The sequence below is a fragment of the Glycomyces sp. TRM65418 genome (assembly GCF_019710475.1).
Lineage (GTDB): Bacteria > Actinomycetota > Actinomycetes > Mycobacteriales > Micromonosporaceae > Glycomyces.
The window spans coordinates 1-115,343 of record NZ_JAJFAX010000008.1 but is presented as its reverse complement, the minus strand read 5'-3'; the positions used below and the strand labels follow the sequence as shown (position 1 = coordinate 115,343).

Below are 115,343 nucleotides of genomic sequence, written 5' to 3'. Positions count from 1 at the left end.
CCGAATACCGGCGGCTGCGCCTCGAACGCGTCGTCCTGGTCGGCGTCTGGACCGAAGGCTCCATCGACGACGCCGAGAACTCCCTCGCGGAGCTCGCGCAGCTGGCCGAGACGGCCGGCTCCGAGGTCGTCGACGGCCTGATCCAGCGCCGCAGCAAGCCCGACGCCGGCACCTTCATCGGCTCCGGCAAGGTCCAAGAGGTCAAGGACACCGTCGAGGCCCTGGAGGCCGACACGGTCATCGCCGACGGCGAGCTGTCGCCGGGCCAGTTGATCGCCCTCGAGAAGGCCATCAACGTCAAGGTCATCGACCGCACCGCCCTGATCCTCGACATCTTCGCCCAGCACGCCAAGAGCGCCGAGGGCAAGGCCCAGGTCGAGCTCGCGCAGCTGCAGTACCTGCTGCCGCGCCTGCGCGGCTGGGGCGATGCCATGAGCCGCCAGGCCGGCGGCCGCGCCGGATCCAACGGCGGCGTGGGCCTGCGCGGCCCCGGTGAGACCAAGCTGGAGACCGACCGCCGCCGCATCCGCGCGAAGGTCGCGAAGCTCCGCCGCGAACTGGCGAAACTCACCGTGACCCGCGAGACCAAACGCGACTCGCGCACCCGCAACCGCGTACCGGGCGTCGCCATCGCCGGGTACACCAACGCCGGCAAGTCGAGCCTGCTCAACGCCCTCACCGGCGCGGGCATCCTCGTCCAGGACGCGCTGTTCGCCACCCTGGACACCTCGACGCGCCGCGCCCGCACCGCCGAGGGCCGCGAGTACACGGTCACCGACACGGTCGGGTTCGTCCGGCACCTGCCGCACCAGCTCGTCGAGGCCTTCCGGTCCACGCTCGAAGAGGTCGCCGAAGCGGACCTCATCGTCCACGTCATCGACGGCTCCCACCCCGACCCGCTCGGCCAGGCCGACGCGGTCCGCGAGGTGCTCGCCGAGGTCGGCGCCGAAGAGGTCCCCGAGCTGGTCGTGGTCAACAAGCTCGACCTCGTCGAGCCCGACGACGTGCTCCAGCTGCGCTCCGACTGGCCCGACGCCGTGTTCGTCTCCGCGCGCACCGGCGACGGCATCGACAAGCTCCGGGACGCCATCGAGCAGGCCCTGCCGCAGCCGAACACGACCCTCACGGTCTGCATCCCGTACGTGCGCGGCGACCTGGTCTCGCGCCTGCGCTCGCGCGGCGAGGTCCTCGCCACCGAGCACCGCGGCGACGGTTCCGTCATCACCGCCCGCGTCGACGAAGCCCTGGCCGGAGAATTGCGAGCGTTCGTCCTGGAAACGGACTGAATTCCAGTGGTCCCGAACATGTCTCACGGGGGTCGCGCCAATAAGCGGCCGTGTTCTGGAACACTTGCCTGATGCGAGAGCGCCGTGTGGGCCGGTCGGCCCTGCCCGCGCGGCTCGTCGCCGGGGCTGCAGGCATCGCCGCCCTAGTGACGGCCGCGCCCCCCGTTTACGCTCAGGACGAGGAGTCCGGCGTCGGGAACGTGCTGTGCAACCTGAACGACCCACGGCTGGCCGACCCCTCCGGCATCACCGCGGCGAACGACGGCGACGGCTGGTGGATCGCCTCCGGCGCCGAGAACCAGGACGACACGCTGTCGATCATGCGCGTCGGCGAGGACTGCAACGTCCGCGAGGACGACGAAGCCTGGATCGGTCACCTGCCCATCGACCCGCAGGCGCTGGCGCTCGACGTCAACGGCTTCATCTGGGTGGGCGACACCGGCGGCGCGCTCGATCGCGACTGGATCACCGTCAACCAGATCGACCCGAACGATCTCACCAACTTCGTGATCTACCGGTACGTCTTCCCCGACGCCGCCGAAGAGGTCGAGGCCTTCCTCATCCCGCGCGAGGGGGAGAAGAAGCCGCTGTTCATCACCATGGCCGACGGCCAGGCCAACCTCTTCTACCCGCCCGGCGAGAACCAGTCCCAGGACACCCCGATGGAGAACGTCGGCACCGTGACCCTCGCCGAGGGCGGCTCGGTCACCGGCGCCGCCCTCAACGCGGACGGCACGAAGGCCGCGCTGCGCACCTCGAACGCCGTCTACGAGTGGACCGTCGCCGACAACGACCTGATCGGGGCGCTCACCGGCACCGAGCCGGTGATCACGCCCCTCGCGGACGAGGGCACCGCCGAAGGCCTCACGTACGGCCCCGACGGCGCCTTCCACACCCTCGCGTCCGGCGCAGGCGAGAGCGGCATCGGCACCATCACCTCGTACACACCGGCCGCTCCGGCCGCCGAGGAACCCGCCGACGGCGGCGCGGACGACGGCGCGGCCGCCGAAGACGAGGGCCCCTCGCTCGTCGACCGCATCCTCGACCTCGGCTTCGACACCATCGTGCGGATCCTGGCCGCCATCGCGGTCCTCGGCATGGCCGTCATGATCGGCGGCATCCTCGTCATCCGCAAATACCGCAAGGCCCAGGACGAGGAGGACGACTCCACCGAGATGGGCTTCGCCGCCGAGGAATCCGTCTTCGGCGACGAACGCGTCTTCGAGGACGACCCCGTGGACCTCGGCATCGAGGCCGGACACCCCGATCCCGACCTCGGCCAGGTCGCCCGCGGCGCCGTCTACGGCGCCCCTCGCCCGGAGCCTTCGGGCAACGTCTACGGCGCGGCCAAACCCGAACCCGGCGTCTACGGCGGCCCCGCCCGGCCCGAACCCTCCGGGAACGTCTACGGCGCCGCCGCCCCGGCACGACCCGAACCGGGTCCCGCCACCCCTCCCGCCACCGGCTCGGTGTACGGCGCCCCGCGCGAAGAACCCCAGTACGGCGCCTTCGAAGGCGGCGGCAACGGCAGCGTCTACGACAACGCCGGCCCGGGCCAGTCCTTCGGGCCGCCCCGCCCCGTACCGCCGCCACCGCCTCCGCCGCCGTCACCGAACAGCGAACACCTGCCCTCGGGGAGCGTCTACCGGGCGCGCCCCGTGACCCCCCCGGAACCGACCGGCGGGAACGTCTACGGCGGGGGAGCGGCCAAGGGCTCGGTGTACGGCGCCGGAAACGGCGAACGGACCCCGGAGCCCGATGACGACGGCTTCTGGGGCCCGCCTGAGAGCGGCCCGGCGCGCGGCCGGGGGCGTTAGGGCGTTCCGGCGCCCGGGATCGGCGCCTCGGGCGCCCACCGCGGGCATCGCGGCACTGCCGGCACGCATCACGGGCGGCGCGACGCCGCCCGCTCCCGCACCGCTAGATCTTCCGGAGGACCGCGACGACCCGGCCGAGGATCTCGGCCTCCGAGGCGTCGATCGGGTCGTACAGCTCGTTGGCCGGGAGCAGCCACGGCTTGCCGTTCTTGCGCTTCCAGGTCTTCACCGTGGCCTCGCCGTCGATCATGGCCGCCACGATCTCGCCGTTGAGCGCGTCGGGCTGCTGGCGCACGACCACCCAGTCCCCGTCGGTGATGGCCGCGTCGACCATCGAGTCGCCCTTGACCCGCAGGAGGAAGTGCACGCCTTCGCCGACGAACTCGGCGGGCAGGGGCATGACGTCGTAGTCGCGCTCCTCGGCCAGGATCGGCTGCCCCGCGGCGATCTCGCCGACCATCGGGACGTACCGCGGCCGCGGGTGCTGCGAACAGGTCTGGACGCCGCCCGGGGTGGACTGGCGGACCCCGACCGCGCGCGGCCGACCGGCCAGGCGGTTGAGGTAGCCCTTCCGTTCGAGCTGCTTCATCTGGTACGCCACCGACGAGGCCGAGGCGAGCCCCACTTCGGCGCCGATCTCCCGGACGCTGGGCGGGTACCCCTTGTTGTTGATGAACTCCTCGATGTATTCGAGGACTTGCTGCTGCCGACGCGTCAGCTTGCGCGTTTTCGGTCGGGCTGTTGCGGTCTCGCTAGCCACAGGAGGCTCCCGTTAGACAAATGGGACGGTATGTCTGATTCCGACAATGTAACTCAGGTGCTGTGTCAAGTCAAACATTCGTGCGACAACGGCGTGTCGCCGCGCTGGTCGGAATGTGTTTTGCCGCAGGTTCACCCGCACGGGTGAACGAGGGTGTGTCGATCACTGGTTCACTGGAGCCCGTCCCCGAACTCCTCCATGATCTTGGCACATTGATCTGAGCTATCCTTGGCACAAGATCTTGTGGTTTGTTGTATCGTCTCTCACTAGGTGTTGGGGTTTCCGCACCGACTGGAGCGGCGGGAGCAGACTGTCCCCACGAAGGCGGGGCCGACGGGTCGGCACCCCGCGAACGGTCGGACCGGGCGAACGCGCGGCTCGCAGGCTCGCTGAGCGGACGAGACGATGGCTTAGAAGGAGAGTAGCGATGCGATGCCCTTACTGTCGTCATCCGGACAGCCGAGTGGTCGACTCGCGCGAGGCCGAGGACGGCAAGATCATCCGGCGCCGCAGGGTCTGCCAGCAGTGCGAGAAGCGCTTCACCACCGTCGAGGAGTCGATCCTCGCCGTCGTCAAGCGCAGCGGCGCGACCGAGCCGTTCAGCCGCAGCAAGGTCGCCACCGGCGTGCTCAAGGCGTGCCAGGGCCGGCCGGTGGACGCCGACGACGTGGCGAAGCTGGCGCAGACCGTCGAGGACGAGATCCGCTCCCGCGGCGTGGCCGAGGTCCCGGCCAACGACGTCGGCCTGGCGATCCTCAAGCCGCTGCGGCAGCTCGACGAGGTCGCCTACCTGCGCTTCGCCAGCGTCTACCAGAGCTTCGAGTCCCTCGAGGACTTCGAGGCCGCCATCGCACAGCTGCGCGAAGACCACGCCGCCCGCAACGGCGGCTGACCCCACCGAGCAACGACACCAACGATTCCCATCAGGCATGAGCAGACAGGGGCGAGACATGCCGAAGACCACGAAGGCCGCCGAAGGCGGCAAGGCGACTGCGAAGAAGGCCGAGAAGGGCCTCAGGGTGGAGCGCGTCTTCACCAAACCGGACGTACACCCGTACGACGACGTCGTGTGGGAGTCCCGCGACGTCGTCATGACCAACTGGCGCGACGGCTCGGTCAACTTCGAGCAGCGCGGCGTCGAGTTCCCGGCGTTCTGGAGCCAGAACGCCACCCAGATCGTCACCTCGAAGTACTTCCGCGGCGCGGTCGGCACCCCGCAGCGCGAGTGGAGCCTCAAGCAGGTCATCGACCGTGTGGTGCACCAGTACCACGCCGCGGGCGAGAAGCACGGGTACTTCGCCTCCGCCGAGGACGCCCAGGTCTTCGCCGACGAACTCACCTGGCTGCTGCTCCACCAGTACTTCAGCTTCAACTCGCCGGTCTGGTTCAACGTGGGAACCGCTGCGCCGCAGCAAGTCTCGGCTTGCTTCATCCTCAGTGTGGACGACACGATGGAGTCCATCCTCGACTGGTACAAGGAAGAGGGGATGATCTTCAAGGGCGGCTCCGGCGCCGGGGTCAACCTCTCCCGGATCCGCTCGTCCGCCGAACTGCTCTCCTCCGGCGGCAACGCCTCCGGCCCGATCAGCTTCATGCGCGGCGCCGACGCCTCCGCCGGGACCATCAAGTCCGGGGGCGCGACCCGCCGGGCCGCCAAGATGGTCATCCTCGACGTCGACCACCCCGACATCGAGGCCTTCATCGACACCAAGGCCCGCGAAGAGGACAAGATCCGCGCGCTGCGCGACGCCGGTTTCGACGTCGACCTCGGCGGCGAGGACATGTTCTCGGTCCAGTACCAGAACGCCAACAACTCGGTCCGCGTCACCGACGAGTTCATGAAGGCCGTCGAGAACGGCACCGACTACGCGCTCAACGCCCGCACCACCGGCGAGGAGCTCTTCCGGCGCGACGCCCGCGAGGTCTTCCGCCGCATGGCCCAGGCCGCCTGGGACTGCGCCGACCCGGGCATCCAGTACGACGGCACCATCCAGGACTGGCACACGTCCCCCAACTCCGGGCGGATCAGCGCGTCGAACCCGTGCAGCGAGTACCTGCACCTCGACGACTCCTCGTGCAACCTGGCGAGCCTGAACCTCATGAAGTTCCTCGGCGAGGACGGCTCGTTCGACGTCGAGCGGTTCGTCGCCACGGTCGAATTCGTCATCACCGCCATGGAGATCTCGATCTCCTTCGCGGACTTCCCGACCGAGAAGATCGCGCAGACCACGCGCGACTTCCGCCAGCTCGGCATCGGCTACTCCAACCTCGGCGCCCTGCTCATGGCCTCCGGCCACGCCTACGACTCCGAGGACGGCCGGGCCCTGGCCGCCGCCATCACCTCCCTGATGACCGGCGTCTCCTACCGCCGCTCCGCCGAGATCGCGGGCGTCGTCGGCCCCTACGCCGGCTACGAGGTCAACGCCGAGCCGCACCAGCGGGTCATGCGCAAGCACGCCGAGGCCGCCGAGCAGGTCCGCACCTTCGGCGACGTCGACGCCACCGTCCTCGACGCGGCCAAGGCCGAATGGACGCGGGGCAACGAGATCGGCGCCGTCAACGGCTGGCGCAACGCCCAGGCCTCGGTGCTGGCGCCGACCGGCACCATCTCCTTCATGATGGACTGCGACACGACGGGCATCGAGCCCGACCTCGCGCTCGTCAAGCACAAGAAGCTCGTCGGCGGCGGCTCCATGGAGATCGTCAACCAGACCGTGCCCCGCGCGCTCACGACCCTCGGGTACGGCGAGGACGAGCGCAAGGAGATCGTCGACTACATCGCCGACCACGGGCACGTCGTCGGCGCGCCGCACCTGGCCGAGGAGCACTACTCGGTGTTCGACTGCGCCATGGGCGAGCGGTCCATCTCGCCGATGGGCCACGTCAACATGATGGCCGCCGTGCAGCCGTTCCTGAGCGGGTCGGTCTCCAAGACCGTCAACCTGCCCGAGACGGCCACCGTCGAGGACATCGAGGAGGTCTACTTCCAGGGCTGGAAGCTCGGCCTCAAGGCCCTCGCGGTCTACCGCGACAACTGCAAGGTCGGGCAGCCCCTGTCCGCCAAGAAGAAGGAGATCGACAAGGCCGTCGAAGCGGCCGTCGAGCAGGTCGTCTCCACGGTCGCGACGCACGGGCCGGTCCGCCGGAAGCTGCCGAAGAAGCGCCCGAGCCAGACCATCTCGTTCACCGTCGGCGGGGCCGAGGGCTACATGACCTCCTCGTCCTACCCGGACGACGGCCTCGGCGAGGTCTTCCTCAAGATGTCCAAGCAGGGCTCGACCCTCGCGGGCGTCATGGACGCGCTGTCGGTCTCGATCTCGATCGCCCTCCAGTACGGGGTGCCGCTCGAGAAGTACGTCGAGAAGTTCACCAACATGCGCTTCGAGCCCGCCGGTATGACCGACGACCCGGACATCCGCATGGCCTCCTCGCTGGTGGACTACATCTTCCGCCGCCTGGCGCTGGACTACCTGCCGTACGAGGAGCGCGCCGCGCTCGGGATCCTGACCACGGCCGAGCGCACCGCCGAACTCAACGGCGAGGACCCGTCCAAGGTCCACCAGCCCGAGGTCGACCTCGACGCGCTGCGCGGGTCGGCCCCGATCGAGGACTCCGCCGACGCCGACGTCGCCGAAGCGGTGACCCAGCGGGTGCAGATCGAGTCGAAGCAGTCCCGCAAGGACGTCCTCAACTCGGCCCAGGCCCGCAGCGCCGACGCGCCGCTGTGCATGAACTGCGGCACCAAGATGCGCCCCGCGGGCTCCTGCTACGCCTGCGAGGGCTGCGGCGCCACCAGCGGCTGCAGCTAGGGACGACGAAGGGGCGGGGCCGGGCACCGAGTGCCCGGCCCCGCGTCGTCGCGAACGGCGACTGCGCTCCGTAAGCGCCTCAAAACACGACAAGACGGTTCGAAGCGGCCTGATCTCTCGTCATACACTCCCCTCTATGCCGAACGTCCCTCCGACCGCACCAGCGGGGGCAGCGCCGAGAGCGAGCGTGCCCGTGAGCCGTCCGATGCCGCCGAGCCCGATCGCGAGCCGCTCATGACCGCGGCCCGCATCGATCCCGAGGCCGCCGCGGCGAGGCTGACCGAGGCGACGGGACGCCCGCTGGAACCGGACGCCGCCTTCGCCGTCTACCGGCTCGGCCGCAGCGCGTTCCAGGCCGCCGTCGTCAGGCGGTTCGGCCACGCCCACGTGATCGTCGCCGAACGGTCCGCCGCGATCGGCGGCGCCGAGTTCGACGGCCTGCTCCTGGCCTACCTCTCCGGCCGCCACCCCGATGCGGGCGTGCGGCTCTGGGCCCGGATCGACGACCCGGCCGACCCCGCCGACCGGAAGCTGCGCGAACTGCTGCTCCAGAAGATCACGCAGGCGCGCGAGGCGCTGTCCGACCGGGACTTCACCGTCATGACCCTCCCGGCGGCCGACGTCAAACTGCCGCTCACGCGCGAGGAACTCGAGTCCCGCATCGAGGAGCTGGTCGAAGGCACCGCGAGCCTTTTGGAGGAGGCCCTCGGCGAGGCGATGGTCGCCCCGGGTGCGCTCGCGGGCGTGCTCATGGCCGGCGGTGCGGCCCGGACCCCGCTGGTGGCGGCGACGCTGCGCCGCCGCCTCGGCGTCGAGCCGGTGACCGCGGCCGCCGGCGGGGTGCTGGCCGTCGAGCAGCCGCCGGCCGAGACGCGCGAGCTCGACATGGTCGAGGAGGAACCCGCTGCTCGGCGGCGCGGCGGGAGGCGCGCACTGGCGGTCGTCGCGGCGCTCGCGGTCGTCGTGGCCGCCGGAGCGGCGTTCGGGACCCGCTGGGGCGACGAGGAGGCCTCCCAGGGCGGCGTCGGCGGCGCTGAGAGCGCTCCTGCGGCCGCCGTGGAGCCCGAACCCACCACTGCGACCGCCTCGCCCTCCACGAGCCCCAGCGAGCCCTCGGAGGGCCCCGAGACCGCTGCGTCGCCGAGCCCGGCACCGGCCGACGACGAGCCCGAGGAGCCGTCCCGGGACGAGGTCACCGAAGAAGCCGAGCGCCCCACCTCCGAGCGCCCCGCCACGGGCGCCGTCCCGGACCTGATCGGCCTGTCGACCGCCGACGCCCGCCGGGCCGTCGAGGAGGCGGGGTTCGCCGACGTGGAGGAGACGGGGAAGTGGCGTTCGGCCCTGGACTTCACGTACGACGACTGCGAGGTGATCGAGCAGGACCCCGCGGCGGGGACGACGCGCCCGCTGTCGGAGACCGTCGCGGTGACCTTCTCGTACAACGGCGACGCGAGCGAATGCGAGGAGTGACGACCGCCCCTACCGAAATCAAGCACGATCGTGCTATTTTCAAGTCGTGCGCAAAGGCGAGTTGACCCGGCAGGCGATCCTCGACGTCGCGGTCCGCATGGCCCGCTACTCGGGGCTCTCCGGGCTGACCATCGGCTCGCTCGCCGCCGCCGCGGACATGTCGAAGTCCGGCGTGTACGCCCACTTCAAGTCCAAGGAAGCCCTCCAGCTGGCCTGCATGGAACGCAACGGGGAGCAGTTCATCGACGAGGTGATCCGGCCCGCGCTCGCGAAGCCGCGGGGGATCACCCGCCTGCAGGCCGTCGTGGAGTACTGGATGGAGTGGTACGCGCACCCGGGCGGCTGCCTGTTCCTGGCCGCCGCCGCCGAGTTCGACGACCTGCCGGGGCCGCTCCACGACCTCATGGTCACCGAGCAGCGCGACATGCTCGACACCCTCGCCCGGATCGCCGGCACGGCGGTCGAGCAGGGCGAGTTCCCCGAAGACACCGACGTCTTCCAAGTGGCGCAGGAGGTGTTCGGCATCCTGCTGTCCTACAACTGGATGACCCGCATCCTGTCCCATCCCGACGCCGCCGACCGCGCATGGGCGGCGTTCAACCGACTGCTCGACAGTCACAGGTCCTGACCAGGAAGGCCGACACCCATGGCGTCCACTGCCCCGACCGCTCCGGCGAAAAAGAAAAGCACGACCGTTCGTGCTCCTTGGTATGTGCGCTCAGGCTTCACCGCCGCCGAGCACCTCGCGCCCGGCCGGGCCGCGAAGCTCCTGTGCGAGCTGTGGTTCCGGCTCCCGGCCGGTCCCGAGAAGCGCCTGCGGGGCGAGGCCCCCGCCGGGTCCCACGTCTTCGAGCTCGAGTGCCTCGGCTCCAAGCTCTGGGGATACGACTGGGGCGACGGGCCGCTGGTCTACGTCGTCCACGGCTGGGGCGGCTCCACCGGCGACTTCCGGTTCCTCGCCGCGAACCTGGTCGCCTCCGGCTTCCGCGTCGTCGCCTTCGACGCCCCGAGCCACGGCAACGCCGGGCCCGGCCCGTGGGGCGACCGGCACGCGAACGGCCTCCACCTCGTCGAGGCGATGAACGCGGTCGTGGAGAAGTTCGGCACGCCGCACGCGGTCGTGGGCCACTCGATGGGCTGCCTCAGCGCCGTCCACGGACTGCTCCAGAGCGGCGTCGAACTCGACCGGGTGCGCCTGGCGATGCTCGCGCCCTTCGTCGGCGGCGTCGAGGGCTTCCGCGACACGATCGGCGCGATCGTGCCGTTCGGACCGCGCACCTTCGAGCGCCTGGTCCCGCTCGGCGAGGCCAAGGCCGGCGTGAAGCTCGACGACTTCTCGCTGCGCGGCGTCGCGGTCGACGCCCCCGCGGTCATCGTCCACGACCAGGGCGACCGGCCCAACCCGTTCCGCCACGGCAAGGCCCTCGCCGAGGCCTGGCCGAACGCCGAACTCATGGCGACCACCGGCCTGGGCCACCGCAAGATCCTGGTGAACCCGGCCGTCAGCGCCCGGGTGACCGCCTTCGTCAAGGGCTCCTGAGCGACGCGAAAGGGCCGGGTCGCCAGACCCGGCCCTTTCGCGCTGTCTCAGCCCTCGTAGTGGATCGTCAGGCGCGTCCACGCGCCGATGTTGATGTAGGTGCCGTCCCCGACGGGGAACTCCACGTTCGGCGCCAGCGGCTCGTCCGAGCCGTTGAGGAACGTGCCGTTCGAGGAGCCGACGTCCATGATCGACCAGGAGCCGTCGGGCTTGGCGAACAGCTTCGCGTGCTGCGCGCTCACGCCGGGGTCCGCGACGTCGCCCGACAGGTCGATGTCCGGGGTGATGCCCCGCTTGGCGCTGTAGCGGCCGATCGACAGCTCGTTCCTGTCGAGCGGGAAGCGACGCGGCTTCGCGAACGACGGGTACTGCAGCTGCGAGGCCCCGTCCGAGGCCGCGACCTTGTTGAAGTAGCCCTGGTCCGCCGTGACGGCGACGCCCCAGCGGGTGGCCGCCGACTGCCCGGGAGGGGCGTAGTTCGAGGCGAGGTCGCTCGGCTGCGCGTCCGGCATCGAGAACCCGCCGGTGCCCGTCGCGGGCGGCGCGGAGGTCGGGGCGCCGAACGGCGCGGCCGGGACGCCCGGAGGCGGTCCGGGCGGGGCCGAGGTCGGCGCGGCGCCGTAGGCCTGCTGCGCGTACGGGTCCTGGCCGTAGCCCTGCTGGGGCTGGCCGTAGGGGTCCTGCGGCTGGGACGGCTGCCCGTAGGGGTCCTGCTGTCCGTAACCGCCGGGCTGCTGCTGGCCGTAGGGGTCCTGCTGCTGCGGCTGGCCGTACGGGTCCTGCCCGTAGCCCTGCTGCGGCTGCTGACCGTACGGGTCCTGCCCGTACCCGGGCTGCTGTTGCTGCTGGCCGTAAGGATCCTGCTGGCCGTAGCCCTGCTGGGGCTGGCCGTAGGGGTCCTGCGGCTGGGACGGCTGCCCGTAGGGGTCCTGCTGTCCGTAACCGCCGGGCTGCTGCTGGCCGTAGGGGTCCTGCTGCTGCGGCTGGCCGTACGGGTCCTGCCCGTAGCCCTGCTGCGGCTGCTGGTGACCGTAGGGATCCTGGGGCTGCTGCCCGTAGGGGTCGTTCGGCGCGTAACCCTGCCCGAAGGCCGGCGACTGCGGGGGCTGGCCTTGCTGCCACGCCGGGTTGGGCGTACCGCACTGCTCGCAGAACTGGGCCTGCGGAAAGGCCCCGCACGCGCACTGGTACCCGCCCGGCTGTGGGGCACCGCCGTAGGTCGGCTGGTAGGTCAAGGTCGTCCCCCTCCAAGCATTTGGGTGTACTCGGCCTCGCTGACGACACCGAGCAGCGGGGCGGATCCGTCACCCTGTTCCCGGGCGTCCGGGCCGGCATGCTCCTGCGCATGCGCTTCGGCCTGGACCGGACCGGGGGATTCGAGCTCCACCACCGCGACACTGATGTTGTCGTGCCCGCCGTTGGCGAGCGCTTGTCGTGTCAACGCTACCGCCTTGTCGCCAACGCTGCCGTCCGGCAGTGGCAGAAGGTCGCGATCGTCATTGAAATAGCGCGACAGACCATCGCTGCACACTACGACATGGCCGCCGTCCAGGTCCACGCGGAGGAGGTTCGGATTGAGGGTCGGCGCGTCCGCTCCGAGCCACGCCAGCAGGGCTTTCGCGTACGGATTCTTGTAGCGGTCGTCGGCCGGGTCGACCTTCTGGTACTCCAGGCGGGCCTGGATCGTGTCGTCGACGGTGAGGCATCTCGCCTCCTTCTCTCCGGCCCAGTACGCTCGCGAATCGCCCACCCAGCACAGGATGGCCTGGTTGCCCTCGACGATCGCCGAGACGTACGTCGACGACGGCGGCGAGTTCGGGTACTGCTTGCCGACCGCGGCCACCGCCGAGTGGGCCGCGCCCACGCCGCGCCGGGAGGCGTCCTCCGCCGACAGGCCCTCGCCGAGGGCCAAGCGGATCTCCGTCACAGCGGCTTCCACCCCTGCGAGTGACGCCCGCTCCGAGTCCGAGGCCCCGGAGACGCCGTCGCAGACGACCGCGATCTTGCGGCCGTCCTCGGCGAGCGCGATCGCGATCGAGTCCTGGTTGTAATGGTGCCGCTTGCCCACGTCGGTGGCGGCGCCGATGCCCGGCAGCTGGAACGAGGTGTGGTCGTCGGAGCCGCCCGGGTGGTCCGGGTTCTCCTCCGCGGCGGCCGAGGACAGCCACGCGGCGGTCTCGGCCTGGACCGCGAGCTCCTCCAGGTCGCCGCCGCAATCCTCGCAGTAGCGGCCGAGGTCGGCGGCGAGTCCGCAAGCGGTGCAACGCTTCGCGGCGCCCAGAGTGGTTGAGTGCTGCATAGGGCTCCTTCGCTACAGCATCGTGCGGGGGCGGTGGCGGTTCGCCAGGTCGAAGTAGTAGACCTGGTCCTCCCTGCGGGTGCAGGCGTGGGCGAGGTCGCGGTAGGCCCGCTCCAGCGCCAGTCGCAGCTCCCGTTCCTCCGGCTGGGCCCCGAACACGCGGGGCTCGTGCGCCGGCCCGGTGCGCAGCACCGTGTCGAGGGCCAAGTGGAGGATGCGGGTCGATACGAGGTGCCGCCGCCGCGGTTCGAGTTTGAGTTCGTCGAGCCGACCGGCCATGTGGTGCAGGTCGAGCAGCGACGGCGGCGCGGTGCGCGAGTGCAGGGCGGTCTGGATGGCCGCGGTCTGCGCGATCCCGTACTGCGCCGAGGTCTTCGGGACCTGGTGGAGGGCGGAGATCGCCTCGGTCGAATTGCCTTCGAGGTCGAGCAGGCGCGCCCGCCCGTACGCGGCCGAGACGAACCGGTGGTCGCAGGTCCAGATCCGCGTGTAGTGCGGCAGCGCGAGGTCCCGGCGGCCGGCCAGCTCGGCGCAGGCCGCCAACGCCAGGCGCGGCGCCAGTTCGCCGGGGAGGTGCGAGTAGACGGCGTCGAAATGCGCCGCGGCCGTGTGGAAGTCCGCCGCGAGCAGCGCGATGGTGCCGCGCAGCCACGTGACCTGCCAGGTGTTGCCTTCGCGCTGCGCGAAGTGGTCGAGCATGGACGCGGCCTGGTGGAGGTCGCCGGCGTTGACGAGGGTCCGCACGCGCCGCAGCTGCACTTCGGGGCTCTGCACGGGCGCGGAGGCGAGCTCGGCGAGGATCCCGGGCGCGTCGGTGGCCTGGAGGGTCGCGAGGAACGCGGCCATCGGGTCGGCCAGGTCGACCAGCGGCGTGGGCAGGGCGTGGGCGACGTCGAAGGGGTCGCCGACGGCGTGGATGTCGTACTCGACGTCGGGCTCGCCGAAGACGGCCTGCTCGCCGCTGAACAGCGTGGAGGGTTCGAACCGCGGTTCGCCCTTCTGGACCGACTGGACCTCTTGGAGGACGCCGCGGACCTGGGAGCGCATCTCGTCGGCGTCCTGGAAGCGCGAGCGCGGGTCGGCGTGGCAGGCGCGCAGGAGCAGCCGGTGGAAGGACCCGTACTCGGTGAACTGGGGCGCTTCGGCGGGCGGCGGCAGCTTGTCGCGGTAGGTGCTGGTGAAGCCCTTGAAGTCGAGCGCGAGGACGGCCATGGAGCGGCCGATGGTGTACAGGTCGGAGGTCACCGAGGGCCCGACGGAGAGGATCTCGTCGTTGGGCACCGAATAGCCGGGCGTCCCGTAGATCGCCGACTCCGTGTCCTCGACGTGCCGGACGGCCCCCAGGTCGATGAGCTTGAGCCAGGTCTCGACGTGGATCACGTTGTCGGGCTTGAAGTCGCAGAACAGCAGTCCGCGGTCGTGGAGGTAGCTGAACGCGGGCAGCAGCTCGGCGGTGTAGGTGAGGACCTGCTCCAGCGGCAGCGGCCTGCGCTCGCCGTGCTCGTCGACGGCGTCGCGGATGTCGCGCAGGGACTTCCCGGCGATGTACTCCATGACGATGTACGACTGGAGCTGGCCCGAGCGCGGGTCGGCGGCGGTGACGAAGTCGTGGATGTCGACGACGTTGGGGTGGTCGATGCCGACCAGGAAGCGCCGCTCGTTGATGGCGGCCTCGATGGCGTCCTCGTCGGAGGTGTTGATGAGGCCCTTGATGACGACCCACCGCTGGGTGAGGTCGTCGGCGAAGTTCTTGTCGTTGGCGAGGTAGATCCAGCCGAGGCCGCCGTGGGCGATCGCGCCGAGCACTTCGTAGCGGTCGGAGAGGACGTCGCCGGGACTGAGCGCGGGCGTGAACCAGTAGCGGGCGCGGCAGTAGGGGCAGAAGCCCTCGACGCGTCCGCCGCGTCCGGCCTGCGGCCGGCCGACGGGTTTGCCGCAGGAGGAGCAGAACCGCTTGTGCTCGGGCACCTGCGGGTGGTCCATGACCGCTTCGGCGGGGTCCCGCGGGGGGACCGGCGGCATGTCGGAGAGGCCGCCGCGCTGGCGGGCGCTGGTGGTCGTCGAGCGCGTGACGGGGCCGGTGATCGGCTGGGGGAGCGGCGCGGCCGGGGCCCGGTAGGGGGCCGGAGGAGGGGAGGGCACCGCGTTCGCGGGCACGATCTGCTGCGACTGCGGCGCCTGCGACTGCACCGGCTGGGACTGCGGCGCCTGGGACTGCACCGCCTGCGGCGGGTGGGCGCCGTGCGGGGCTCCCGTGGTCGGCATGCCCGGCGGAGGCGCCGGGGACATCGGCGGCGAGACCGGCGGCATGGCGTTGGTGCCGATCGGGCCCGGCGGCGTGGGCGCGAAGCCCGGCTGCGGCGGGACGGGCGGGGGCGTGTTGAGGCGCTTGCGGATGCTGACGGTGTCCGTGCCCTCGGGCTCGGGCGGATGCGAGCCCGGGAGGTACCGCTGGGTGTGCTCGGGCGGCGGCTGCTGGTCGCTCATGGCGCTCCCTCAATCCCGGTACGTGGTGGACGGGGCGGTGGCGTCGACGCCGAGGGGGCCCTTGAGCCACGTGTCGTACGCGGTCTGCCAGGTGTTGTCGGCGATCATCGCGGCGAGCGCGCCGTTGACGAAGCGGGCCAGGTCGGTGTTGCCCTTCTCGAACGCGATCCCGTAGCTCTCCTGGGAGAACGGCTCGCCGACGATGTGGAGGGTCGGGTCCTGGACGGCCATGCCGGCGAGGATGGTGTCGTCGATGGCGACGGCGTCGACGGTGCCCTGCTGGAGGAGCACCAGGCAGTCGTTGAAGTCGGGGACGGTGACCGGCTGGACCTCGGCGTTGACGGCGGCGATGTTGCCCACGGAGGTGGAGCTCGCGCCGGTGCAGACCTGCTGCTCGGCGGTCATGTCGGTCAGGCCCTCGATGCCGGAGTCCTTGGAGACGAGCAGGCGCTGCCCGGCGCGGAAGTACTCGCTGGAGAACTCGACGTTCTCCCAGCGGTCGCAGGTGATCGACATGGTCCGCACGACCATGTCGACGCGGTCGTCGTTGACGGCCGATTCGCGTTCGCCGGAGGTCATGGGCACCCATTTGACCTTGGTCTCGTCGCCCATGATCGCCTCGACCAGCGCCCGGGCGATGTCGATGTCGAAGCCTTCGAGCCGGCTCGTGACGGGGTCGTAGTAGCCCATGAGGTTCGTGGACTGGCTGATGCCGATGGAGATCTGGTCGGGGTTGTCGAGCGTGGCCCGGGCCTGTTCGGCGGTGACGCCCGCGGGGTTGTAGGAGGCGAGCGGATCGCAGCTCGTGTCCGGCTCGGCGGGGCTCGCGTCGGGGGCGAAGTCGATGCCCGCGGGCAGCGGCGTCGGCACGTCGACGTTCGGCGGCTCCATGTCGGCCGGTCCGGTGCAGGCGGCGAGGAGCAGGCCCGCGGCCGCGGCGGTGACCACGGCCAGGCGGACGGTGCGCTTCGGGTGGGCGATTCGGTGCTGGATCATGCGTAGTACTCCGCCACTCGCATCTGGATGCCGACCGCGGCGCAGATGAGCGCGCCGAGGGCCAGGGCCGCGAGACCGGCGGCGGCGCCCGAGAGGGACCGCTGGGCGTCGGTGGTGGCCTCGGCGAAGCGGTCGGCGCTGGTCCGCGTCGCCTCGGTGAGCGCGCTGTTGAGCGCGTCGAAGGAGGTCGAGAGGCTCTGTTCCTCGTCGCCGACGGCCATCGCGACGGCCTCGGCGTAGTTGCCCTCTCGGGCGAGCTTGACGACCTCGTCGTGGCCGCTGCGCCACGTCTCGGCGGCTTCGCGGGCCGTGGCGATCGAGTCCGCGAGCTCGGGGTCGTCGGCGAAGGACGCGTCGAGCCGGTCGAGCAGGCTGCCCTCCCCGGTGAGCGCGGTGATGTGCTCCTCGTAGCGGTCCGAGGCGCCCTGGTCCTCGCCGCGGGCGATGAGCAGGAGCGACTCCTCGGCGCGGGCCTGCTGCGCGGTGATCTCGGCCTGCGCGAGCAGCTCGAGCGGCACCGCCCCGTCCTCATGGGAGCGGGTGGTGTGGCTCGCCGACGCCAGGGAGGCCGTCGCGAGCCACCCGGCGAACCCGAGCAGGAGCACCGTGGCGCCCAGGAGGCCGAGGTTGAACACGCGGTTGGTCTTGCGCGAGAGCCACAGCTGCGCCCAGATGAGCGTGCCGAGCGCGGCGACGGTGAGGGCGGCGGCGACCCACGGGAACGCCTCGGCGCCCGCGCGCGACTCGCTCAGCTGCCCCAGGGCGTTCTCCTGCAGGTCGTGCGCGGACGGGAGCATCTCCTGCCGCATGAGCGTCGAGGCCTGCTCCTGGTAGGTCGCGCCGACCGGTTCGCCCAGGCGGTTGAACGTGCGGGCGGTCTCCACCAGCCCCGTGTACACCGGCAGGCGGGCGTTGAGCTCGGCGACCAGCGCGGTGTCGGCCGCGGTCTTCACCTCGCCCGCGGCGGTCGCGATCGCGACGGTGGCGTCGCGCATGGCCGTGCGGTAGGTGTCGTTCATCTCCTCAGAGGGCGTGCCGCCGGTCAGATACGAGGACGCGGCGGTGGCGTCCGCCTGCGAGAGCGCCTGGTACAGCTGCAGGGCGGCCACCGAGAGCCGGCCCGACTGGCTGGTGGTCTCCTCGATGACGGCCGACTTCGCGAGGATCGCGGTCATGCCGGTGATGCCGGCCCCGAGGATGAGCGCCGCGACGATCGCGAGCACGCCGCGCAGCTGCCCAGGCGTGTACCGGAGCGCGGCGAGCATGCGGTCGAACCGTCGCTGCCCGGGCGAGGCGCTCGTGGGCGGGGCGGGCGCCTGTGTCGGAGCGGGAGGGGACTGGACGGACAACTACTGCACCTCACTTGATCGGCGACTCGCAAGCCTCGACTCGGCCGCGGCCGCGTGCACGTCGACGTGGCTGGAGTGTCGGGGGACCCCCACATGGTATCGGCCCCCGGCAAGGGACGGTGACTACCGCCTCATGGCGCTGCGCCCCGTGTCCGCGGCGGTACGGTGGGACCGTGCCGAACGCCGAGACCGACTCCCCAGAGGACGATGCCCGCTGGATGGCCCGCGCCGTCGAGCTGGCCGAACGCTGCCCCCCGTCCGCGACCGCCTTCAGCGTCGGGGCCGTCATCGTGGCGGACGGCCGCGCCGTCGGCGAGGGCTGGTCGCGCGCCGAAGACCCGAGCGACCACGCCGAAGAGGTGGCCCTGCGCCGAGCGGGCGCGTCCGCGAAGGGCGCGACGGTCTACTCATCGATGGAGCCGTGCGGACGCCGCGCCTCGCGCCCGGACCCGTGCGCCCGGCTGCTCCTGGCCGCCGGCGTCGGCCGCGTCGTCTACGCCCTCGGCGAGCCCCCGAACTTCGTCGACGCCCCCGGCGGGGACGCCATGCTGCGGGAGAACGGCGTGGTCGTCACGGTGATGCCCGATTTCGCGGACGCGGCCGGACGGCCCAACTCGCACCTCCGTTAATCTGAGACCCATGAGGCCATTCACCGGCACGCCGTTGATCAGTGCGGTCGAGGCCGCCGAACAGCACGGCTCGATCCGGCTCGACGTCCGGTGGACCCTCGGCGGACCGCCCAGGGACGGCGACTACGCGGCCGGGCACCTGCCCGGCGCGATCTTCCTCGACTTCGACCGCGACGTGTGCGGCCCGGTCGGCCCCGTCGGCGGACGCCACCCGCTCCCCGAACCCGAAGCGCTGCAGACGGTCCTGCGCGGCGCCGGCATCGACGACGACTCCCGCGTCCTGGTCTACGACGACGGCGACGGCATGGCCGCCGCCCGCACCTGGTGGACCCTCCGCTGGGCCGGCCTCGAGCACGTGCAGGTCCTGCTCGGCGGCATCAAGGCCTGGACCGACGCCGGCCTCCCGCTCGAGACGCAGGCGCCGCAGCCCAGGCCCGGCACCGTCACGGTCAGGCCGGGGAGCCTCCCGACGCTCGACGCCGAGGCCGCCGCCGAATGGGCCGCGACCCGCGAACTGGTCGACGTGCGCGCCCCCGAGCGCTACCGGGGCGAGTTCGAACCGATCGACCCCGTCGCCGGGCACGTCCCCGGGGCGGTCAACCTCTTCCTCGGCGAGGACGACCTCGCCGACGCCGAGCGGCTGCGTGAACGCTACGAGTCCGCGACCCCGAGGGCGTTCTACTGCGGCTCGGGCGTGAGCGCGGCCCGCGCCGCACTCGCCGTCACGGCCGCCGGCCTGCCGACGCCGCCGGTGTACATCGGTTCATGGAGCGACTGGGTCTCACGCGGCCGCGAGGTCGCCAAAGGGGAGGAACGATGAAGCGCGCACTGATCGCAGTGCCTGCGGCACTGCTGCTGGCGCTGGCCGCGTGCAGCGACGACGGCGAGCCCGAGGACGGCGACCCGGCGGACACGGCCGCGAACACGGCGACCTCCGAGGAGGCGTCGACCGGCCCGGTCGAACTGGACCTGACCGAGGCCGACGGGGCCTGCCCGTTGATCGACTCCGCGCAGCTGAACTCGGTGACGGGGGAGGACTTCCGGTTCGCCTCGGGCGGCTCGGGCGAGGACGCCGAGACCCCGACGCAGATGACCTGCGCCATGCAGACCGGCGAGGCCGCCTACCCGGACCTGACGCTGTTCGTCATCGGCACCGAGGCGAGCGTCGAGGTCTACGAGGAGGAGCTCACCGACGGCGTCGAGACCGTCGACGGCCTCGGCGAGGCCGCCTACTGGATCGTCCACACCGAGGACACCGGCGCGGGCCCGGCCCTGGAGATGGGCTGGTACGACGGCGGCACCATCTTCGAGATGCGCTACACGACCCCCGAGGCCACGGACGCGGCCGCGGTGAACGCCCTCGTCCCCGGTTTCACCGAGCTGGCCCAGGGCATCGCCGCCGCGCACTCTGCCAATTGACGGCTCGCAAGCGTCGCCGAGGCCGCCAATTGACGGCTCGCAAGCGTCGCCGAGGCCGCCAATTGACAGCTCGCCGGCGTCGCCGAGGCCGCTAATTTTCGGCCCGTGGGCGTCGCCGAGAGCGCCAGTTTACGGCTCATAAGCGTCGCCGGGACCGCCGAATCACGGCTCGTGAGCGTTCCCGGGACTGAGCGCCGACGCGGCATGACGTGTGCGAAACGGCCGCCTGGCCAGACCCGGCGGCCGTTTCGCGTCGCGATAGCGAGCGCCCTCCCCGCCGGGGGTGCGGGGAGGGCGCTCAGGTGCGGAGTTCGGTTCGTGGGGCGCGTCCGCTTCCGTCATCCGGTCCGCGGGCCCTCGGCCCGGCGATGGAGGAATTGGAAACGTTTGCAACGCTTTGGACAGCCTACTCTCCGGTAGCCCTCCGGTCAAGAGCCGCGCGCGTGGACTTCCAAGGCGCACAAGACCATGCGACACCACACGCGGCACGCCTGCCGGGGTGCACGCGGCCTAAGCGGCCACCGTGGTCTGCTCGACCGGCGCGGCGAAGATCTTCGCGGCGTCGTCGATCGACAGCCGCACGGTGGCGGCTCCCGAGATCACCGCGACCTCGCCGTCGAGGCGGTCGATCGCGATCTCGGCGCCCGGGTCGACGCCCGCCTCGTGGAGCGAGGCCAGCAGCTCGGGGTGGGTCTGCGCCGACTCGCACAGGCGCGTCACGCGCACCTTCGCGCCCGGGGCGACCACGCTCAGCGGGCGCTCGTCGAGGTCATGGCCTGCAGCCACGGCCGAGGCGTCCAGCTCTTCGAGCCCGGGGATGGTGTTGCCGTACGGCGAACGGGTGGGGTGCTTGAGGAGCTCGTACACGCGCTTCTCGACCGAGTCGCTCATGACGTGCTCCCACTTGCAGGCCTCATCGTGGGCCTCGACGTAGGACATGCCGATCACGTCGACCAGCAGCCGCTCGGCGAGCCGGTGCTTGCGCATCACCGCGACCGCCTGGCGGCGGCCTTCTTCGGTGAGCTCCAGGTGGCGGTCGCTCTTGACGTTGAGCAGTCCGTGGCGCTGCATCCGGCCCACGGTCTGCGAGACCGTCGGGCCGCTCTGCTCGAGCCGTTCGGCGATCCGGGCGCGCAGCGCGGGGACGCCCTCCTCCTCGAGTTCGAGGATGGTGCGCAGGTACATCTCGGTGGTGTCGACGAGGTCCGTGGTCACAGCTTCGTTCCTTCACTTAGTCCGCCCGCAGGGCACCGAGCGGGGTGGGTCGGTAGCCGCCAGACCCCCTGTCACCACCAATGATATATGGCTCCACGGCCACACGATCACGCAGCCATACGGACGTACGGGACGCTCACGTCCCAAAGTGACGCGGGGAACCGAGTCGACGGGGACGATCACGCCACATATTCGGCCAGACGCCCCGCGAAGTCGGGCTGGCGCAGCCGGTGCAGCGCGTTCTTCTCGATCTGGCGGACCCGCTCGCGCGAGAGCCCGAAGTCGGCCGAGACCTCTTCGAGGGTGCGCTGGCGGCCGTCGTCGATGCCGAACCGGAGCCGCAGCACGGTCTGCTCCCGCTCGGGCAGCGAGGCCAGCACGTTCGCGATGTGGCGGCGCAGCAGCGCGTACGAGACGGCGTCCTCGCTCGCGCGCTCGCGCGGCAGGTGCGCGACCAGGTCGCCCAGCGCGGTCGAGTCGTCCTCGCCGACGGTCTGGTCCAGGCTCACCGGCTCGCGGTCGTAGGACATGAGCTCCAGGACTTTGCCGGGGGTGACGTCCAGTTCGGCGGCGATCTCCTCGTAGCGGGGCTCGCGGCCGAGCTCGATCATGAGGTCCTGGCGCGCCCGGTTCATCCGCTTGATCTGGTCCACGGTGTGCGCGGGGACGCGGATGGTGCGGGACTGGTCGGTGACGGCCCGGTTGATGGCCTGCCGGATCCACCAGGTGGCGTACGTGGAGAACTTGTAGCCCTTCTGGTAGTCGAACTTCTCGACGGCGCGGATGAGGCCGAGGTTGCCCTCCTGGATCAGGTCGAGCAGGCTCATCCCGGCGCCGGAGTAGCGCTTGGCGACGGAGACGACCAGGCGGAGGTTCGACTCGAGCATGCGCTGCTTGGCCGCGCGGCCCTCGGCCGCGATGCGTGCCAGGTCGCTGCGGAGGTCGGGGTCCGTCGTCTCGGAGATGCGGCACTCGGCCATGAGGCCGGCCTCGATGGCCTTGGCGCACTCGACCTCTTCGGAGGCGGTGAGCAGCCGGTGTTTGCCGATGCCGTTGAGGTAGGCGCGAACCGGGTCGCCGGAGTACTCGGTCGCGCGCTGCGCCGGACGCTGAGCCGGACGCTGACGGATGCTGTCGACAGGAGCCATCGGATTCGCCTTTCGCTGCATGCCCTCGGTGGGTGGGTTGATCCGCACCTGACCCGGCGGGCACCGGGTGTCGGGATACCAGCTTGCAGCGAATTCCGGCGGTTCTGATCCTCCGGCCGCGAGGGTGGCACGAACCGGGGAGACACGATCAGAATTTCGGTTTCGGGGCTTCCCAGCGATACCTGATGGCCACCAGCCGTACAACGAAGATCGTCGCGATGGCGGCTCCCATCAGGGTCCAGTGGCCGATCTGCGACTCCCACCGGGCCCCGATCCCCACGATCACCGCGCCGAACGCGGCGGCCATCGCGTAGAAGTCCTCGCGGAGCACCGCCGGGATCTCCTGGACCAGGACGTCCCGCAGGATGCCCCCGCCGATTCCGGAGAGTACTCCGACGATGCAAGCCGCGTAGACCGCGAACCCGTAGTCGAGGCCCTTCATGGTCCCGACCGCGGTGAACAGGGCCAGCCCGGCCGCGTCGAGCACGAGCATCATGGGGCGCATGCGCGAGAGCGCCGGATGGAAGCGGAACACGAACAGCGCGGCGATCAGCGCGACCAGGGGATAGCGCCAGTCGGTGAGGACCAGGGGCTTGGCGTCGATGAGGAGGTCGCGGACGGCGCCGCCGCCGAGGGCGGTGATCACGCCGATGACGACGACGCCGAACAGGTCGAGCCGCTTGCCGACCGCGGCGCTCGCGCCGGAGGCGGCGAACACGGCGGTGCCGACCAGCTCGGCGATCAAGCTCAGCACGCCGGGGTCGAGGTCCAGAGAAGAAGGCTCCACCCGAGCGTTATAGCAGGTAGAGCCTCATCACAGTGCCGGTCGGCGCGAAGGTGAGAGCCGCGAGGCAGCGCCTCAGCCCTTCATCTTCTCGAAGATGTCCTTGCACTGGGGGCAGATCGGGAAGCGGTCGGGATCGCGCGTGGGCACCCACATCTTCCCGCACAGCGCCTTCACCGGGACGCCGTCGATCATCGCCGCCAGCAGCTTGTCCTTCGGGACGTAGTGCGAGAAGCGCTCCTCGTCGCCGTCCTCGTAGGTGTAGTCCGGCTTGGTCTCGGTCTGCTCGTCGAGCAGGGTCGAGCCACTGCCGTCCAAACCGCCGCCACCAGTGGTGGGAAGCTCGCTCACGTCAACTCACTCCTCTGTCACGGGCAAGATCCGTCAATCTTGCCACGCTCTGCAAAATTACGGCTCGCGCGCGCCGCCGAGTGGGGCGAACTTACGGCTCGCGCCCGCCGCGGAAGGCGCGGAACCACGGCTCGGGTTCGTCGCCGCGGAGAGAGGATCACGACCCGCGGGCAGCGTCGAGAGGGGTCACTCCGAATCGATCATGCGGTGCTCGGGGGCCTCCAGCGTCCGGGCCTTCCGATGATGCCTGGTGAACCGGCCGGGCTTGGTCGCCAGGCGGTCGTTCGCCAGCATCACCGCCAGCCACGGCAGGATCGCCATGCCCGCGACGCCGAGCAGCAGCCACAGCCACAGCAGCGGCGCCTCGGCCATCACCAGGATGCCGCACACCAGCACCAGGAGTCCGCGGATCGACATCATCGCGACGTACCGGATCGTCCGGATGCGTCGTTCCTCGTCGAGCGACATCCCCGCATCGGTGATGCTCGTCGCCTTCTCACGCCGTGCCACCCTCCGAGCGTACGCCTGTCGGGTGCGGGAGGATCTGGGGCATGAGAGCAGTCGTGCAGACCGTCAGCGAAGCCGAAGTCACCGTCGAGGACGCGACCGTGGGCGCGATCGGCGAGGGCCTCCTCGTCCTCCTCGGCGTCACCCACACGGACGGACCGGACGAGGTCCGCTGGATCGCCGAGAAGATCTGGTCGCTGAGGATCATGCGGGACGAGCGGTCGGCGTCCGACCTCGACGCGCCGATCCTCCTCGTCAGCCAGTTCACCCTCTACGCCGACACCCGCAAAGGGCGCCGCCCGTCCTGGAACGCCGCTGCGCCCGGCCCGGTGGCCGAACCGCTGGTGGAGGCCGTCGCCGAGCGCCTGCGCGGCCTCGGCGCCCGCGTGGAGACCGGGAAGTTCGGGGCCATGATGAACGTCCGCAGCGTCAACGTCGGCCCCAACACCATCCTCCTGGAGCGGTGAACGTGACCATGCCAATCAACGGCGGGCAAGCGGGCGCCGTCACGGCGCTCGCGGCCTAAAATCAACCGGTCCGCCACCGACCGAAAGGAGCCCGCATGATCCCGGCCGCCCCGCCTGAAACGCTTCCGTCGCTTCGGGTCTGGCAGCGCAAGGCCATGGTCTCGTACCACCGGGGTCAATCGCGAGACTTCCTCGCCGTCGCCACGCCGGGCGCCGGCAAGACCACGTTCGCCTTGCGCATCGCCTACGACCTGCTCGCCGACGGCACCGTCGACACCGTCACCGTCGTCTGCCCGACCGAGCATCTGAAGACCCAGTGGGCCGGCGCGGCCGCCCGCTTCGGCATCCACCTCGACCCGGCCTTCCGCAACGCCGACGTCCACAGCGCCGCCGACTACCACGGCGTGGTCGTCACGTACGCGCAGATCGGCGCCGACCCCGCCGTGCACCGCCGCCGCACCCTCGCCCGCCGGACCCTCGTCATCCTCGACGAGATCCACCACGCCGGCGACGCCCGCACGTGGGGCGAGGGCGTCCAGACCGCCTTCGAAGAGGCCGAGCGCCGCCTCTGCCTCACCGGCACGCCCTTCCGCAGCGACGACAACCCGATCCCCTTCGTCGAGTACGAGGAGGACCCCGACGGCACCAAGCGCTCGCGCGCGGACGCCCTCTACGGCTACCGCGACGCGCTCGCCGACGGCGTCGTGCGCCCGGTCATGTTCATGGCCTACTCCGGGCAGGCCAAATGGCGCACCAGCGCGGGCGACGAGCTCGCCGTGCGCCTGGGCCAGCCGCTCACCAAGGACCTCACCAGCCAGGCGTGGCGCACCGCACTGGACCCGGAGGGGGAGTGGATCAAGCAGGTCATCAGGGCCGCCGACCGGCGGCTCTCGTCGCTGCGCGCCGCGGGCATGCCGGACGCGGGCGGCCTCATCATCGCCTCGGACCAGAACAGCGCCCGCTCCTACGCGGGGATCCTGAAGCGCGTCACCGGCAAGAGCGCCACGATCGTCCTCTCCGACGACGCGGGCTCCTCCGACCGGATCGCCAAGTTCGCCGACTCCGACGAGGAATGGCTCGTGGCGGTCCGGATGGTCTCCGAGGGCGTCGACATCCCGCGCCTGGCCGTCGGCGTCTACGCGACGAACGCGCAGACGCCCCTGTACTTCGCGCAGGCGATCGGCCGCTTCGTGCGTTCGCGTCGGCCCGGGGAGACCGCGTCGGTGTTCCTGCCGAGCGTCATCCCGCTGCTGAGCCTGGCGGAGAACCTCGAAGCCGACCGCGACCACGTCATCAAGGTCAAGTCCGAGGACGCCGATCCCGAGCTGCTCCTGGAGCAGGCGCAGCGGGTCCTCGACGAGGGCACCGAGCTCGGCGGCCGGCGCGAGACCCTCGAGTCGAACGCGGAACTCGATCAGGTGATCTTCGACGGCGGCTCGTTCGGCCTGCCGGTGGAGGCGGGAAGCCATGAGGAGCAGGAGTATCTGGGCCTGCCGGGGCTGCTGACGCCCGAGCAGATCCACCTGCTGCTGCAGAAGCGTCAGCGCGAGCAGATGGCGAAGCAGAAGAGCGGTGCCCGGACCGAGACCGTGGAGCGGCCCGCGGCCGAGCCGCCGATGACGAACGCGCAGCGGCGGCTGAAGCTCCGCAAGCAGTTGAACGCCCTGGTCGGCGCGCGGTCCTTCGCGACGAACGAGCCGCACGGGAAGATCCACGCGATGCTCCGCTCCAAGTGCGGGGGCCCGCCGAGTGCGCAGGCGACCATCGAGCAGCTCGAGGAGCGGATCGCCGTCATCCGCTCCTGGTGAGCGACAACGGAAGCGGCCGCCGCCGGCGCATCGCGCCGGGGGCGGCCTTCGTCGCTGCTCGGTCAGTGCCCTTGGCAGGCTTGGGAAAGCCTCGGGACTGAGACGCGTGGACTCGACTGCGACATGGCGCGCCGGGGACACATGAGGGCCCGAGCGGGATCAACCGCTCGGGCCCTGCCCTAAGTCTGTGACGTGCGCTAGTTCTCCGATGCCATGAGGTCGGTGCCGCGCCACTCGAATTCGGGGTCGGCGTGGAAATCGATGGCGATCGGCACGAGCTTCTCGGCGAATTGGTTCGCGTGGTGGCCGCAGAAGACGAGGTCGCCGCCTTCGGCCAGGGTGACGCGAAGCTTTGCCGCGGCGCTACACCGATCGCAGCGCTCGCCCGCGATCGGACGTTCCTCCGTCTGGGGCGGGGGCGTCAGGGTGGATGTCATACCAGGTCCTCCGCTGCGTTCGGTCGAAATGGATCTCTTGGTCGGTCGGTTGACCGGCTCGTTCCGTTCAACGCCTGCACTGTACTACCCCTTCCCGACACCGACTGACTGAGACTCGGCTCACTCTTCGGGTCCGTCGTGATAGTTGTTCCACACCGTAGCCCACGGAACGCCGTTCGACAACCCGGCCTGGGTTCTGGGTACCCACCCGTTCGGGTGATACACGGCCGCTCAGGGCCGTGATGGGCGCGGGTTCGAATGCGCTGTCGGCGAAATCGCGAGCCGTTCGGCCCTCCGGCGAGGGACCGGTCGGGGGCCTAATCGAGGTAGTCGCGGAGCACCTGCGAACGTGACGGGTGCCGCAATTTCGACATCGTCTTCGATTCGATCTGGCGGATGCGCTCGCGCGTGACGCCGTAGACCTGGCCGATCTCGTCGAGGGTCCGCGGCTGGCCGTCGGTGAGGCCGAACCGCAGCCGCACGACGCCCGCCTCGCGCTCCGAGAGGGTCTGCAGCACCTGCTGGAGCTGCCCCTGCAGGAGCGAGAAGGAGACCGCGTCGACGGCCACAATGGCCTCGGAGTCCTCGATGAAGTCGCCGAGCTGGCTGTCGCCCTCGTCGCCGATGGTCTGGTCCAGGCTGATCGGCTCGCGCGCGTACTGCTGGATCTCCAGGACCTTCTCCGGGGAGATGTCCATCTCCTTGGCGAGCTCGTCCGGGCTGGGCTCGCGGCCCAGGTCCTGGAGCAGCTCGCGCTGGATGCGGCCGAGCTTGTTGATGACCTCGACCATGTGGACCGGTATGCGGATGGTCCTCGCCTGGTCGGCCATGGCGCGGGTGATGGCCTGCCGGATCCACCAGGTGGCGTACGTGGAGAACTTGTAGCCCTTGGTGTAGTCGAACTTCTCGACGGCGCGGATGAGACCGAGGTTGCCCTCCTGGATGAGGTCCAGGAACGCCATGCCGCGGCCGGTGTAGCGCTTGGCGAGCGAGACGACGAGCCGCAGGTTCGCTTCGAGCAGGTGGTCCTTGGCGCGGTCGCCGTCGCGGACGATCCACTCCAGGTCGCGGCGCAGCTGCGTCGGGATCTCCTCGCCGCCCTCGCGGAGCAGCTTGAGGCGCTCGACGGCGTACAGGCCGGCCTCGATGCGCTTGGCGAGCTCGACTTCCTGCGCCGCGTTGAGGAGCGGCACCTTGCCGATCTGCTTGAGGTAGGCGCGGACGGAGTCGGCCGAGGCGGTCATCTCGGCGTCCTTGCGGGCCTGCTTGAGCGCCTCCGAGTCCTCCTCGTCCCACTCGAAGTCGTCGCCCTCTTCGTCGTCCTCGTCGTCCTTCTTGGACTTTCCGCGGGCGGCGGCCTTCTTGGCGGCCTTCTTGCGGGTGGCCTTCTTGGCCGGCGCCGCCGCGGCGGCCTCGGCGAGAGCGTCGTCGTCGACCGCCGCCGCGAGCGCGGCCTCGTCGGGCTCCTCGATCTCGCCGTCGACGGTCTTCTTCGGGGCGGCCTTCTTCGCGGCCTTCCTGGCGGTGGTCTTCTTCGCGGTCTTCTTGGCCGCCTTCTTGACCGGGGCCTCCTCTGCCGCCTCGTCGGCGGCGGGGGCGGCGGCCTTCTTGGCGGTCGTCTTCTTCACCGCGGCCTTCTTGGCGGCCTTCGCGGTGGTGGTCCTGGAGGAGGTGGCGGTGCGGGCGGCGGGGACGCGCTTGCGCGTGGAGGAGGAGCCGTCCACGACCACGGTCACGTCGGCCTCGGCGAGGGCGCGGAGCACCTTCTTGCCCTCGGCGGGGGAGGCCTGCACCGACTCCAGAACCTGGGCGACCGTCGCGGACGTCAGTTGCCCGTTGCTCTCTCGGGCCAGAGCGAGCAGCGAGTCGGTCAGGGAATTGACGTCTGTGCCGGTGGGACGTGCGTCAGTCACGAGCAACCTTCCGAGGCAATGGCGGGCACGGCGCAGCCGGGCTCCATAGCGGGTGAGCGTTGGATATTGGGTCGGCAGCCCAGGTCGGCACAACGACCGGGCAGGCGTGAATTGTAGCGCCGAAAATCGCCTGCGGCCCGTCCGTGGTGCCGTTTCGAGCTGTGTTTCCGCATTTTCAGTGTCGATATTCGCAATGCGTGCGGGGGTGACGGCCTTCTACTCTACCGCGCAAGTGCCGTCCGGCAGCTCGCCTACGCCGCCCTGCGCGAACGACTGCCGCGCGTCCGAGGCCGAGCGGACCTCTTGGAAGTCGGCGCCGAGGACGACGGTGATCGGCTTGTCCCATTCGAGTTCGAACTGCTGGTGCCCCTGGTAGAAGTACGCGTGCGTGTGAACGCCGGCCGTGAACTGGTCGGGGCCGAAGTGCACGAGGGCGGTGCCGTCGTAGTTCTCCTCGGCGTCGCCGGTCTCGACGACGATGAACCCGCGGTCCTCCAGCTGCGCGGCGGCCTGGTCGGCCAGCCCGTCGCGGTCGGTGCCATTGAGGACGACGACTTCGATCTCCTCGGGCGCGGGGATCGGCGCCGTCTTGATCTCCACCGCCCCGGGCTCGCAGTCGGCGCCCCCCGTCAACTGCGAGTCGTTCCTGATGGCCCACAGCGTGATCAAGCCCGCCACCAGCGCCAACACGCACAATACCGTCAAAGCGCGGATACGAGCGATACGCACGGCTGCCTCCCCGAGTCTCCAAAAAGCGCAAACTGATGTCTGGCCCTTAGACGAGCCGACGCCCCGCAAACGTTGCCATGAGAAGGCTATCGTGCGCAGCTCGTCGCCGTGGCCGAGAGGCGGTACACTCGCTGGCCCCGATGCAGGAGTGTTTCTCGCCACATTAGGGATGAAAAAGCAAGAGGCATCGTGTATAGGAATGGACTGCACGCGGTAAGGTACGCCGCCTGCAGGGACGGAACCGAACCCGCCAGGAAGCCGAGCCGAGCCGCTGTGTCACCCGAACACCCCAGCGGAGAACCCGTCGCGCTCGGCTCTGGAACCGCAGAAGCAACCAATGGGAGTGGAAACGATGGCAACCGACTACGACGCCCCGCGCCGGGACAAGGAAGAGCCCGCCGGGCCCGACGGCATCGAGGCCCTGGCGAAGGGTCGCACCGACCAATCGGGGTCGGTGGACGTCGACGAGGCCGAGGTCGCGGAGAACTTCGAACTGCCCGGCGCCGACCTCGGCGAAGAGGAGCTCTCCGTGAAGGTCCTGCCCATGCAGGCCGACGAGTTCCGATGCTCCAGCTGCTTCCTGGTCCACCACCGCAGCCAGTTCGCCAAGGAGAAGAACGGGCAGCCGGTCTGCAAGGACTGCGCATAGCACCCAGCACGGAACCATGGCTCGCAAGCGTCGCCGAATCGGGCTCGCAGACGGCCCGCAAGCATCGCCAAGACGTGCCCCTCGGATAGCGCACGGCTCGCAGGGCGAGTTCCCTGCGGGCCGTCTCGCTGTCCGGGGTCAGGCCGCGCTGGGCTCGCGCGCGGCCGCGAGGGCGTCGCGCAGCCGCTCAGGACGCCGCGAGGCGACGACCCAGTACGGCGTGGGGTCCTCGGGGTCGTCGAGGACGATCCGCACCCCGCGGTTGATCCAGGGGCGCTGGACGACGAACGCCAGCGGGTGCTGGGCGACGCCCAGGGCGTCGGAGTAGGCGACCGGTTCGAGGACCTCGACGTCGGCGATGGCCGACATCGGCAGGCGGGCGTCGTCGACGTGCAGCCACGCCTCGCCGCCGGACTCCACGACCCGCACGGGCAGCCGCCCGAGCCACCACGCGCCGATGACGGGCGCCAGCAGGATCACGGCGCTCGCGGCGAGGCGCCACCAGCGCATGTCGCCCAGGTTGGACAGGGCGGCGGCGATCACCGCCACGACGATCACGGCCAGCCAGCCTGCCGGCGGGAGGCCCATGCGCTCGGCGTACCGTTCTCCACTCCTCATATCTGAGACCATATCCCGGTCCCGGCGGGGGCCACCCGCTCGCATGCCGAGCCTCACGGCCGCGGCCGAGGAACGACCGAGCGTCACCGCGACGCGTCGCCCGCCGCGGGTCGAGCCTCTCGGCGGAAGCCCGGGCGGAGCCGTAAATTGAGACGGAACCGCACGCGCCGCGAGCCGTGCGCGCTCGACTGAGAGGAACCCGCCCACGATGACTGCCGACGTCCCGGTCGCGATCCGACGGCTCGACCCCGGCCTGCCGCTCCCGGCCTACGCGCACCCCGGCGACGCCGGCGCCGACCTGTACGCCGCCGAGGCCGTCGAACTCGCCCCCGGGCGCCGCGCCCTCGTCGGCACCGGTGTGGCCGTGGCGATCCCCGACGGCCACGTCGGCTACACCAACCCCCGCTCCGGACTGGCCCACCGGCTCGGCGTCACCATCGTCAACGCCCCCGGCACGATCGACGCCGGCTACCGCGGCGAGATCAAGATCAACCTCGTGAACCTCGACCTGGAGCGGACCGCCGTCATCGCGCGCGGCGACCGTATCGCACAATTGGTAATCCAACCGGTTGTGCGAGCCCGTTTCACCGAGGTCGACGACCTCGCGCCGACGCAGCGCGGCGCGAACGGCCACGGTTCCACCGGCGGGCACCGCCGACTTGCAGAGGAGAGCGAACGTGTTTAAGCGGCGAAAGTCGAAGAAGCAGCGCCCCGCCGAGGGCGCCGTCCTCGACTCCCTGGCCGAGAGCGGTGAGGTGGCCGAGCGCGAGGTCACCGACGGCCCGTTCGACGTCGCCGACGCCCCCGACGACGACGTCCGGCGCATCGACCTGGGAGCGATCCGCCTGCCCGTCCCCAAGGGCGTGGGCTTCCAGGCCCAGACGGACGCCAAGGGCAACATCAGCCAGGTCCTGCTCACCACCGGCGCCTCCGCGCTCCAGCTGCTCGTGCGCGCCGCGCCGCGCACCGACGGCATCTGGGACGAGTTCCGCGGCGAGCTCACCTCCCAGGTCACCGCCCAAGGCGGCCAGATCGAAGAGGTCGAGGGCCGCTGGGGCACCGAGCTCGTCGCCAAGGTCGCCGCCAAGAAGGGCACCAACACCGTGCGCTTCTGCGGCATCGACGGGCCGCGCTGGTTCGTGCAGGCGACCTTCCAGGGCCAGCGGGCCCTCGACGAGGCCGCCGCGCCCGAACTCGACGAGGCCCTGCGCCTGCTCGTCATCGACCGCGGCTCGGTCGCCATGCCGGTGCGGGAGCCCCTGCCGCTGAAGCTCCCGCCGAAGATGGCCGAAGAGGCCGCCGCGCGGATCGCGCAGCGCAAGGCCGAAGGCGGCGAGGGCAACCGCGCCATCATCGCCGCCGGGGACACCCCCAAGCCCCAGGTGCGCCGCAAGCCCTCCCCGCGCCCCAAACGGTGACCCGGGCACCCGCGGCCCGCCGGCAGCGCCGCACGGGCCGCCCCAGGCGGTGCAGGCCCCTCTTCGAGAGGGCCCGCTGATGGCGCACGGACCCCGCGAGCGGCCCGAGAAGGGCGACCGGGTCAAAGGCTGGCTCAAACGCCTCGCCGCGCCCTCCCAGGAGCTGTTCGCCGACGAGATCCGCCGCGAGTCCGACGCCGACACGACCCCCGTCGAGGACTTGGAGCCGCGGCAGCTCGCCGCCGTCGCCGGTCGCCTCAGGACGGTCGTGATGCGCACCGACGGGCGCTCGCCCTCGGTCGAGGCAGAACTCTTCGACGGTACCGGTCAGGTCGCATTGGTCTGGATGGGCCGACGGCGTATCGTGGGCCTGGAGGCCGGGACCAGGCTCGTCGCCCGCGGCCGCGTGGCTCAGCTGGCCGACGGCCGCCTCGTCGTCTACAACCCGACCTATGAACTGCGCCCCTGAGCGCGGACCAGCCACACGATCTGGAAGGCCCGCATTGAGCACCGAGACGCCGGCTCGCAAGGATGCCGACACCGAGCCTCGCGAGAGCGACGAGACCGAGCTTCGCGCCTCAGAGGACACCGAGCTCCGCACGGCGGTGAGCCGCGGGCCCGCGGACCCCGACGACCTGCCGCCGTTCACCGAGCAGCTCTCCCAGCAGCTCGGCGGCGTCAAGGGCGTGGTCGAGGCCGCCGTGCCGATCACCCTCTTCGTGGTGCTCAACCCGGTCCTGCCCGACCGCATGGGCCCGCTCACCGGCCTGCAGTGGGCCATCGTCATCTCCGCCTCCAGCGCGCTGGCCATCGCAGGCTGGCGCGCCGCCCGCAAGGAGTCGGTCCGTCACGCGCTCAACGGGCTCTTCGGCATCGCGCTCGGCGCGTTCCTGGCCTGGCGCAGCGACGACGCCCGCGACTTCTATCTGCCCGGGATCATCCAAGGCGCCGTCTACGGGGTCCTGCTCATCGTCTCGGCGCTCGTGCGGCACCCGATCATCGGCTGGATCTACGCCGTGGTCGCCCAGGGCGGCAAGAAGGAATGGCGCGACAACACGCGCCTGGTGGACGTGCTCAGCCGGATCACGATCCTCTGGGGCGTCGTCTTCATCCTCAAGAACGCCCTGCGGAGCTGGCTCTACGTCATCGACGCGGAGAACGCGCTCGGCCTGGTGACCCTCTTCGGGGGCTGGCCCGTCACGATCGCGCTGACCGCCTTCACGATCTGGGCGGTGCGCCGCCACATGAAGACCGTCGAAGCGGTCGCCCCCGAAACGGCGTGACGGCGCGGCGCCGAAGCGCCGCGCCGCCCGATCGCGATCGACTAACTCGGGAAGCACTCGAACGCCGGGGCGCCGCCCAGCGTCCCTGAGACGTTCATGCCGAACTCGATCGACCCGCCCGTGGCGATGGACTTGTTCCAGGACACGGGCGCGGCCATCTCGACCCCGCCCATCACCGAGTGCTCGGCGTTCCAGACCTGGCTCATGGTCACCCCCGACGGCCACGTCCAGTGGAGCATCCAGTTGTTGATCGCCCGGGTGCCGGTGTTGGACACCGTGACGGTGACCGTGCCGCCGGAACCCCAGGTGCTCACCGTGGCCGTCGCGGCGCAGGCGATCCCCTCGGGGCCGCCCGTGGTGGGCGCCTCGGTGGGCTCGTCGCTCGTCGGGTCGTCGGTGGGCTCGTTCGGGGTCGTGGGCTGCTCGGCCGGTCCGCCCGCACCGAACCACACGTCCGAGCACGAGTAGAACGACTGGTCGAAGTGGCTGGCCTGCCAGATCATGTACACGACGTGGTGGCCCGAGCGACCGGGCGCGGAGACGTCGATGTCGACGAGGGTGCCGCCGCCGGACGAGGGCGCGCGGCCCTCGCCGGGGAGGATCCGCCCGGTCTCCTCGACCAGTTCGAGGTCGGCCCAGTCGAGCGCGTCGGTCCGGGCGTCGTAGCCCTGCTTCGTGACGTAGATCCGGTAGTAGTCGGCCCCGTGGTTGGCCTGGTCCCAGTTGGTGAACGTGAAGTTCGCGCTCACCGGCGTGGTCTTCCAGGGCCCGGGCTCGTCGAGGGCGGCGTACCGGGTGCCGCCCGTCCGCCCGCCGGAGCAGAGCTGGTTGTCGGGGACGGCGCCCTGGTGGTCGCCGCCGACCTGCTCCCGGTAGAGGCCGTTCCAGTTCCACATGGCATTGGTGTCGTGCTGCCATGCGGCCCAGCACATGGGGTCTTCCTGGGCCATGGCCGGGTTCTGGAAGTCCGACCCCCAGCGCTCCCAGCAGCCGTAGTGCCGCGAGGGCTGGGCGATGGAGGTGCCGTGGCCGGAGGCCGGTTGGACGGTGAGGACCGCGGCGGTGCCGGCCGCGACCATCGCGATGACGAGGACGATGAGGCCTCGGAGGCCGAGCCGGTGGAGGCCCGGTTGTCTGACATTGGTCATGTTAGCGCTCCCAAAATATAGGAACATTGAGGACTTTCAATGTAACTGCTTTCGGGTTCGCATGTAAACACCTGTGGGGGGATTTTTGACGGCCGACCCGTCGAATTCCTCGGCTTCGCCGCACGACGGCGCGGCGCGCGGTCCCGGCTGCCGGAGCCGGGACCGCGCGCCGCGTTCCTGAGTCGCCGTGCCCTACGAGGGCAGGCAGTCAATGGCCGGCATCGAGCTCAGCGAGCCGTTGACGTTGAAGCCGAAGGACACCGAGCCTCCCGGTTCGATCGTCTGGTTCCACGACGTCGGTTCGGCCATCTGCATGCCGCCCATCGTGGAGTGCTCGGCGTTCCAGATGTTGTTCACCGTGACCGCGGAGTTCGCCGCCCAGGTCCAGTGGAGCATCCACGAGTGGACGGTCCGGGTCCCGGTGTTCGACACCGTGACGGTGACCGTGGCCCCGGAGTCCCAGCCGTTGATCGACGCGGTGGCCGCGCAGCTCAGGTCGGCAGGCGGGTCGGTCGGGTCGGTGGGCGGGTCGGTCGGGTCCGTCGGAGGGTCGGTCGGGTCGGTGGGCGGGTCCGTCGGCTCCTCGCTCGGACCGCCTCCGCCGAACCAGACGTCCGAGCAGGAGTAGAAGGCCTGGTCGATGTGGCTGGCCTGCCAGACCACGTAGACGATGTGGTGGCCGGTGCGTCCGGGGGCGCTGACGGGGATGTCGACGTTCTCGCCGGGCTGGTAGACGCCCGTGGAGACGACCCGTTCGAGGTCGGCCCAGTCGAGGGAGTCGGTTCTCGCGTCGTAACCCTGCTTGGTCACGTACACCCAGTAGTAGTCGCCGCCGTGGGTGGCGGTGTCCTCGTAGTGCAGCGTGAAGTTGTTCGGGAGCGCCGTCGTGTGCCAGGGCCCGGCGGCGTCGAGGGAGTTGTACCGGCCGCCTTCGGCGCGCCCGCCCGAGCAGAGCTGGTTGTCGGGGATGCGGGACTCGTGCTGGCCCTGCATGCCCTCGCGCAGCAGGCCGTTCCAGTTCCACATGGTGTTGGGGTTGGCCTGCCAGGCTTGGGCGCACATCGGGTCGGTGTCGGCCATGTCGGGGTTGAGGTGGTCGTCGCCCCAGCGCTCCCAGCAGCTGTACTGCCGGGCCGGGGGACTGGTGGCCGTGCCGTGACTCGCGGCGGGCTGGACGAAGAAGAACGCGGAGGCGCCGGCGGCGGCCGCCGCGGCGATGACGACGATCGCGGTTCTGACGCGACGTCGTGTCAGCTTGAACATGATAGCGCTCCCAAAATGAAGGGAAATTGACATACATCAATCTATCCTGATCGGGTCGCGCCTGTAAAGCCCATATGAGCCCCTTTTGCGGTCCGGTCGGCCTCAGCGGGTCTTGCCGAGGATCACCGAGCGGGCGGCGTTCTCGGCGTCCTCGTTGCACACGAACACGAGTTCGTCCCCGGACTCCAGCGTGTCGTCGGGGCTCGGCGCGATGACGCGGCGGCCGCGGATGATCGCCACGAGGGCCACGTCATGCGGCAGCGGCACGTCGGCGATCCGGCTGCCCACGTGCGGGGCGTCGAGCGGCAGCGTGATCTCGACCAGGTTCGCCTGCGACTGGCGGAAGCTCAGCAGCCGCACCAGGTCGCCGACGCTCACCGCCTCCTCCACCAGCGCGGCGAGCAGCCGGGGCTTGGACACCGAGACGTCCACGCCCCACTCCTCGTTGAAGAGCCACTCGTTCTCGGCCCGGTTGACGCGGGCGACCACGCGCGGCACCGCGAACTCGGTCTTGGACAGCAGGCTCACCACCAGGTTCACCTTGTCGTCGCCGGTGGCGGCGACGGCCACGTCGCAGCCCTCCAGGTGCGCCTGGCGCAGGTTCTCCAGCTCGCACGCGTCCGCGAGGAGCCACTCGGCCTGCGGGACCCGTTCGGGGCGCATGGAGTCGGGGTCGCGCTCGATGAGCAGCACGTGGTGACCGTTGCCGACCAGCTCCGCGGCGATCGAACGGCCCACGTTCCCGGCTCCGGCGATGGCGACCCTCATGCGGCACCTCCCTGCGGCGCGGCGCCCGCGATCTCGCGGATCTTCGTCTCGTCGCCGTCGGCGACGAGCATGTACACCTGGTCGCCGTCCTGCAGCACGGTCGAAGGGGTCGGCAGGGTGGCCCGGCCGAAACGGGTCACGTAGGCGACCCGGTGGCCCGTGGCCTGCTCCAGAGCCGCCAGCGCCATCCCGTACCAGGCCTCGTCGCAGACGATCTCGACCATCGACAGGGTCGCGGTCGGGTCCCGCCACAGCGGTTCCTGCTCCTCGGGGAGGAGGTGGCGCAGGAGGCGGTCGGCCGTCCACCGGACCGTCGCGACGGTCGGGATGCCGAGGCGCTCGAAGACGGTGGCGCGCTGCGGGTCGTAGATGCGGGCGATGACCTTGGGGACGCCGTAGTTCTCGCGCGCGACCCGCGCGGCGATGATGTTCGAGTTGTCGCCCGAGGAGACGGAGACGAACGCGTCCGCGCGGTTGATCCCGGCCTTCGCCAGGACTTCGCGGTCGAAGCCGACCCCGCGCACGGTCGTCTCGTCGAAATCGGGACCCAGGCGGCGGAACGCCTTCGGGTTCTGGTCGATGATCCCGACCGTGTGCCCCCGCTCCACCAGACTGCGCGCCAGGGACGAGCCCACCCGCCCGCAACCCATGATCACCACGTGCACGGCCTCACCTCATTTCCAACCCGGACGAGGTGACCATACCGCTTGCGACCGCCGCGGCGGCCCGCACTCCGCGCAGTGCCGGACGATCCCGGGACGCGGGGGCGCTCGCGGCCGCCGTCCGCGCGACCCGGCGGCCCGGGCGCGGGTCCCTGAGCGACCGAACCTCCTGCCGGTCGTCGAAGACCGGTAAGGTCGGTTCCCGTGACCCGGTCCTTGTCCGTCTTCAAACGGCTGCTCGTGGGCGAGCCGTTCGCCTCGGGGCAGCGCCAGCCGTCACTGGCGCTCTCCAAGCGCTATGCGATCCCCCTGCTCGCGGTCAACCCGATCTCCTCGCTCGCCTACGCCCCCGAGCAGATCTTCCTCGTCCTCGGCATCGCCGGGACCGCCGCGTACGCCTATTCGGTGTGGACCGGCCTCGCCGTCGCCGCCGTCATGATCGCGGTCATCGCCTCCTACCGCTACACCGTCCAGGCCTACCCGGGCGGCGGCGGCGACTACCGGGTCGTCGCGGCGAACTACGGGCCCGGCGCGGGACGCCTCGCCGCGGCCGCGCTCGTCCTCGACTACATCCTCACCGTCGCCGTCTCGGTGTCCGCCGCCGTCGCGGCCCTCAACGTGCTCCTGCCCGGGCTCAACCCGTGGCGCGAGTGGATAGCCGCCGCCGCGATCGCGCTGCTCGCGGCCTACAACCTCCGCGGCCTGCGCGTCTCCGGCCGCTTCGCCGCCGCCGTGACGGTCGCGTTCATCACGGGCGTCGTCGCGCTCCTCGTCGTCGGCTTCGTCCGCATCGGCGCGGGCGAGGACCTCACCGCGCCCACGGCCGACCTGGAGCTCGCCGAAGACCCTCGCGAATGGACTTCGGCGGCCCTGCTCGTCCTCTGCGCGAGGGCCTTCGCCGCCGGATCGGTGGCCGTCACCGGCATCGAGACGTTCACGACCCGCGTCCGCTTCTTCCGGCCCCCGCGCGGCCGCAACGCCGCGGCCGCGATCACCACCGTCGGCGGTGCGGCCGTCGTGCTCTTCACCGGCATCGTCGTCCTGGCCTACCTGGTCGGCGCCCAGTCCTCCGCGGACGCCTCGGGCTATCTGCAGCATCCGCTGCTCGCGCAGCTCGCCGACACCGTCTTCGGCGCCTCGCCCGCCGCCATGACCCCGATCATGCTCGGCACCGCCGGGGTCCTGCTGCTCGCCGCGAACACCGCGTTCGTCGGCTTCCCGCAGCTCGCGTCCGTCTTCGCCGAGGACTCGCTCCTCCCACGGCAGCTCCACAAACGCGGCGACCGCCTCGTGTACTCCAACGGCATCCTCATCCTCGCCGTGGCGGCCGCGGTCCTGGTGGTCCTCTTCGGCGGCGTCACGTACGACCTCATGGGCCTGTACATCGTCGGCGTCTTCCTCTCGATGGTCCTCGCCAACGCCGCGATGGTCCGCCACTGGCGGCGCGTCCTCGACGTCGAACGCGACGCCGCCCGCCGTCGGCGCGCCCGACGCGCCCGGGGCACGGCGTTCATCGCGGCGTTCGCGTGCGCGCTCGTCCTCGGGATCGTGATCGTCACCGACTACCAGCGCGGCTGGATCGCCGTGCTCATCATCGGCGGCTGCTACGTGCTCATGCGCTTCATCGCCCAGCACTACACGGCCGTGCGCGACGAGATCGAGCTGCCGCAGGGCAAGCCGAAACTGCCTTCGCGCAGCCACGCGATCGTGCTCGCCTCGAGCGTGAACCTGCCGCTCATGCGGATGCTCTCCTACGCCAAGGCCACCCGGCCGGACACCATCACGGCGCTCACGGTGAACGTGGACGCCGCGGCCTCCCGGCGGCTCCTGGCCGAATGGGAGCGGCGGGGGATCACCGTGCCGCTCACGGTGGTCGACTCCCCGTACCGGGAGATCACCGGCCCGATCGTGGACTACGTGAAGGCCCGGCTGCGCGACGCCCCGCGCGACGTCGTCACCGTGTACCTGCCGGAGTTCGTGGTCGGTCAGGGCCGCCAGCCGGGCCGCGTCTCCCGCGGCTACTTCAACTGGTCGACCAGCCTGCTGCACAACCAGACCACCAAGGCCATCCGCCGCCAGCTCAAGTACGAGCCGGGCGTCATGGTCTGCATCGTGCCGTGGATCCTCGGCGAGAGCACCGAACCGCCGCCGCTGCGACGCATCAGCAAGTAGGCCCTGGCCGGCATGAAGGGCTCCGAGCGGCGATGTCACACCCGCGCGGGAGAACGCGGCCCGGCACCCGCAACCCCGTATCCTGGCGTGCGGCCCGCCGCGCCCGGCGCCGCCAGCGACCCGTGAGGATGAAGACGATGATCGTCACCGTTGAAGACGTCGCCGCAGGAGGCCACTGCGTGGCCCGCGTCGACAACGAGGTCTACTTCGTCCGGCACGCCCTGCCCGGCGAGACCGTCCGCATCGAGGTCCGCGAGCGCAAGAAGCGCTTCGCGTTCGCCGACGCCGTCGAGATCATCGAGGCCTCGCCCGATCGCGTCGAGCCCCCGTGCCCCTACGCCGGGCCCGGCAAATGCGGCGGCTGCGACTTCCAGCACGCCGCCCCCGAAGCGCAGCTGCGCCTCAAGGCCCGCGTGCTGTTCGACCAGCTCACCCGCATCGGCGGCGTCGATCCCGCGCGCCTCGAAGGCCTCGCAGTGGAGGCCCTGCCGTGGCCCGAGGGGGCGCTCGGCTGGCGCACCCGCATGCAGTACGCCGTCGACGAAGCCGGGCGGCCGGGCCTGCGCGTCCACAAGTCGCACGAGCTCGTCCACATCGACCGGTGCCCCATCGCGACCGAGCGCATCCGCGAATCCGACATCCTCGCCAAGCGCTGGGACGGCATGGGCGCGGTCGGCGTCGTCGACTCGAACGACGACGAGCTCGCCGTCTACACCCAGCTGCGGCGCACCGCCCGCCCGCACCACAAGAGCGGCCCGAAACTCGTCCATCAGCAGGTCGGCGACAAGAAGTTCGCGATCGACTTCGACGGCTTCTGGCAGGTCCACCCGGCCGCCGCGCCCACGTTCCTCGCGTGTGCGCTCGACTTCCTCGACCCGCGCGAAGGCGAGTCGGCCTGGGACCTGTACGCCGGGGCCGGGGTCTTCGCCGCCGGACTCGCCGAAGCGGTCGGCGAGACGGGCCGCGTCGTGGCCGTGGAGAGCGCCTCGGCCTCGCGCACCGCGCCGAACCTCGCCGCGTGGAAGAACGCCGGGGCCATCGAGGGCGACGTGGCCGCGATCGCGCCCGACCTCGGCTCGGTCGACCTCGTCGTGCTCGACCCCCCGCGCAGCGGCGCCGGCCCGGAGGTCGTGGTCGCGCTGGGCGAGGCCCGGCCGCGCGCGATCTGCTACATCGCCTGCGACGCGGGCGCGCTGGGCCGCGACGCGAAGGACCTCGCGATCGAAGGCTACGAGCTGACCCGCATCCGCGCCTTCGACGCCTTCCCGATGACGCAGCACTTCGAGACGATCGCCCTCTTCGAACCGGTCGACTGACCGGCCCGAGCGGGGCCTCCGGTCGCCGACCCGACCGGCCCCCGGACTCGCGGCGGCGCCGCACGGGACGCCGGCCGGCGGCGGCGCGGTGCGGTGCGGTGGGAAGGGCGCACCCGGTGCCCATCGCGTCCGGGACTCGCGGTGCTGTGCGAGCGATGTCCGATCGCACGCCTACGACGCGAATCGCGTCGTTCCCGTCCTTCCCCGGGCCCCCGGTCCCGGCGCAGCCCCCGGGACGTACATTGGTGGCTTCGCCCTCCGTCCCGGATATGACGCATGCAGTCCCGCTCCGATGTGAGCACCCATCACCTCGGCGGCATGAGATACCTTGGTGCCGCAACTGACCGAACTCATCGGAGCCGATCGATGACGAACACTCCCTACACGCCCGGGCCCGCGTACGACCCGAACCGGCCGCCGCACCAGCCGCTCGGAGCCTCCGCGCCGACCCGCGACGGCAACACCCTGCCGCTGGCCGGATCTCCCTCGCCGCAGCACCGGCCCGCCTCGCCGTCCTTCGACTACCGGCCGCACGACCCCTACGCGCATCTGGCCCCCGGCCAGGAGGACGGACCGGTTCTGCCGCCCCCGCCCACCTTCGCCCAGCGCTGGGGCTTCCTCGGCAAGGACGACCGCCCGCGGCAGATCACGGTCGTCCTCCAGACGCTGTGGATCCACCTGGCCCTCGTCCTGCTCGTGGCGCTCATCGGCATCCCCGTGGCGGCCTTGGGCTCCTCCTCCTTCGGCGTCCTCGTCGTCGTGTTCGGGTTCGCCGCCGCCGTCGCGTCCCTGGTCCTGATCTGGGCCGTCGCCAAGGAACGCCTCGGCCGCCTGGGATTCGAGCAGCCGCGCCGACCCGTCTACATCGGACTCGTCCTGTTCGGGCTCAACGCGCTCGTCGGCTTCTTCAGCTTCTGGACGTTCGTGCCCGCCCTCGCCGAGGTCGCCGCATCGCTGCTCGTCCTGGTGCTGTTCTTCACCCGCCCGGTGCGCGCCTGGCTGCGCGAGCGCGAGGGCAACCAGCCCAAGAAGGCCCCCGAGCAGCGCCCGCTGCCCGGCGAGGACTACCTGGCCGCTCAAGCCGCGCCGCCCGTATCGCCGGGTGCGCCGCAGCAGGCCGCCTGGCCCGCCGCGCCGACGCCGCCGCCCGCCCCCGGCGGCCACCACCCGACCGCATCGCGGGGTTGGCCCCAGCCGCCGCGCTAGCGGACCCGGTCCGTCGGCGTTCGGCGGAGCCGCTTACCGAGCCGTCCCGGCGGATTCGTGAGCCGCCGGCCCTGCCGAACGTCGCGCCGACGGGTCCGCTCGGCCGGGCCGCAAGCCCTGCCGAGCGTTCGACCGGACCGTTCAGTCGCAGCTGCAGCCGCATCCGCAGCAGCCGCCGTCCGATTCGCCGCAGCAGCTGCAGCAATTGCAGCACTCGCAGCAATCGCACGCGTCCCGGCAGCAGCCCTCGCGCGGGCGCCCGCTCCACGGGCCCTCATAGTGGTCGGCGCAGCAGAGCTGACAGGTGCAGCACAGCACCGCGAAGCTGCACAGGCCCGCCCAGAACCCGCGCCGGCGAGGCCGGTAATGGTCGTCGCGCGTCTCGTGATGGCTCCCGTGGTGCCGCTCGGGCCTCCGGTACGTCGCGCACGTCGAGCCGAAGGTCTTCGAGACCGCATGCCGCGCATAGCGGTCCAGCAGCAGCCCGGTCATCGTCTCGTCGATGAGCGAGGCCGATGCCAAGGCGGCCTTCATGTCCGCGAGCGCGCCCTTCGCCAGCGTCCGTGCGCCCTCGACGCCGGAGCCGGTCGCGGCCAGCGGGTTCCACGCCCCCCGCTCGGCGTCCTCGTCGAAGTCGTCGGCGGCGTCGAGCAGGTGCGCCAGGCGCCCGAACGCCGCACCCGCGGCCCGGAACGGCGCGGCGTTCTCGGGTCGGCCGCCGAGGACGGCGGCGTGCGCGAACAACTCGGCGGTCGCCGCTTCGGTCGGCGCGGTGACGTCGGTGAGCGGGGTGGACGCGCCGCAGGCCCGCTCGACCTCGCGCTGCCGCTCGATCGCCGCGACGAGCGGCGCGGTCGGCAGGCCGATCGAGTCGCCGATGAGGGCGGCCTTGGCGCGCAAGCGGTCCGCGGTCACGCCCGCGAGGCCGCGCGCGCCCGGACGCGCGGCGATGCCGTCGCCGTCCTCCACATGGTCGCGGATCTTCGCTGAGGCGAGCAGGAGCGACGCGGTGGCGGCGAGGCGTGGGCCCTCGCCGGTGGCGATGCGCTGACGGCGCATGCCGCGCAGGGCGCAGGGACCGGCGTTGCGGCCGTGCGCGTCGTCGCCCTGCTGGGCTTCGACGAGGACGGAGAGGGCCAGGGCGTCGTAGTTGGTCGTGAGCCGCGCGAACTGGCCCGCGTCGTCGCGCAGTTCGAGGCAGAGGCCGCAGAAATGCCCCATCCAGCGGGGCTTCAGGCCGTCGGGGGTGCGCGAGGGGCAGGGCGCGAGCATGCCGAACAAGTGGTCTCCTAGCGCTCGACAGCGCGCGGGTCGAGGGCGCGGACTCGGCCGCTCGGCGTGCTGTTGGGGGCGGTTCTCTGCAGGAGATCGTAGCGGCGGAGCGCAACGCGACCGCCGAGCGCGGATCGGCGGTCGCGTGCGGGAGGCATGAAGGGCCTTCTCGGGCTCAGCGGGGGGTGACCCGCGGAGCGTCTCAATATATTAGCGCTTGCGCATGAGTCGGGTAGCGGTTTTGCGAGGAATGCGCGCATAAGCGCACGTAGATCGATTGCGTCGACTGCTCGCTTCGCCGTGATGCGCTCATTGCGGCCCTCGCCGAGCGAGCGGCCTCAGCGGGCGGGGGTTCGACAATTCGTCGGGTGCGGGGTGCGGGGTGCGGGGTGCGGGGTGCGGGGTGCGGGGTGCGGGGTGCGGGGTGCGGGGTGCGGGGTGCGGGGTGCGGGGTGCGGGGTGCGGGGTGCGAGGTGCGGGCCGGACCGGCGTCGCCACCGGCCCGCACCGCCTCGGTCTTAGGCGATGAGCTCGGAGAACTCGTTGTCCTCGAGCCAGGCGCTCACGCCCGCCTGGACGTCGCCCTCGTGATCGCTGAACACGGTGTTCTCCAGGTTCGCCAGCTGCTCGTCGCTCAGCTTGAACGACTCGAGCGCGGCGGCCACGTCCCCGAACTCCTCGGAGAAGCCCTCGCGCGCCAGCGTGTTGAGGGTCTCGACGTCGCCGAGGGTGCCCTCGGGGTCTTCGAGGTTCTTCAGATCGTACTTCGCGTACGCCCAGTGCGGCTGCCACAGCGTGACCACGATCGGCTCCTCGGCCGCGATCGCCGAATCCAGCTCGGCGAGCATGGTCGCGGTCGACGAGGTCTGCAGTTCCAGGTCGTCCATGCCGTAGGTCGGGATGGTGTTGTTCTGGACCGCCTCGGTCAGGCCCGCGCTGGGCTCGATCCCGACGATCTTGCCGCCGAACAGGTCCGCGTTCGCGTTCAGCTCGGTCAGCGAGTTCACGTCGACGTAGGCCGGGACGGCGACGGTGAGCGCCGCGTTCTCGTTCCACGCGCCCAGCTGCTCGAGCCGGTCCCCGTATTCGTCCATGTAGGACTTGTGGGTCACCGGCAGCCAGCCGTCGAGGAAGAGGTCGATGTCGCCCGAGGCCAGGGCCTCGAACAGCACGCCGGCTTCGGCGATCTCCTGGACGTTCACGGTGTATCCGGCGCCGGTGAGCGCCTGGCGCCACAGCTCGGTGGCCACCACGCCCTCGTCCCAGCCGGGGATGACGGCCAGGTCGATGGTGCCCGAGCCTTCGGGCAGGCCGCCGTCGACCGAGGAGGCGTCGTCGGAGCCCCCCTCCTGCTCGACCGAGCAGGCCGACAGGGCCAAGGCGGCGGCGGAGCCCGCTCCGATGCCGAGAGCGCTCTTCATCATGAGGCGACGTTGCATGTTCTCCTACTTTCTTCCCTGTGACGGGGTGCGGGGTGTTCCGTTGGGTCGCTTTGCGTTCACGGGGTCATCGGGCGAGCTCGGCGGCGCGGGCCACCGGCGTGCGGTCGGCCAGGCCCTGCATGACCCGGTCGAGGAAGATCGCCAGGATGACCACGGCCAGACCGGCGTTGAAGCCCTGGGCCATCTCGACGCGGCCGAGGGCGGAGACGATGACCGAACCGAGGCCGCCGCCGCCGACCAGCCCGGCGATGACGACCATCGACAGGGCCAGCATGATGACCTGGTTGAGCCCGGCCATGATCGTCGGCAGCGCCAGCGGGAGCTTGATCCGGGCGAGGATCGCGGCCGGGGAGGCGCCGAACGCCTGCCCGGCTTCGACGACCTCGCGGTCGACCTGCCTGAGGCCCAGTTCGGTGAGCCGGACGCCGGGCGGCATGCAGAACACGATGGTGGCGATCATGCCGGGGACCACGCCGATGCCGTAGAACATGACGACCGGCAGCAGGTAGACGAATCCGGGCAGGGTCTGCATGAAGTCGAGCACCGGGCGCATCACCGTCGAGACGGTCCGGTTCTCCGCGGCGAGGATCCCCAGCGGGATGGCCAGGGCCGTCGCGAAGAACGCCGCGACCAGGACCATCGAGAAGGTCTCCATGGTCTCGTTCCAGTACGGGGTCCACGCGGCGATGAACATGCCGACGCCGACCGTGGCGGCCAGCTTCCACCCCTTGGCGGCCCAGGCGATCGCGGCGAAGACGAGGACCATCAGACCCGAGGGCAGGAACAGCAGCGTCTCGGTCAGTCCGGTGTAGACCGACTCGAGGAAGGTCTCGGTGCCGTCGAAGAAGATCGACCAGGCGTCCCGGGCCCAGCGGACGAAGGACTCCATCCAGTCACCGAACGGCATGTCGGGCAAGGGTTTCCAGATGTAGGTCCAGAACCAGTTCCGGAGGTACTCGATCATGCGGGCTGTCGCTCCTCTTCACCGTCGGCGGCCGTCTCGGGCTCGAACGCCAGCGACTTGATGATGGATCTGGGCGTGACGACCCCGAGCGGGTCGGCGTTGTCGTCGACGACCAGCAAGGGGGCCTTGGAGTCCAGGACCGGCTGGTACAGCTCGTTCACGGGGACGTCGGGCTCGATCCTCCGCAGCGCGCTGGTGTCCTGCGTGCCGCACGGCTCCATGACGGCCTCGGCGGTGAGCACGCGGCTGCGGTCGACGTCGGCGGTGAACTCGGCGACGTAGTCGTCCGCCGGGTGCATGAGGATCTCCTCGGCGGTGCCCAGCTGCTTGACCTCGCCGTCGCAGATCGCGATCCGGTCGCCGATCCGCATGGCCTCGTTGAGGTCGTGGGTGATGAACACGATGGTCTTGCCGAGCTTCGACTGGAGGTCGAGCAGCTGGTCCTGCATCTCCTGGCGGATGAGCGGGTCGAGGGCGCTGAAGGCCTCGTCCATGAGGAGGATCTCGGTGTCGGCGGCGAGCGCCCGGGCCAGGCCCACCCGCTGCTTCATGCCGCCCGAGAGCTGCGCGGGGAGTTTGTACTCGTGCCCGGCCAGGCCTGCGAGCTCGACCGCTTCCCTAGCGCGCTCCAGGCGCTCGGTCTTGTCGACGCCCTTGATCTCCAGGCCGAACGCGACGTTCTCGACGACCGTGCGGTGGGGGAGCAGCGCGAAGTGCTGGAAGACCATGCTGATCTTCTCGCGGCGCAGCCGGCGCAGCTCCCGGGACGAGAGCGAGCCGAGTTCGACGTCGCCGATGCGGATGGTCCCGGCCGTGGGCTTGATGAGGCCGTTGAGCATCCGGATCAGCGTGGACTTGCCGGAGCCGGACAGCCCCATGACGACGAAGGTCTCGCCGGGCTCGATCGACCAGTTGTGGTCGATCACCGCGGCGGTGACGTTCTTCGCGGCCAGGTCTGCGCGGGGGACGCCGCGTTTGAGCTGGGCGACGGCGTTCTTGGCGCCTTTGCCGAATACCTTGTACAGGGAGTCCACTGCGATAGCGGGCATTGCTTCCTTTCACAGCGCGGGCTCGGATGACGCGGACCGGGGGAGACGCGGATGCTCCGGCACGGGCTTCCGTCGGGGGCGGCAACGGGTGAAACATTAGTCAACACCTGGGGTTCTGCAAGCCGAGCAGTGCGTGAGAAGATCGACACGGGAGGTTCGATCCCGGCGTTTGCGCAGGTGAAGGCCTTGAAGGCGAATGTCGATGAGCGGGTCATCAGGTTGTCGACAATCCGACGTTCATAACAATTGACGCGTGTTGTTGATCGCTCCGAGATCGATTCGTGATCGTGCGGTCGGGCGCCCCTTACGGCAGCCGGGCCGCCCTGGCCCGCGCCGTCATCGCCGCCAGGTCCGCCTCGCCCAGTCCCAGCGTCCGCGCCTTCGCGTACTCGCCCGCGATGTCGGTGCCCATCCGCATCGGCGAGTCCGTCCCGAGCACCACCGCCATGCCCGCCTCCAGGAACCGCGGCAGCGGGTGCGCCTCCAGCGCCGGCACCATTCCCAGGACCACCGCCGACGTCAGGCACACCTCCACGGTCACCCCGCGCGCGGCCAGCAGCCGCATGATCCCCGGGTCGTTCGCCGCGCCGACGGCGTGCCCGATCCGTCCGATCTGCTCGATCTCCGCCAAGGCCGCCAGGTTCGAGGCGTTGAACGCCCCCGCCGGCACCGTCACGCCGAGCCCCGCCGCGGCCGCTGCCTCGGCCACCACCCGGCCCCGCTTCCAGTCCGCTTCGGCCGCATACGGAACGTAGACGATCTCGATGCCCGCCAGCCCGGCCGCCGCGGCGTCCGCGAACGCGTCGCACAGCTCCCGGAGCATCGGATCCCACAGGTTCATGCTCAGGATCGCGCCCGCGTCGAAGCCCGGGAACGACTCGGCGACCCGCGAGCGCGCCGCCGTGAACCGCTCCATGAACTGCGGGTACACCACCGACTCCTGCGGCAGCCGCAACTCGGTGTAGGCCGCGCCTCCGCGCGCGGCCGCCGCGAGCGCGTCCTCCAGGATCCCCTCGTACACCTCCGGGGCGACCGCGTCCAGGTCGAAGCGCGGCACCGCCGACATCCGCTGGAGCCGGGCCAGTCCGGGCGGGACCGCGGCCTGCACGCTCGCGCGCCGATCCGCCCAGTCCACCGGAGAGGAACTCAACACCTGATCGAGGCGCGCGGGCCATTCGGTGTTCTGATGCAGGTCGATGAGGTCCATGTTGGGATGATCACACCCAGATCACGGCCCGGGCCGCTATTCGCCCGGCGTGTCCCTTTCGGGGACTGACTGCTTTCCGACACTCTCGCACACGCCGCCCTTTCGGATGAATTTCCGAAGCGCCCGAGCGGAATCGGCGACGGCCGTTCTCGGTGACGTCCCCCCGCCCGAACCGTGACCGCCCCGACGCCGCGACCGAAGCGCGGATCACGGACCGTGAGCGGCCATGAGACACATCCCAGCCGACCTCGCGGAGGTACCGCCCGGGCGGTGCCACCGATAGACTTCCCCCTTATGAATACGCACCTCGGCCCCGAGATGGGCCCGCTGCTGTCCGGCATCGGCAGGCTGGCCGATTTCAAGTCGCTGGACGAGGCCGAGCTGCCGCGGCTGGCCGAGGAGCTCCGCGAATTCCTCGTCGACGCGGTCGCCCGGACCGGCGGCCACATCGGCCCCAACCTCGGCGTCGTCGAGCTGACCATGGCGATCCACCGGGTCTTCGACTCGCCGCACGACCAGATCGTCTTCGACACCGGCCACCAGTCGTACGTCCACAAGGCGCTCACCGGCCGGGCCGATCGGTTCGACGGACTGCGCCGCCGCGGCGGCCTCACCGGCTACCCCAGCCAGGCCGAGTCCCCGCACGACCTCGTCGAGAACTCCCACGCCTCCACCGCCCTGTCCTACGCCGACGGCCTCGCCAAGGCCCACGCCCTGTCCGGCTCCGACCGGCACGTCGTGGCGCTCGTCGGCGACGGCGCGCTCACCGGCGGCATGTGCTGGGAGGCCCTCAACAACATCGCCGCCCGCGACGACCTCAAACTCGTCATCGTCGTCAACGACAATGGCCGCTCCTACGCGCCCACCGTCGGCGGCCTCGCCAAGCGCCTCGCGGGCCTGCGCCTCAATCCCGGCTACGAGCCCGCGCTCAAGAAGATCCAGGAGCTCGTCGAACGCATCCCCGTGTTCGGCCGCGCCGCCTACGCGGGCCTCCACGCCGCCAAGACCGGCCTCAAGGACGCCCTCGCCCCGCAGGGCATGTTCTCCGATCTGGGCATCAAGTACGTCGGCCCCGTCGACGGCCACCACATCGGCGAGCTCACCGAGGCCCTCGACCGCGCGAAGCGCTTCGGCGGTCCCGTGATCGTCCACGCCCTCACCGAGAAGGGCCGCGGCTGGGCCCCCGCCCGCGCCGACGAGGCCGAGCAGATGCACGCCCCCTCGGCCGCGTTCGACCCGATCACCGGCGAGCCCGTCACCGCCTCCAAGCGCCGCTGGACCGGCGTCTTCGCCGACGAGCTCGTCGCGCAGGCGAACCTGCGGCCCGAGGTCGTCGCGATCACCGCCGCCATGCCCGGGCCCACCGGCGTCGACAAGCTCATGAAGCGCCATCCCGAGCGGGTCTTCGACGTCGGCATCGCCGAGCAGCACGCGGTCACCTCCGCGGCCGGCCTCGCCATGAACGGCATGCACCCGGTCGTGGCCGTCTACTCCACGTTCATGAACCGCGCGTTCGACCAGACCGTCCTCGACGTCGCCATGCACCGCCTGCCGGTGACGTTCGTGCTCGACCGCGCCGGCATCACCGGCCCCGACGGACCGAGCCACTACGGCATCTGGGACACCTCGATCTTCCGCGTCGTCCCCGGCCTGCGGATCGCCGCCCCGCGCGACGCCGCGTCCCTCCGCGAGGAGTTCGCCGAGGCGCTCGCGGTCGACGACGGCCCGACGATGCTCCGCTTCCCCACGGGGGCGGTCCCCGAGGCCGACATCGAGGCCGTCGACGTCAATGAAGGACTCGACGTGCTCGTCAAGCACGAGGACGACGAGCTGCTCATCGTCGCCTGCGGCGCCTTCGCCGCCACCGCGGTCCAGGTCGCCTCGCTCCTCGTCGAGCGGGGCATCCGCGCCACGGTCGTCGACCCGCGCTGGATCTCGCCGGTGCCGGACGCGCTCGTGAAGCTCGCGGGCCAGTACCCGCTCGTGGCCACAGTGGAGGACGGCATCCGCACCGGCGGGTTCGGCGACGCGCTGGCGCAGTCCCTGCGCGACGCGGGCGAGGAGGTGCCGCTGATCGACTTCGGCGTCGAACGCGGCTGGCATCCGCACGGGACCCGCGCCCAGCTCCTCGCCGACCTGGGGCTCACCCCCGAGGCGATCGCCGAGCGCCTGGCGGCCGAAGTCCACCGCCGCGGCGAAGCGGAAGCGCACCACCACTAGGGACCGTCAATCGTCCCGGCGATTCGGCATCCGTGCCCGCTCGCAGGCGGACGGCCCTCCCGTACCGGTACGGCATCGGGGGGACGGACGACGCAGCGGCGGCCGTGACGAGACGGCCGACCGGAAAGCGGCCGTCACGCGTGCTTCGGCCCCGACGCCTGCGCGGGACCACCGGTCGCCGCCGCTCGTCCGCGGTCCGGACACAGCGGCGCGGCGGGCCCTGTAGGACCCGCCGCGCCCGGTGCTGTCGGTAAGACGCCGCGAAGGCCTCGTTCGGTTGCCTACCGCATCGATTTCAAACCGTCGCGCAGTCGGGCCAGGTCGCGGCGGCGCTTCTCGAAGGTCGCGCCCGCGCCGATGAGGATCACGCCGCCGATCGCGGGCGGGATCCACACCGGGATGTGATCCCACACCAGTGCCAGCTCGTTGATCGTCAGGACCGCCAGCGCGATCGAGCCGAGCACGAGCGGAGCCTGCCAGCGGCGCTGGAGTCCGGCGATGATCACCACGACGGCGGCCGCGCCGACGCCGACGCGCCGGGCCACGTCGCCGTCGCCGAGCGCCATGAGCAGGCTCGGTCCGATGCCGACGAGGATCGGCAGCGCCAGCGTCGACCACGAGCCGACCTCGGGTCGCCGATCCAGCCGCCACAGGCCGATCAGGAACAGGATGGCCGCCGTCGGCGCGGTGTAGCACTCCAGCGTGGCGATGTTGAGCGCGGCCAGCAGCGACCACCAGCCCACGGTGCCGGTGCACAGGGCCGCGATCGTGTACCCCCACTTGCGGACCGGGGCCATGAGCGCCGCGCCCGCGAGCGCCAGGGTGTAGATCCCGAACTGGACGGGGAGGAACAGCTTCACGTCCGAGTCCATCAGGGTCGCGGAGAAGAAGTCGTCCAGGCCGCCGACCACGATCGCGAGCCCTGCGAGGACGTGGGCGAGGATGGCGGCGAGCACCCGGTCGGGGCGGGTGCGGCGCGGCGCGCCCGCGGCGATGACGAGCATCGCGGCGGCGGTGACGGTGAGCCACAGCGGGATCCAGCCCGGGCCGGGGTCGAGGGTGTCGCTCTCGGAGGCCGCGGCTCCGGCGATCGGGGCCCACACCGCGAGCGCCGCCCAGCCCGAGCAGCGCCCGGCGACCGTGCCCGAGAACAGGGCCGACGTCAGGGCGATGAGGCCGCAGACGATGAAGGCGATCGTGGGGACCGCGTCGTACCGGGTCGGGTCCTCGCTCCACAGGCGGACCGCCGACGATTCGACGGCGAACGCGACGGCCAGCGCGGCCGCGTTGACCCGGTATTTCCGGGGGAGCAGGAGCGACGCGAACGCGAAGGCCACGAGGACGACCGGGACTTCGAGGGCGAGGCGCCACCCGAGGTCGCGGGCGAACAGGGCCACGAGGCCGCCGAGCGCCGTGAAGGCCGCGACGACGGCGGTGCCGATGCCGACCACATAGGACGCGTGCCGCAGGGCCGTGCCGAGCGGTGCGGCGCAGAGCGGCGCGACCAGGCGGGCGGCGAGGAACACGACGAAGTAGGCGCTGAGGTCGGGCGCGTCGAAGGTGACCGCGGCGAACGCGGCGAGGGCGGTGAGCGCGGCGGTGGCGGCCGTGGTGAGCGGCCACGTGTCCTTCTCCCGCGGCAGGAGGGCGGGCGGGACGGCCGCCGCGGCCAGCGCGAGCGAGGGGAGGATGAGCTCGGAGGAGTCGGCCCGGATCGCGAGGATCCACGCGCACAGCACGAGCGAGCCGCTGGCGGAGGCGGCGACGAGCATCGTGGTGAGGGAGACGCCGAGGCGGCGGGCGAGGTGGGCGCCGACCAGGTTGGCGGCGGCCAGGAGTGCGACGGCGGCGGCCGCGGGCGGGACCACGGGGTCGGCGAGCCCGAAGGCCGCGCGCAGACCCGCGGAGCAGGCGGCGACGACCGCGGCGCAGGTGAGGAACCGCGAGGCCCACAGGTCTGAGCGTCCGTAGCGGCCCGGGTGCCGGCCGGTGATCCAGGCGGCGGCGCCCAGGGCCGCGGCGATCGCGAGCACGAGGGGGACGGCCGTGCCGAGGGGGCCGGCGGCGGCGAACCCGGCGCCGACCGCGGCGAGCGGGAGCATGGCCCAGCCGGTCGCGGCGAGGCGGCCCAGGGCGCGGTAGCCGACGAGGACCACGAGGACCCCGCCGGTCCACGCGCCGACGGTGTCGGGCCCGAAGTCGGCGCCCGGCGGCCGGTACAGGTAGTAGCCCGCGAGGGTCGTGCACCACAGGGCGAGCGCGCCGAGGGCCGCGAAGGTCTCGGCGGTGGCCCAGAGGCGGTTGCGCTTGAACGCGAAGGGGATCGCCAGGAGCAGGACGGTGACGCCGCCGAGGACGGCGGCTCGGCCTTCGTTGCCCATGTTGCGCCACGCGACGGCGGTGAAGATGATGAGCGCGGCGGCGACGAGGAGGCCGCCGAGGCTCAGGAGCACGGTCTGGACGGTCTTGGAGCCGACTTCGCCGCGTTCGCGCGGCCGGAGGAACGCGCCGGCGGGCGGCGTGCGCGGCGGTTGCGGGTACGGGTACGGGACGGCTTGGGGCGCGCCGGCCTGTGGGGCGGCCTGTGCTTGGGGGACGCCGCCGGCCGGGGTGCCGGGGGCGTACGGAGCGGGCGCTCCAGGCGTGTGGGCGGCCGGCGGTCCGGCGGGCGTCGCGGTCGGCGAGGAGCGGGGCGGGCTCGTGAGCGACTGCGTGGTGTCGGTGTCGGTCGACGCCGGCGGGGTCCGAGTGGGGCCCGGTCCGGTGGCGCGGGCGTGCCGTTCGGCCTCGGCGAGGTAGCGGGCCGCGACTTCGGTGAGGCCTTCGAGCACCTCGCGGCGTTCGGCTTCGACCGCGGCGCGGCTCTGGAGGGTGGCGGGCATCGTGGCGAGGACGGCGTCGAGTTCGCCGAGCCGCGACAGCAGCGGCTCGGGCCCGCGGCCGCAGTAAGGGCACCGCTCGGCCGTGGAAGGGCTGCCGCAACGGGGGCAGTTGTAGGTGGTCATGTGCACAGTGTGGGGGCCCTGTCAAATACGGGATCGGGCAAAACGGGCGCGCTTTGTACGCGAATGACAAAGGAAGGCGTACGCGGCCTGAGCCTACAGGCCGAAATGTTGAAGGATTCCTCTAAACGGACCGGAGTCCGAAGGGCGGTTCGCCGGACGCTCGCTCGGCGAATGGGCCGCTTCCTCGCGGCGAACGCGAAGGCCCGGCCGTCCCCAGGGAACCTCGGGGCGGCCGGGCCGGTTCACTGGGCGATCGCCGTCAGCGCATCGCCTTGACCGATCGGCTCAGTCGCGACAGGTCGCGGCGGCGCTGCTCCAAGGCCGCGCCCGCGGCGATGAGGATCGCGCCGCCCACCGACGGCGGCGCCCATTTCGGCACCGCGCTCCACCCCGACGGGATCTCGTTGACCGCCAAGACCGCGAGCACCAGCGGCGCCTGCCGGCGGCGGTTCGCCGCTAGCAGCACCGCCGCAGCGGCCGCGCCGACCGCCGCCCCGGCTTGCATCGGGCCGACCCACGCCTCTACCGGTGAGGGAGCCCGGGCAGGTGCGCGATCGCCCGCCGGCGGATCCCCGCGCGTGTCGGCTTCGGCCGCCGGACCGGCGTCCGCGTCGAGGCGGTGATCATCATGAGTGCGCAGCCCGGCATGCGCCGGTCCGTCCGCGTCCGAACCGGCCCGGGCCCACGGTCCGCCGGCGGACGTGGGAACGGGGCCCGGCGCCTTCGCAGTAGCGGCCGGACCCCGTTCCGTCGGGAGGAGGAATCAGTCTCAGCTCGCGGCCTCATAGGCGGCGATGATGTCCCAGGCGAGGCCTTCCCACTGGGCGTAGTAGTCGGGGTACGCCGAGATCTGGACGGCCTGCGCGGCGGCGGCGATGGACATGCCCTCCCAGCCGTCGACGTCGGCCAGGGTGTTGTAGAACTTGCTCGCGGAGGTGGCGGGGTCCATCAGCTCCTCGACCGAGCCCCATCCCATCGAGGTGCGCTGCTGGAACAGGCCGACCGAGTCGTGGTCGGAGTAGCTGACCTCGGAGTCGGTGTACTCGAAGCTCTCCGGGACCGCCTCGGACGCGGCGTTGTAGAGCTTCGCCTCCTGCATCGCGGTGGCGAGAGCGACGGCCCAGCCGTTCTCGTCGAAGCCCAGCTCCTTGCCGGTCTCGATGATGGTGACCGCGTTCGCCTCCTGCTCGTCGTCGAGGTCCGCGACGTCGATGTCCACCGGTCCGGCGGGCTCCTTCGCGGGCGCGGGCGCCGCTTCGGCGGGCGCCTCCGAGGTCGCCGCCTCGGTCGGGGCCTCGGTGGCCGCCTCGCTCGTGGCGGCCGGCTCGTCGGTCTGGGGGGCGGCCTCGGCGGTCGGCTCGGGAGCCGGATCGTCGGCGTTGCTGATGGCCCACGCGGCGGTCGCGCCGGTGCCGGTGAAGACGGCCGCCGCGACGCCGATGACGGCGAAGCGACGGACGCGGTGGTGCTCGTGGGGGCCTGCGAAGAGTCGGCTCGACCGCTGGGAGATCACGGCCGCGGCGCTCCGGACCCGGCCGGTCACGCCTTCGATGATGCTGCGAATATGCACCGGGCAACCGTAAGGAACCGAAAGCGCAGGTCAAACCGCCTTGCCGGCGCGTTCTCCAGGCGCGGGGCGGGGTTCCCTACTCGCAAGTAGCAACCGCGGCAAATGCCCGATAGCGACCCTATCCGGAGCGGTGCCCGAGGGCGTCCGCGCTGCCGCCCCCACGCCTCCGGACACGGGACGAGCCCGGCCTCGTCCTTTCGGGCGAGACCGGGCTCGGGTCAAAGATAATGTGACCGCTGACACTAACTCGGAGTTTGGAACGGTTTACCGGACACACTGGCCGAGATCCCCGCCCGGTCCAGGTACGGCGTCAGCCCGCCGAGCCAGAACGGGAAGCCCGCGCCCAGGATCATCGCCAGGTCGATCTGCTTCGGCGACGGCACGACGCCCTCGTCGAGCATGAACTGGACCTCCTCGGCCAGGCCGCGCAGCACCCGCTGCTTGACCTCCTCGGCCGACGCCGGCTGGTTCCCCAGCTCTATCAGCGACTTCGCCTCCTCGGTGAGCCGCCCCTTGCCCTTCGCCGAGGCGTCGAACACCGGGAACTCCGCCTCGGCCATGCGCCGCAGGTTCTCCGACGCCGGGAACCGCGGACCCAGGTCCTCGTTCAGGTGCTGGCACAGGTGCCACGCCACCTGGAGCCCCACGAGCTCCAGCAGCGCGAACGGCCGCATCGGCAGCCCCAGGTCGTCGAGCGCCACATCCGCGACCTCCACGGGCGTGCCCGCGTCCACCGCGCCGGTGACCTCCGCGAGCATCCGGCCCAGCAGCCGGTTCACGATGAACGCCGGGCGGTCGGCCGAGCCCACCGCGGTCTTCTTCAGCTTCTTCGCCACCGCGTACGCCGTCGCCAGCGTCGCCTGGTCGGTCTGCTCGGTCGCGATGACCTCCACCAGCGGCATCACGGCCACCGGGTTGAAGAAGTGCATCCCCACCAGGCGCTCGGGGTGCGCCAGCTGCGAGCCCATCGCCGTGATCGACAGCCCCGAGGTGTTGGTGACCAGCAGGCACTCCGGAGCGACGATCGACTCGACCTCGGCGAACACCGCCTGCTTGACCTTCAGCTCCTCGAAGACCGCCTCGATCACCAGGTCGCAGTCGGCGTACACCGACTTGTCCGAGCTGGCCGAGACGAGCGCCCGCAACCGCGCGGCCTTGAGCTTCGACGCCCGGCCCTTCGCTTCGAGCTTGTCGATCTCCGCCCGCACGTACGCCAGGCCGCGCTGCGCCCGCTCCTCGTCGAGGTCGGTCATCACCACGGGCACTTCGAGGCGGCGCGCGAACATGAGCGCGATCTGCCCGGCCATGAGCCCGGCCCCGACCACGCCGACCTTGCCGATGTCCTTCGCCAGGCTCGGGCTCGGCGCGCCCTCAGGACGCTTCGCGAGGGACCGGACCAGGTTGAACGCGTAGATCGACGCCTGGAACTGCGGCCCGGCCTCCAGATCGGCGAGCGCCTCGTCCTCGGCGAGGGACCCCTCCTCGAAGCTGGCGTGCTGCGCCAGCTCCAGCAGGTCCAGGGCCCGCACGGCCGCGGCGGAGGCGTTGTGGACCTTCTCGTTCACCAGCTCGCGGGCCCCGGCGATGACCATCGGCCACACCGACCGGTCGACCTCGGGGCGCTCGACGGTGATCGCGCCGGTCGCCACCTGGACGGCCCACTCGAGCGACTCCTCCAGGAAGTCCGCCGCGTCGAACTGCACGTCCGCGATGCCCATCGGCACCAGGTCGGTGCCGCGCAGCATCTTGTTCTGGTTCAACGGGTTGCCGACGATGACCTGCGCGGCCTTCTCGACGCCGATGAGGTTCGGGAGGATCTGCGAGCCGCCCCAACCGGGGATGAGCCCGATCGAGACCTCCGGCAGGCCCAGGCCCATCGCGCTGGTCGAGACGGTGCGGTAGTGGCAGTGGAGCGCGAGCTCGAAACCGCCGCCGAGCGCGGTGCCGTTGACGAACGCGAACGTGGGGACCGCTGAGTCCTTGAGCCGCTTGTAGACGGCGTGCCCGGCCTGGGCGAGCTGCAGGCCCTGCTCGCGGCTCTCCAGCTTCGGCATGAGCTTGACGTCCGCGCCGGCCAGGAAGATGAACGGCTTCCCGGTGACGGCGACGAGCTTCACGTCCTCGGCGGCCTCGACCTCGTCCAGTGCGCGCCACAGGTTCTTGAGCCCGGCGGGCCCGAACGAGTTGGGCTTGGTGTGGTCGAAGCCGTTGTCGAGCGTGATGAGCGCCGCGCGTCCGCCGAGCCCGCGGGGCTCCAGGTAGCGGACGTGGGCCTCGGTGACGACCTCTTCGTCGAAGTCGGGAAGGTCGAGCGGCGTCGCGTACATTAGTTCGCCCCCTTGAAGTTCGGGTTCTCCCAGATGACCGTGCCGCCCTGGCCGAGGCCGACGCACATGGTGGTGATGCCGTAGCGCACCTCGGGGTGCGCGGCGAACTCGCGGGCGAGCTGCGTCATGAGGCGGACGCCCGAGGAGGCCAGCGGGTGGCCCATGGCGATCGCGCCGCCCCACGGGTTCACGCGCGGGTCGTCGTCGGCGATCTTGAAGTGGTCGAGGAACGCCAGCACCTGGACGGCGAAGGCCTCGTTGATCTCGATCAGGCCGATGTCCTCGATGGACAGTCCGGCGCGCGAGAGCGCCTTCTCGGTGGCGGGGATCGGCCCCACGCCCATCGTCTCGGGGTCGACGCCCGCGAAGGCGAAGCCGACCATCTTCATGGCGACGGGCAGGCCCAGTTCGGCGGCGGTCTCGGCGTCGGCGACCAGGCACGCGGTGGCGCCGTCGGTCAGCGGCGCCGCGGTGCCGGCGGTGACGCGCCCGTGCGGGCGGAACGGGGTCCGCAGCGAGGCCAGCCCTTCGAGCGTGGTCCCGGGCCGCGGCAGCTCGTCGGCCGTGGCGACGGTCCAGCCCTCGTCGGTCGAGCGCGCGGCCATCGAGGTGATGTCGGCGCTGAGCCGCTCGATCGCGGCGGCGTAGCGCTGCTGGGTGCCCACGGCGTAGGCGTCGGCGCGCTCTTTGGTGATCGTCGGGAACAGGTCGTGCAGGTTCTCGGCGGTGTTGCCCATCTGGAGCGCCTCGGGGTCGACCAGCCGCTCGGCGACGATGCGCGGGTTGGGGTCGACGCCCTCGCCCATGGGGTGGTTCGACATCGACTCGACGCCCCCGGCGATGGCGACGTCGTACTGCCGGGCGGCGATCGCGGCGGACACGCTGGTGACCGCGGTCATCGCGCCCGCGCACATGCGGTCGATCGAGTAGCCCGGGACCGACCGGGGCAACCCGGCCAGGATCGCGGCGGTGCGGCCGAGGGTGAGGCCCTGGTCGCCGATCTGCGTCGTGGCCGCGAGGGCCACCTCGTCGACGCGTTCAGGCGGCAGCGCCGGGTTGCGGCGCAACAGCGACCTGATGCAGCGGATGATCATGTCGTCGGCGCGGGTCTCTTCGAAGAGTTTCCCCGCCTTGCCGAACGGGGTTCGTACCCCGTCGACGAAGACGACATCGCGGATGGTGTCGTTCACGCCAGCCCCTCCTTTGGGTATGCAACGTCACAGACGATGTTACTCGCTAGTAAGATCGAAGTCACGGCCCCACCCAGCCTAGAGGGAACCGGCCGGTGAGCGCGGCGTCAATGCAGGTCCCGGACTTCAGATCAGGTCGGCGGCGACGCGGCGAGCGAGCTGCCGCCAGTCGCTGCGGCGTAGGCCGGGCGGGCGCTGTTTCCCGCTCGGCGGCGTCAGGTCCGGAAATCCGTTTCTCGCCGAAGGCGTGTCGCTTCCGCGCATTCGTTGATATCATCGATATCGTCAGGAGGCGACAACGATGACTGAAGCGACCCGGGCGGTCTACCTCAGGGGCCTCGATCCGGACACCTACAAGTGGCTCAAGGTCCGAGCCGCCCAGCACGAGCGCTCCATGCAGGCGGAGCTGCGAGCGATGATCCTCGAGATCAAGCAGGCCGACGAGTCCGCCGACAACTCGCTGGGGGCGGCGTTCCGTGCGGTCCTGAAGGACACCGGCGGCTTCGATGAATTGGAGATTCCTCCGCGATCCGAGATGCCTGAGCGGACGGTGGACTTCTCCGAATGATCATCCTCGATACCAACGTCGTCTCGGAATACCTCCGATCCCGCCCTGACGAACGGGTGAGGGAATGGTTCGACTCGGTGGATTCGGATCAAGTGGCGGTCACGACAGTCACCGTCGCCGAGCTTCGCTTTGGCGCCGCGCTCCTACCGCAAGGCGGCAGGCGCGTGGCGCTTGAACAGACGATCGACCGTCTCATCTCACGCGTCTTCACCGGCAAGATCGAGAGCTTCGATTTCGCTTCAACGGGCCCCTATGCCTCGCTTCGGGCGGAACGAAGGATGAGCGGGCGCCCGATTGCGTCCCAGGATGCGCAGATCGCGGCCATCTGCGTTTCGCGCCAAGCCGTCCTCGCCACCCGGAACATCAAGGACTTCGATGGGCTCGGTATCACCCTGATCAACCCCTGGGAGTACTGACCGGGCCCCGCCGGCGAACCACAAGGGCAACGGCATGACGGCCGTTGCCCTTTCGCGTTCCCTCAGCCCTTGAGGGCCTCGGTGAGGCCTTCCGCCAGGAGCTCGATCTGCCATTCCCTCGCGCCGTTCTCGGCCAGGACCCTGCGCACGTGCTCCTCGGTCACCCGCTTCGGCGGCTCCCACGCCAGGCCGCGCACCAGCGCTGGGGCGATCAGGTTCTCCGCCGGCAGACGATGCTTCTCGGCCACCTCGGTGACCGCCGCGCGAGCGGCGGCGAGCCGCTCGGCCGCCACCGGGTCGCGGTCGGCCCAGCGGTGCGTCGCGGGCGGCCCGTCCTGCGGCGGCGTGGTCGACGGCAGTTCGTCGGCGGGCACCGTGCGCGCCTCGGCCAGCGCCGCGAGCCACAGCCGCGCGTTCGTGCGGCCGCCGCGCCGCCTGAAGCCCGGCAGGCTCATCAGCTCGGCGAAGTCGGTCGGATCAGCGGTCGCGGCCTCCACGATCGCCGCGTCCGGCAGCACTTTGCCCGGGGCTCGGTCGAGCTTGCGGGCCAGGTCGTCCCGGGCCTCCCACACCGCGCGCACCCGGCCGAGGGCCTTGGCGCCGCGGACCTTGTGGATGCCGCTGGTGCGCCGCCACGGTTCCCTGCGCGGCTTCGGCGGGCCCGCGAGGCGCACGTGCTCGAACTCGGCCTCCGCCCACGCGGACTTGCCCTGCTTCGCGAGTTCCGCGGCGAGCTTGTCGCGCAGTTCGATGAGCAGTTCCACGTCCAGGGCCGCGTACACCAGCCAATCGTGGGGGAGCGGCCGTGAGGACCAGTCGGCCGCCGAATGCTGCTTCTCCAGCCGGTAGCCCAGGAGCTGCTCGGTGATCGAGGCGAGCCCGACCTTCTCGAAGTCGCACAGCCGCGCCGCCAGCTCCGTGTCGAACAGCTTCGCCGGCCGCAGCTCCAGCTCCTCCAGGCACGGCAGGTCCTGGCTCGCGGCGTGCAGGATCCACTCCGGGCCCGTCAGCGCGCGGCGCAGCGGTTCGAGGTCCTCGATCGGGATCGGGTCGACCAGGATCGAGCCGGCGCCCTCTCGGCGCAGCTGGATGAGGTACGCCCGGCCCGAGTAGCGGAAGCCGGAGGCGCGCTCGGTGTCGATGGCGATGGGACCGGTCCCGGCCTCGAGTCGAGCGGCGACCTCGGCCAGTTCGGCGGAGGTCTGGATGAGCGGCGGCATGCCTTCACGCGGCTCGGTGAGGAGTTCGGCTTCGGCCTCGGGCTGGGGATCGGTCACCCGTTCACCGTACGGCCAGGTAACCGGGGTGCGCCACTGCCCCGCCGAGCCCGAGACCGATATCCACCCGATAGTGGCGTAATCGCCCTATTTGGTCTCCATGATGGACGTACCGATCCCGAGCGGCCCGCCACAGCCCGAACGCGAGTGCGGGGCACATCGCACTCCCGGCGCCGCGGCGGGAGTGCGGGCCACATCGCACTCGCCGCTGCGGACGACCGTGATGAAGGCGTGAAAAGATGGATTCGTGTCCAACGCAGCAGCAGCCGTTCCTTCCGTCTCCCCGTTCCTAGCGGCCTGCCGCGGCGAGGAGCCAAGCCGAACTCCCGTCTGGTTCATGCGCCAGGCCGGACGCTCCCTCCCCGAGTACAAGGAGGCCCGCGCGGGCACCTCGATGCTCGAGGCCTGCCGCACGCCGGAGATGGTCTGCGAGATCACCATGCAGCCCGTGCGCCGCTACGGCGTGGACGCCGCCGTCTTCTTCTCCGACATCGTCGTGCCCATCGCCGCCATCGGCGTGGACATCGAGATCGTCCCCGGCACCGGCCCCGTCGTCGCCGAGCCGTTCCGCACCGAGGCCGACGTCAAGCGCCTGCGCAACCTCGACCCCTGCGACGTCCCCTACATCACCGAGGCCATCGGCCTGCTCGCCAAGGAACTCGGCGACACCCCGCTCATCGGCTTCGCCGGGGCCCCGTTCACCCTCGCGTCATATCTCATCGAGGGCGGTCCCAGCCGCGACCACGCGAAGACCAAGGCCCTCATGCGGTCGCAGCCCGAGGTCTGGCACGGCATCGCCTCCCGCCTCGCCGCGATCTGCGGCGAGTTCCTGCGCATCCAGGTCGAGGCCGGCGCCAAGGCCGTGCAGCTCTTCGACTCCTGGGCCGGGGCCCTCTCCGAGGCCGACTACCGCCGCTTCGCGCTCCCGCACTCGACCGCCGCGCTCGCGGGCGTCGCCGAATCGGTGCCGCGCATCCACTTCGGCGTCGGCACCGGCCACCTGCTCGAAGCGATGACCGAGACCGGCGCCGAGGTCAGCGGCGTCGACTTCCGCATCCCGCTCGACCAGGCCGCGAAGCGCCTGCCGGACAAGGTCCTCCAAGGCAACCTCGACCCGGCCGCGATCCTCGCCGACGAGGCGCCGCTCCTGGCCGAGACCGACGCCGTGATCGAAGCCGGCAAGGCCGCCAAGGGCCACATCTTCAACCTCGGCCACGGCGTCCTGCCCGACTCCGACCCCGGGAAGCTCAAGCTCGTCGTCGACCGCGTGCACGAGGTCACCGCGCGATGAGCCCGATGACCCCGGCCCGCCTCACGGGCACGCCCGGCCGGACCCGGGTCCTCATCGTCGGCGGCGGCATCACCGGTCTCGCCGCCGCACACCGCCTGCGCGAACGCCTCGGCCCCGACGCCGAGATCATCGTCGCCGAGCAGTCCCCGCGCCTGGGCGGCAAGATCCACACCGTCGACTTCGCCGGGCGGCCGGTCGAGACCGGCGCCGAGTCGCTCCTGGCCGCGCGGCCCGAAGCGATCGACCTCGCCCGCAAGGTGGGCCTCGGCGACGCCCTCGTCTACCCGTCGGCCGCCAAACCCGGTCTGAGCCTCGGCGGCGAACTCGTCGACTTCCCCGCCGGCCACATGATGGGCATCCCCGGCGACCCCGCCGACGTGACCGCCGTCGCGAACGCCAAGGAACGGCCCGACAACGGCCTGCCGATCCTCGAACCCGGCGCTGACATGTCCGTCGGCGAACTCGTACGCTCGCGCCTCGGCGAGGAGGTGCTCGACCGGCTCGTCGCCCCGATGCTCGGCGGCGTCTACGCCGGCGACGTCGACCGGCTCTCCGTGCGCGCCGTGATGCCGCAGCTCGCCTCGGCCCTCGAACGCCACGTGCGCCTGACCGACGCGGTCGCCGAGGTCAAGCGGCCCGCCGAGGGCCCCCGCAAACCCGTGTTCGCCACCGTGGACGGCGGCCTCAGCCGGCTCGTCACCGCCACCTCCGCGTGCGCGCGCGCCGAGATCCGCCTCGGCATGACCGTCCGCGAACTGCGCCAGACGCCCTACGGCTGGGAGATCATCGCCGGACCCGTCCCCGATCCGATCAAGCTCACCGCCGACGCCGTGATCCTCGCCGTCCCCGCCTCGCCAGCGGCCCAGCTGCTCCGCGCCGTCGAACCCCAGGCCGCGGCCGCCCTCAGCGCCGTCGCCTACGCCTCGGTCGCCTTGGCCTCCTTCGCGTTCGACCGGCTCGACCTGCCCGAACGCTCGGGATTCCTCACCCCCGCCTCCGAAGGCAAGACCGTCAAGGCCGCCACCTTCGCGAGCAACAAATGGCCCCACCTGGGACGCCGCCGCCAGATCGTGCGCGTCTCCATGGGCCGCCTCGGCGAGGAGGCCCTGCTCCAGCACGACGACGCCGCCCTCGCCAAGACCGCTTTGCGCGAACTCGGCGAACACCTCGGCCGGCGCCTGCCCGAACCCGTCGAGCAGCGCGTCGACCGCTGGGGCGGTGCGCTCCCGCAGTACACGCCCGGCCACGGCGCCCGCGTCGCCGCCGCCCGCGAAGCGCTGGCGGAGCACCCCGGCATCGCGATCGCCGGCGCGGCCGTGGACGGGGTCGGCATCGCCGCCTGCATCGCCTCGGGGCGGCATGCCGCCGACCTCATCGCAGCACAGCTCACCCCAGACTCGAGATAAGAAGGGCCGCACCGTGACCGAGCAGCAGTCGCACAACCCGAACGCGCAGCGCATCCGGGAGTTGAACGACACCATCCGCTACACCCTCTGGTCGGTGTTCCGCGTCGAGGAGCACATGCCCTCGATCCGGCAGGACCTCGCCGCCGACACCGAGGCGTTCTTCGCGAAGCACTGCGGCGACCACGGCGTGACCGTGCGCGGCACCTACGACCTCACCGGCCTCCGCGCCGACGCCGACCTCATGGTCTGGTGGCACGCCGAGTCCTCCGACCGGCTCCAGAAGGCCTACGCCGACTTCCGCCGCTCGGCGCTCGGCCGCCACCTCGCTCCCGTGTGGTCCAACATGGCGCTGCACCGGCCCGCCGAGTTCAACCGCAGCCACATCCCGGCGTTCCTGGCCGACGAGGACCCGAAGGGCTACGTGTGCGTGTACCCGTTCGTGCGGTCCTACGACTGGTACCTGCTGCCCGACGAAGAGCGCCGCGACCTGCTGCGCGAGCACGGCCAGATGGCCCGCGACTACCCGGACGTGCGCGCCAACACCGTCGCGTCCTTCGCCCTCGGCGACTACGAGTGGATCCTCGCCTTCGAGGCCGACGAGCTGCACCGGATCGTGGACCTCATGCGCGAGCTGCGCGCCTCCCGGGCGCGGCTGTACGTGCGCGAGGAGATCCCGTTCTACACGGGCAAGCGCCGCAGCATCACCGACATCATCAACGACCTCCCGTGACGGGCGATGCGGGGCCCGCGGCGGGCTACGGCCTGCTGCTGATCGCCCAGGTCGGGTTCGTCGTCTTCGTGGTCCTGGCGTTCGCGTACGCGGTCCTCGTCGTGATGGCGGCGCTGGGACTGACGAGCTTCACGGCGTTCGAGCGCTTCCGCAGGCGCGGCGGGGAGGACCCCGGCGAAGGCGGGATCGATGACCTCTTCTGACTGGCTCTTCCCGCTGCTGCTGGTCGTCGTGTTCGCGCTCATGGCCGAGTCGGTGCGCCAGCTGCGGCGGCGGTGGCTGCTCGTGAAGGTCGAGGGCGTCTCGATGGAGCCGGCGCTGCACGACGGCCATGAGGTCCTCGCGAAGCGCACGCGCCGGATCGCCGTCGGCGACGTCGTGGTCGTCGCCGCCCCGGACCCCGGACTCGGCTGGGCCGAGGCCGATCGGGCCCCGTCGGTGCTGCGCGCGCGCCGCCGGTCGGCCCCGTCCGGGAAGCGCGCGAGCCGCGACCCGGACTCCTCGGCGGCTCCCGGGCGCGACGACGCGCCGTCGCCGTGGTGGATCAAGCGGGTCGCGGCAGGCCCGGGCGAACCGATGCCCGGCTCCGGCGATCCGGTGCCGCCCGGTCATTACTTCCTGCTGAGCGACAACCCGGCCGGCGAGGACTCCCGCCGCCACGGTCCGTGCCCGGCCGCGGCCGTCTTCGGCACCGTGATTCGCGAGTTTTAATCACGTATCGGGATTGTCGTACCTGGGCTGTAGACTTGTCGCTAGGGGTCCCTTAGGGGGGATATTTCGGTAATATCGCGACTCACGGCTTTCGACCACTCTTGAAACCCAGGACATCCTAAGTTCCGGGCCGTTCATCTCGGTATACGGGACGTGGCAGACTTGATCCATGCCAGCGCTTCGTTCACGCACTTCCACTCATGGCCGCCAGATGGCCGGCGCACGCGCGCTGTGGCGCGCCACCGGCATGACCGACTCCGATTTCGGCAAGCCGATCGTGGCCATCGCCAACTCCTACACGCAGTTCGTGCCCGGGCACGTGCACCTCAAGAACATGGGCGACATCGTCGCCGAGGCCATCGCCGAGGCCGGGGGCGTCTCCAAGGAGTTCCACACCATCGCCGTCGACGACGGCATCGCCATGGGCCACGGCGGGATGCTCTACTCCCTGCCCAGCCGCGAGATCATCGCCGACTCCGTCGAGTACATGGTCAACGCCCACTGCGCCGACGCGCTCGTGTGCATCTCCAACTGCGACAAGATCACCCCCGGCATGCTCATGGCCGCCCTGCGCCTGAACATCCCGGTCGTCTTCGTCTCCGGCGGCCCCATGGAGGCGGGGAAGACCGTCGACAAGGACGGGATCGTCACGCAGAAGCTCGACCTCATCGACCCGATGATCGCCGCCGCGAACGACGACGTCTCCGACGCCCAGCTGCTCAAGATGGAAGAGGCCGCCTGCCCCACCTGCGGCTCCTGCTCGGGCATGTTCACCGCGAACTCGATGAACTGCCTCACCGAGGCCATGGGCCTCTCGCTGCCGGGCAACGGCTCGACCCTCGCCACCCACGCCGCCCGCCGCGACCTCTTCTCCGAAGCCGGCCGCGTCGTCATGGACCTGGCGCGCCGCTACTACGAGCACGACGACGAGTCGGCCCTGCCGCGCAGCATCGCCACCCGCGAGGCGTTCGAGAACGCCATGGCGCTCGACGTCGCCATGGGCGGTTCCACGAACACGATCCTGCACCTGCTCGCCGCCGCCCGCGAGGCCGAGGTGGACTTCAACGTGGCCGACATCGACGCGATCTCGCGCCGCGTCCCGTGCCTGTCGAAGGTCGCCCCCAACTCGCCGAAGTACCACATGGAGGACGTCCACCGCGCCGGCGGCATCCCCGCCATCCTCGGCGAGCTCTACCGCGGCGGCCTGCTCAACGACACCGTCCACACGGTCCACTCGGCCTCGATGGCCGAATGGCTCGGCAAGTGGGACATCCGCGCCGAGAGCCCGTCCCCCGAGGCGATCGAGCTGTACCACGCCGCGCCGGGCAACGTCCGCACCACCGAGGCGTTCTCGACCGCGAACCGGTGGGCCAGCCTGGACACCGACGCCGAGGACGGCTGCATCCGCTCGGTCGAGCACGCCTACACCAAGGACGGCGGCCTGGCCGTCCTGTTCGGCAACCTCGCCGTCGACGGCTGCGTCGTCAAGGTCGCGGGCGTGCCCGAGGAGAACTGGACCTTCACCGGTCCGGCCCACGTCTTCGAGTCGCAAGAGGACGCGGTCCAGGGCATCCTCGACAAGTCCGTGAAGGAAGGCGACGTCGTCGTCATCCGCTACGAGGGCCCCAAGGGCGGCCCGGGCATGCAGGAGATGCTGTACCCGACTTCGTTCCTCAAAGGACGTGGACTGGGTCGCAAGTGCGCGCTCATCACCGACGGCCGCTTCTCCGGCGGCACCTCCGGCCTCTCGATCGGGCACGTCAGCCCCGAGGCCGCCGGCGGCGGCGTGATCGGCCTGGTCGAGAACGGCGACATCATCGAGATCGACATCCCCGGCCGCAGGCTGGAGCTGAAGGTCGACGACTCGGTCCTGGCCGAACGCCGCGTGGCCCAGGAGAAGCGCGAGCAGCCGTTCACTCCGGTGAACCGTGACCGCGTGGTCTCCCGCGCGCTCCGGGCGTACGCCGCGATGGCCACCCCGGCCAGCGACGGCGCGGTCCGCAAGGTCGACTAGCGAATCCGGATCGGCGGCGGGGTCCCCGAGGGGGCCCCGCCGCCGTCGCGTTGCGGGCAGAATGAACTCGCCCCTGCCCCCGAGCCCCCGGAGCAGCCCCATGACCCGTGTCAACCCTTGGTGGACCGGCGACCTCGGCCAGGCCCACGCCATCAACGACCTCGACGACGAGCTGGCCCGCCGCCTCTCGCTCGACCTGACCGTGCCGCTCCTGCGCTCGCGCCTCGACCGCCTCGAGTCCGGCCTGGCCGCCCCCGAGGCGGTCGTCCGCACGGTCCGCCGCCGCGGCCTGGCCGTCGAGATCACCCGCGAGGGCCACGACCCCGAGCAGGTCGACGCGATCGCGCGCCGCATCGACCTCGACTTCGAGCCGATCGGCCCGTCCAAGCCGGTCATCACGGGCTTCGCCGTCGCCCTCGGCGCGATCGCCCTGCTCTTCCTCGTCTTCGGACAGTGGTTCCTCGCGATCCTGTCCGGCCTGCTCGTGCTCGTCCCGCTCTACATCGACCGCAGCGGCCGCACCAAGGCCGCCGACGCGCAGGCGCGCCGCGACGACCAGCTCGCCCGGCTCCGGGCCGACCTCCTCCAGGCCCGCGAGGACGTCGAACGCCGGGAGCGCGAGGCGGCCGAGCTCGACACCGCTACGCGAGGCGCCCTCGAGCGCCTCCGCGAGGCCCCGCCCGCCGATCCCGGCCCCCCGCTCCACGGGCTCCGCTAGCCCGCGACCGGACCTCCGGCGCGGCATTTCCCGAGGGCCCGAGACGGATACGCCGGAGGATGCGGCATTCTGTAAAGCACGAGCCTTCCTAAGATTGGGTCAGTGGATGACGCCAACCCCCCGACGCGTCCGACAGCTGCTGTCCTGGACCGCGACCGCCGCCGTCTGGTGCTCCGTCCTGGCGGCGGCCGTCGTCGTCGGCATGCGGTCGGGGGCGCAGCGCATCGACCCCGCCAGCGCCGCCGTCCTCGGCAGCTTCGGCGCGGCCAGCGCCGGGCTCCTCATGTGGCGCGCCGCCGGACGCATCAAGCCGGGCCGCCGCGTCACCTACCAGCTCATGGCGGCCGGGATCCAGACCACCGCGGCGACCATGGCCGCCGCCTGCTGGCTGCCGGGCGGGAGCGCCGACCTCGTCGCCGGGCTGGGCTTCTCCGCGGCGGTGATCCTCTGGGCCCTCGCGCTGCTGCGCCTGCCCGACAACGGCTGGGCCCCGCTCGGCGTGCAGCGGCGCCTCGTGGACGGCGCGTTCGTCGGCCTCTGCGCCCTGTTCGTCGTCTGGCTCCTCGTCGCCCGGCCGCTGTTCCAGGAGTTCCGCGGGCACCTCGATGACGGCGACGTCGCGATCGTCATCCCCGCCATGATGGGCATCGTGATGCTCGGCGTCGGCGTCACCACGACGTTCCGGATCCAGCGCTGGAGACGCCGGCACGCCTTCGCCTACATCGCCGTCTTCGCCGTCCACTTCAGCGGCATGGCCACCTTCACGACCTGGCAGTGGGGCCGCCCCGACGAGCGCATCCTGTGGTGGTCGGTCGCCTGGGTCGCCATGTGCGCGGCCCTCCTCGGCGTCACCTACCTCGCCCGCACCCAGAAGCCCGCCCCGGTCGACAAGCCGAACTACCCCGGCGTCCACTACACCGTCATGGGCATCGCGGCCGGACTCGCCGTCGCGGCCGTGCTCGTCAACGGGGTCGACGGCGGCGCCCTCCCGCTCGACGCCGCCCTGCTCGGCATCGCCGCCGCCGGGGCCCTCGGCGCGCGCCTGGTGCTCACCCACTTCGACGTCCGCCGCGTCAGCGACGAGGCCGCCCTGCGCCAGCGGAAGCTGTCCGCGATCGTCGGCGTCGCCTCCGACACCGTGCTGGTCCTCGACCACGACCTCACGGTCACCTGGCACCCCGACGACGCCGCCTGGCGGCCCGCCACCGAGGCGGGGCACTGCGTCGGCGCGTCCTTCCTCGACCTCGTCCACGAGGACGACCGCCGCGCCGCCGAAGAGGTCCTGCGCGCCCTCCTCGACGGGGCCGTCCGCAGCGGCCGGGTCTCCATGACCGTCCGCGTCCGCGACGCCGCGCGGCGCTGGCGGCACACCGAGACGATCGTCACCGACCTCCGCGGCAAGTCGCAGGTGCGCGGCCTGGTGGCCCGCATGGAGGACGTGGGCGCCCGCAGGAGCCTGGAGACCGAGCTGGCCCGCATGGCCTACACCGACCCGCTCACGGGCCTGGCGAACCGCCGGGCGCTCCTGCAGAGCCTGGAGGACGGCGTCTCCGCCGAGGAGCACCAGACGGCGCTGCTGCTGCTCGACCTCGACGGGTTCAAGAACGTCAACGACACGCGCGGCCACGACTTCGGCGACGAACTGCTCGTCGAGGTCTCCCGCCGTATCAGGGAACTGCTGCGCCCCACCGACGTCGGCGCGCGCCTGGGCGGCGACGAGTTCGCGATCCTGCTGCGCGCCAGCTGGTCCGAGGCCGTCGCCACCGCGAAGTCCCTCGTCGCCCGGCTGGGGGAGCCGTACGAGTTCCACGACGAGTCCACCGTGTTCACCACCGGCTCGGTCGGCATCGCCACCGTCGCCGAAGGCCTCGGGGACCCGGAGATCCTGCTGCGCAACGCCGACCTGGCGCTGCGCGCCGCCAAGCAGGCCGGGAAGAACCGGTACGCGACCTACGACGCCGAGTTCGACCGCAAGGTGCGCCGCCGGAACGAGCTCACCCAGGAGCTGCGCGGCGCCATCGCCCGCGACGAGCTGCGCCTGGTCCTCCAGCCGGTGTTCTCCACCGTCGACCGCACCATCGTCGGCGCCGAGGCGCTCATGCGCTGGCACCACCCCCGGCTCGGCCACGTCAGCCCCGGCGAGTTCATCCCCGCCGCGACCGAGTCGGGCCTGACCCAGGATCTCGCGGTGTGGACGGTGAACCGCGCCGCCGAGCAGCTCGCCGCGTGGGCGAGCGCCGGGATCAAGGCCTGGATCTCGGTGAACGTCTCGGTCAAGGAACTCCACACGCACCTGTTCGCGACCGAGGTCAACACCGCGCTCATCGCCGCGGGCGTCCCGGCGCGGCGGCTCGTCCTCGAAGTCACCGAGCACGACTTCTCCCACCAGCTGAACACCCTCGTCGCCCAGCTCAGCGCCCTGCGCGGCGCGGGCGTGCGGATCGCCCTGGACGACTTCGGCTCCGGATACTCCTCGCTCGGGCAGCTCGAACGGCTCCCGGTGGACATCATCAAGATCGACCGCGACCTCATCGCCAAGGACGACGGCGGCGTCGGCCCGCTCGCGGCGGTCACGGTCGAGCTCGGGCGCATCCTCGGCATGGAGGTCATCGCCGAGGGCGTCGAGACCGATCTGCAGCTCAACGCCATGATCGCCGCGCAGGCGCCGCTGGTGCAGGGATACCTGCTCGCCAAGCCGATGGAGCCCGACGACCTGACGCGCTGGCTCACCGAGGAGCCGCGGGCGCTCCCGCCGGCGCTGCCCGCCCCCGTGATCGAGGCTGAGCCGGAGGATCCGGAGGGGCCCGACGACACGCCGACCGACGTCCCGGAGTCTGAGAAAAGTTGACTCACGGGCCGGAATGGTGCATCCTGGGGAGCGTGCCGAAGCAGAACTACGACTTCATCATCGCGACCGAGGCCTTTGCCGCCCGGCCGCTCGTCGTAGTACTTATCTAGCGCACTGTCGTTCTCCGACGGTGCGCTCGCCCCGTGCGTCTTAGCACGCGGGCGATTTTTTCTGCCCGGGGAACGACGAGCTCCGTCGAACCAGCCGCATACTCCCTATTGGACTAAGGACATGAGCACACCAGTGAAGGCACCGAAGCCAGGGCCGCAGGCTGCCAAAGCTCAGCCCGCCAGGCCGAAGGCACCCAAGCCCGCTCCTCCGCTCGGCGCTCCCGCCGCAGCGCCCGTCCTCACCGGCGCGCAGGCCGTCGTCCGCGCGCTCGAAGCGCTCGAGGTCGAGGCCGTCTTCGGCATCCCCGGCGGCGCGATCCTCCCCGCCTACGACCCCCTCCTCGACTCCGAGCAGGTGCGCCACGTCCTCGTCCGCCACGAGCAGGGCGCCGGCCACGCCGCCCAGGGCTACGCCCTCGCCACCGGCAAGGTCGGCGTGTGCATGGCGACCTCCGGCCCCGGCGCGACCAACCTGGTGACCCCGCTGGCCGACGCCCACATGGACTCCGTCCCGATCGTGGCCATCACCGGCCAGGTCGCCTCGTCCGCCATCGGCACGGACGCGTTCCAGGAAGCCGACATCTGCGGCATCACCATGCCGATCACCAAGCACTCCTACCTGGTCACCGATGCCGAGGACATCCCGAGGGTCTTCGCCGAGGCCTTCCATGTGGCCTCCTCCGGCCGCCCCGGACCGGTCCTGGTCGACATTCCCAAGGACATCCTCAACGCCAAGGCGCCCTTCGTGTGGCCGCCCAAGATGGACCTCCCCGGCTACCGTCCCACGACGCAGCCGCACGGCAAGCAGATCCGCGAGGCCGCCGCGCTCATCGCCGAGGCGAAGAAGCCCGTGCTCTACGTCGGCGGCGGCGTCGTCAAGTCCGGCGCGCACGCCGAGCTGCTGGAACTCGCCGAGCTCACGGGCGCTCCCGTCGTGACCACCCTGATGGCGCGCGGGGCCTTCCCCGACTCGCACCCGCAGCACCTGGGCATGCCCGGCATGCACGGCACGGTGCCCGCGGTGCACGCCCTCCAGAAGTCCGACCTGCTCGTGGCCCTCGGCGCACGCTTCGACGACCGCGTCACCGGCAAGCTCGCCAGCTTCGCCCCCGAGGCCAAGGTCGTCCACGTCGACATCGACCCGGCCGAGATCGGCAAGAACCGCGAGGCGGACGTCCCGATCGTGGGCGACTGCAAGGCCGCCATCGCCGCCATGCTCGAGGTCTACGCCGACCCCGGCAAGGAGCGACTGAAGACCTGGTGGGAGACCCTCGACGACCTGCGCGGCCGCTATCCGCTGGGGTACACCGACATCGACGACGGCCTGCCCGCCCCGCAGTTCGTGATCGAGCGGCTCGGCGCGCTCGCGCCCGAGGACACGATCTGGACCACCGGCGTCGGCCAGCACCAGATGTGGGCCTCGCAGTTCATCGACTACGAGAAGCCCGGCACGTTCCTCAACTCGGGCGGCCTGGGCACCATGGGCTTCGCCGTCCCGGCGGCCATGGGCGCCAAGCTCGGGCGGATGGACCGCACCGTGTGGGCCGTGGACGGCGACGGCTGCTTCCAGATGACCAACCAGGAGCTCGCGACCTGCGCCATCGAGGGCATCCCGATCAAGGTCGCCGTCATCAACAACGGCAACCTGGGCATGGTCCGCCAGTGGCAGACCCTGTTCTACGACAAGCGGTACTCGAACACGAACCTGTCGACGCACCACTCCGAGGGCTCCCCGCGGGTCCCGGACTTCGTGAAGCTCGCCGAAGCGCTCGGCTGCGTCGGCCTGCGCGCCGAGACCGTCGACGAGGTCGACGACATCATCAAGCAGGCCAACTCGATCAACGACCGCCCGGTGGTCGTGGACTTCACCGTCGGACCCGACGCCATGGTGTGGCCGATGGTCCCGGCCGGGGTCTCCAACGACGAGATCCTGTACGCGCGCGACGTGCGCCCGAACTTCGACGACGAAGGGGAGATCTGATGGCCCACGCCCTTACGCGCCCACCCGTCGCCCGCCCCCGCCCGCAATCGTGGACGCTGCGCGTCCGCGGAGACGAAGGCCGGCGACTCCGTCGCCGTTCCCCGAACCGGAGTGAACGCTGATGAGCACTCACACCCTTTCCGTCCTCGTCGAGAACAAGCCGGGCGTCCTCGCCCGCGTCGCCGCTCTGTTCTCCAGGCGCGGCTTCAACATCGACTCCCTCGCCGTCGGCGAGACCGAGCACCCCGGCGTCAGCCGCATCACCATCGTGGTGGACGTCGAGGCGGGCTCGCTGGAGCAGGTCACCAAGCAGCTCAACAAGCTCATCCACGTCCTCAAGATCGTGGAACTCGAAGCGGGCTCCTCCGTGCAGCGCGAACTGCTGCTCGTCAAGGTCCGCGCCGACGCCGCCACCCGCGGCCAGGTGATCGCCGCGGCCGAGCTGTTCAAGGCCCGCTCGGTCGACGTCACACCCGACACGGTCACCTTCGAGGTCACGGGGAACTCCGACAAGATCGAGGCGTTCCTGGAAGTCCTGGAACCGTTCGGGATCAAGGAGCTCGTCCAGTCGGGGACGGTCGCGCTGGGGCGCGGCGCCAAGTCCATGGCCTCGCTCTCCCGCTACGTCACACCGAATAGCTAAGTGAAGGAAGAAGCAACGCATGTCCGCTGAAGTGTTCTACGACGACGACGCCGACCTGGCCCTGATCCAGGGCAAGAAGGTCGCCGTCCTCGGCTACGGCTCGCAGGGCCACGCCCACTCGCTGAGCCTCCGCGACTCCGGCGTCGAGGTCGTCATCGGCCTGCAGGAGGGCTCCAAGTCGCGTCCGAAGGCCGAGGAGGCGGGCCTGAAGGTGCTCACTCCGGCCGAGGCCGCCGCGTGGGCCGACGTCATCATGATCCTCGTGCCGGACACCGTGCAGGCCAAGCTGTACGCCGACGAGATCGCCCCGAACCTGAGCGCCGGCAAGAGCCTGTTCTTCGGTCACGGCTTCAACATCCGCTACGACCTGATCCAGCCCCCGGCCGACGTCAACGTCGCCATGGTCGCCCCGAAGGGCCCGGGCCACATGGTCCGCCGCCAGTTCGTGGACGGCAAGGGCGTTCCCGCGCTCGTCGCGGTGGAGCAGGACCCGTCGGGCGACACCCAGGCGGTGGCGCTCTCCTACGCGAAGGCGATCGGCGGCACCCGCGCGGGCGTCCTGAAGACCACCTTCAAGGAGGAGACCGAGACCGACCTGTTCGGCGAGCAGGCCGTGCTCTGCGGCGGCGCCGCCGAGCTCATCAAGGCCGGCTTCGAGACGCTGACCGAGGCGGGCTACGCCCCCGAGGCCGCGTACTTCGAGTGCCTGCACGAGCTCAAGCTCATCGTGGACATGATCTACGAAGGCGGCATCGCCAACATGTGGTACTCGGTCTCCGACACCGCCGAGTACGGCGGCCTCACCCGCGGCCCGCGCGTCGTCAACGCCGAGACCAAGGCCGAGATGAAGCGCATCCTGGGCGAGATCCAGGACGGCACCTTCGCGAAGGAATGGGTCGCCGAGGCCGAGAAGCGCGAGAACTACCGGAAGCTCCAGCAGGAGCAGAACGACCACCCGATCGAGGAGACGGGCGCCAAGATGCGCGCCCTCATGCCGTGGGTGCAGCGTAAAATTACCGAAACTGCCTAATTCGGTATAAAAACCTTAAAGGCCGGGAACCGCGCAGCGGTTCCCGGCCTTTAAGGTTGGCCCGACAATCGGCGCGAGAAGCGTGTTCTAGATTTATAGACTCAATGGTAGAATTGCGGACATGGCACTGAGCATCAAGAGCCCCGCAGCTGATCAGCTCGCGCGTGAGCTTGTCGCCGCCACTGGGGAGTCCCTTACCGAAGCCGTGGAGAAAGCGATCCGTGAACGTCTGGAGCGGCAGGCGCACGGTCTTCGTTCACGACGCATCCGCCACCGGTTGGACGCCCTTCGCGCTGAAGCACGGTCCTTGCCGGTACTCGACTCCCGCGCGAGCGACGACATCATCGGCTACGACGAGGACGGCCTGCCCACGTGACCGAAACCGCCTTTCCCGTTGTGGACACTTCCGCGGTCGTCGCCATCGTGAGCGACGAACCCGGTGCGGACTGGCTGGAGGAAGTGCTCGCTCAGGCGACCGCCGCGGTCATGCCTGCTGCGACCTACCTCGAACTCGGCATGGTCCTCGAATCCCGTTTCGGTCTGCCCGGAACCGGGCTCGCCGCACGGTTTCTCCGTGACGCAGAGATCGAGATAGTCGATGTAACCGCCAGTGCGGCCGAACGTGCACTCGAAGCATGGCGGCGCTTCGGCAAGGGGCGGTACCCGGCCAAGCTGAACTTCGGCGACTGCGTCGTATACGGCGTCGCCGCTGAATTCGATCGGCCGATCCTGTGCGTCGGTGAAGACTTCGTTCGAACCGACGTCGCGGTCCTGCGGCCGCCACGGGGAGACGTCGCATGAATGCGCGGGTTTCGTTCTGCCGCTGGGTGCAGCGCAAGATCACCGAGACGGCCTAGCCGCGGCATGATCTGACCGAGACCGCCGGAGCCCCAGGCGCGCCCTCATGCGCGGGGAGCAGGGCGAGATCACCGAGAAGGCCGGGAACCGCGGTGCGGTTCCCGGCCTTCTCGGTGGGGGCGAAGGACTCCACGGCAGCCTCGCCATGCGGCACTGCAGGTGTCGGGATCGCCGGATGCCTCCTCGCGCGTGCGTCCCACCCAGCGCGTCGCGGCCGACGATTCGATGCTTATAGCTCTATAGTTTTATAAACTGTAGTTCTATAAACAGGAGGCCGTATGGAGAAGCCAGGAGAAGTGTTCGACCGCGATGTCGAGTGGTCGGCGCTGGATCGGTTCGTCTCCGACACGCGACCGGGGGCCACGCTCGGTGTGGTCTCGGGGCGCAGGCGCCAGGGTAAGACGTTCCTGCTGGACGCCATCGTGCGGGCGGCGGGAGGCTGCTACTTCGGAGCCACCGAAGCCGCCGATGCCGAGTCGCTGCGGCGGTTCAGTGACTCGCTCACCCGCTTCGCGAATCCCCCGACCGCTTTCCACTTCGCTGACTGGTTCGAAGCGGTCGACGCGATCCTCGCGCTCGGGCGTGAGCGACCGGTCCCCGTGGTCATCGACGAGTTCCCCTACCTGGCCCGCGCGAACCCCGAACTGCCGTCGATCCTTCAGCAGGCATTCGGTCCGCTGCGGCCGGAGCGGACCGAGTCCCGAACCAGGCTCCTGCTGTGCGGTTCGGCGATGTCGTTCATGGGCCGATTGCTCTCCGGCGGCGCGCCGCTGCGCGGCAGGGCCGCGCTCGAACTGCTGGTGCCTCCTCTCGACTACCGTATGGCGGCCGAGTTCTGGCAGATCGACGACCCCGACCTAGCGGTTCGGACCCACGCGATCGTCGGTGGCACTCCCGCCTACCTGAACGAATTCCTCCGCGGCGATGCGCCGCATGACTTGGCGGATTTCGACGATTGGGTCGTTCGGACGGCGCTCAACCCCCAGACGCCCCTGTTCCGCGAAGGCCGCTACCTCCTCGCTGAGGAAGCCGATGTGCGCGACCCGGCGTTGTACCTCTCGGTCCTCTCGGCCGTCGCGGACGGCAACGCCACTCGCAGCGGCATCGCCGCGTATCTGGAACGCAAGGCCGTCGACATCGCCCACCCGATTCAGGTGCTCGAGGACATCGGGCTGCTGCACCGCGATGCCGACGCCTTCCGCAAGAACCGGTCGGCGTACCGCATCGCCGAGCCGCTGATCGCCTTCTACGCCGGGATCATGCGACCGGTGTGGGACCAATTGCAGAGGCCGGGCATGGCCGACCGCGTATGGAAGGCCAGCCGGCACCGGTTCGCCAGCAAGATCCTGGGACCGCATTTCGAGCAGCTGTGCCGGGACTGGGCCCTCTACCATGCCGACCCCGACCTGTTCGGCGATCTGCCCACCACTGTGGCCAGCGGAGTGGTCAACGATCCGCCCGCCAAGACCTCCCACGAGGTCGATGTGGCGGTGATCGCCGCATCGGACAGCGGCAAGCCGCGCCTGCTCGCCGTCGGTGAGTCGAAATGGCAGGACGTCATGGGGCGAGCGCACCTCGAACGACTCGAACGCATCCGGTCGCTCCTGAGCGACTCCGGAAAGTTCGACACGACCGGTACGCGCCTCATGTGCTTCTCCGGCGCGGGTTTCAACGACCGTCTGAGCCGACTCGCAGCCGAAAGAACCGACACCTGCCTGATCGGACTGACCGACCTCTACCGCTGAAGTCGTGAGCAACTCGCGAGGCCGGGAACCGCGCCGCGGTTCCCGGCCTTTCGTCGCTACTGGGGGTACTGCTGGTTGGCGGCCAGGACCTGGCGGGCCGCCGGGGTCAGGGCCGGGCCGACCTGGTTGATGAGGTTGGCCAGCTCGTGGCCGACCTGGCCGATGTCGCAGTGCAGCCCCGCCAGCGCCAAGAGACTCGCGCCGCTGGAGACCGACATCGAGAACATGAAGCCGCCGTTCATCTCCGTCAGGTTGCTGATCACCGGGTCGGCCTGCAGCGAGCGTGCGGCGCCGGCCAACAGGCTCGTCAGACCGGACGCGATGGCCGACAGCCGCTCCGCCTCGTCACGCGGCAGCGTGTTGTTCGAGGCGATGAGCAGCCCGTCGGCCGCCACCGCGATCACGTGCGTCACGTGCGGCACCCTGCCGACGAAGTCGTTGAGTAGGAAGTCCAGTTGTGCGCTAGTGGTCATGGTCGATCCTCGGGTCAGTTCTCATTGTTCGGTGCGGGCGTTCGGCTGCCGGAGAGGCCTCTGGCGTACGCGGAGTACGTCGCTCCGATGCTGCGGGGATTGCGTTCGATCGGCTTGCCGTCCTGGCCCGGGGACGGCGCGATCGCGCCGGGGACCAGGTTGGACATCGGCTGGCGCTGCGGCAGGCCGTTCGGTCCGGTCAGCGGCGGCTTCGGCGCGGCCTGCGGCAGCGGCTGCCCCGCCCGCAGCGACGGGTCCGCGTGCACGACCGTCACCTCGAAGTTGATCTCGGGCATCTCGGAGAGGTACGCGGACGCGGCCGAGGAGAGCACCGGGAGCGGACGGGTGTCGCCCTCGATCTCGCCCCGGCCCGGTCCGGCCGGAAGCGCCCGGGGCCCGGCGGTCGGGGCCGGACGCTGCTGCGGCACCGGCCGCTGCGGCGCGGGCGCCGGCGCCGGGGGAGCGGCGCTCTGGTTGAACAGCGGCGCGTTCTCCCGCCGGCGCGGCTCCGGGACCGGCGCGGGCCGCGGTTGCGGCGGCGGCTGCGGGGACGCGATCGCGGCGGGCCGCTCGGGGACCCGCTCGGCCTTCGGCGGCGGCGTGAACGAGAGCAGCGAACCCGGCACGGCCACCTCGGCGACGACGCCGCCGCCGATGGACGGCCGCAGCTCGACCTCGATGCCGTGCCGCGCGGCCAGGAACCCGACCACGGTCAACCCCATGGCCTGCATGGCCTCCAGGTCGACCGGGGTCTCGCGGCGCAGCCGCTCGTTGAACCGCTCCAGGCGTTCGGGCTCGATCCCGATACCGTGGTCGCGGACCTGGATGATCACCTTCCCGGTGAGGACCCGGGCGGTGATCTCGGCGGCCGACTCGGAGTACCGGGTCGCGTTGTCCATGAGCTCGGCCAGGAGCTGCACGACGTCGTCGACGACGTCGGCCTTGACCCACGCGCCGTCGTCGGCGGCCGCCTCGATGCGCGTGTAGTACTCGATGCGGCTCTGCGCGGCCTGCAGCACGTCGTCCAAGGACGCGTCCGTGGTCCGCACCTTCGCCGCCGAGGAGCCGCCGAGGACGAGGAGGCTGTCGTTCGCGCGGCCGATGAGCGAGGCCAGGTGGTCGAGCCGGAAGAGCCGCTGGAGCCGCTCGGGGTCCTGCTCGTTGCGCTCGGCCTCGTCGAGTTCGGCGGTGAGCCGGCCGGTCAGCGAGTGGCCGCGGCGGGCCAGCCGCACGAAGATCGCGCCGACGTGGAACCGCAGCAGCGCCTGCTGCGCCGAGACGCGGATGGCCTCGCGGTGCACGATGTTGAACGCCTCGCCGACCTCGCTGAGCTCGTCCTCGCCCTGGACCCGCAGCGGCGGGGTGGTGCGCGCGGCGTACTCGAACGGGCTCAGCCCGCCCAGGCCCTGCTGCTGGTCGACGCGCTTGACCGCCATCGGCAGGTCGACCATCGCGATCTGGCGGGCCGAACCGGCCAGATCGCCGAGGCCGCGCGTGACCGAGCGCCCGATGCCGTAGGCGATGAGGACCGCCAGGGCCAGCGCGACGATGGCGATGAGCCCTTCGACGCCCAGGCGCTGCAACGCGGCCGTGCTGATGGCGTCCGCCCGCGAGGTGGCCTCGTCGAGCGATTCGTCGACGAGCGCGGCCGTGGCCCCGTGCCGGGCGTCGTAGGCGGCCATGAGCGCGGCGTGGTCGACTTCCTGGAGGTCGTCCGATCGCGAACCGGCGACCTCGCTCTCGAACGCGTTCGCCGAGCGCGCCTCGGCCGCGCCGATGCCGCCCACTCGGAACACGGCGGCGTCGGGGTCGGTCTGCGCCACGATCCGGCGGTACTCGTTGAGCGACTCCTCGCGTGCCGCGGCGAGCCGCATGAACGTCCGGTGCTTCTCGGCGAGCGGCTTCCCGTCCTCGAGGGACAGGATCAGGAGCCGCAGCTGCTCGGAGTACTCGTCGATGCCCGCCAGCAGGCTCGCCGTGCGCACGATCCGCGTCAGCTCGGCGGTGCCGGCGAGGTCCACGGCGTTGTCGAGCACGGCCGAGAGGCGGGCGACCACGGAGTTGTACACGGTCAGGTGGACCGCGTCCACCGTGCCCTCCTGGACCGCCGTGCGCGCGATGCCCAGCCGCTCGAGCGGGACGTCGGCCCGTTCCAGCAGCGCGAGGGTCTCGGCGTTCAGGTCGAGGTCCGAGCGGGTCGCGGCCAACGCGTCCAGCGCCGCGGCGGTCGCCGCCTGGTGCTCCTCGAACGACGCCAGGAGCGTCTCGGCGTCGGCCAGCTCGGTGTCGTCCTGGTACACCAGCATCGCCGCGTCCAGCCGCTCGGCCTGGATCGCGCCGATGACCGCGTCGACGTCGCGGGCCAGCTCCACCGCGTCGGCGGTGGCCCCGATGTCACGGGCCTCGGCCGCCGACTCCACGATGCGCAGGGTGACCATGCCGGCGAGGGTGAGCGCCGGGACGAGCAGCATGATCGTCAGCTTGGTCCGGATCCTGACGCGCGACCACAGGCGGCGGCGCGGCCGCCGCTCCGCTTGCGGGGGTTCGGCTCGCTCATCGTTCATCTCAGGGGGTTCCTTGGTAGAGGGCGGGGATCACTCGACGCCCAGGTAGGCCTTGACGACTCGGGGGTCTTGCAGGAGTTCGGAGGCGGGGCCGCCGTGCGCGATGGCCCCGGTCTCCAGGACGTGGCCGGTGTCGGCCGCGCGCAGCGCCCGGCGGGCGTTCTGCTCGACGAGCACCACGGTCACGCCGGAGGCGCGGATCTGCTCGATGACGGCGAAGACCTCGTCGCACATCTTGGGGGCCAGCCCCATCGACGGCTCGTCCAGCAGGACGACCCGCGGCTTGGCGATCATCGCGCGTGCGATCGCCAGCATCTGCTGCTCGCCGCCCGAGAGCGCGCTGGCGGGCAGGTCCCGCCGCTCGGCCAGGACGGGGAACAGCTCGTACATCTCGGATTCGGGCGCGGCCTGGCGGCGTCGCCGCTGGGCGCCCAGGCGCAGGTTCTCGGCGACGGTGAGGGTCCCGAGGATCTGGCGGCCCTCGGGCACGAGCACGAGTCCGGCCCCGACGCGCCGGTGCGCGGGCCACCGCGTGACGTCCCGGCCTTCCAGGAGGATCCGGCCCGACGCGGGCCGCACCAGGCCCGATACGGCGGCGAGGACGGAGCTCTTGCCCGCGCCGTTCGCGCCGACGAGGGCGACCAGGCCGCCTTCGGGGACGTCGAAGGACACGTCGCGGACGGCCTGGACGCGCCCGTAGGAGACGTGGACCGACTCGACCGACAGGATCGGCTCAGACATGTTCGCTCTCCTCGGCGTCCTCGGTCCCCAGGTAGGCCTCGATGACCTGCGGGTCGGCGGCGACCTCGCGGGGCTCTCCGGCGGCGATGACCGCGCCGAAGTTGAGGACGACCAGCCGGGTGCAGGTCGCCAGGACCATCTTCACGTTGTGCTCGATGAGGAGCACGGTGATGCCGTCCTCGGCCAGGCCCCGGATGAGGTCGGCGAGTTCGGCGGCCTCGACGTGGTTCATGCCCGCGGCGGGCTCGTCGAGGATGAGCAGGGTCGGGTGGGAGGCGAGCGCGCGGGCGATCTCCAGCCGCCGCTGGTCCCCGTAGGACAGGGCCCCGGGCCGCACGTGGGCGCGGTCGTCGAGGCCGACGCGGCGCAGCTGCGCCCACGCGAGGGCGAGCGCGCGGCGCTCGTCGCGGCGCGCCGAGGGCAGCCACAGCAGCCGCCGCAGGTAGGTCGAGCGGCTGACGGGGTGGGTGCCGACGAGGACGTTGTCGAGCACGGTGAGCCGGTCGAACAGCTTGGAGTGCTGGAAGGTCCGGCTCACGCCGGCCTGCGCGAAGCGGTGGGGCCTGGAGCCGAGCGCGACGCCGAGGACGTCGCCTTCGCCGGAGGTCGGCGGCTCCAGGCCGCTGATCATGTTGATCAGCGTGGTCTTGCCCGCGCCGTTGGGGCCGATGACGCCGAGGACGTCGCCGGAGCGGATCTCCAGGTCGATCTCGCGCACCGCCCGGACCGCGCCGTAGGCCTTGCCCAGGCCGCGGATCGCGGCGATCGGCTCGCCCTTCGCGGGGAGCGGCGCGAGGCCGTCGAGCGCGGCGTCGTCGCCTTCGGGCCGGGCCGGCTTCGGGCGGAAGCGCGCGAACAGTGTGGACAGTCCCCCGGGCAGGAACAGGATCACGGCGAGCAGGAGCAGGCCGGTGACGAGCGGGTGGATCCACCCGGCTTCGAGGCCGAGCGCGGTCTGGACTTCGGGCACGGCGGTGAGGAAGCCCGCGCCGAGGACCGGCCCGAAGAACACGAGGTAGCCGCCGAGGACGGCGGTGACGAGGCCGTCGACGGTGAGTCCGAAGTCGAACGTGGCCGGGGTGATGCGGCCGAAGAAGTACGCGAACATGACCCCGTAGACGCCGGCGATCGCGCCGGAGGCGATGAACGAGGCCATGCGGGTGCGGACCACGTCGACGCCCATGGCGCTCGCGGCGAGCTCGTCCTCGCGGACGGCGGCGAAGGCGCGGCCGGTGCGGGAGGGCCCGAGCCGCCAGAACAGGTAGGCCAGGGCCGCGACGACGATCCACGCGAAGTCGAAGGTCACCCACTTCTCGACCCGCATGCCGAGCGCGCCGTTGGTCCATTCGGCGTTGGTCATGAAGACCCGGACCATCTCGCCGAAGGCGATGGTGGCGATGGCGAGGAAGACCCCGCGCAGCCGCAGCACCGGCAGGCCGACCACGAACGCGGCGGCCGCGCCGACCAGGGCGCCCACGGGCAGGCCGACGATCACGGGGGAGATCGAGCCGGCGATCGGCTCGGTCGGGACGACGAGGGTGGAGACGTACGCGGCCAGCGAGGCGAACCCGGCCTGGCCGAGGCTGAGCTGCCCGGCCATGAGCACGACGTGGAACGAGTAGGCGAGGATCGCGCCGAGCGCGATCGTGGTGATGAGGGTGTCGTATCCGTCGAGCATCAGACCTCCCTGACCTTGACGTGGCCGAAGAGGCCGCGCGGGCGCAGCACCAGCACCGCGAACAGCAGCGCGAAGGCGACCAGGCCCTTCCAGGTGGAGTCGAAGTAGGTGATGGTGAGGGCCTCGGCGAGGCCGAGGATCACCCCGGCCGCCATGGCGCCCCAGAGGGAGCCGAGGCCGCCGAGGATGATCACCGCGAAGCCGACGAGCTCGATCGACGCGCCGAGGTCGCGCCCGGCCTGGCCGAGGTTGAGCGCCAGCAGCGCCCCGGCGACGGTGCCGAGCGCGGAGGACATCGCGTAGGTCCCGGCGGTCACCCATCCGACGTTGACGCCGACGACCTGCGCGGCCGTGGGGTTCTCGGCCACGGCCCGCATGGCCCGTCCCAGCGACGTCGCCGAGACGAGCCATGCGAGTCCGAGCATGAGCACCAGGGCCAGGCCCAAGGTGACCAGTTGCGTCAGGGTCACGCGGATCCCGGCGATCTCGAACAGCTGGTTGGGGAAGTACTCCCGCGGGAAGCTCTGCGGCTCGGTGCCGTAGCGCGCCTGGAGGAGCGCGATGACGACGCCGCCGAGGGCGACCGAGGAGATGAGCCCCGCGAAGTGCTCGTCGTCCCTCCCGCGGAGCGGGCGGAACGCGATGCGCTCCACCAGGACCCCCGCGAGGGCGCCGAACACGGCCACGACCGGGAACAGGATCCACACCGGGATCGCCGTTCGCGTCGCGACCTCGATGCCGACGAACGCGCCGGCGGTGAAGACCGCGGGGTGGGCGAGGTTCAGGTGCCGGAGGATCCCGAACACGAGCGTGAACCCGATCGCGAAGAGCGCGTAGATCGAACCGGTGAACACACCGTTCGCCAACTGTTGGAGCATCGCTGTATCCCTGTACGGAGATGGGGCCGCCGGCCGTCGGGGGTCGGCGGCCGTTGCGGGCTAGAGCAGGGTGAACGCGCCGTCGCGGATGATCTGGACGACCGGTTCCTGGGTGACCTCGCCGCCCTCGTCGAGGGAGATCTTGCCGAGGATCGAGTCGTACTCGAGGATCTGGCCGAGGTTGTCCTTGATCGCCTCGCGGTTGGCGTCGCAGTCGGAGCGGACGGCCTGGTCGATCAGGTAGCCGGCGGTGTAGGCCTGGGCGGCGAACTGGTCGGGCGCGCGGTCGTACTTCTCGGTGTAGGCGGCGATGAACTCGGCGTTGCCGGTGGTCTCGGCTGCCGCGCTCCAGGCGCCGCCGACGATGAGGCCTTCGGCGGCGTCGCCGAGGGCGCCGACCAGGACGGGGGAGTTGAAGGCGTTGCCGCCGACGATCGGTGCCTCGATGCCGAGGTCGCGGGCCTGCGTGACCAGCGGGACCGTGGCGCCGGGGAGGGCCGAGAGGATGACGGCGTCGACGTCGGCGTCCAGGATCTTCGTCAGCTGGGCGCTGAAGTCGGTGTCGGTGGTCTCGAAGGTCTCGTCGACGACCACTTCGATGCCCTCGTCCGCGAGCACGTCGGAGATCGTGTTGTAAGCGGAGGCGGTGAACTCGTCGGCGCTGTCGTGGAGGACGGCCACCTGCTGCATCCCGAGGGTCTCCTTGGCGGCCGGGATGCTGGCGGCGAGCGCGACCTCCTCGGGGAGGGAGGCGCGGAAGATGTAGTCGCCGATGTCCGGGATGCCCTCGGCGGTGGTGGAGACGCCGAGGGTGGGGACGCCGGCGCTCTGGGAGTCGGTGTAGGTCACGAACGCCATGTTGGAGAGGGTCGGGCCGATGATGGCGCTGACCTTGTCGCGGTCGATCAGCTTCTCGAAGGCGGCGACGCTGTCCTCGACACTGGTCTTGTCGTCCTCCAGGATCAGCTCGTACGTGATGTCGCCCGAGGCGTTGAGCTCCTCGATGGCGAGCTCGAGACCCTCCTGCTGGTAGGCGCCGGCGAAGGCGGCGGCCTCGGTGAGGCTGAAGACCGCGCCGAGCTTGACGGTCTCCTCGATGGCGCACTCCTCGCCGGCGCCGGAGCCGGAGAGCGCGCTGTCGGAGGTGTTCTCGGCGGTGCTGTCGGAGACGCACGCAGCGGTCGCGAGCAGGGCGGCGGCGGCCAGAGCCGCGCCGGAGGAGGTTTTCAGGCGCATGTTCTTCCCTGTTGTGAAAAGGCAGGTGGGGCTGTCGGGTGGGGTGAGCCGCCGTCGGGTTGCGGACGGACCGGCACGGAGGTCACCTTATAAGGACGATCTGTGAGGCACAAGACCGGATCAGAATAAGTTTCCGAGAACTGCGGGTAATGCCGAAACCGTTGTGACCGTACACATCTCATTCAGTGAAAAGATCGACTCGTCACTCACCGGAACTGTGCACAGTGGGCGTTCGGAGGGTCACGATCGGTCGGTGCGACCGGGCTCTGTGGACCGGCGTGAAACCATTCGTACGGCGTGGACCAGGCCATTCACGGGTATGACGCCCAAGCTTCGCATACCGATCGTGGCGCGCGGTGTTCAGTCGGTGAAGGCCCCGTCTCGCGCGGCCGCCGCCGCCGCACGCGCGGCGCGGGCGGCGGTCGGCTCGTCGATCGGATCGCCGCTGACGACGAACCGGTAGTAGAGCGGCGCGGATACGGCGCGAATCACATCTTCGGGATCCGTCCCCTCGGGAATCTCCCCCCGCCGGATCGCCGCCTCGACGCACGGCGTCCACTCGGCGGTCCTGGTGCGGTAGAAGCGGTGCAGCGCGGCGGCGGTCTGCCGGTCGCAGCCCGCGGCGGTGATGAGCGCCCGGAACAGCGGTCCCTGCCTCGGGTCGTTCAAGGTGGACTGCACGAGCCGGGCCTGGGCCGTCAGGTCGCCCAGCAGCGAGCCGGTCTCGGTGCGCGGCGCCGACTCCGCGGCCATCTCGCCGAGCAGGTCCGCGACGAGCCCCGGGACGGTGCCCCAGCGCCGGTACACCGTCGTCTTGCCCACGCCGGCGCGGCGGGCGATCTCGGCCAGGTCGAGCCGGTCGAAGCCGTCCTCGGCGAGGGCGTCCCCGGCGGCGCGCAGCACGGCCTCGCGCACCCTCGCCGTGCGGCCGCCCGGTCGAACGGTCCCGGGATCGGGTCGTGCGTCACCCATAACGGTACTCCAGTTGCGTTAAGGAGCTCTGCGGGCTAGTCTAGCGCCATCATTAATGAAACTACAGAACCTTTAAGGAAGTGGCCTCATGGAATACCGCAGGCTCGGCGCGTCCGGTCTCCTCGTCCCGGCCCTCAGCTTCGGCACGGGCACGTTCGGCGGGCGCGGCCCGCTCTTCAGCGCCTGGGGCGACACGGGGACCGAGCAGGCCCGCCGCATGGTCGACATGGCCCTCGACGCGGGCGTCACCATGTTCGACTCGGCCGACGTCTACTCCGACGGCGCTTCGGAGGAGGTCCTCGGCCGGGCCCTCAAGGGCCGCAGAGACCGGGCCCTGGTCTCCACCAAGGCCGCCCTCCCCACCGGCGACGGCCCGAACGACGCGGGCACGTCCCGCGCCCGCCTCATCGGCGCCGTCGAGACGGCCCTGCGTCGCCTCGGCACCGACTACATCGACCTCTTCCAACTCCACGCCTTCGACGCCGGCACACCGGTCGAGGAGACCGTCGGCGCGCTCGACGATCTCGTCCGCGCCGGGAAGCTCCGCTACATCGGCGTCTCGAACTTCGCGGGCTGGCAGCTCATGAAGTCCCTCGCCGTCGCGGACGCCCACGGCTGGACCCGCTATGCGGCCCACCAGGTCTACTACTCGCTCGTCGGCCGCGACTACGAGTGGGAGCTCATGCCGCTCGCGCAGGACCAGGGCGTCGGCGCGGTGGTGTGGAGCCCGCTCGGCTGGGGCCGCCTCACCGGGAAGATCCGCCGCGGGCGGCCCCTCCCGGAGGGCAGCCGCCTGCACGAGACCGCGCAGTGGGGCCCGCCGGTGGACGACGAGCGGCTCTACGACGTGGTCGACGTCCTCGACGCGATCAGCGCCGAGACCGGTCGGACGATCCCCCAGATCGCCCTGAACTGGCTCCTGCGCCGCCCCACCGTCGCCTCCGTGATCATCGGCGCGCGGAACGAGGAGCAGATGCGCGACAACCTCGGCGCGATCGGCTGGGAGCTGACCGCCGAGCAGGTCGCCCGCCTCGACGAGGCCGGCGCGAGGACCGCGCCGTACCCGTACTACCCCTACGAGGTCCAAGAGGGTTTCGCCCGCCTGAACCCGCCGCTCGTGCCCTCCGGCAGGTGATCCGCGCCGGGCCGGGGCCGCTCGGGTTCCCGGCCCGGGGTTGTGACCTGACTCGCGTCTATCCTGGGAGGGTGGTTGACCAAGCGGTGAAGACGTACCAGGTGAAGACGTACGGCTGTCAGATGAACGTGCACGACTCCGAACGGATCGGCGGCCTCCTCGAAGAGGCCGGCTACGTGCCCGTCGCGGACGACGCCGCGCCGGACCTCGTCGTGTTCAACACCTGCGCCGTGCGCGAGAACGCCGACAACAAGCTCTACGGCAACCTCGGCCACCTCGCCCCGGCCAAGACCGCGAACCCCGACATGCAGATCGCCGTGGGCGGCTGCCTCGCCCAGAAGGACCGCGGCGAGATCGTCAAGCGCGCCCCCTGGGTCGATGCGGTCTTCGGCACCCACAACATCGGCTCGCTCCCGGTGCTCCTGGAACGCGCCCGCCACAACCGCCGGGCCGAGGTCGAGATCCTCGAATCCCTGGAGACCTTCCCTTCGACGCTGCCGACCAAGCGCGAGTCCACCTACTCCGGTTGGGTGTCGATCTCCGTGGGCTGCAACAACACCTGCACGTTCTGCATCGTGCCGTCGCTGCGAGGCAAGGAGAAGGACCGCCGCCTCGGCGAGATCCTCGCCGAGGTCCGGGCGCTGGTCGACGAGGGCGTCTCCGAGGTGACCCTGCTGGGCCAGAACGTCAACACCTACGGCGTCGAGTTCGGCGACAAGCTCGCCTTCGGCAAGCTCCTGCGCGCGTGCGGCGCGATCGAGGGCCTGGAGCGGGTGCGCTTCACCAGCCCGCACCCGAAGAACTTCACCGACGACGTCATCGCGGCGATGGCCGAGACGCCGAACGTGTGCCATTCGCTGCACATGCCGCTGCAGTCCGGTTCGGACAAGGTCCTCAAGGACATGCGCCGCTCCTACCGCTCCGCCAAGTTCCTGGAGATCCTCGACAAGGTCCGCGAGGCCATGCCCGACGCGGCGATCACCACCGACATCATCGTGGGCTTCCCCGGCGAGACCGAGGAGGACTTCCAGGCCACCCTCGACGTGGTCGAGCAGGCGCGCTTCTCCAGCGCCTTCACGTTCCAGTACTCGATCCGCCCCGGCACCCCCGCGGCGACGATGGAGGACCAGATCCCGAAGGCCGTGGTCCAGGAGCGCTACGAGCGCCTCGTGGCCCTCCAGGAGCGCGTCTCGTGGGAGGAGAACCGCAAGCTCGAAGGCGCCGAGGTCGAGGTCCTCGTGACCGCCGGCGACGGCCGCAAGGACGCGGCCACCGGCCGCCTCTCGGGCCGCGCCCGCGACGGCCGCCTCGTCCACTTCGCGGTGACCCCGAGCGAGACCGACCCGAGCGGCAACGCCGAGGGCGTGCGGCCCGGCGACGTGATCACCACGGTGGTCACCTACGGCGCCCCGCACCACCTCGTCGCCGACGGCGAGGTCCTGACCCACCGCGCGACGAAGGCCGGCGACGCCTGGGCCGCGGGCAGGGCCACCAAGCTCCCGGGCGTCAGCCTCGGCATGCCGACCATCGGCAAGAAGCCCCGACCGAAGGCCGAAGCCCCTGGCTGCGCCTGCTGATATCATTTCTCTGTGGGTGATATCATCGAGGGATGAAACAGCTCCTGCTCCGCGTCGACGACGACCTGCACGCCCGGTTGACCGAGCGCGCCAAGCGCGAGCGCCGGTCGGTCAACGCCATCGCGAACGAGATCCTGTCCGTAGTGGGCGAGGGCGACGGCCGCACGGCATCCGAGAGGGTCCGCGCCAGAGCGGCCGCCCTCGGCATGCTGGCGCCCCCGCTGAAGGCCGTCGAACGACACGACCGGCCGGTCAAGGACGTCGAGACCCTGCGGGCCGAAGTGCTCGACTCCATGCGAGGAGTCGGGGAGATCCTGGACGGGATCCTCGACGAGGACAGGGACCGCCTGCTGTGATCGTCTACGCCGACTCGTCGGTGCTGGCCCGGTCCTACCTGCCCGACGAGCGCGGTCACCGCGAGGCCCTGCAACTGCTGCGCGATCCCGAGGTCCTGGTCGTCACCGGCTCGTGGACCCGCATCGAGGTGGCCGGCGCCCTGGTCCGCACCGCCCGCGCCAAGCGCCGCGACAAGGGCCCGCTCCTGGACATCTGGCAGGCGGACACGGCCCCCGAAGGCCCGATCACGGTCATCGCCGCCCCGCAGGCCGAAGTCGAGGCCGAGGCCTTCGACATCGTGGCGACCCACGGCATCAGGGCCATGGACGCCTGGCACATCGCCACCGCGACCCTCCTCCTCCCCGAACTCGCGGCGGGAGAGCCCTACGCCTTCGCCTCCAGAGACAAGGAGCAGGCGGCGGTGGCGGAGCTGCGAGGCTTCACAGTCCTGTGACCGCTCAGCGGTCCTCGCGTTCCCTGGGGTAGAAGGCGATGATCGCCGAGTCCCCGTCGACCGACGTCAGCGTGTACCCGAGCGACTCGGTGCCCTCACCGCCGCCGGCGGATCCGCTCCCACCTACGCCGAGGGTGGTCATGCTCGTCATGCCGAGCGACAGGTGCAGCGTCACGGTGTCATCGGCGATCTCCACGACCTCGATCGAGTCGATGCCGAACTTCGCGTCGAACGTGAGGCTCGTCCCCGGGGCGACGGCGACCTCGCAGGTGCCGTCGACGCACGCCTCGACGTCGCTGCCGTCCGCCGCGTCGTCCGGCGTGTCGTCGGTCGGGACGGGCTCCTCGGTCGGCGAGGGCTCCGCTGACGGGGACGGCGACTCGGAGGCCTCGGTGGCGCTCGCCTCCGCGCTCGTCGTGGGGTCGGCGGCGGCATCGGTATCGTCGCCGCCGCAACCGGACAGGGCGATCACGGCCACGGCGGGCAGGGCGATCAGCTTGCGGTTCATGAAGTCTCCTCGTGCTACGCGGATGTCCAGGGGGACTCCGTTGTATCCCGGCGCCCGCGGGAGGGGTCCCGGCCGGCCGGTTGTGCCAGAATCAGGCGGTATGGAACCGGAATCCGACGTCCAAGCGCGGCGTGATCGCATGTACGGCGAACTCGACCTCGGTTCGCTGACGCTCTTCTCAGGGTCGTTCATCAACTACGGCTACTGGGGCGAGCTCGATCCCGGTCGCGAGCTCACCGTCGAAGAGCGCACCTCCTCGCAAGCCGAGATGTACCGGCAGGTCGTCTCGCGGCTCGAACCCGAGCCCGGCGACCGCCTCCTGGAGCTCGGTTGCGGCCTCGGCGTCGGCGCCGCTCTGGCGGCCGCGGAACTCGGCGTCCTCGTGTCCGGCCTGGACCGCTCCGCGGCCCAGCTCGAACGGGCCCTCGCCGTCAACGCCGACGCGATCCAAGCCCTCGGCGGGGCGCTCTCGTTCCACCGCGGCTCGGTCACCGACATCCCGTGGGGCGACGGCTCCGTCGATGGCGTCTACGCCGTCGAGATGCTCCAGCACGTCGACGACCTCGCCGCCGTGGCGCGCGAGGCCCACCGGGTCCTGCGTCCGGGTGGGCGCTTGGCCGCCGCGACGTTCTTCGCGCCCGACGGCGCCGACACCTCCGCGATCCCCGACCTCATCGAGACGGTCGCGACCGGTGTGGACGTCATCAGGCCCGTGGGGGACTTCGCCGCGGACCTCACCTCGGCGGGGTTCGCCGAAGTTGCCGTCGAGTCGATCGGCGAGCACGTCTGGCGGCAGTTCGACCGCTGGGTCGCCCAGACCGAGTACCGCGACTCGTGGGGCCGCAACTGGCTGCGCTGCTACGAGGACGGCATCGTCGACTACTACCTCGTCTCGGCGCGGCGGTAGTTCACCACCGGCACACCGCGCCGAGCACGGCTGCAACGGGACTGCAGCCCGGGCGGGCGGCGCATCGCCCGGGCCCCGACGTCCGCTACACCAGCGAGTCCTCCCACTGGCGGTGCAAGGTGGCGTATTGGCCGCCGTGGTCGATGAGGTCGGCGGGGCGGCCGTCCTCGATGATCCGGCCCTGCTCCAGGACGAGCACCCGGTCGGCGATCTCCACCGTCGACAGGCGGTGCGCGATGATGATCGCCGTCCGGTCCGCCAGGATCGTGCGCAGCGCCCGCTGGACCAGGCGCTCCGACGGGATGTCCAGCGACGAGGTCGCCTCGTCGAGGATCAGCACGCGGGGGTCGGCCAGGAACGCCCGCGCGAAGACCACCAGCTGCCGCTGGCCCGCCGAGAGGCGGCCGCCGCGCTTGCGCACGTGGGTGTCGTAGCCCTCCGGCAGCGACTCGATGAACTCGTGCGCCCCGACCACCTCGGCCGCCTCCACGATGCGGTCCCTGCTCGAACCGGGGCTGCCCAGTTCGATGTTCTCCGCGATCGTCCCGTTGAACAGGAAGTTCTCCTGCGTGATCATGACGATGTTCTCGCGGAGGTCCTGTTCGGACAGATCGCGCAGGTCCACGCCGTCCAGCGCGACGCTGCCCGCCGTCGGGTCGTAGAAGCGGCTCACGAGCTTGGCGATCGTCGTCTTGCCCGCACCCGTCGCGCCCACCAGCGCGAGCGTCTGACCCCCCGGGACCAGCAGGTCCAGACCCGGCAGGACCACGTGGTCCTCGCGGTACTGGAACCGCACGTTCGCGAATCGCAGCTCGCCGCTCGGCCGCTCGATCGCGCGCGGCTCCTCCGGCTCGGGCACCTCGACCTCCTCATCGAGGACCCCGGAGAGCTTCTCCAGCGCCGAGGTCGCCGACTGGAGCACGTTGTAGAACTGCACCAGCTCGTTGAGCGGGTCGAAGAACCGCTTCATGTACAGCAGGAACGCCGCGAGCACACCGACCTCGGTGTTGCCCTGCATGACCTGCCAGCCGCCGAACAGCAGCACCACCACCGTGGCGAGGTGCCCGATGGCGCGCATCCCGCCGGACATGAACGCGTTCTGCTGGTGCCCCTTCGCCTGCGCGAACCGGTTGTCGGTGTTGAGATCCGCGAACAGCTCCCGGTCCCGTTCCTCGCGCCGGTACGCCTGGACCGCGCGCACCCCGCCCATCGACTCCACGAAGTAGACGATGAGCAGGGCCACGGTCTCGCGGGCCCGCCGGTAGGCGAGCGCCGAGACCCTGCTGAACCAGCGGCCCAGCAGCAGCATCAGCGGGAACGTCATGAGCGACACCGCCGCGAGGAGCGGGTCGAGCACGAGCATGACGATCGTGATGGTGACGACGTTGAGGCCGGCGAGCACGAGGTCGTCGACCCCGTTCTCGGTCATCTCCCGGATCGCCTCCATGTCGGAGCTCTGCCGGGCCGTCACCCGCCCCGAGGTGAAGCGCTCGTGGAAGGACACCGACAGGGCCTGGAACTTGCGGAAGACCCGGTTGCGCAGCGCGTACAGCATCGCGTTGCCGACCTTCGCCGACTGCGCGATGTAGAGGCGCACGCAGACGTATTTGACGATTGCGACCGCCGCGAACGTCACGGCGATCGCGATGAGCACCGAGTAGTCGTCGCGCTCGCCGATGGCCGGGATCGCGTGGTCGATGCCGAACATGACCAGCAGCGGCGTGGCCATGCTCGTGAAGTTCTGCACCACCAGGATCCCGCACAGGAACCCGATCGCCTTCTTATGCGGCCGCATCATCCAGCCGAGGAGCCGCCGGGACTGGCTCCGCAGTTCCTTGATCGACTCGGCGTCGTCGGTCTCGGCGCTCGTCCGGTCGGCCTCGGCCGACTCCGCCCGACCCCGCCACGACGCGTGCTTGTCCGCGGGTCGCTCTGCCACCGTCATGCGGCCACCTCTTCCGATTCGGCTGAGAGCACGTCGACGTACTCGGGGCTGGTGCGCATCAGCTCGGAGTGCCTCCCGAACGCCGCGATCCGTCCTTCGTGGAGCAGCGCGACCCGGTCCGCCAGCGCGACGGTCGAAGGCCGGTGCACGACCACGAGCGCGGTGGTGTCCTGCAGGACGTGCTCCAAGGCCCGTTCGACCAGCTCCTCGGTGTGGACGTCGAGCGCCGACAGCGGGTCGTCGAGGACGAGCACCGCGGGTTTGACGACCACGGCCCGGGCGAGCGCGAGGCGCTGCCGCTGGCCGCCCGAGAGCGACAGGCCCTGCTCGCCGATGCGCGTGTCGAGCCCGTACGGCAGGTCGAGGACGAACTCGGCCTGCGCGACGCGAAGGGCCTCCAGCAGGTCGCCCTCGTCGGCGTCGGGTCGACCGAGCGCGAGGTTCTCGCGCACGCTCATGGAGAACAGCGTGGCCTCCTCGAACGCGGTGGTGACCACCGAGCGCAGGTTCGCGAGCCGGAGATCGCGGATGTCGGTGCCGTCCAAGAGGATCCGGCCGCCCGTCGGATCGTTCAAGCGGGAGGGCAGCGACACGAGCGTGGTCTTGCCCGAGCCGGTCCTGCCCGCGACGGCCACGGTCTCGCCCGGCTGCACCCGCAGGTCGACGCCGCGCAGGATCTCGCGGGAGTCGTCCTCGTAGGCGAAGCGCACGCCTTCGAAGACGAGCTCACCGCGGATCGCGCCGCGGTCGACCGCCTTCGCGCCGGGCCGGTCCCTGATGGCCGGTTCGGTGTCGAAGACCTCGTAGACGCGGTCGGCGGCGGTCATGGCCTCGTTGCCGTGGGCCATGACCCAGCCCGAGGCCTCGATCGGCCACAGCAGCGCGAGCTGCAGCATGATGAACGCGGTGAGGTCGCCGACCGAGAGGGTCCCTCGGGCGACCATGACCGAGCCGAGGGTGAGGACCGCGCCGATGGCGGCGGTCGCGATGGCGTCGTAACCCGACCAGGAGCGGGACGCGATGAGGCTCTTGCGGACGCCGCGGTCGCGCAGTTCGGCGGCCTCCTTCTCGAAGCGCGCGGCCATGAGCGGGCCGCGGCCGAGCGCCTTGATCGCGCGGATGCCCAGGGCCGACTCCTCGGCGGCGCTGGAGACCTCGCCGGACTGGTCCTGCTCGGAGCGGGCGGCGGGCAGGTAGCCCATGAAGAACTTGCGTCCGATGAGGAACAGCGGCACCGCGGAGGCGGCGACGATGAGGGCCAGCCGCCATTCGATGAACAGCAGCTGGCCCAGGATGATGACCGTCATGCCGATGGACGTGATCGCGAAGACCAGGCCGCCGGCGAAGAACCGTCTGATCATGCCGAGGTCGGAGGTGACGCGGGCGAGGAGCTGCCCGGTCTGCCACCGGTCGTGGAAGCCCGTGTGGAGCCGCTGCAGGTGCTCGTACAGGGCGGCCCTGATGTCGGCCTCGATCGCCATCGCGGTCGTGGTCTGCATGTAGCGCCGGACGAGTTGGAGGATCGCGTCGGCCGCGCCGAGCGCGGCGATGATCCCGGCGAAGACCCACAGGCCCCGCAGGTCGCCGTCGCTGATCGGCCCGTCGATGGCCGCGCCCACCAGCGGCGGGATGGCGAGGCCGGCGATGATGTTCAGCAGGACCATCGTCCACAGCAGCGCCAGCCGGAACCGGTAGGGGTACAGGTACTTCTTGATCCGCCAGAGGTTCGTCAGCGCCGACCGACGCGGCGGGGGAGAGTCTGTTTCGGACAGTTCTGGAGTTTTCAACCGCTCTGAGCCCACCGACCCACCGTACGAGCGGGGTACGACACCCGGCAACCGAATTTCACCTGCCGACCGGTAGGGCGCGAGTGAAGCTCGATTCGCCCGCGCCGGAGCCGGCGTCGCGCACCGCGCTCGCCGGGGTCCGACGACGGCGATCGCCCCGACACGTCGCGTGTCGGGGCGATCGCCGGAAACCGACTCGGGCTATTCGAGCAGCAGTTCCCGCAGCTTCGCGCTCTGCTCGAAACCGGTCGCGTCCACGTACCCGGTCATCGAGCCGAAGCGGGTCTTCATCTCCGCGATGGTCTCCAGCATCGCCTCCGCGGGAGTCGTGAGGCTGCTCTCGACCGGCGGCTTGCCGAGGTTCGCGTCCCGCCACGCCCGCCAGCGGGTGATGCCCACGTTCGACAGGGCGTAGTCGGCGGCGATGTCCTCCTCGTCGACCCCCAGCACCGACAGGAGCGCCGCGGCCACCAGGCCCGTCCGGTCCTTGCCGGCCATGCAGTGGAAGAGCACCGGCTCGCCGCTCGCGATCACGTCGAGCGAGTCGCGGACCGCCCGGTACCCGGCCTCGTACATGCCCGAGTAGCGCTCGCGCAGGAACCGCACGACCTCCTTCCGGGACGTGCTGAAGCGGACGTCCCGCTCCGCCAGGCGCTCCCACTTGACGTGCAGCAGCTCGAAGTGGTGGAACTCGACGCCGTCGACCTCGGGGAACCGCCCCGCGATCTCCCATTCCTCGGCCCGGCGCAGGTCGATGACGTGGCGGATGCCGAGCCGGTTCACCAGGAGGTCGAGGTCGGCCTCCGTCGCCATCCCGAGGCTGTCGGCGCGGAAGACCCGCCCCGTCCTCACCTTCTTGCCGTCGGCGGCGTCCCAGCCCCCGATGTCGCGGAGGTTGAAGATCTTGTCGGCGTCGATGAACTGCTGGGGAAGCGTCTCAAGGGTCATGCGGCTGCCTTCCTGTTCGTCGGGGTGCGCGGCGGGGAACGGCCGGGGCGGGCGAAGCGAACGGCGTGAACCGAAGCGGTCCACGCCGTTGTAGCCCTGTTCCATTATCCCGATCGGTCCCGGAACGTGCACATGCGTTCCGGCGAACGCCGGGTCAACGGGAGCCGTCGTCTACTTCGCGCCCTCGGCGAGCTCCAGGCTGCGCTACCTGGTAGCCTCCGGCGACCTGCGGCTGACGCCGCGGTTCCTTCCGCAAGCTCCAGGCTGCGCTACCGGGTTCCTTCCGCAAGCTCCAGGAACTGCCGCTTGCTCGCCAGGTCCTGCTCGGCCTTCTTGATGCGGCCCGCGTTCCCGTCGGCCTTCGCGCGCTCGAGCTTCTCCTCGGCCTCGGCGACCTGCTGGCGCATCTGGAGCAGCAGCGGGTTCTCCTCGACCGGGACCTTCCGCCACGCGGTGTCCAGCGCGTCGCGGAGCTTGTCCTCGACGTTGCGCAGGCGCCGCTGGAGCTTCGCCTGGTTCTTGCGCGGGACCGCGCCGATGTCGTGCCAGCCGGCCTGCAGCTCGCGGAACGCGTTCTGCGCGGCCTTCGGGTCGGCCTCGATGTCGAGCGCCTCGGCCTGCTTGAGCAGCTCCTCCTTCGCGGCCTGGTTGGCCTCCAGCTCCGCGTCGCGGGCCGAGAACACCTCCGAGCGCGCGTTGAAGAACACGTCCTGCGCGGCGCGGAACCGCTTCCAGGCCTTCTGCTCCGCGTCCGGCGCCAGTCGCCCGGCGTCCTTCCACTCGGCCATGAGCGCCTTGAGCCGGTCGGCCGTGGGGCCCCAGTCGGTCGAGGTCGAGAGCTCCTCGGCCTGCTTGATGAGGTCTTCCTTCTTCTGCGCGATCACCTTGCGCTCGGCGTCGAGCTGCGAGAAGTAGGCGCCCCGGTGCCGCGTGAACGTGTCCCGGGCGGTCGAGAACCGCCGCCACAGCTTCTGATCGGTCTTCCGGTCGACCCCGTGGATCGCCTTCCACTCCTCCATCATCTCGCTGAAGCGCTGGCCCGAGGCCTTCCAGTGGCTGTCGCGAGCGGCGAGCTCCTCCGCCTCGGCCACCAGGGCCTCCTTGGCGGCGACCGCTTCGGCGCGCTCGGCGTCCTTCGCGGCCTTGAACTCGCCGAGCTTCTCCTCGGCGTGCTTCGACAGGCCGTCGAGGCGGGCGGCGAGGGAGTCGACGTCCCCGACCACGGCCGCCGAGTCCAGGCCCTCGCGGAGCTTGCGCAGCTGCGCCGCGGCCTGCTCCACGTCGGCGGACTCCGAGTTCAGCCGCGCGGCGATGAGATCGACTTCGACCACGAGGTCGGCGTACTTGCGCGCGAAGTGCGCGAGGCCCTCCTCGGTGGAGCCGGCCTGCCAGGAGCCGACCGCGCGCTCGCCGGAGGAGGTTTTCACATAGACCGTGCCGTCGGCGTCAACGCGGCCGAAGCTGGTCCAGTCTCCGAGGTCACTCATCGCGGTAATCTCAAATCCTTCACACGAACTTAGGGACGTACTTCCCGTACCTTACGGTGGTTGACGGGTCGCCGCCACCCGGGTGGCGCCGCACGGACTGAAGGGGTCGTTCAGTTGGGCTCTGCAACGCACGCTGGCAGCATCCCCACCCTACAGCCGCCGGTGATCGCCGTCGTAGGGCCCACCGCAGCCGGGAAGACCGGACTGTCGATCGCGCTCGCCGAGGCCCTGGACGGCGAGGTCGTGAACGCCGACTCCATGCAGCTGTACCGGGGCATGGACATCGGCACCGCGAAGATCACCGAGGCCGAGCGGCGGGGGATCCCGCACCACGTCTTCGACGTCCTCGACGTCACCGAGCCCGCCGACGTGGCGAACTACCAGCGCCTCGCCCGCGAGGCCATCGCCGACATCCGCGCCCGCGGCAGGCGCCCGATCCTCGTCGGCGGCTCCGGGCTCTACGTCCAGGCCGCGCTCGACGAGATGGACTTCCCCGGCACCGACCCCGTCATCCGCGCCCGACTCGAAGCCGAGCTCGAACGGGACGGCCCGGCGGCCCTGTGGGAGCGCCTGAAGGCCCTCGACCCCGAGGCCGCCAAGTCGATCCTGCCCTCGAACGGCCGCCGCGTCGTCCGGGCCCTCGAGGTCGTGGCGCTCACCGGTTCCTTCACCGCGAGCCTGCCCGAGCCCAAGGCCCACTTCGCGGCGATCCGCATCGGCGTCGACCTCGACACCGCCGTCCTCGACGAGCGCATCGAGCGGCGCGTCCGGGCCATGTGGGACGCCGGTCTCCTCGCGGAGGTCCGCGAGCTCGAGTCGCGGGGACTGCGCGAAGGCCGCACCGCCTGCCGCGCCCTCGGCTACCAGCAGGTTTTGGCCCACTTCGCGGGGGAGTACGACGAGGCCGAGGCCTTCCGCCTCACCGTCCAGGGCACCCGCCGCTTCGTGCGCCGCCAGCGCTCCTGGTTCAAAAGGGACGGCCGCATCGAATGGTTCGATGCGGCCGATCCGGAGTTCGCGACCCGTGTGCTTACGCGCGCGGCTTCGGGCTGACGGTCTCCTTCGGGTCGGTCACGGCGACCGGCTCGAGGAGCTTGTTGACCTGCTCCATGACCGCGGCGTCGAGCTTGACGCCGACGGCCTTCACGTTCTCCTCGACCTGCTCGGGGCGGGTCGCGCCGATGATCGCGGCGGAGACGTTCGGGTTCTGCAGCACCCACGCCAGGCTCAGCTGGGCGATGGTGAGGCCCTGCGACTCGGCGATCGGGCCGAGCTGCTGGACGCGCTCGAGCACGTCGTCCTTGAGCCAGCCCTCGACGAAGCGGCCGAACTTGGGGTCGGCGCCGCGCGAGCCCGCGGGAGCGTCCTGGCCCGGCTTGTACTTGCCCGTGAGGACGCCGCCGGCCAGCGGCGACCAGACGATCTGGCCGATGCCGAGCTCCTCGGAGGCCGGGATGACCTCGGCCTCGATGACGCGCCACAGGGCCGAGTACTGCGGCTGGCTCGACACGAGCTGGACCTTCAGGTCCTGGGCGAGCGCGTGGGCGCGGCGGATCTGGTCGGCGGTCCACTCGGAGACGCCGATGTAGTGGGCCTTGCCGGCGCGCACGACGTCCGCGAACGCCTGCATGGTCTCCTCGAGCGGCGTCTCGTAGTCGTACCGGTGGGCCTGGTACAGCTCGACGCGGTCGGTCTGGAGGCGGCGCAGGGAGTTGTCGATCGACTCCTTGATGTGCTTGGCCGAGAGGCCGCGGTCGTTCTTGCCCGGACCCATCGGCCAGTAGACCTTGGTGAAGATCTCCAGGCCGTCGCGGCGCTGGTCCTTCAGCGCGCGGCCGAGCACCTCTTCAGCGGCGCCCTGCGCGTAGACGTCGGCGGTGTCGAAGGTGGTGATGCCGGCGTCGAGGGCGGCTTGGACGCACGCGATCGCGGCGTCCTCCTCCACCTGTCCGCCGTGGGTGATCCAGTTGCCGTAGACCAGTTCGGTGATGACGAGGCCAGAGCGGCCGAGATGACGAAACTCCATGCTGTGAGCCTACCTGCCGTGCGGCTAGCGTCAATGGCGCCGACATCACATGCCGCACGCGCGACACCAGTTGACACGCGCGTACGGGCCGTTACAGCGGCCCGTCGTCGATCGACACGGCCGCGTCGAGATGGCGCACGGCCTCGGCGCGGTCCATGCGCAGCGGCACGATCTCGTTGCCGTCGAAGCCGAGCACGCCCCACGAGTACCCGTCGGTGGCGAGGAACCCGGCCGGGTGCACCTCGACGCGCTGGTAGCGCGGGGGCACGACGACGCGGCCGGTCTTGTGGACGACGAGCACCCGCCCGCGCTGCGATGCCACGGCGACGCCGTTGACGAATCCGGTCACCGTGCGCCCGTCCGCGGTCGGCGTCTCCATGGCGGTGTAGAGCATCGGGACGACCACGGTGCCCGTGCGGTCGATGGCGCCCCAGTCGGCCTGGCAGACGGCGGCGACCCCGCCGCGGAAGTCGCCCGCCTGGCTGAACGCGGCCTGCACGACGGGTCGACCGTCCGGTCCCATGTAGCCGAAGCGGCCGGTCTGCGGGTCCTGGAAGCGCTCGGGCGCGGGGTGCCCGGCGCGTTCGGGCCAGCCGCGCGGCGGCGGCCCGAACCCGGCCTTGGCGGCGCGCTCCTCGATGAGCGAGAGCGCGGTCTCGACGATCTGCATGACGAACCCGTGCGGATTCTGCTCGGAGGCGCGCTGGACGTGGATGAGCGATTCGGTGATGCGGCCCTGGGCGATGCACGAGAGCCCGGCGTACGCGCGGACCGCGCCGGTGAGCGTCCGCGGCAGCTCCCCGGCCTCGGCGAGGGCGAACAGCTGATCGGCCTCCTCGTAGCGGCCCCGCACGCGCAGGACCTGCGCGAGGCGGGCGCGGGCGGGCGCGAGCAGGAGGTCGGCGCCGACCGCTTCGGCGTACTTCACCGCGGCCGCGGCGTCCGCCTCGGCGCCGTCGAAGTCGCCGAGCACGCGCAGGATGACGGCCCGGACCCCGAGGAGCCGGGACTGGTCGGCCTCGGCGGTGTGCCGGGCCAGGCGCATCGTCGCCTCTTCGCGGATCTGCTGGAGGGCCACGGTGTCGGCGATCGCGTGTCGCATCGTGGCGCGATCGAGCGGGCCGAGGGCACGGAACAGCCCCGCCCGCAAGTCCGCCGCGACATCCACCACGTTGACTACTTTCCGGGGTCAGAGAGGGCTACGACAATTTCGAGGGTAAGCCATGCGAGACCCGGGAAGGACAGCAGAACGATCGCGGGCCTGATCGGTCGGGGGAGCCGCGCGGGCGGGCCGGGCGGCCCCGTCCGCCTACTTGACGACCTTGCCGAGGTCGTCCTCCCTGGCCTTGTAGCTCATGCGGGGGCGCGGGTTGCGCATCGAGCGGGGCATGATGCTCCGCTGGATCGCGTACCAGTAGAGGCCGCGCTTGCGCTGCTCGGTCTTGGGGAACCGCTTGAAGACGATGCGCCCCACGCGGCGGGTCAGCAGCACCGACTCGAGGACGATGACGGCCGTCAGGGCCAGCAGGGCGATGAACAGGTAGCTCTGGAGCTGGACCGAGCCCGAGGTGGAGAGGATGAGGATCGCGAACGCGCCGAACATGTAGTACTGGCCGATCGACCAGCGCGAGTCCACGATGTCGCGCACGAGGAGCCGCTCGGGCCCGCGGTCGCGCGGCAGGTGGTACTTGTCGAAGAGCGGGTCGCCCTTCCACTGGCCCTCGGCGATGCGGGCGCGCTCGGCGCGGAGGTCCGCCTTCGCCTGGCGCTTCTGCTCCTTGGTGAGCGGGCCGCTCTTCTTGAGCGCTTCGCGCTTCTCCTTGGCGGTCATCGGGGGCTTGGCCGGGGGACGCGCCTTCGACTGGTTCGGCCGCTTGGGCGTGGGCTTCCCCTTCTTGTCGGTGGCGGAGGCCGGCTTCGCCGGTTCCTGGACGGCAGGGGCTGCCTGTGCGGACTTCTTCGCCACGGACGTTCGGCCTTCCTCGACTTGCTGCGGGCTGCTGCCCTTCAAGCATACCTACGCGGGTTCGAAGCGCTTCATCTCAGTGACGGGACGAAGACGCGGGCGCTGCTCGGCGGCGCCCGCGTCTTCGTTCGTGTCTTTACGGCCGTTCGACGTCGTCGCGTCGCCGCTCGACCGGCGGGCTTCGCTCCCGGAGCCTGTTCAGCCCGCGATCTTCTCGGCGGCCGGCCGCTCGATCTTCGCGCCGAGGCCGAGGAGCTTCGCCTCGAAGTTCTCGTAGCCGCGGGTGATGTAGCGGTCGACGCCGTAGACCCGCGAGGTGCCCTCGGCGGCCATGGCCGCGATGAGGTGGCTGAACCCGGCGCGCAGGTCCGGAATCTGGAGGTCGGCGGCGTGCAGCTTCGAGGGCCCGGCGATGACGGCCGAGTGCAGGAAGTTGCGGCGGCCCCAGCGGCACGGCGTCCCGCCGAGGCAGTCGGAGTACAGCTCGATGTTGGCGCCCATGCCGCGCAGCTCGGAGGTGTAGCCGAAGCGGTTCTCGTACACGGTCTCGTGCATGATCGACAGGCCGTCGGCCTGCGTCAGCGCGACCACGATCGGCTGCTGCCAGTCGGTCATGAGCCCGGGGTGCACGTCGGTCTCCAGGGCCACCGGCTTGAGCGGGGTGCCCGGGTGCCAGAAGCGGATGCCGCCCTCGACCGGGTCGTCGTCCACCTCGTACGCGCCGCCGATGGAGCGGAAGACGTTGAGGAAGGTCATCATGTCGGCCTGCTGGGCGCCGCGCACGAACACGCTGCCCTCGGTCGCCAGCGCCGCCGACGCCCACGACGCGGCCTCGATGCGGTCGGGCAGGGCCCGGTGCTCGTAGCCCTTGAGCTCGTCCACGCCCACGATCTCGATGACGCGGTTGGTGTGGACCTTGATGATCGCGCCCATCTTCTGCAGGATGCAGATGAGGTCGATGATCTCCGGCTCGATCGCGGCGTTGCGCAGCTCGGTGGTGCCCTCGGCCATGACGGCGGTGAGCAGGACCTGCTCGGTCGCGCCGACGGACGGGAACTCCAGCTCGTAACGGATGCCGTGGAGTCCGTTGGGGGCCGAGAGGTGCGTGCCGTCGGGGCCCTTCTCGACGACGGCTCCGAACTTGCGGAGCGCGTCGAGGTGGAAGTCGATGGGGCGGCCCCCGATGTTGCAGCCGCCGAGGTCGGGGATGAAGGCGCGGCCGAGGCGGTGCAGGAGGGGCCCGCACAGCAGGATCGGGATGCGGCTGGTCCCGGCGTGGACGTTGATCTCCTCGACGCCGGCGGACCCGACCGAGGTGGGGTCCATGTAGAGCGTGTCGCCGTCGAGTTCGACATCGACCCCGTGGACGCGGAGCAGACCGGTGACGACCTCGACGTCCCGGATCCCGGGGACCGAGCGCAGGACCGAAGGAGAGGTGCCCAGGAGGGCCGCGACCATCGCCTTGGAGACGAGGTTCTTCGCTCCACGCACTTGGACCTCCCCTTCGAGGGGGGTGCCGCCGTGGATGATCAACATGTCTTCGGGGGTGGCGTCGGTGCTGCTCAACAGGTCTCCTCGATGGGTGGAGTGCTGGGACGGAAGCCGGGAACCGTGAGCGAACGGTTCGAGTTCGATACGTCGATTGTCAACCCTGTATTCGCTCGGCGGACCAACGATAACGGAATAACCACAGGGAAAACGCCCAGGTGGCGAGATAACCCACGGTGATCATCCGCACCAAGGACGGTGCGGCGCACGAGCCGGTGAAAGCGTCGCGAGCGCCTTCCGCGGGCCGCGACGAGTCCCCTGATGAGACACGCCGCGACCCGCGGCGGCGGTTGCATCTACGGCAGCGCGAGCATCCGGTCGAGCGCTTCGCGCGCGTACGCGGCGGTCGCGGCGTCCACGGTGATCTGGTTCGGGACGCGCCCGGCGACGAGCTCCTCCAGGGCCCACACCAGGTGCGGCAGGTCGATCCGGTTCATCGTGGAGCAGTAGCAGACCGTCTTGTCCAGGAACGAGATCTTCTTGTCCGGGAAGCGGTTCGCCAGGCGCCGCACCAGGTTCAGCTCGGTGCCGACGGCCCAGGACGACCCGGCCGGGGCCGCTTCGAGCTGCTTGATGATGTACTCGGTCGAGCCCACGTAGTCGGCCGCGGCGACGACCTCGTGCTTGCACTCGGGGTGCACCAGGATGTTGACCTCGGGGTCGATGCGGCGCATCTCCTCAACGGTCTCGAGCGTGAAGCGCCCGTGGACCGAGCAGTGGCCCTTCCACAGGATGATCTTGGCGTCCCGCAGCTCCTCGTCGGTGAGCCCGCCGTTCGGCTTGTGCGGGTTGTAGAGCGCGCAGTCCTCGAGGTCGAAGCCCATCTCGCGCACCACGGTGTTGCGGCCCAGGTGCTGGTCGGGCAGGAACAGGACCTTCTCGCCCTGCTCGTAGGCCCAGCGTAGCGCCCGCTCGGCGTTCGAGGAGGTGCACACGAGGCCGCCCTCGCGGCCCACGAAGCCCTTGATCGCGGCCGTGGAGTTCATGTAGGTGACGGGGACCGTGGTCGCCGCGATCCCGACGCGCTCGAGGTCCTCCCAGCACTGCTCGACCTGCGAGGCGGTGGCCATGTCGGCCATGGAGCAGCCCGCGGCCATGTCGGGCAGGATCACGCGCTGGTGGTCGCCGGTGAGGATGTCGGCGCTCTCGGCCATGAAGTGCACGCCGCAGAAGACGATGTACTCGGCGTCGGGTCGGGCCGCGGCCTGCCGGGCGAGCTTGAACGAGTCGCCGGTGACGTCGGCGAACTGGATCACCTCGTCGCGCTGGTAGTGGTGGCCCAGGACGAAGACGTTGCCGCCCAGGGTCTCCTTCGCGGCGCGGGCGCGCTCGACGAGGTCGGGGTCGGAGGGGGCCGGCAGCTCGCCGGGGCAGTCGACGCCGCGCTCGGAGCCGGCGTCGGTGCCGCGCCCGAGCAGCAGGAGCGCCGTCTGGGTGGAAGCAGGTTCATTGAAGCCCGTCATGGCCGCAATGGTAATCCGCTTCGCCGTCCTTCCGCCCTGCTCGAATCCTCGGGGCGGATGCCATGTGATGCGGTGCTCGGTCGGCGTCCCAGGCCATCTGGATGGAAAGCGGTTACACGTCGTGAGGGGCCATCCATTACCCTCAAGGTGTGCGCATCCTCATAGCTCCCGACAAGTTCGCCGGCACCATGAGCGCCGCCGAAGCCGCCGACGCCATCGCCGACGGCTGGCGCCGCGTCCGCCCTGACGACACCGTGACGACGCTGCCGCTGGCGGACGGCGGCCCCGGCTTCGTCGACGTCCTCGACCACGCCCTCCCCGGCGCCGTCCGGCGCACCGTCAAGACCTTCGACCCCATCGGCCGCCCCGTCGAGGCCGACTACCTCCGCGACGGCGTCACCGCCTACATCGAGTCCGCCGCCGCCTGCGGCCTCCATCTCCTCGCCCCCGAGGAGCGCGACCCGCGCCGCACCACCAGCTACGGCCTCGGCCTCATCGTCGCCCACGCCGTCGAGAGCGGCGCCCGGCGCGTCGTCGTCGGCCTCGGCGGCTCCGCCACCAACGACGCCGGCGCCGGGATGCTCACCGCCCTCGGCCTCACCCTCCTCGACTCCACCGGCGCGGCCCTCCCGAACGGCGGCGGCGTCCTCTCCGCCTGCACCGCCGTCGAAGGCGAGGCCCGCACCCGCGGCGTCGAGTTCATCGCCGCCACCGACGTCGACTCCCCGCTGCTGGGGCCCCACGGCGCGACCTACATGTTCGGCCCCCAGAAGGGCGCCACCGGGAACGCGTTGCCGTTCCTGGAGATGTCCCTCTCCTCCTTCGCCGAGGTCGCCGAACGCGCCGTCGGCCCCGTCGGCGCCTCCGCGCTGCCCGGCGCGGGGGCCGCCGGCGGACTCGGCTTCGCGTTCTTCCTCCTCGGCGGCCGCCGCGAGTCCGGGGCCCGCCTCACCTGCGAGGCCGTGGGCCTGGACGCCGAGATCGCCGCCGCCGACCTGGTCATCACCGGCGAGGGCTCCTTCGACGCCCAGAGCCTGCGCGGCAAGCTCGCCGCCGAGGTCGCCTCCGGAGCGGCCGCCCACGCCACCCCGTGCCTGGTCCTGGCCGGGCGCTCCGAGGTCGACTCGCACCCCGACCTGGCCGGCGTGCACGCCGTGGTCGACCTCGTCGGCAGCCCCGAGGCCGCCATGCGCGCCCCGGTCGAGGGACTCACCGCGCTCGCCGAGGAAGTGGCGAAGGACTGGCACGAGTAGGTACCGTCGAGAGCGGTCCGACACAGTGCGCCAGATCCCCCTCCGGGGAGCTTCGGGAATAGGAACACCACGGATCCCGTTGGGTACTGTTGACCTGTCGAAGAGACCCGATCGACTTGGATCTCGCACACATACGAGGGAGTTGCCAGTGAGCGCCACCCAACAGGCCGATACCGCGCAGTCGAATGACGCCCAGGACAACGCCACCAAGGTCGGCGTCGTGCTCACGGAAGCGGCCGCCGCCAAAGTCAAAGCCCTGATCGAGCAGGAGGGTGAAGAAGGCCTGCGCCTGCGCGTCGAGGTCAGCCCCGGCGGCTGTTCCGGTCTGCGCTACGGCCTGTTCTTCGACACCGACGTGCGCGAGGGCGACACCGTCCAGGACTACGACGGCTTCGGCGTCGTCGTCGACAAGATGAGCATTCCCTACCTCATCGGTGCGAGCATCGACTTCGCCGACCGCATCGACGCCCAGGGCTTCACCATCGACAACCCGAACGCGCAGGGCTCCTGTGCGTGCGGCGACTCCTTCCACTAGCGGGACCCGCAACGGAGCAAGCTTCCAGCCCGGTCGATCTCGCGGTCGGCCGGGCTGAGCCGTGCGTTAGTCTGATTCGTCCCGTCGGGCCCCCACCGCCCGTTCTCCAAGCGCTCGCGCGCTTCCATCCGCGTCATCTCGTCACCGACTGAACGAGGACCACTGCTGTGCCACTTGTCCTGCAAGGCCTGAAGACCGCCGTCACCGGAACCACCGCCCACGCCGTCGGCCGCGGCATGGGCGAGCTCGGTCAGATCCCGGTCGTGCTCGACGGCGATGAACTCGACCTCATCGACGTCATGGAGCGCGGCGGCACCCTCGGGCTGATCCACATCGGCCCCGGCGAGGCCAAGGCGATGCTCGCCTACGCCGACCAGTGCCGCGACCTCGGACTCGAGTTCAGCGCCGACCCCGGCGACCTCGAAGGCGACGAGGCGGTGGACTTCTTCACCGGCGCCAAGTTCCTCGTCTCCAGTCAGGACCGCTACCAGCTGCTCCAGGCCACGACCGGCCTGAGCGACGACGAGATCCTCGCGCGCGTCCGCGTCCGCGTGACCACACTGGACCAGGACGGCGTCGAGATCGCCGGCCACGACATGGACCGCGTCCGGGTGCCCTTCGCCCGCGCCCGGGAGATCATCGACCCCGCCGGCTCGGGGGAGGCCTTCACCGCCGGGCTCCTGGCCGGGCTCGGCTGGGGGATGAGCCTGCGCCGGTCCGCCGAGGTCGGCTCGCAGCTGACCGCGCTCGCGCTCGAAACCGTTGGACCGCACGGATACGCCGTCAACCCGGTCGAGTTCGTGCACCGGCTGGAGCAGTCCTACGGCCCGGCCGCGGCGGCCGAGGCCTCCGCCTATCTGCTGCCCGACTGAGTCCACACGCGAACCCGTCTCGCCTCTCGGCCCACATGGGAACCATGCGTCCCGTTAATTGGGATTCCGCAGGCATTACGGACGAACTGCTTGCGGCACAAGGTCTCCGCTTGCCGACCTCCAGGTAACGATTCCACAACGCACCCTATCTTTTGGTGGTGTTGTGCGACATGGTGTGAGTTATCCCACGACCCACTCACATCCTGGAGCGCCCAGTGAGACGAATGCGAATGACAGTGGCCGCAGTCGCCGCCGCCGGACTGACGGTGTCCGCGGCGGCCTGCGCCGGCGACGAAGGCGACGTCGACGGTGAGGGCGGGGGCGACGCCGTCATCAACATGCAGATCGGGGAGGTCCGCAGCCTCATTCCCGGCGGCTCCGGCGAATCCGAGGGCTACCGGATCATCAAGAACGTCTACGACGGCCTGGTCTACTACGACATCGACTCCGGCGAGCCGCAGAACCTCGTCGCCGAGGAGATCACCTCGTCCGACAACCAGACGTGGACGATCAAGATCAAGGACGGGCTGACCTTCCACAACGGCGAACCGGTGAACGCCGACGCGTTCATCCGCTCCTGGGACCGGACCGCGTACGCGCCCAACGTGCTGCCGCTGAACTACTTCTTCGGCACCTTCGAGGGCTACGCGGAGATGAACCCCGACCCGCTGCCCGAGGACCAGTGGGCCGACCCGGAGGTCCCGGAGTACGCGCCCGTCGAGGTCACCCACCTCTCCGGCGTGACCGCGATCGACGACCTCACCCTCGAGGTGAAGCTCACCGCGCCGTTCATCGGCTTCCCGACGATGCTCGGCTACGAGGCGTTCTACCCCGTCGCCGAGGAGTGCCTGGCGGACGTCGAGGCCTGCGAGCGCAAGCCGATCGGCAACGGCCCCTTCATGTTCGAAGAGGAGTACGACATCCAGAACGGCGGCTCGATGGTCACCTGGGCCGACTACCCGGGCGAGAAGAAGCCCCAGATCGACGGCGTCGACTGGCACGTCTACCTCGAAGGCAACGACTGCTGGGCCGACTTCCAGACCGGCGACATCGACATCTGCAGCCCCTCGGCGGCCGATTACGAGTCCGCCATGAACAATGAGGAGCTGAACGAACGCGTCATCCAGCAGCCGGACCCCAGCATCCTGATGCTCGCGTTCCCGCTGTACGACGAGCAGTACCAGGACGTCAGACTGCGCCGCGCCATCTCGATGGCGATCGACCGCGAAGGGGTGCGCAACGTCGTCGGACCCGAGCGCTTCACGCCGCTCGACGAATGGGTGCCCGAGTCCATCCTCGGCGGCGGCACGAACTCGTGCGGCCAGTACTGCACCCACGACCCCGAAGCGGCGCAGGCGCTCCTCGCGGAGGCCGGCGGTTGGCCCGAGGGCGAGCGGCTCAGGATCTGGGTCAACGACTCGGCCGACAACCTCGACATCTTCCGCGCGATCGGCGACTCCATCTCCGAGTCGCTCGGCATCGAGTACGAACTGGTGCCGATGGAGTGGACCGAGTTCCTGACCGCCCGCGAGAACCACCAGCTCGACGGGCCGTTCCGCTCCGGCTGGGGCCCCGACTACAACCTCAACGAGAACTACCTGGAGCCGATCTACGGCGGCGGCGCCGCCACGAACGACCAGGGCTGGGAGAACGCCGAGTACGACGCGAAGATCGCCGAGGCCGGTGCCGCGGCGAGCCTCGACGAGGCGGTCGCGCTCTACGCCGAGGCGGAGATGATCCTCGCCGAGGACATGCCGAGCGTCCCGGTGTTCGGGCAGAACTACAACTTCTTCTACACCGATCGCCTCGACAACGTGCAGGTCCACCCGATCTACGCCGGTCCGCGCGGCGACTGCGAACTGCGCGACGTCGTCATCACCGAGTAGCACCCACAACCGAGGAATCCCGGGCGGACACCCCGCCGCGGCGCGCGCCGCGGCAGGGCCCGCCCGGGCTCGAGAACTGGAACCACCATGGGACGCTACGTCATCCGACGCCTCCTCCAGGCCCTGCTGACCCTCGGGATCGTGCTGTTCCTGCTGCACTACCTGATGGCCCTGTCCGTCCAGGTCCGCGGCAACCCCGCGCTCCTGTTCTTCGGCGGCGACCGCACCCCCGACCCGGCCATGCTGGCGCAGGTCGAGCGCCTCTACGGGCTCGACAACCCCTGCTACGAGCGCACCGGCGACCCCTGCCTGGCGCCGTTCGTCGACCGCCTCCAGAATTTCGTCCGAGGCGACCTCGGCACGACCCTCAACGGGAACCGGGACGTCGCCGAGCTCCTGTCGATCTACATCCCGAACACGCTGCGGCTCTTCGCCTTCTCGGTCATCACCCTGGTGGCCGTGTCGATGGTGCTCGGCACGTGGGCGGCCCGCCACCGCGGCAGGTTCATCGACCACACCGTGCGCGGCACGACGATCCTCGCCGACTCGATCCCCGTGTTCCTCATCCTGCTCACGTACGTGTACATCGTGGCCGTGCCGCTCACCCGGTGGGCCAGGGACATCTGGGGCACCGAGTCGTTCATGGGCCAGGTGTTCAGACCCAGCTACAACCCCGACTACCCGTGGACGACGATCATCGTCCCGGGCATCATCGTCGGCACCGTCGGCCTCGCCACCATGACCCGCCTCATCCGCGCGGCGCAGCTGGAGAACCTCGGGTCCGACTTCGTGCGCACCGCGAAGGCCAAGGGCCTCAAGCCCTTGCGCATCACCGTCGTGCACGTCATCCGCAACTCGATGATCCCGATCATCACCGGCATCGGCTTCCTGTTCGCCTTCATGCTCTCCGGGGCCGTGCTCACCGAGGGCGTGATGGGCATCCCGGGCATGGGCCGCATGATCTTCCAGGCGGTGCAGCGCCAGGAGGGCAACCTGGTGATCGTCGGGCTCACCGTCTCGGCCTTCGTGGTGGTCGTCGTCAGCCTCGTCGTCGACCTCCTCTACGCCGCACTCGACCCGAGGATCCGCTATGAGTGAGCTCACCGCGCCAGTGCCGACCACCGAACGGCAGGCCTCCCTCTGGTCCGACGCGTTCCGCACCATGCGCCGGCGCCCGGACGTCATCATCGCCAGCCTCGTGCTCCTCCTGGTGTTCACGATGGCCGCCTTCCCGGGCCTGTTCACCGACAAGAGCCCCACCGCGTGCGCCGGCCGCGACGCGCGGCTCAGGCCCGACACCTGGTTCACCGGCGAGCATCCGCTCGGGACGGACGCGTTCGGCTGCGACTTCGCCGCCACCCTCGTCCACGGCACCCGACCCACGATCGTCTTGGCGCTCACCGTCATCGTCGCCTCGGTCGCGGTCGGCCTCGTGCTCGGCATCTACGCGGGCTACTACGGCGGCTGGCTCGACACGCTCATCTCCCGGTCGCTCGACGTCTTCATCGTCATCCCGATGCTCATGGGCGCCATCCTCATCCTGAGCCTGTTCCGCGGACGCGTCTCCGCCGACAACCTCTTCGACACCATCGCCGCCCCGGCGCTCGCCCTCGCCCTGTTCGGCTGGATGGAGTTCTGCCGGTACACCCGGGCGGCCACCCTCGAAACCAAGAACCTCGACTACGTGGTCGCCGCCAAATGCCTCGGCGCGAGCGACCGGCGGATCATGTTCAAGCACATCCTGCCGAACGCGATCGTCCCGGTCACGGCCGTCGTGCCCACCACCATCGGGGGCATCATCGTCACCGAGGCCGCCCTCGCCGTCCTCGGCATCGGCGTCCAACCGCCCGCCACCAGCTGGGGCGTGCTGCTCTCCGACGGCACCGAATGGGCCGGCGGCGGCTACGTCTACCTGTTCGCCTGGCCCCTGGGCCTGCTCATCCTGACCGTGTTCGCGTTCGCGACCTTCGGGGACGCCCTGCGCGACGCCCTCGACCCGAAACTGAGGTGAGACCGTTGGCAGAGACCATGCGCGTCATCGGCGACACCCTTCCCGGCGTCGACCGCAACGCCCCGCTGCTCGAAGTGGACTCGCTGCGCGTCGAATTCCAGGTGCGCGGCGAGCGGATCCCGGCCGTGCGCGGCGCGAGCTTCACCCTCGAGCAGGGGCGCACCCTCGCCATCGTCGGCGAGTCCGGCTCCGGCAAGTCCGTGACCTCCCAGGCGATCATGGGCATCCTCGACACCCCGCCCGGCCACATCACCGGCGGGCGCGTCCTGCTCCACGGCGTCGACATCCTCGAACAGGACGAGGAGACCCGCCGCACCGTGCGCGGCAACCACATCGCCATCGTCTTCCAAGACGCCCTCTCCGCCCTCAACCCGCTCTGGTCCGTGGGATTCCAGATCGGCGAGCTCTTCCGCGTCCACCGCGGCGCCAGCCGCCGGGAAGCGAAGCGCCGGGCGATCGAACTGCTCGACCTCGTCGGCATCCCCGACGCGAAGAACCGCATCGGCCACTACCCGCACCAGTTCTCCGGCGGCATGCGCCAGCGCGTCATGATCGCCATGGCCCTCGCCCTCGAACCCGAGGTCCTCATCGCCGACGAACCCACCACCGCCCTCGACGTCACCGTCCAGGCCCAGATCATGCGGCTGCTCAAGCGCATCCAGGCCGAACGGCACATGGGCCTGATCCTCATCACCCACGACCTCGGCGTGGTCGCCGACGTCGCCGACGACGTCGCGGTCATGTACGCCGGGGAAGTGGTCGAACGCGCCGACATCTACGACACCTTCAAGCGCCCCGCCCATCCCTACACGAAGGCGCTGCTGCGCGCGATCCCGCGCGTCGACGCCGTGGGCGGGGAACTCGAGGTCATCCGCGGGCTGCCGCCGAACCCGGCGGCGCTGCCGAGCGGCTGCCCGTTCCATCCGCGCTGCTTCGCGGCCGAGGACGTCTGCGCTGACGAGGTGCCGCCGTGGATCGAGCCCGCCGAGGGCCACGGCAGCCGCTGCCACTTCGCCGAGGAGGTCTACACCGATGAACGCTGAACTGGGCCGAGGGGACGCCGCCGAACCGGCCCTGGAGGCGAAGGACCTGGTGAAGCACTTCCCGATCCATCGCGGCATCGTCGTCAAACGCACCGTCGGCCACGTCCAGGCGGTCGACGGCGTCGACCTGAAGCTCCGCCCGGGCAGCACCCTCGGCGTCGTGGGCGAGTCCGGTTGCGGCAAGTCCACGCTCGCGAAGCTCCTCGTGGGGCTCGAGACCCCCACCTCCGGCTCCATCAAGGTCCTCGGCAAGGAGATCGGCGACCTCTCCGCCAGGAAGATCCGTCCCTTCCGGCGAGACGTCCAACTCGTCTTCCAAGACCCGTACACCTCCCTGAACCCGCGACTCACCGTGGGCGACATCGTGGGCGAGCCCTTCGAGATCCACCCGGACGTCGTTCCCAAAGCCAAGCGCGCCAACGAGGTCAAGGAACTCCTGGACATGGTCGGCCTCAGCCCCGATCACGTCAACCGCTACCCGCACCAGTTCTCCGGGGGCCAGCGCCAGCGCATCGGGATCGCCCGCGCGCTCGCGCTGCGTCCGAAAGTCCTCGTGTGCGACGAGCCGGTGAGCGCGCTGGACGTCTCGATCCAGGGCCAGGTCATCAACCTGCTGAAACAACTCCAGGACGAGCTGGGGCTCGCGTACGTCTTCATCGCGCACGACCTCTCGGTGGTGCGCCACATCGCCGACGAGGTCGCGGTCATGTACCTGGGCAAGGTGGTCGAGCACGGCACCGGTCCGGAGATCTACGACCACCCGAGGCACCCGTACACGCAGGCCCTCCTGTCGGCGGTCCCCGTGCCGGACCCGGAACTGCGCGGCCACCGCGAGGAGATCGTGCTGCACGGCGACGTCCCGTCCCCGATCAACCCGCCGTCGGGCTGCCGCTTCCGGACCCGCTGCTGGAAGGCCACCGACCGTTGCGCCGAGGAGGTCCCCACCCTCGCGGCGGGCGACGACGGCAATCACCCGACAGCCTGCTTCTACGCCGAGGAAAGGGACGTGACCCACGCCGTGAAATAGCCCGCTCGCCGAGGAGGACCGGCGGGATCCGGGCGGATGCCGTGCCGCTCGACGGTCGATCGCCGTCCGGCGTCGGCGCCGCGGCCGAACTCCTCGCGTCGACGGCCTACAGGGCGAGCATCGCGGCGGCGACGTCGTCGGCGGCGGCCTCGGGGAGGGCGGTCGCGGCGTGTTCGAGCACGAGCAGGCGAGCGTCGGGGATCTCGCGTGCGAGCGCTTCGCCGTTGCCGACCGGGAAGAACCGGTCGCGCCGGCCGTGCACCACGAGTGTCGGCATCGCGAGTTCGGGGAGGCGTTCGCGCCAGCGCGGCTTGCAGTCGAGCCTGGCGAAGACCATGCCCATCTGGTTGGCCGTCTGGATCGCGGTCTCGGTGCCGGGGGCGCGGTCGAAGACGCGTTCGGCCCTGGCGTGCGCCTCGGCGGGGTCGTCGCCGAGGATCGCCGCGCCGGCGGCGGCGAAGTCGGCTACGGCGGCGCGGTCGGACCAGTCGGGCTGGGGGAGCGCGAACCGTCGTCGCATCGTCGCGGCATCGTGGTCGGGCAGGTCGTCGTCGACCGGGCCCGGTGCGACGGGCCGTGTCCCGACGAGGGTGAGGGCCGAGAACGCCTCGGGGTGGTCGAGCGCGGCGACCTGGGCGACCATGCCGCTGACGCCGATGCCCGCCAGGTGCGCCGGCCGGTCGTCGAGTTCGCGGGCGAGCGTGGCGGCGTCGGCGGCGAGGTCGCGCAGCGTGTACGCGGGCGCTTCGGGGTCGAGGGTCGTCGAGGCGCCGGCGTCGCGCAGGTCGTAGCGCACGACGTGACGTCCGCCGCGCGCGAGTGCTCGGCAGAGCGGGTCGGGCCAGGAGAGCATTGTCGGGGCGCCCGCCAGCAGTACCAGGGGCGCCGCGGGATCGCCGAAGTGTTCGACCCCGAGCTCGACGTTCTCCGACATGCGCGCCTCCCTTGCTGATCTCGCGGCCCGGCGGCCGCACTCATGCAGACGAGACGCGGAGCCGGAATTCATCGGTCCCTGGGCGAGCCCGTCTCCGATGCGTGCAGATATCGGCTCAGAGCGGCGGCGGCGTCGAGCATGGCGAGGCCCTGGCGGGTGAGTCTGCGCCGCCAGTCCTCCAGCGCTTGGGACAGGGCTGCGGTGCCGCCCGCCCCTCGCACCTGTCGGACCACGGTCGCGATGTGCTCCAAGGGGTAACCGCCGCGTCTGAGGAGGTGGGCGAGTTCGGCGTCGCGGACGTCACCGGCGTCGAAGCGGCGGTACCCGGCCCGGTCCCTCTCGGGTGCGAGGACGCCCGCGTCCTCCCAGTTGCGCAGGGTGGCCGGAGTGACGTTGAGCCGGTGTGCGAGTTCGCCGATGCTGAAAGGGGCCCACTGGGCGGATCGGCCTGAGGCCTCGGACGCCCCGCGGCTCGAGCGGGACTCGGCTCGCGCGGGATCGGCGCCCGCCTCGGATGCCCGGCCGGCACGGAGATCGGCTCGACTCGCGGTGAACCCGCCGGCTCGGCGTGCGCGGGAGTCGGTCCGGTCGGGGACGGGACCCGTCCCGTCCGCTCGTCCCGGGGCCGTCTCGGCCGTGAGCCGATCGACTGCCGCGCGCACCGATTCCAGCGTGCTTCGGTCGCGCAGCAGCTGTTCGTGTCCCCGGTCGATGATCATCAGCGCGGCGTCGAGGTCGTCGTCGTGGACCGCGTGCATGACCTCGACCGCCGTGGCGTGGCCGTAGGCCCGCACCAGCGCGAGGAAGGCGCGGAGGGCCGCCGCGTGGACCTCGGTGTAGACCCGGTAGCCGCTGCGGGTGCGCTCGGCGGGCGGAAGGCAGCCGTCGCGCTCGTAGTTGCGCACGGCCTGGGTCGACAGGCCGTGCTCCCGCGCGAGATCCGAAGGACGGAGTTGCATCATCGGTTGAGACTTTACCTCCCTGATACAAGGTCAGATCGCGTCGAAGTCTCAACCGTTCTTTCAACGATATGTTTGAGTCCATGACTCAAGACATTCGCGACTTCGTCAACGACTCCTGCGAACTCCTCGCCCTCGGCGAGCCCGACCATCGGGAGCCGGCCTTCGGGCGGATCCGGAACGAGCTCTTCGCGCAGCTGGTCGATCGCGGCTTCCGGTCGATCGCGCTCGAGACCGACCGCGTGGCCGCGCTCGCCGCCAACGACTACGTCCAACACGGCACCGGCACCCTCGACGCCGTGATGCGCGACGGTTTCACGCACGGCTTCGGCGAGTTCGACGCCAACCGGCGCCTCATCGAGTGGATGCGCGAGTACAACGAGCGGCAGGCGCCCGAAGACCGGCTCGCCTTCTACGGGACGGACGGCCCGTTCGAGTTCACCGCGCCGAGCCCGCGGCGCTACCTCGAAACCGTCCGCGACTACCTCGGGCTCGACATCGACCTCACGCCGCTCGTCGGGGACGACGACCGCTGGGAGAGCGACGAAGCGGTCATGGACCCGGCCGCTTCACCGGGCGACACCGCCGAAGCCGACCGCCTGCGGGTGATCGCCGACGACCTCTCCTCGCAGCTCTACGCCGCCGCCCCCGACCTGATCGCCGCCACGTCGCGCGACGCCTGGGACCGGGCCAAGGCCCACGCCGCCACCGCCCTGGGACTGCTGCGCTACCACCGCCAGGCCGCGGAGCGCATCGGCGACGGCGACCGGTGGAGCCGCCTGTCCGGTGTCCGCGACGCGCTCATGGCGCAGCAGCTCCTGGACATCCGCGACATCGAGGCCCGCCGCGGCCCGACCATGGTCCACGGCCACAACGCCCACCTGCAACGGAGCCCGAGCCGCATGAGCATGGCCGGCATGGACCTCGCCTGGAACGGCACCGGCGCGATCGTCTCGACGCTGATGAAGGACCGGTACCTCTGCATCGTCGGCTGGCTGGGTCGCAGCGAGGGAACGGGACCGGAATCACCCGACTCCGCAGCGACCCCGGGGCAATACCGTTGGAGCCTGGCGGAAGCCGACATGGTGGACCTGGAACCCATGAGTCACGAGCAGGGCCGAGTGCCGCTCGACCGCGACGCCGTGGAGAGCGCCGACGCGGTCCTGTGCGTCAGCGGGTGAACGCGTCGGCGAGCGCCAGTGCCGCCGACACGAGCAGGATCGGTCCGGTGGCGGCTCCGACGACGGCGCTGACCGCGAGGGACTTCGTTCGCGCGATCCGCACGGCGGCGATGGAAGCGAGCGTGATCAGCGCGGCGGGCGCATGCAGGGCGGGGATCTCGAGGATGACCGCGACGGGGAAGAGGTGCACGCCGACGACGAACGCGATCCACGCCGACATCAGGTCGGTGCGCTTCCGGAACGCCAGAAGCCCTGAGCCGAGACCGGCGGCGGCGAACTCGACGCCGACGACGATGCCGAAGAGCGGGCCGGTGCGGTCGTCGATGACCGAACCGTCGGACCAGTGCCGCCAGACCAGGAGGCCGCCGCCGACGGCGGTGAGGCCGCTGAGGATCGATCCGACCCGCAAGGGCCGCAGCCACGGCGCAGGCGGCTTCTCTTGCGCCCAGCCGAACCAGGACATGGCGAAGAAGCCGAAGACGGCCGCGATTCCGGCGGCGTCGCGAAGGTGCTCGGGGGTCAAGGTCCTGCCGTTCTAGGTGGGGGAGCGGCGAGTGGACGGTCCCGCCGAAGCGGGACCGCCCTCCGTCCAGCGAGCCTATCGATGCGCCTGTTCTGGCATGCGGCTCCCGCGGTCTGGCGTGAGCATCGGTCACGTCGGCGCGGCTTCGGCGGCTTCTCCCGCCACGCGGCTATGC

Annotated in this window: 102 protein-coding genes (1 of these 102 running past the window's edge); 52 read left to right on the top strand and 50 right to left on the bottom strand. The window is 70.9% G+C overall.

The window, feature by feature from the left end; all coding sequences use genetic code 11:
* On the top strand, positions 1–1,286 hold the 3' portion of the coding sequence (hflX, locus tag K3N28_RS17735; protein WP_228094083.1) for a GTPase HflX. The gene continues 142 nt to the left of window position 1, outside the view; the window shows 1,286 of its 1,428 coding nt (coding positions 143–1,428); its start codon lies off the left edge, out of view; it ends in the stop codon at positions 1,284–1,286.
* Positions 1,287–1,357: 71 nt separating this feature from the next.
* Positions 1,358–3,103, top strand: coding sequence for a hypothetical protein (locus tag K3N28_RS17730; protein WP_228094082.1), 1,746 nt, complete (start codon positions 1,358–1,360; stop codon positions 3,101–3,103).
* Between the two features lie 103 nt (positions 3,104–3,206).
* Here K3N28_RS17730 and lexA read toward each other — a convergent pair whose 3' ends face one another.
* Positions 3,207–3,863: a transcriptional repressor LexA gene (gene lexA / locus K3N28_RS17725; protein ID WP_228094081.1), complete on the bottom strand. Its 657-nt coding sequence runs from the start codon at positions 3,861–3,863 to the stop codon at positions 3,207–3,209.
* A gap of 427 nt (positions 3,864–4,290) precedes the next feature.
* Between lexA and nrdR the strand changes: the two genes are divergently transcribed.
* The 5 genes from nrdR (at position 4,291) to K3N28_RS17700 (ending at position 10,682) form a co-directional block, all read left to right on the top strand.
* Positions 4,291–4,755, top strand: a complete 465-nt coding sequence (gene nrdR, locus K3N28_RS17720; RefSeq protein WP_228094080.1) for a transcriptional regulator NrdR — start codon at positions 4,291–4,293, stop codon at positions 4,753–4,755.
* Positions 4,756–4,813: 58 nt separating this feature from the next.
* Entirely contained in the window at positions 4,814–7,672 is a 2,859-nt protein-coding gene (locus K3N28_RS17715) for a vitamin B12-dependent ribonucleotide reductase (protein ID WP_228094079.1), read from the top strand.
* Between the two features lie 234 nt (positions 7,673–7,906).
* Positions 7,907–9,142 carry an Hsp70 family protein gene (locus tag K3N28_RS17710; protein WP_228094078.1) on the top strand — a complete coding sequence of 412 codons (1,236 nt, stop codon included), beginning with the start codon at positions 7,907–7,909 and terminating at the stop codon, positions 9,140–9,142.
* Positions 9,143–9,188: 46 nt separating this feature from the next.
* Positions 9,189–9,770: a TetR/AcrR family transcriptional regulator gene (locus K3N28_RS17705; RefSeq protein WP_228094077.1), complete on the top strand. Its 582-nt coding sequence runs from the start codon at positions 9,189–9,191 to the stop codon at positions 9,768–9,770.
* 84 nt (positions 9,771–9,854) lie between these two features.
* Positions 9,855–10,682: an alpha/beta fold hydrolase gene (locus K3N28_RS17700; RefSeq protein WP_228094076.1), complete on the top strand. Its 828-nt coding sequence runs from the start codon at positions 9,855–9,857 to the stop codon at positions 10,680–10,682.
* A gap of 47 nt (positions 10,683–10,729) precedes the next feature.
* Here K3N28_RS17700 and K3N28_RS23390 read toward each other — a convergent pair whose 3' ends face one another.
* From K3N28_RS23390 to K3N28_RS17670, 5 genes are read right to left on the bottom strand one after another with little or no spacing between them, the layout of a single operon-like run.
* Complete coding sequence (locus K3N28_RS23390; protein WP_304608740.1) at positions 10,730–11,917, bottom strand: FHA domain-containing protein; 1,188 nt, start codon at positions 11,915–11,917, stop codon at positions 10,730–10,732.
* Positions 11,914–12,981, bottom strand: a complete 1,068-nt coding sequence (locus tag K3N28_RS17685) for a PP2C family serine/threonine-protein phosphatase (protein WP_228094075.1) — start codon at positions 12,979–12,981, stop codon at positions 11,914–11,916. Before K3N28_RS17685 ends, K3N28_RS23390 begins: the two co-directional genes overlap by 4 nt.
* A gap of 12 nt (positions 12,982–12,993) precedes the next feature.
* Entirely contained in the window at positions 12,994–15,468 is a 2,475-nt protein-coding gene (locus tag K3N28_RS17680; RefSeq protein ID WP_228094074.1) for a serine/threonine-protein kinase, read from the bottom strand.
* 9 nt (positions 15,469–15,477) lie between these two features.
* On the bottom strand, positions 15,478–16,464 hold the full coding sequence (locus tag K3N28_RS17675; RefSeq protein ID WP_228094073.1) for a glutamate ABC transporter substrate-binding protein: 987 nt from the start codon (positions 16,462–16,464) through the stop codon (positions 15,478–15,480).
* Entirely contained in the window at positions 16,461–17,729 is a 1,269-nt protein-coding gene (locus tag K3N28_RS17670) for a CHASE3 domain-containing protein (RefSeq protein WP_228094072.1), read from the bottom strand. The genes K3N28_RS17675 and K3N28_RS17670 overlap by 4 nt, the downstream gene beginning before the upstream one ends.
* A gap of 257 nt (positions 17,730–17,986) precedes the next feature.
* On the opposite strand from K3N28_RS17670, the gene K3N28_RS17665 reads away from it, so the two are divergent.
* The 3 genes from K3N28_RS17665 to K3N28_RS17655 are packed head-to-tail and all read left to right on the top strand — an operon-like array spanning position 17,987 to position 19,861.
* Positions 17,987–18,442: a deaminase gene (locus K3N28_RS17665; RefSeq protein ID WP_228094071.1), complete on the top strand. Its 456-nt coding sequence runs from the start codon at positions 17,987–17,989 to the stop codon at positions 18,440–18,442.
* Between the two features lie 10 nt (positions 18,443–18,452).
* Positions 18,453–19,262 (top strand): sulfurtransferase, encoded by an 810-nt coding sequence (locus tag K3N28_RS17660; RefSeq protein ID WP_228094070.1) that lies wholly within the window; start codon positions 18,453–18,455, stop codon positions 19,260–19,262.
* Entirely contained in the window at positions 19,259–19,861 is a 603-nt protein-coding gene (locus tag K3N28_RS17655) for a hypothetical protein (RefSeq protein ID WP_228094069.1), read from the top strand. Before K3N28_RS17660 ends, K3N28_RS17655 begins: the two co-directional genes overlap by 4 nt.
* 510 nt (positions 19,862–20,371) lie before the next feature.
* Here K3N28_RS17655 and K3N28_RS17650 read toward each other — a convergent pair.
* The 5 genes from K3N28_RS17650 to K3N28_RS17630 form a co-directional block, all read right to left on the bottom strand.
* The gene (locus tag K3N28_RS17650; protein ID WP_228094068.1) at positions 20,372–21,076 is read right to left on the bottom strand and encodes a metal-dependent transcriptional regulator; all 705 of its coding nucleotides are present in this window, start codon (positions 21,074–21,076) and stop codon (positions 20,372–20,374) included.
* A gap of 179 nt (positions 21,077–21,255) precedes the next feature.
* Positions 21,256–22,224, bottom strand: a complete 969-nt coding sequence (locus tag K3N28_RS17645) for a sigma-70 family RNA polymerase sigma factor (RefSeq protein WP_228094067.1) — start codon at positions 22,222–22,224, stop codon at positions 21,256–21,258.
* A gap of 148 nt (positions 22,225–22,372) precedes the next feature.
* Positions 22,373–23,011, bottom strand: coding sequence for a trimeric intracellular cation channel family protein (locus K3N28_RS17640; RefSeq protein ID WP_228094066.1), 639 nt, complete (start codon positions 23,009–23,011; stop codon positions 22,373–22,375).
* Between the two features lie 72 nt (positions 23,012–23,083).
* Positions 23,084–23,305, bottom strand: coding sequence for a DUF3039 domain-containing protein (locus K3N28_RS17635; protein WP_374209820.1), 222 nt, complete (start codon positions 23,303–23,305; stop codon positions 23,084–23,086).
* A gap of 240 nt (positions 23,306–23,545) precedes the next feature.
* Positions 23,546–23,869 carry a DUF3099 domain-containing protein gene (locus K3N28_RS17630; RefSeq protein WP_228094064.1) on the bottom strand — a complete coding sequence of 108 codons (324 nt, stop codon included), beginning with the start codon at positions 23,867–23,869 and terminating at the stop codon, positions 23,546–23,548.
* A 41-nt stretch (positions 23,870–23,910) separates the two neighbouring features.
* Between K3N28_RS17630 and dtd the strand changes: the two genes are divergently transcribed.
* A complete protein-coding gene (dtd, locus tag K3N28_RS17625; RefSeq protein WP_228094063.1) occupies positions 23,911–24,333 on the top strand; it encodes a D-aminoacyl-tRNA deacylase in 423 nt (140 codons plus the stop codon).
* Positions 24,334–24,428: 95 nt separating this feature from the next.
* Positions 24,429–26,141 carry a DEAD/DEAH box helicase gene (locus K3N28_RS17620; RefSeq protein WP_228094062.1) on the top strand — a complete coding sequence of 571 codons (1,713 nt, stop codon included), beginning with the start codon at positions 24,429–24,431 and terminating at the stop codon, positions 26,139–26,141.
* Between the two features lie 197 nt (positions 26,142–26,338).
* Here the strand turns inward: K3N28_RS17620 and K3N28_RS17615 are convergent, their stop codons facing one another.
* From K3N28_RS17615 to K3N28_RS17605, 3 genes are all read right to left on the bottom strand, one after another.
* Positions 26,339–26,578: a hypothetical protein gene (locus tag K3N28_RS17615; RefSeq protein WP_228094061.1), complete on the bottom strand. Its 240-nt coding sequence runs from the start codon at positions 26,576–26,578 to the stop codon at positions 26,339–26,341.
* A 317-nt stretch (positions 26,579–26,895) separates the two neighbouring features.
* Entirely contained in the window at positions 26,896–28,491 is a 1,596-nt protein-coding gene (locus K3N28_RS17610) for an RNA polymerase sigma factor (protein ID WP_228094060.1), read from the bottom strand.
* A gap of 216 nt (positions 28,492–28,707) precedes the next feature.
* On the bottom strand, positions 28,708–29,181 hold the full coding sequence (locus K3N28_RS17605; RefSeq protein WP_228094059.1) for a LytR C-terminal domain-containing protein: 474 nt from the start codon (positions 29,179–29,181) through the stop codon (positions 28,708–28,710).
* Positions 29,182–29,572: 391 nt separating this feature from the next.
* On the opposite strand from K3N28_RS17605, the gene K3N28_RS17600 reads away from it, so the two are divergent.
* Entirely contained in the window at positions 29,573–29,869 is a 297-nt protein-coding gene (locus K3N28_RS17600; RefSeq protein ID WP_228094058.1) for a DUF4193 domain-containing protein, read from the top strand.
* Between the two features lie 138 nt (positions 29,870–30,007).
* On the opposite strand, the gene K3N28_RS17595 is transcribed toward K3N28_RS17600, so the two are convergent.
* The gene (locus K3N28_RS17595; RefSeq protein ID WP_228094057.1) at positions 30,008–30,487 is read right to left on the bottom strand and encodes a DUF3093 domain-containing protein; all 480 of its coding nucleotides are present in this window, start codon (positions 30,485–30,487) and stop codon (positions 30,008–30,010) included.
* Between the two features lie 208 nt (positions 30,488–30,695).
* Here K3N28_RS17595 and dut point away from each other — a divergent pair, with 208 nt between their 5' ends.
* The 4 genes from dut (at position 30,696) to K3N28_RS17575 (ending at position 33,188) form a co-directional block, all read left to right on the top strand.
* Positions 30,696–31,172 (top strand): dUTP diphosphatase, encoded by a 477-nt coding sequence (gene dut, locus K3N28_RS17590; RefSeq protein WP_228094056.1) that lies wholly within the window; start codon positions 30,696–30,698, stop codon positions 31,170–31,172.
* A complete protein-coding gene (locus tag K3N28_RS17585) occupies positions 31,165–31,905 on the top strand; it encodes a DUF3710 domain-containing protein (RefSeq protein WP_228094055.1) in 741 nt (246 codons plus the stop codon). Before dut ends, K3N28_RS17585 begins: the two co-directional genes overlap by 8 nt.
* A 79-nt stretch (positions 31,906–31,984) precedes the next feature.
* Complete coding sequence (locus tag K3N28_RS17580) at positions 31,985–32,374, top strand: OB-fold nucleic acid binding domain-containing protein (RefSeq protein WP_228094054.1); 390 nt, start codon at positions 31,985–31,987, stop codon at positions 32,372–32,374.
* Positions 32,375–32,408: 34 nt separating this feature from the next.
* A complete protein-coding gene (locus tag K3N28_RS17575; RefSeq protein WP_228094053.1) occupies positions 32,409–33,188 on the top strand; it encodes a DUF3159 domain-containing protein in 780 nt (259 codons plus the stop codon).
* A gap of 41 nt (positions 33,189–33,229) precedes the next feature.
* Here the strand turns inward: K3N28_RS17575 and K3N28_RS17570 are convergent, their stop codons facing one another.
* From K3N28_RS17570 to K3N28_RS17555, 4 genes are all read right to left on the bottom strand, one after another.
* Positions 33,230–34,336 carry a lytic polysaccharide monooxygenase gene (locus K3N28_RS17570; RefSeq protein WP_228094052.1) on the bottom strand — a complete coding sequence of 369 codons (1,107 nt, stop codon included), beginning with the start codon at positions 34,334–34,336 and terminating at the stop codon, positions 33,230–33,232.
* 192 nt (positions 34,337–34,528) lie between these two features.
* Positions 34,529–35,599, bottom strand: coding sequence for a lytic polysaccharide monooxygenase (locus tag K3N28_RS17565; protein ID WP_228094051.1), 1,071 nt, complete (start codon positions 35,597–35,599; stop codon positions 34,529–34,531).
* 102 nt (positions 35,600–35,701) lie between these two features.
* Complete coding sequence (locus tag K3N28_RS17560) at positions 35,702–36,367, bottom strand: TrkA family potassium uptake protein (RefSeq protein WP_228094050.1); 666 nt, start codon at positions 36,365–36,367, stop codon at positions 35,702–35,704.
* Complete coding sequence (locus K3N28_RS17555) at positions 36,364–37,032, bottom strand: TrkA family potassium uptake protein (protein WP_228094049.1); 669 nt, start codon at positions 37,030–37,032, stop codon at positions 36,364–36,366. The genes K3N28_RS17560 and K3N28_RS17555 overlap by 4 nt, the downstream gene beginning before the upstream one ends.
* A 201-nt stretch (positions 37,033–37,233) precedes the next feature.
* On the opposite strand from K3N28_RS17555, the gene K3N28_RS17550 reads away from it, so the two are divergent.
* From K3N28_RS17550 to K3N28_RS17540, 3 genes are all read left to right on the top strand, one after another.
* Positions 37,234–39,201: an APC family permease gene (locus K3N28_RS17550; RefSeq protein WP_228094048.1), complete on the top strand. Its 1,968-nt coding sequence runs from the start codon at positions 37,234–37,236 to the stop codon at positions 39,199–39,201.
* A 137-nt stretch (positions 39,202–39,338) separates the two neighbouring features.
* Entirely contained in the window at positions 39,339–40,517 is a 1,179-nt protein-coding gene (locus tag K3N28_RS17545) for a class I SAM-dependent RNA methyltransferase (RefSeq protein WP_255640289.1), read from the top strand.
* A 366-nt stretch (positions 40,518–40,883) separates the two neighbouring features.
* Positions 40,884–41,723 (top strand): hypothetical protein, encoded by an 840-nt coding sequence (locus K3N28_RS17540; RefSeq protein WP_228094046.1) that lies wholly within the window; start codon positions 40,884–40,886, stop codon positions 41,721–41,723.
* Between the two features lie 141 nt (positions 41,724–41,864).
* Here K3N28_RS17540 and K3N28_RS17535 read toward each other — a convergent pair whose 3' ends face one another.
* The 5 genes from K3N28_RS17535 to K3N28_RS17515 all read right to left on the bottom strand — a co-directional run bounded on the left by K3N28_RS17535 (position 41,865) and on the right by K3N28_RS17515 (position 47,657).
* Entirely contained in the window at positions 41,865–42,995 is a 1,131-nt protein-coding gene (locus tag K3N28_RS17535) for a DUF5685 family protein (protein ID WP_228094193.1), read from the bottom strand.
* Positions 42,996–43,513: 518 nt separating this feature from the next.
* Positions 43,514–44,434, bottom strand: coding sequence for a glycine betaine ABC transporter substrate-binding protein (locus tag K3N28_RS17530; protein WP_228094045.1), 921 nt, complete (start codon positions 44,432–44,434; stop codon positions 43,514–43,516).
* A gap of 67 nt (positions 44,435–44,501) precedes the next feature.
* Positions 44,502–45,401 carry a proline/glycine betaine ABC transporter permease gene (locus tag K3N28_RS17525; RefSeq protein WP_228094044.1) on the bottom strand — a complete coding sequence of 300 codons (900 nt, stop codon included), beginning with the start codon at positions 45,399–45,401 and terminating at the stop codon, positions 44,502–44,504.
* Complete coding sequence (locus K3N28_RS17520; protein ID WP_228094043.1) at positions 45,398–46,450, bottom strand: glycine betaine/L-proline ABC transporter ATP-binding protein; 1,053 nt, start codon at positions 46,448–46,450, stop codon at positions 45,398–45,400. The genes K3N28_RS17525 and K3N28_RS17520 overlap by 4 nt, the downstream gene beginning before the upstream one ends.
* Positions 46,451–46,754: 304 nt before the next feature.
* Positions 46,755–47,657 carry a hypothetical protein gene (locus tag K3N28_RS17515; protein WP_228094042.1) on the bottom strand — a complete coding sequence of 301 codons (903 nt, stop codon included), beginning with the start codon at positions 47,655–47,657 and terminating at the stop codon, positions 46,755–46,757.
* Positions 47,658–47,951: 294 nt separating this feature from the next.
* On the opposite strand from K3N28_RS17515, the gene dxs reads away from it, so the two are divergent.
* Positions 47,952–49,877: a 1-deoxy-D-xylulose-5-phosphate synthase gene (dxs, locus tag K3N28_RS17510; RefSeq protein WP_228094041.1), complete on the top strand. Its 1,926-nt coding sequence runs from the start codon at positions 47,952–47,954 to the stop codon at positions 49,875–49,877.
* A 281-nt stretch (positions 49,878–50,158) separates the two neighbouring features.
* Here the strand turns inward: dxs and K3N28_RS17505 are convergent, their stop codons facing one another.
* From K3N28_RS17505 to K3N28_RS17485, 5 genes are all read right to left on the bottom strand, one after another.
* Complete coding sequence (locus K3N28_RS17505) at positions 50,159–52,882, bottom strand: SCO7613 C-terminal domain-containing membrane protein (protein ID WP_228094040.1); 2,724 nt, start codon at positions 52,880–52,882, stop codon at positions 50,159–50,161.
* A 259-nt stretch (positions 52,883–53,141) separates the two neighbouring features.
* Entirely contained in the window at positions 53,142–53,522 is a 381-nt protein-coding gene (locus K3N28_RS23595; protein WP_374209819.1) for an SCO7613 C-terminal domain-containing membrane protein, read from the bottom strand.
* A 129-nt stretch (positions 53,523–53,651) separates the two neighbouring features.
* Complete coding sequence (locus K3N28_RS17495; protein WP_228094038.1) at positions 53,652–54,452, bottom strand: hypothetical protein; 801 nt, start codon at positions 54,450–54,452, stop codon at positions 53,652–53,654.
* A gap of 242 nt (positions 54,453–54,694) precedes the next feature.
* Positions 54,695–56,779 (bottom strand): 3-hydroxyacyl-CoA dehydrogenase NAD-binding domain-containing protein, encoded by a 2,085-nt coding sequence (locus K3N28_RS17490; RefSeq protein WP_228094037.1) that lies wholly within the window; start codon positions 56,777–56,779, stop codon positions 54,695–54,697.
* The gene (locus tag K3N28_RS17485) at positions 56,779–57,969 is read right to left on the bottom strand and encodes a thiolase family protein (RefSeq protein WP_228094036.1); all 1,191 of its coding nucleotides are present in this window, start codon (positions 57,967–57,969) and stop codon (positions 56,779–56,781) included. Before K3N28_RS17485 ends, K3N28_RS17490 begins: the two co-directional genes overlap by 1 nt.
* Before the next feature lie 301 nt (positions 57,970–58,270).
* On the opposite strand from K3N28_RS17485, the gene K3N28_RS17480 reads away from it, so the two are divergent.
* Together K3N28_RS17480 and K3N28_RS17475 are read left to right on the top strand one after the other, a co-directional pair.
* Positions 58,271–58,537 carry a hypothetical protein gene (locus K3N28_RS17480; RefSeq protein WP_228094035.1) on the top strand — a complete coding sequence of 89 codons (267 nt, stop codon included), beginning with the start codon at positions 58,271–58,273 and terminating at the stop codon, positions 58,535–58,537.
* Positions 58,534–58,953 carry a type II toxin-antitoxin system VapC family toxin gene (locus K3N28_RS17475; RefSeq protein WP_228094034.1) on the top strand — a complete coding sequence of 140 codons (420 nt, stop codon included), beginning with the start codon at positions 58,534–58,536 and terminating at the stop codon, positions 58,951–58,953. Before K3N28_RS17480 ends, K3N28_RS17475 begins: the two co-directional genes overlap by 4 nt.
* Positions 58,954–59,015: 62 nt before the next feature.
* On the opposite strand, the gene K3N28_RS17470 is transcribed toward K3N28_RS17475, so the two are convergent.
* Positions 59,016–60,230 (bottom strand): ribonuclease D, encoded by a 1,215-nt coding sequence (locus K3N28_RS17470; RefSeq protein WP_228094033.1) that lies wholly within the window; start codon positions 60,228–60,230, stop codon positions 59,016–59,018.
* Positions 60,231–60,477: 247 nt separating this feature from the next.
* Between K3N28_RS17470 and hemE the strand changes: the two genes are divergently transcribed.
* The 14 genes from hemE to K3N28_RS17400 all read left to right on the top strand — a co-directional run bounded on the left by hemE (position 60,478) and on the right by K3N28_RS17400 (position 76,315).
* Positions 60,478–61,521: a uroporphyrinogen decarboxylase gene (gene hemE / locus K3N28_RS17465; protein ID WP_228094032.1), complete on the top strand. Its 1,044-nt coding sequence runs from the start codon at positions 60,478–60,480 to the stop codon at positions 61,519–61,521.
* Positions 61,518–62,927, top strand: a complete 1,410-nt coding sequence (gene hemG / locus K3N28_RS17460) for a protoporphyrinogen oxidase (protein WP_228094031.1) — start codon at positions 61,518–61,520, stop codon at positions 62,925–62,927. The genes hemE and hemG overlap by 4 nt, the downstream gene beginning before the upstream one ends.
* Before the next feature lie 13 nt (positions 62,928–62,940).
* Complete coding sequence (hemQ, locus tag K3N28_RS17455; protein WP_228094030.1) at positions 62,941–63,657, top strand: hydrogen peroxide-dependent heme synthase; 717 nt, start codon at positions 62,941–62,943, stop codon at positions 63,655–63,657.
* Entirely contained in the window at positions 63,654–63,860 is a 207-nt protein-coding gene (locus tag K3N28_RS17450) for a hypothetical protein (RefSeq protein WP_228094029.1), read from the top strand. Before hemQ ends, K3N28_RS17450 begins: the two co-directional genes overlap by 4 nt.
* Positions 63,847–64,368, top strand: coding sequence for a S26 family signal peptidase (locus K3N28_RS17445; RefSeq protein WP_228094028.1), 522 nt, complete (start codon positions 63,847–63,849; stop codon positions 64,366–64,368). Before K3N28_RS17450 ends, K3N28_RS17445 begins: the two co-directional genes overlap by 14 nt.
* A gap of 169 nt (positions 64,369–64,537) precedes the next feature.
* On the top strand, positions 64,538–66,382 hold the full coding sequence (gene ilvD, locus K3N28_RS17440) for a dihydroxy-acid dehydratase (protein WP_228094027.1): 1,845 nt from the start codon (positions 64,538–64,540) through the stop codon (positions 66,380–66,382).
* A 100-nt stretch (positions 66,383–66,482) separates the two neighbouring features.
* Entirely contained in the window at positions 66,483–67,100 is a 618-nt protein-coding gene (locus K3N28_RS17435; protein ID WP_228094026.1) for a hypothetical protein, read from the top strand.
* Between the two features lie 106 nt (positions 67,101–67,206).
* The gene (locus K3N28_RS17430) at positions 67,207–69,948 is read left to right on the top strand and encodes a bifunctional diguanylate cyclase/phosphodiesterase (RefSeq protein WP_228094025.1); all 2,742 of its coding nucleotides are present in this window, start codon (positions 67,207–67,209) and stop codon (positions 69,946–69,948) included.
* 231 nt (positions 69,949–70,179) lie between these two features.
* Complete coding sequence (locus K3N28_RS17425; protein WP_228094024.1) at positions 70,180–72,039, top strand: acetolactate synthase large subunit; 1,860 nt, start codon at positions 70,180–70,182, stop codon at positions 72,037–72,039.
* A 121-nt stretch (positions 72,040–72,160) separates the two neighbouring features.
* The gene (gene ilvN / locus K3N28_RS17420) at positions 72,161–72,682 is read left to right on the top strand and encodes an acetolactate synthase small subunit (protein WP_228094023.1); all 522 of its coding nucleotides are present in this window, start codon (positions 72,161–72,163) and stop codon (positions 72,680–72,682) included.
* Between the two features lie 19 nt (positions 72,683–72,701).
* The gene (gene ilvC, locus K3N28_RS17415) at positions 72,702–73,712 is read left to right on the top strand and encodes a ketol-acid reductoisomerase (protein ID WP_228094022.1); all 1,011 of its coding nucleotides are present in this window, start codon (positions 72,702–72,704) and stop codon (positions 73,710–73,712) included.
* Positions 73,713–73,833: 121 nt separating this feature from the next.
* Complete coding sequence (locus K3N28_RS17410; protein ID WP_228094021.1) at positions 73,834–74,088, top strand: type II toxin-antitoxin system VapB family antitoxin; 255 nt, start codon at positions 73,834–73,836, stop codon at positions 74,086–74,088.
* A complete protein-coding gene (locus K3N28_RS17405; protein WP_228094020.1) occupies positions 74,085–74,513 on the top strand; it encodes a type II toxin-antitoxin system VapC family toxin in 429 nt (142 codons plus the stop codon). The genes K3N28_RS17410 and K3N28_RS17405 overlap by 4 nt, the downstream gene beginning before the upstream one ends.
* Before the next feature lie 335 nt (positions 74,514–74,848).
* Positions 74,849–76,315, top strand: coding sequence for an ATP-binding protein (locus K3N28_RS17400; RefSeq protein ID WP_228094019.1), 1,467 nt, complete (start codon positions 74,849–74,851; stop codon positions 76,313–76,315).
* A gap of 56 nt (positions 76,316–76,371) precedes the next feature.
* Here K3N28_RS17400 and K3N28_RS17395 read toward each other — a convergent pair whose 3' ends face one another.
* The 7 genes from K3N28_RS17395 to K3N28_RS17365 all read right to left on the bottom strand — a co-directional run bounded on the left by K3N28_RS17395 (position 76,372) and on the right by K3N28_RS17365 (position 84,857).
* Complete coding sequence (locus tag K3N28_RS17395) at positions 76,372–76,788, bottom strand: roadblock/LC7 domain-containing protein (RefSeq protein ID WP_228094018.1); 417 nt, start codon at positions 76,786–76,788, stop codon at positions 76,372–76,374.
* A 14-nt stretch (positions 76,789–76,802) separates the two neighbouring features.
* Complete coding sequence (locus K3N28_RS17390; RefSeq protein ID WP_228094017.1) at positions 76,803–79,352, bottom strand: ATP-binding protein; 2,550 nt, start codon at positions 79,350–79,352, stop codon at positions 76,803–76,805.
* Positions 79,353–79,382: 30 nt separating this feature from the next.
* On the bottom strand, positions 79,383–80,093 hold the full coding sequence (locus tag K3N28_RS17385) for an ABC transporter ATP-binding protein (protein ID WP_228094012.1): 711 nt from the start codon (positions 80,091–80,093) through the stop codon (positions 79,383–79,385).
* Positions 80,086–81,771, bottom strand: a complete 1,686-nt coding sequence (locus K3N28_RS17380; RefSeq protein WP_228094010.1) for an ATP-binding cassette domain-containing protein — start codon at positions 81,769–81,771, stop codon at positions 80,086–80,088. The genes K3N28_RS17385 and K3N28_RS17380 overlap by 8 nt, the downstream gene beginning before the upstream one ends.
* Positions 81,771–82,649 (bottom strand): branched-chain amino acid ABC transporter permease, encoded by an 879-nt coding sequence (locus tag K3N28_RS17375; RefSeq protein ID WP_228094008.1) that lies wholly within the window; start codon positions 82,647–82,649, stop codon positions 81,771–81,773. Before K3N28_RS17375 ends, K3N28_RS17380 begins: the two co-directional genes overlap by 1 nt.
* 60 nt (positions 82,650–82,709) lie before the next feature.
* A complete protein-coding gene (locus tag K3N28_RS17370) occupies positions 82,710–83,885 on the bottom strand; it encodes an ABC transporter substrate-binding protein (RefSeq protein ID WP_228094002.1) in 1,176 nt (391 codons plus the stop codon).
* A 360-nt stretch (positions 83,886–84,245) separates the two neighbouring features.
* Positions 84,246–84,857, bottom strand: a complete 612-nt coding sequence (locus K3N28_RS17365) for a TetR/AcrR family transcriptional regulator (RefSeq protein ID WP_228093996.1) — start codon at positions 84,855–84,857, stop codon at positions 84,246–84,248.
* Positions 84,858–84,945: 88 nt separating this feature from the next.
* On the opposite strand from K3N28_RS17365, the gene K3N28_RS17360 reads away from it, so the two are divergent.
* The 4 genes from K3N28_RS17360 (at position 84,946) to K3N28_RS17345 (ending at position 88,359) form a co-directional block, all read left to right on the top strand.
* Positions 84,946–85,992, top strand: coding sequence for an aldo/keto reductase (locus tag K3N28_RS17360; protein WP_228093995.1), 1,047 nt, complete (start codon positions 84,946–84,948; stop codon positions 85,990–85,992).
* Positions 85,993–86,063: 71 nt separating this feature from the next.
* The gene (miaB, locus tag K3N28_RS17355; RefSeq protein WP_228093994.1) at positions 86,064–87,569 is read left to right on the top strand and encodes a tRNA (N6-isopentenyl adenosine(37)-C2)-methylthiotransferase MiaB; all 1,506 of its coding nucleotides are present in this window, start codon (positions 86,064–86,066) and stop codon (positions 87,567–87,569) included.
* A 32-nt stretch (positions 87,570–87,601) separates the two neighbouring features.
* Positions 87,602–87,925 carry a toxin-antitoxin system HicB family antitoxin gene (locus K3N28_RS17350; RefSeq protein ID WP_228093993.1) on the top strand — a complete coding sequence of 108 codons (324 nt, stop codon included), beginning with the start codon at positions 87,602–87,604 and terminating at the stop codon, positions 87,923–87,925.
* A complete protein-coding gene (locus K3N28_RS17345; RefSeq protein ID WP_228093992.1) occupies positions 87,922–88,359 on the top strand; it encodes a type II toxin-antitoxin system VapC family toxin in 438 nt (145 codons plus the stop codon). The genes K3N28_RS17350 and K3N28_RS17345 overlap by 4 nt, the downstream gene beginning before the upstream one ends.
* Positions 88,360–88,363: 4 nt before the next feature.
* Here K3N28_RS17345 and K3N28_RS17340 read toward each other — a convergent pair whose 3' ends face one another.
* Positions 88,364–88,867, bottom strand: a complete 504-nt coding sequence (locus K3N28_RS17340; RefSeq protein WP_228093991.1) for a hypothetical protein — start codon at positions 88,865–88,867, stop codon at positions 88,364–88,366.
* Positions 88,868–88,967: 100 nt separating this feature from the next.
* Between K3N28_RS17340 and K3N28_RS17335 the strand changes: the two genes are divergently transcribed.
* Positions 88,968–89,774 (top strand): class I SAM-dependent methyltransferase, encoded by an 807-nt coding sequence (locus tag K3N28_RS17335; protein ID WP_228093985.1) that lies wholly within the window; start codon positions 88,968–88,970, stop codon positions 89,772–89,774.
* An 85-nt stretch (positions 89,775–89,859) separates the two neighbouring features.
* Here K3N28_RS17335 and K3N28_RS17330 read toward each other — a convergent pair whose 3' ends face one another.
* From K3N28_RS17330 to K3N28_RS17315, 4 genes are all read right to left on the bottom strand, one after another.
* Complete coding sequence (locus tag K3N28_RS17330; RefSeq protein ID WP_228093984.1) at positions 89,860–91,719, bottom strand: ABC transporter ATP-binding protein; 1,860 nt, start codon at positions 91,717–91,719, stop codon at positions 89,860–89,862.
* Positions 91,716–93,383, bottom strand: a complete 1,668-nt coding sequence (locus tag K3N28_RS17325) for an ABC transporter ATP-binding protein (RefSeq protein WP_374209818.1) — start codon at positions 93,381–93,383, stop codon at positions 91,716–91,718. The genes K3N28_RS17330 and K3N28_RS17325 overlap by 4 nt, the downstream gene beginning before the upstream one ends.
* Before the next feature lie 324 nt (positions 93,384–93,707).
* Positions 93,708–94,454 carry a tyrosine-protein phosphatase gene (locus K3N28_RS17320; RefSeq protein WP_228093982.1) on the bottom strand — a complete coding sequence of 249 codons (747 nt, stop codon included), beginning with the start codon at positions 94,452–94,454 and terminating at the stop codon, positions 93,708–93,710.
* Positions 94,455–94,723: 269 nt separating this feature from the next.
* Positions 94,724–95,941, bottom strand: coding sequence for a DUF349 domain-containing protein (locus K3N28_RS17315; RefSeq protein ID WP_228093974.1), 1,218 nt, complete (start codon positions 95,939–95,941; stop codon positions 94,724–94,726).
* 114 nt (positions 95,942–96,055) lie between these two features.
* On the opposite strand from K3N28_RS17315, the gene miaA reads away from it, so the two are divergent.
* Positions 96,056–96,994, top strand: coding sequence for a tRNA (adenosine(37)-N6)-dimethylallyltransferase MiaA (miaA, locus tag K3N28_RS17310; RefSeq protein WP_374209813.1), 939 nt, complete (start codon positions 96,056–96,058; stop codon positions 96,992–96,994).
* Here the strand turns inward: miaA and K3N28_RS17305 are convergent.
* From K3N28_RS17305 to nadA, 5 genes are all read right to left on the bottom strand, one after another.
* Complete coding sequence (locus K3N28_RS17305; protein WP_228093972.1) at positions 96,972–97,967, bottom strand: aldo/keto reductase family protein; 996 nt, start codon at positions 97,965–97,967, stop codon at positions 96,972–96,974. The two genes, miaA and K3N28_RS17305, sit on opposite strands and share 23 nt — an antisense overlap.
* 91 nt (positions 97,968–98,058) lie before the next feature.
* On the bottom strand, positions 98,059–99,138 hold the full coding sequence (locus K3N28_RS17300; protein ID WP_228093971.1) for a WG repeat-containing protein: 1,080 nt from the start codon (positions 99,136–99,138) through the stop codon (positions 98,059–98,061).
* 138 nt (positions 99,139–99,276) lie between these two features.
* Positions 99,277–99,933, bottom strand: a complete 657-nt coding sequence (locus tag K3N28_RS17295; protein ID WP_228093970.1) for a DUF3043 domain-containing protein — start codon at positions 99,931–99,933, stop codon at positions 99,277–99,279.
* 198 nt (positions 99,934–100,131) lie between these two features.
* The gene (gene murA, locus K3N28_RS17290) at positions 100,132–101,469 is read right to left on the bottom strand and encodes a UDP-N-acetylglucosamine 1-carboxyvinyltransferase (RefSeq protein ID WP_374209817.1); all 1,338 of its coding nucleotides are present in this window, start codon (positions 101,467–101,469) and stop codon (positions 100,132–100,134) included.
* Between the two features lie 308 nt (positions 101,470–101,777).
* Positions 101,778–102,944 carry a quinolinate synthase NadA gene (gene nadA, locus K3N28_RS17285; RefSeq protein WP_228093965.1) on the bottom strand — a complete coding sequence of 389 codons (1,167 nt, stop codon included), beginning with the start codon at positions 102,942–102,944 and terminating at the stop codon, positions 101,778–101,780.
* Between the two features lie 149 nt (positions 102,945–103,093).
* On the opposite strand from nadA, the gene K3N28_RS17280 reads away from it, so the two are divergent.
* The 8 genes from K3N28_RS17280 (at position 103,094) to K3N28_RS17245 (ending at position 111,571) form a co-directional block, all read left to right on the top strand.
* Positions 103,094–104,197, top strand: a complete 1,104-nt coding sequence (locus K3N28_RS17280) for a glycerate kinase (RefSeq protein ID WP_228093964.1) — start codon at positions 103,094–103,096, stop codon at positions 104,195–104,197.
* A gap of 220 nt (positions 104,198–104,417) precedes the next feature.
* Complete coding sequence (gene erpA, locus K3N28_RS17275; protein WP_228094192.1) at positions 104,418–104,732, top strand: iron-sulfur cluster insertion protein ErpA; 315 nt, start codon at positions 104,418–104,420, stop codon at positions 104,730–104,732.
* Between the two features lie 167 nt (positions 104,733–104,899).
* Positions 104,900–105,604, top strand: a complete 705-nt coding sequence (locus K3N28_RS17270) for a PfkB family carbohydrate kinase (RefSeq protein WP_228093963.1) — start codon at positions 104,900–104,902, stop codon at positions 105,602–105,604.
* A 230-nt stretch (positions 105,605–105,834) separates the two neighbouring features.
* Entirely contained in the window at positions 105,835–107,490 is a 1,656-nt protein-coding gene (locus K3N28_RS17265; protein WP_228093961.1) for an ABC transporter substrate-binding protein, read from the top strand.
* A gap of 87 nt (positions 107,491–107,577) precedes the next feature.
* The gene (locus K3N28_RS17260; RefSeq protein ID WP_228093960.1) at positions 107,578–108,588 is read left to right on the top strand and encodes an ABC transporter permease; all 1,011 of its coding nucleotides are present in this window, start codon (positions 107,578–107,580) and stop codon (positions 108,586–108,588) included.
* Positions 108,581–109,501 (top strand): ABC transporter permease, encoded by a 921-nt coding sequence (locus K3N28_RS17255; RefSeq protein ID WP_228093959.1) that lies wholly within the window; start codon positions 108,581–108,583, stop codon positions 109,499–109,501. Before K3N28_RS17260 ends, K3N28_RS17255 begins: the two co-directional genes overlap by 8 nt.
* A gap of 17 nt (positions 109,502–109,518) precedes the next feature.
* Positions 109,519–110,544, top strand: a complete 1,026-nt coding sequence (locus K3N28_RS17250) for an ABC transporter ATP-binding protein (protein WP_374209816.1) — start codon at positions 109,519–109,521, stop codon at positions 110,542–110,544.
* A complete protein-coding gene (locus tag K3N28_RS17245) occupies positions 110,534–111,571 on the top strand; it encodes an ABC transporter ATP-binding protein (protein ID WP_228093957.1) in 1,038 nt (345 codons plus the stop codon). Before K3N28_RS17250 ends, K3N28_RS17245 begins: the two co-directional genes overlap by 11 nt.
* A 106-nt stretch (positions 111,572–111,677) precedes the next feature.
* On the opposite strand, the gene K3N28_RS17240 is transcribed toward K3N28_RS17245, so the two are convergent.
* Positions 111,678–112,505 carry an alpha/beta fold hydrolase gene (locus tag K3N28_RS17240; protein WP_228093956.1) on the bottom strand — a complete coding sequence of 276 codons (828 nt, stop codon included), beginning with the start codon at positions 112,503–112,505 and terminating at the stop codon, positions 111,678–111,680.
* 68 nt (positions 112,506–112,573) lie between these two features.
* Complete coding sequence (locus K3N28_RS17235; RefSeq protein ID WP_228093955.1) at positions 112,574–113,467, bottom strand: MerR family transcriptional regulator; 894 nt, start codon at positions 113,465–113,467, stop codon at positions 112,574–112,576.
* 80 nt (positions 113,468–113,547) lie between these two features.
* Here K3N28_RS17235 and K3N28_RS17230 point away from each other — a divergent pair, with 80 nt between their 5' ends.
* Positions 113,548–114,645: an erythromycin esterase family protein gene (locus K3N28_RS17230; RefSeq protein WP_228093954.1), complete on the top strand. Its 1,098-nt coding sequence runs from the start codon at positions 113,548–113,550 to the stop codon at positions 114,643–114,645.
* Here the strand turns inward: K3N28_RS17230 and K3N28_RS17225 are convergent.
* Entirely contained in the window at positions 114,635–115,168 is a 534-nt protein-coding gene (locus K3N28_RS17225; protein WP_228093953.1) for a hypothetical protein, read from the bottom strand. The two genes, K3N28_RS17230 and K3N28_RS17225, sit on opposite strands and share 11 nt — an antisense overlap.
* Positions 115,169–115,343: the final 175 nt, after the last annotated feature.

Bases quoted from the DNA above. Each gene is read 5' to 3' on its own strand.
- K3N28_RS17715 (WP_228094079.1), top strand. From the start codon at position 4,814: ATGCCGAAGACCACGAAGGCCGCCGAAGGCGGCAAGGCGACTGCGAAG.
- K3N28_RS17710 (WP_228094078.1), top strand. From the start codon at position 7,907: ATGACCGCGGCCCGCATCGATCCCGAGGCCGCCGCGGCGAGGCTGACC.
- dtd (WP_228094063.1), top strand. From the start codon at position 23,911: ATGAGAGCAGTCGTGCAGACCGTCAGCGAAGCCGAAGTCACCGTCGAG.
- K3N28_RS17360 (WP_228093995.1), top strand. From the start codon at position 84,946: ATGGAATACCGCAGGCTCGGCGCGTCCGGTCTCCTCGTCCCGGCCCTC.
- K3N28_RS17685 (WP_228094075.1), bottom strand. From the start codon at position 12,981: ATGCAGCACTCAACCACTCTGGGCGCCGCGAAGCGTTGCACCGCTTGC.
- nrdR (WP_228094080.1), top strand. From the start codon at position 4,291: ATGCGATGCCCTTACTGTCGTCATCCGGACAGCCGAGTGGTCGACTCG.
- ilvD (WP_228094027.1), top strand. From the start codon at position 64,538: ATGCCAGCGCTTCGTTCACGCACTTCCACTCATGGCCGCCAGATGGCC.
- K3N28_RS17530 (WP_228094045.1), bottom strand. From the start codon at position 44,434: ATGCAACGTCGCCTCATGATGAAGAGCGCTCTCGGCATCGGAGCGGGC.
- K3N28_RS17615 (WP_228094061.1), bottom strand. From the start codon at position 26,578: ATGACATCCACCCTGACGCCCCCGCCCCAGACGGAGGAACGTCCGATC.
- K3N28_RS17515 (WP_228094042.1), bottom strand. From the start codon at position 47,657: ATGGACCTCATCGACCTGCATCAGAACACCGAATGGCCCGCGCGCCTC.
- K3N28_RS17425 (WP_228094024.1), top strand. From the start codon at position 70,180: ATGAGCACACCAGTGAAGGCACCGAAGCCAGGGCCGCAGGCTGCCAAA.
- K3N28_RS17475 (WP_228094034.1), top strand. From the start codon at position 58,534: ATGATCATCCTCGATACCAACGTCGTCTCGGAATACCTCCGATCCCGC.
- K3N28_RS17240 (WP_228093956.1), bottom strand. From the start codon at position 112,505: ATGTCGGAGAACGTCGAGCTCGGGGTCGAACACTTCGGCGATCCCGCG.
- K3N28_RS17600 (WP_228094058.1), top strand. From the start codon at position 29,573: ATGGCAACCGACTACGACGCCCCGCGCCGGGACAAGGAAGAGCCCGCC.
- K3N28_RS17560 (WP_228094050.1), bottom strand. From the start codon at position 36,367: ATGAGGGTCGCCATCGCCGGAGCCGGGAACGTGGGCCGTTCGATCGCC.
- K3N28_RS17265 (WP_228093961.1), top strand. From the start codon at position 105,835: ATGACAGTGGCCGCAGTCGCCGCCGCCGGACTGACGGTGTCCGCGGCG.
- K3N28_RS17400 (WP_228094019.1), top strand. From the start codon at position 74,849: ATGGAGAAGCCAGGAGAAGTGTTCGACCGCGATGTCGAGTGGTCGGCG.
- K3N28_RS17670 (WP_228094072.1), bottom strand. From the start codon at position 17,729: ATGCTCGCCGCGCTCCGGTACACGCCTGGGCAGCTGCGCGGCGTGCTC.
- K3N28_RS17660 (WP_228094070.1), top strand. From the start codon at position 18,453: ATGAGGCCATTCACCGGCACGCCGTTGATCAGTGCGGTCGAGGCCGCC.
- K3N28_RS17250 (WP_374209816.1), top strand. From the start codon at position 109,519: ATGCGCGTCATCGGCGACACCCTTCCCGGCGTCGACCGCAACGCCCCG.
- K3N28_RS17305 (WP_228093972.1), bottom strand. From the start codon at position 97,967: ATGGAGTTTCGTCATCTCGGCCGCTCTGGCCTCGTCATCACCGAACTG.
- K3N28_RS17330 (WP_228093984.1), bottom strand. From the start codon at position 91,719: ATGACGGTGGCAGAGCGACCCGCGGACAAGCACGCGTCGTGGCGGGGT.
- hemG (WP_228094031.1), top strand. From the start codon at position 61,518: ATGAGCCCGATGACCCCGGCCCGCCTCACGGGCACGCCCGGCCGGACC.
- K3N28_RS17375 (WP_228094008.1), bottom strand. From the start codon at position 82,649: ATGCTCCAACAGTTGGCGAACGGTGTGTTCACCGGTTCGATCTACGCG.
- dut (WP_228094056.1), top strand. From the start codon at position 30,696: ATGACTGCCGACGTCCCGGTCGCGATCCGACGGCTCGACCCCGGCCTG.
- nadA (WP_228093965.1), bottom strand. From the start codon at position 102,944: ATGACGGGCTTCAATGAACCTGCTTCCACCCAGACGGCGCTCCTGCTG.
- K3N28_RS17545 (WP_255640289.1), top strand. From the start codon at position 39,339: ATGATCGTCACCGTTGAAGACGTCGCCGCAGGAGGCCACTGCGTGGCC.
- K3N28_RS17385 (WP_228094012.1), bottom strand. From the start codon at position 80,093: ATGTCTGAGCCGATCCTGTCGGTCGAGTCGGTCCACGTCTCCTACGGG.
- ilvC (WP_228094022.1), top strand. From the start codon at position 72,702: ATGTCCGCTGAAGTGTTCTACGACGACGACGCCGACCTGGCCCTGATC.
- dxs (WP_228094041.1), top strand. From the start codon at position 47,952: ATGAATACGCACCTCGGCCCCGAGATGGGCCCGCTGCTGTCCGGCATC.
- K3N28_RS17380 (WP_228094010.1), bottom strand. From the start codon at position 81,771: ATGCTCGACGGATACGACACCCTCATCACCACGATCGCGCTCGGCGCG.
- K3N28_RS17655 (WP_228094069.1), top strand. From the start codon at position 19,259: ATGAAGCGCGCACTGATCGCAGTGCCTGCGGCACTGCTGCTGGCGCTG.
- K3N28_RS17365 (WP_228093996.1), bottom strand. From the start codon at position 84,857: ATGGGTGACGCACGACCCGATCCCGGGACCGTTCGACCGGGCGGCCGC.
- K3N28_RS17350 (WP_228093993.1), top strand. From the start codon at position 87,602: ATGAAACAGCTCCTGCTCCGCGTCGACGACGACCTGCACGCCCGGTTG.
- K3N28_RS17540 (WP_228094046.1), top strand. From the start codon at position 40,884: ATGACGAACACTCCCTACACGCCCGGGCCCGCGTACGACCCGAACCGG.
- K3N28_RS17565 (WP_228094051.1), bottom strand. From the start codon at position 35,599: ATGTTCAAGCTGACACGACGTCGCGTCAGAACCGCGATCGTCGTCATC.
- K3N28_RS17315 (WP_228093974.1), bottom strand. From the start codon at position 95,941: ATGAGTGACCTCGGAGACTGGACCAGCTTCGGCCGCGTTGACGCCGAC.
- ilvN (WP_228094023.1), top strand. From the start codon at position 72,161: ATGAGCACTCACACCCTTTCCGTCCTCGTCGAGAACAAGCCGGGCGTC.
- K3N28_RS17230 (WP_228093954.1), top strand. From the start codon at position 113,548: ATGACTCAAGACATTCGCGACTTCGTCAACGACTCCTGCGAACTCCTC.
- K3N28_RS17445 (WP_228094028.1), top strand. From the start codon at position 63,847: ATGACCTCTTCTGACTGGCTCTTCCCGCTGCTGCTGGTCGTCGTGTTC.
- K3N28_RS17675 (WP_228094073.1), bottom strand. From the start codon at position 16,464: ATGATCCAGCACCGAATCGCCCACCCGAAGCGCACCGTCCGCCTGGCC.
- K3N28_RS17245 (WP_228093957.1), top strand. From the start codon at position 110,534: ATGAACGCTGAACTGGGCCGAGGGGACGCCGCCGAACCGGCCCTGGAG.
- K3N28_RS17520 (WP_228094043.1), bottom strand. From the start codon at position 46,450: ATGCCCGCTATCGCAGTGGACTCCCTGTACAAGGTATTCGGCAAAGGC.
- K3N28_RS17370 (WP_228094002.1), bottom strand. From the start codon at position 83,885: ATGCGCCTGAAAACCTCCTCCGGCGCGGCTCTGGCCGCCGCCGCCCTG.
- K3N28_RS17525 (WP_228094044.1), bottom strand. From the start codon at position 45,401: ATGATCGAGTACCTCCGGAACTGGTTCTGGACCTACATCTGGAAACCC.
- K3N28_RS17340 (WP_228093991.1), bottom strand. From the start codon at position 88,867: ATGAACCGCAAGCTGATCGCCCTGCCCGCCGTGGCCGTGATCGCCCTG.
- K3N28_RS17390 (WP_228094017.1), bottom strand. From the start codon at position 79,352: ATGAACGATGAGCGAGCCGAACCCCCGCAAGCGGAGCGGCGGCCGCGC.
- murA (WP_374209817.1), bottom strand. From the start codon at position 101,469: ATGTTGATCATCCACGGCGGCACCCCCCTCGAAGGGGAGGTCCAAGTG.
- K3N28_RS17430 (WP_228094025.1), top strand. From the start codon at position 67,207: ATGACGCCAACCCCCCGACGCGTCCGACAGCTGCTGTCCTGGACCGCG.
- K3N28_RS17490 (WP_228094037.1), bottom strand. From the start codon at position 56,779: ATGTACGCGACGCCGCTCGACCTTCCCGACTTCGACGAAGAGGTCGTC.
- K3N28_RS17435 (WP_228094026.1), top strand. From the start codon at position 66,483: ATGACCCGTGTCAACCCTTGGTGGACCGGCGACCTCGGCCAGGCCCAC.
- K3N28_RS17255 (WP_228093959.1), top strand. From the start codon at position 108,581: ATGAGTGAGCTCACCGCGCCAGTGCCGACCACCGAACGGCAGGCCTCC.
- K3N28_RS17580 (WP_228094054.1), top strand. From the start codon at position 31,985: ATGGCGCACGGACCCCGCGAGCGGCCCGAGAAGGGCGACCGGGTCAAA.
- K3N28_RS17335 (WP_228093985.1), top strand. From the start codon at position 88,968: ATGGAACCGGAATCCGACGTCCAAGCGCGGCGTGATCGCATGTACGGC.
- K3N28_RS17410 (WP_228094021.1), top strand. From the start codon at position 73,834: ATGGCACTGAGCATCAAGAGCCCCGCAGCTGATCAGCTCGCGCGTGAG.
- K3N28_RS17595 (WP_228094057.1), bottom strand. From the start codon at position 30,487: ATGAGGAGTGGAGAACGGTACGCCGAGCGCATGGGCCTCCCGCCGGCA.
- K3N28_RS17570 (WP_228094052.1), bottom strand. From the start codon at position 34,336: ATGACCAATGTCAGACAACCGGGCCTCCACCGGCTCGGCCTCCGAGGC.
- K3N28_RS17480 (WP_228094035.1), top strand. From the start codon at position 58,271: ATGACTGAAGCGACCCGGGCGGTCTACCTCAGGGGCCTCGATCCGGAC.
- K3N28_RS17535 (WP_228094193.1), bottom strand. From the start codon at position 42,995: ATGCTCGCGCCCTGCCCCTCGCGCACCCCCGACGGCCTGAAGCCCCGC.
- K3N28_RS17620 (WP_228094062.1), top strand. From the start codon at position 24,429: ATGATCCCGGCCGCCCCGCCTGAAACGCTTCCGTCGCTTCGGGTCTGG.
- K3N28_RS17395 (WP_228094018.1), bottom strand. From the start codon at position 76,788: ATGACCACTAGCGCACAACTGGACTTCCTACTCAACGACTTCGTCGGC.
- K3N28_RS17320 (WP_228093982.1), bottom strand. From the start codon at position 94,454: ATGACCCTTGAGACGCTTCCCCAGCAGTTCATCGACGCCGACAAGATC.
- K3N28_RS17260 (WP_228093960.1), top strand. From the start codon at position 107,578: ATGGGACGCTACGTCATCCGACGCCTCCTCCAGGCCCTGCTGACCCTC.
- K3N28_RS17505 (WP_228094040.1), bottom strand. From the start codon at position 52,882: ATGACCACCTACAACTGCCCCCGTTGCGGCAGCCCTTCCACGGCCGAG.
- K3N28_RS17645 (WP_228094067.1), bottom strand. From the start codon at position 22,224: ATGGCTCCTGTCGACAGCATCCGTCAGCGTCCGGCTCAGCGTCCGGCG.
- K3N28_RS17730 (WP_228094082.1), top strand. From the start codon at position 1,358: ATGCGAGAGCGCCGTGTGGGCCGGTCGGCCCTGCCCGCGCGGCTCGTC.
- K3N28_RS17325 (WP_374209818.1), bottom strand. From the start codon at position 93,383: ATGGTCCTGCTGAACATCATCGCCGGCCTCGCCATCCCGCCGCTGGTG.
- K3N28_RS17235 (WP_228093955.1), bottom strand. From the start codon at position 113,467: ATGATGCAACTCCGTCCTTCGGATCTCGCGCGGGAGCACGGCCTGTCG.
- K3N28_RS17680 (WP_228094074.1), bottom strand. From the start codon at position 15,468: ATGAGCGACCAGCAGCCGCCGCCCGAGCACACCCAGCGGTACCTCCCG.